At 67.2% G+C, this 113643-nt stretch carries 109 protein-coding genes and 1 tRNA gene (2 of these 110 only partly in view); 57 read left to right on the top strand and 53 right to left on the bottom strand.

Features of this window, described 5'->3' with window-relative positions; genetic code table 11:
* Positions 1-2190 carry the 3' portion of an AAA family ATPase gene (locus ASF79_RS11395; protein ID WP_055855088.1) on the top strand. 990 nt of this gene lie to the left of the window's left edge, so the window shows 2190 of its 3180 coding nt (coding positions 991-3180); the start codon falls outside the window, past its left edge; its stop codon occupies positions 2188-2190.
* 64 nt (positions 2191-2254) lie between these two features.
* The gene (locus ASF79_RS11400) at positions 2255-3112 is read left to right on the top strand and encodes a PhzF family phenazine biosynthesis protein (protein WP_055855090.1); all 858 of its coding nucleotides are present in this window, start codon (positions 2255-2257) and stop codon (positions 3110-3112) included.
* A gap of 4 nt (positions 3113-3116) precedes the next feature.
* On the opposite strand, the gene ASF79_RS11405 is transcribed toward ASF79_RS11400, so the two are convergent.
* Positions 3117-3710, bottom strand: a complete 594-nt coding sequence (locus ASF79_RS11405; RefSeq protein ID WP_055779142.1) for a helix-turn-helix domain-containing protein — start codon at positions 3708-3710, stop codon at positions 3117-3119.
* A gap of 109 nt (positions 3711-3819) precedes the next feature.
* Here ASF79_RS11405 and ASF79_RS11410 point away from each other — a divergent pair, with 109 nt between their 5' ends.
* Positions 3820-4092, top strand: a complete 273-nt coding sequence (locus ASF79_RS11410; RefSeq protein WP_055855091.1) for a hypothetical protein — start codon at positions 3820-3822, stop codon at positions 4090-4092.
* Positions 4093-4124: 32 nt separating this feature from the next.
* On the opposite strand, the gene ASF79_RS11415 is transcribed toward ASF79_RS11410, so the two are convergent.
* On the bottom strand, positions 4125-5570 hold the full coding sequence (locus ASF79_RS11415) for a serine hydrolase (protein ID WP_082495858.1): 1446 nt from the start codon (positions 5568-5570) through the stop codon (positions 4125-4127).
* A gap of 78 nt (positions 5571-5648) precedes the next feature.
* Complete coding sequence (locus ASF79_RS11420) at positions 5649-6020, bottom strand: hypothetical protein (RefSeq protein WP_055779133.1); 372 nt, start codon at positions 6018-6020, stop codon at positions 5649-5651.
* A gap of 133 nt (positions 6021-6153) precedes the next feature.
* Here ASF79_RS11420 and ASF79_RS11425 point away from each other — a divergent pair, with 133 nt between their 5' ends.
* Entirely contained in the window at positions 6154-6435 is a 282-nt protein-coding gene (locus tag ASF79_RS11425) for a hypothetical protein (RefSeq protein WP_055855093.1), read from the top strand.
* Between the two features lie 106 nt (positions 6436-6541).
* On the top strand, positions 6542-7318 hold the full coding sequence (locus tag ASF79_RS11430; RefSeq protein WP_055855095.1) for a lysophospholipid acyltransferase family protein: 777 nt from the start codon (positions 6542-6544) through the stop codon (positions 7316-7318).
* A gap of 127 nt (positions 7319-7445) precedes the next feature.
* Here ASF79_RS11430 and ASF79_RS11435 read toward each other — a convergent pair whose 3' ends face one another.
* Entirely contained in the window at positions 7446-8201 is a 756-nt protein-coding gene (locus ASF79_RS11435; RefSeq protein ID WP_055855097.1) for a class I SAM-dependent methyltransferase, read from the bottom strand.
* Positions 8202-8252: 51 nt separating this feature from the next.
* Between ASF79_RS11435 and ASF79_RS11440 the strand changes: the two genes are divergently transcribed.
* Entirely contained in the window at positions 8253-9140 is an 888-nt protein-coding gene (locus ASF79_RS11440; protein ID WP_055855099.1) for a LysR family transcriptional regulator, read from the top strand.
* A gap of 16 nt (positions 9141-9156) precedes the next feature.
* Here ASF79_RS11440 and ASF79_RS11445 read toward each other — a convergent pair whose 3' ends face one another.
* Complete coding sequence (locus ASF79_RS11445) at positions 9157-10017, bottom strand: aldo/keto reductase (protein WP_055855101.1); 861 nt, start codon at positions 10015-10017, stop codon at positions 9157-9159.
* Between the two features lie 26 nt (positions 10018-10043).
* Complete coding sequence (locus ASF79_RS11450) at positions 10044-11015, bottom strand: aldo/keto reductase (RefSeq protein ID WP_055855103.1); 972 nt, start codon at positions 11013-11015, stop codon at positions 10044-10046.
* 208 nt (positions 11016-11223) lie between these two features.
* On the opposite strand from ASF79_RS11450, the gene ASF79_RS11455 reads away from it, so the two are divergent.
* Positions 11224-12510, top strand: coding sequence for a hemolysin family protein (locus tag ASF79_RS11455; protein ID WP_055855105.1), 1287 nt, complete (start codon positions 11224-11226; stop codon positions 12508-12510).
* A gap of 72 nt (positions 12511-12582) precedes the next feature.
* On the opposite strand, the gene ASF79_RS11460 is transcribed toward ASF79_RS11455, so the two are convergent.
* Both ASF79_RS11460 and ASF79_RS11465 read right to left on the bottom strand, forming a co-directional pair.
* The gene (locus tag ASF79_RS11460; protein WP_055779110.1) at positions 12583-13560 is read right to left on the bottom strand and encodes a zinc-binding dehydrogenase; all 978 of its coding nucleotides are present in this window, start codon (positions 13558-13560) and stop codon (positions 12583-12585) included.
* 47 nt (positions 13561-13607) lie between these two features.
* Positions 13608-13997: a DUF1304 domain-containing protein gene (locus ASF79_RS11465; protein ID WP_055779107.1), complete on the bottom strand. Its 390-nt coding sequence runs from the start codon at positions 13995-13997 to the stop codon at positions 13608-13610.
* Positions 13998-14076: 79 nt separating this feature from the next.
* On the opposite strand from ASF79_RS11465, the gene ASF79_RS11470 reads away from it, so the two are divergent.
* The 5 genes from ASF79_RS11470 to ASF79_RS11490 all read left to right on the top strand — a co-directional run bounded on the left by ASF79_RS11470 (position 14077) and on the right by ASF79_RS11490 (position 20396).
* A complete protein-coding gene (locus ASF79_RS11470) occupies positions 14077-14664 on the top strand; it encodes a TetR/AcrR family transcriptional regulator (protein ID WP_055855107.1) in 588 nt (195 codons plus the stop codon).
* Between the two features lie 172 nt (positions 14665-14836).
* Complete coding sequence (locus ASF79_RS11475) at positions 14837-15094, top strand: DUF6458 family protein (protein WP_055779101.1); 258 nt, start codon at positions 14837-14839, stop codon at positions 15092-15094.
* Between the two features lie 10 nt (positions 15095-15104).
* On the top strand, positions 15105-16511 hold the full coding sequence (locus ASF79_RS11480) for a serine/threonine-protein kinase (protein WP_055855109.1): 1407 nt from the start codon (positions 15105-15107) through the stop codon (positions 16509-16511).
* A gap of 122 nt (positions 16512-16633) precedes the next feature.
* Complete coding sequence (locus tag ASF79_RS11485; protein ID WP_055779097.1) at positions 16634-19090, top strand: bifunctional lysylphosphatidylglycerol flippase/synthetase MprF; 2457 nt, start codon at positions 16634-16636, stop codon at positions 19088-19090.
* Positions 19074-20396 carry an alpha/beta hydrolase gene (locus tag ASF79_RS11490; protein WP_055855112.1) on the top strand — a complete coding sequence of 441 codons (1323 nt, stop codon included), beginning with the start codon at positions 19074-19076 and terminating at the stop codon, positions 20394-20396. The genes ASF79_RS11485 and ASF79_RS11490 overlap by 17 nt, the downstream gene beginning before the upstream one ends.
* A 9-nt stretch (positions 20397-20405) precedes the next feature.
* Here the strand turns inward: ASF79_RS11490 and ASF79_RS11495 are convergent, their stop codons facing one another.
* The 3 genes from ASF79_RS11495 to ASF79_RS11505 are packed head-to-tail and all read right to left on the bottom strand — an operon-like array spanning position 20406 to position 23436.
* Positions 20406-21683: an ABC transporter permease gene (locus tag ASF79_RS11495; RefSeq protein WP_156366237.1), complete on the bottom strand. Its 1278-nt coding sequence runs from the start codon at positions 21681-21683 to the stop codon at positions 20406-20408.
* Complete coding sequence (locus tag ASF79_RS11500) at positions 21680-22399, bottom strand: ABC transporter ATP-binding protein (RefSeq protein ID WP_055855116.1); 720 nt, start codon at positions 22397-22399, stop codon at positions 21680-21682. The genes ASF79_RS11495 and ASF79_RS11500 overlap by 4 nt, the downstream gene beginning before the upstream one ends.
* A complete protein-coding gene (locus tag ASF79_RS11505) occupies positions 22396-23436 on the bottom strand; it encodes an efflux RND transporter periplasmic adaptor subunit (protein WP_156366238.1) in 1041 nt (346 codons plus the stop codon). The genes ASF79_RS11500 and ASF79_RS11505 overlap by 4 nt, the downstream gene beginning before the upstream one ends.
* Before the next feature lie 221 nt (positions 23437-23657).
* Between ASF79_RS11505 and ASF79_RS11510 the strand changes: the two genes are divergently transcribed.
* Complete coding sequence (locus ASF79_RS11510; protein WP_055779082.1) at positions 23658-24206, top strand: hypothetical protein; 549 nt, start codon at positions 23658-23660, stop codon at positions 24204-24206.
* A 14-nt stretch (positions 24207-24220) separates the two neighbouring features.
* Here ASF79_RS11510 and ASF79_RS11515 read toward each other — a convergent pair whose 3' ends face one another.
* Positions 24221-25471, bottom strand: coding sequence for an EAL domain-containing protein (locus ASF79_RS11515; RefSeq protein WP_055855121.1), 1251 nt, complete (start codon positions 25469-25471; stop codon positions 24221-24223).
* A gap of 154 nt (positions 25472-25625) precedes the next feature.
* Here ASF79_RS11515 and ASF79_RS11520 point away from each other — a divergent pair, with 154 nt between their 5' ends.
* Entirely contained in the window at positions 25626-27251 is a 1626-nt protein-coding gene (locus ASF79_RS11520; protein ID WP_082495859.1) for a phosphatase PAP2 family protein, read from the top strand.
* A gap of 25 nt (positions 27252-27276) precedes the next feature.
* On the opposite strand, the gene ASF79_RS11525 is transcribed toward ASF79_RS11520, so the two are convergent.
* The 4 genes from ASF79_RS11525 to ASF79_RS11540 all read right to left on the bottom strand — a co-directional run bounded on the left by ASF79_RS11525 (position 27277) and on the right by ASF79_RS11540 (position 31684).
* The gene (locus ASF79_RS11525) at positions 27277-28080 is read right to left on the bottom strand and encodes an alpha/beta hydrolase (RefSeq protein ID WP_055855123.1); all 804 of its coding nucleotides are present in this window, start codon (positions 28078-28080) and stop codon (positions 27277-27279) included.
* A 76-nt stretch (positions 28081-28156) separates the two neighbouring features.
* Positions 28157-28651: a hypothetical protein gene (locus tag ASF79_RS17370; RefSeq protein ID WP_156366239.1), complete on the bottom strand. Its 495-nt coding sequence runs from the start codon at positions 28649-28651 to the stop codon at positions 28157-28159.
* A gap of 75 nt (positions 28652-28726) precedes the next feature.
* Positions 28727-31270, bottom strand: a complete 2544-nt coding sequence (locus ASF79_RS11535) for a phosphoketolase family protein (RefSeq protein WP_082495860.1) — start codon at positions 31268-31270, stop codon at positions 28727-28729.
* Between the two features lie 42 nt (positions 31271-31312).
* The gene (locus ASF79_RS11540) at positions 31313-31684 is read right to left on the bottom strand and encodes a TIGR02611 family protein (RefSeq protein WP_055855131.1); all 372 of its coding nucleotides are present in this window, start codon (positions 31682-31684) and stop codon (positions 31313-31315) included.
* Positions 31685-31839: 155 nt separating this feature from the next.
* Here ASF79_RS11540 and ASF79_RS11545 point away from each other — a divergent pair, with 155 nt between their 5' ends.
* Genes ASF79_RS11545 through ASF79_RS11560 form a run of 4 tightly spaced genes read left to right on the top strand, consistent with a single transcriptional unit; the run spans position 31840 to position 36034 of the window.
* A complete protein-coding gene (locus tag ASF79_RS11545) occupies positions 31840-32637 on the top strand; it encodes a DeoR/GlpR family DNA-binding transcription regulator (RefSeq protein ID WP_055855133.1) in 798 nt (265 codons plus the stop codon).
* Complete coding sequence (locus tag ASF79_RS11550) at positions 32634-33623, top strand: 1-phosphofructokinase family hexose kinase (RefSeq protein WP_055779065.1); 990 nt, start codon at positions 32634-32636, stop codon at positions 33621-33623. The genes ASF79_RS11545 and ASF79_RS11550 overlap by 4 nt, the downstream gene beginning before the upstream one ends.
* A 16-nt stretch (positions 33624-33639) precedes the next feature.
* Complete coding sequence (locus ASF79_RS11555) at positions 33640-35709, top strand: PTS fructose transporter subunit IIABC (RefSeq protein ID WP_055855136.1); 2070 nt, start codon at positions 33640-33642, stop codon at positions 35707-35709.
* A gap of 55 nt (positions 35710-35764) precedes the next feature.
* Positions 35765-36034, top strand: a complete 270-nt coding sequence (locus ASF79_RS11560; protein ID WP_055779059.1) for an HPr family phosphocarrier protein — start codon at positions 35765-35767, stop codon at positions 36032-36034.
* 91 nt (positions 36035-36125) lie between these two features.
* Here the strand turns inward: ASF79_RS11560 and ASF79_RS11565 are convergent, their stop codons facing one another.
* Entirely contained in the window at positions 36126-37103 is a 978-nt protein-coding gene (locus ASF79_RS11565) for an aldo/keto reductase (RefSeq protein ID WP_055855138.1), read from the bottom strand.
* 52 nt (positions 37104-37155) lie between these two features.
* On the opposite strand from ASF79_RS11565, the gene ASF79_RS11570 reads away from it, so the two are divergent.
* The 4 genes from ASF79_RS11570 (at position 37156) to ASF79_RS11585 (ending at position 40915) form a co-directional block, all read left to right on the top strand.
* Positions 37156-38037: an LLM class F420-dependent oxidoreductase gene (locus ASF79_RS11570; RefSeq protein WP_055855140.1), complete on the top strand. Its 882-nt coding sequence runs from the start codon at positions 37156-37158 to the stop codon at positions 38035-38037.
* Positions 38038-38101: 64 nt separating this feature from the next.
* A complete protein-coding gene (locus ASF79_RS11575; RefSeq protein WP_055855142.1) occupies positions 38102-38581 on the top strand; it encodes a MarR family winged helix-turn-helix transcriptional regulator in 480 nt (159 codons plus the stop codon).
* A 97-nt stretch (positions 38582-38678) separates the two neighbouring features.
* Positions 38679-40373, top strand: a complete 1695-nt coding sequence (locus ASF79_RS11580) for a CYTH and CHAD domain-containing protein (RefSeq protein WP_055855145.1) — start codon at positions 38679-38681, stop codon at positions 40371-40373.
* Between the two features lie 47 nt (positions 40374-40420).
* Entirely contained in the window at positions 40421-40915 is a 495-nt protein-coding gene (locus ASF79_RS11585) for a hypothetical protein (RefSeq protein ID WP_146077552.1), read from the top strand.
* Here ASF79_RS11585 and ASF79_RS11590 read toward each other — a convergent pair.
* From ASF79_RS11590 to ASF79_RS11600, 3 genes are read right to left on the bottom strand one after another with little or no spacing between them, the layout of a single operon-like run.
* Complete coding sequence (locus ASF79_RS11590; protein ID WP_082466035.1) at positions 40912-41883, bottom strand: acetamidase/formamidase family protein; 972 nt, start codon at positions 41881-41883, stop codon at positions 40912-40914. The two genes, ASF79_RS11585 and ASF79_RS11590, sit on opposite strands and share 4 nt — an antisense overlap.
* On the bottom strand, positions 41880-43271 hold the full coding sequence (locus ASF79_RS11595) for an APC family permease (protein WP_055779041.1): 1392 nt from the start codon (positions 43269-43271) through the stop codon (positions 41880-41882). The genes ASF79_RS11590 and ASF79_RS11595 overlap by 4 nt, the downstream gene beginning before the upstream one ends.
* The gene (locus tag ASF79_RS11600) at positions 43268-44215 is read right to left on the bottom strand and encodes a proline iminopeptidase-family hydrolase (protein WP_156366240.1); all 948 of its coding nucleotides are present in this window, start codon (positions 44213-44215) and stop codon (positions 43268-43270) included. Before ASF79_RS11600 ends, ASF79_RS11595 begins: the two co-directional genes overlap by 4 nt.
* Positions 44216-44318: 103 nt before the next feature.
* On the opposite strand from ASF79_RS11600, the gene ASF79_RS11605 reads away from it, so the two are divergent.
* Positions 44319-45080, top strand: a complete 762-nt coding sequence (locus ASF79_RS11605; protein ID WP_055855148.1) for a FadR/GntR family transcriptional regulator — start codon at positions 44319-44321, stop codon at positions 45078-45080.
* 44 nt (positions 45081-45124) lie between these two features.
* On the top strand, positions 45125-46444 hold the full coding sequence (locus tag ASF79_RS11610) for a M18 family aminopeptidase (protein ID WP_055855152.1): 1320 nt from the start codon (positions 45125-45127) through the stop codon (positions 46442-46444).
* Between the two features lie 27 nt (positions 46445-46471).
* Here ASF79_RS11610 and ASF79_RS11615 read toward each other — a convergent pair whose 3' ends face one another.
* Both ASF79_RS11615 and ASF79_RS11620 read right to left on the bottom strand, forming a co-directional pair.
* Positions 46472-46810, bottom strand: a complete 339-nt coding sequence (locus ASF79_RS11615; protein ID WP_055855154.1) for a hypothetical protein — start codon at positions 46808-46810, stop codon at positions 46472-46474.
* Positions 46811-46933: 123 nt separating this feature from the next.
* Positions 46934-50425 (bottom strand): bifunctional proline dehydrogenase/L-glutamate gamma-semialdehyde dehydrogenase, encoded by a 3492-nt coding sequence (locus ASF79_RS11620; RefSeq protein ID WP_055855155.1) that lies wholly within the window; start codon positions 50423-50425, stop codon positions 46934-46936.
* A gap of 90 nt (positions 50426-50515) precedes the next feature.
* Between ASF79_RS11620 and ASF79_RS11625 the strand changes: the two genes are divergently transcribed.
* Positions 50516-51406: a LysR substrate-binding domain-containing protein gene (locus ASF79_RS11625; RefSeq protein WP_055779022.1), complete on the top strand. Its 891-nt coding sequence runs from the start codon at positions 50516-50518 to the stop codon at positions 51404-51406.
* Between the two features lie 119 nt (positions 51407-51525).
* On the opposite strand, the gene ASF79_RS11630 is transcribed toward ASF79_RS11625, so the two are convergent.
* Both ASF79_RS11630 and ASF79_RS11635 read right to left on the bottom strand, forming a co-directional pair.
* Positions 51526-51903, bottom strand: a complete 378-nt coding sequence (locus ASF79_RS11630; RefSeq protein ID WP_055855157.1) for a TraR/DksA family transcriptional regulator — start codon at positions 51901-51903, stop codon at positions 51526-51528.
* A gap of 174 nt (positions 51904-52077) precedes the next feature.
* Complete coding sequence (locus tag ASF79_RS11635) at positions 52078-53517, bottom strand: aminopeptidase P family protein (protein ID WP_055855160.1); 1440 nt, start codon at positions 53515-53517, stop codon at positions 52078-52080.
* Between the two features lie 183 nt (positions 53518-53700).
* Here ASF79_RS11635 and ASF79_RS11640 point away from each other — a divergent pair, with 183 nt between their 5' ends.
* Positions 53701-54087, top strand: coding sequence for a hypothetical protein (locus ASF79_RS11640; protein WP_055779012.1), 387 nt, complete (start codon positions 53701-53703; stop codon positions 54085-54087).
* On the opposite strand, the gene ASF79_RS11645 is transcribed toward ASF79_RS11640, so the two are convergent.
* Positions 54059-54643, bottom strand: coding sequence for an Lrp/AsnC family transcriptional regulator (locus ASF79_RS11645; protein ID WP_146077550.1), 585 nt, complete (start codon positions 54641-54643; stop codon positions 54059-54061). The two genes, ASF79_RS11640 and ASF79_RS11645, sit on opposite strands and share 29 nt — an antisense overlap.
* 259 nt (positions 54644-54902) lie before the next feature.
* Here ASF79_RS11645 and ASF79_RS11650 point away from each other — a divergent pair, with 259 nt between their 5' ends.
* Genes ASF79_RS11650 through ASF79_RS11670 form a run of 5 tightly spaced genes read left to right on the top strand, consistent with a single transcriptional unit; the run spans position 54903 to position 60081 of the window.
* A complete protein-coding gene (locus ASF79_RS11650) occupies positions 54903-56477 on the top strand; it encodes an ABC transporter substrate-binding protein (protein WP_055855161.1) in 1575 nt (524 codons plus the stop codon).
* 10 nt (positions 56478-56487) lie between these two features.
* On the top strand, positions 56488-57543 hold the full coding sequence (locus ASF79_RS11655; protein WP_235480551.1) for an ABC transporter permease: 1056 nt from the start codon (positions 56488-56490) through the stop codon (positions 57541-57543).
* Entirely contained in the window at positions 57540-58448 is a 909-nt protein-coding gene (locus ASF79_RS11660; protein ID WP_200920170.1) for an ABC transporter permease, read from the top strand. Before ASF79_RS11655 ends, ASF79_RS11660 begins: the two co-directional genes overlap by 4 nt.
* Positions 58445-59305 carry an ABC transporter ATP-binding protein gene (locus ASF79_RS11665; RefSeq protein WP_055855163.1) on the top strand — a complete coding sequence of 287 codons (861 nt, stop codon included), beginning with the start codon at positions 58445-58447 and terminating at the stop codon, positions 59303-59305. The genes ASF79_RS11660 and ASF79_RS11665 overlap by 4 nt, the downstream gene beginning before the upstream one ends.
* Positions 59302-60081, top strand: a complete 780-nt coding sequence (locus tag ASF79_RS11670) for an ABC transporter ATP-binding protein (RefSeq protein WP_055855164.1) — start codon at positions 59302-59304, stop codon at positions 60079-60081. Before ASF79_RS11665 ends, ASF79_RS11670 begins: the two co-directional genes overlap by 4 nt.
* Before the next feature lie 15 nt (positions 60082-60096).
* On the opposite strand, the gene ASF79_RS11675 is transcribed toward ASF79_RS11670, so the two are convergent.
* Entirely contained in the window at positions 60097-60330 is a 234-nt protein-coding gene (locus ASF79_RS11675; RefSeq protein WP_055855166.1) for a hypothetical protein, read from the bottom strand.
* 267 nt (positions 60331-60597) lie between these two features.
* The gene (locus ASF79_RS11680; protein ID WP_055855168.1) at positions 60598-62034 is read right to left on the bottom strand and encodes a cation:dicarboxylate symporter family transporter; all 1437 of its coding nucleotides are present in this window, start codon (positions 62032-62034) and stop codon (positions 60598-60600) included.
* A gap of 190 nt (positions 62035-62224) precedes the next feature.
* Here ASF79_RS11680 and ASF79_RS11685 point away from each other — a divergent pair, with 190 nt between their 5' ends.
* Positions 62225-63856, top strand: a complete 1632-nt coding sequence (locus ASF79_RS11685) for a sensor histidine kinase (protein ID WP_055855169.1) — start codon at positions 62225-62227, stop codon at positions 63854-63856.
* 13 nt (positions 63857-63869) lie between these two features.
* Positions 63870-64562: a response regulator gene (locus ASF79_RS11690; protein ID WP_055856050.1), complete on the top strand. Its 693-nt coding sequence runs from the start codon at positions 63870-63872 to the stop codon at positions 64560-64562.
* Between the two features lie 6 nt (positions 64563-64568).
* Here the strand turns inward: ASF79_RS11690 and ASF79_RS11695 are convergent, their stop codons facing one another.
* Positions 64569-65171 carry a hypothetical protein gene (locus tag ASF79_RS11695; RefSeq protein WP_055855171.1) on the bottom strand — a complete coding sequence of 201 codons (603 nt, stop codon included), beginning with the start codon at positions 65169-65171 and terminating at the stop codon, positions 64569-64571.
* A gap of 94 nt (positions 65172-65265) precedes the next feature.
* Positions 65266-65937 carry a GntR family transcriptional regulator gene (locus ASF79_RS11700; protein WP_055855172.1) on the bottom strand — a complete coding sequence of 224 codons (672 nt, stop codon included), beginning with the start codon at positions 65935-65937 and terminating at the stop codon, positions 65266-65268.
* A gap of 103 nt (positions 65938-66040) precedes the next feature.
* On the opposite strand from ASF79_RS11700, the gene ASF79_RS11705 reads away from it, so the two are divergent.
* Positions 66041-67318, top strand: a complete 1278-nt coding sequence (locus ASF79_RS11705) for an MFS transporter (RefSeq protein WP_055855175.1) — start codon at positions 66041-66043, stop codon at positions 67316-67318.
* On the opposite strand, the gene ASF79_RS11710 is transcribed toward ASF79_RS11705, so the two are convergent.
* The 4 genes from ASF79_RS11710 to ASF79_RS11725 form a co-directional block, all read right to left on the bottom strand.
* The gene (locus ASF79_RS11710; RefSeq protein ID WP_235480549.1) at positions 67293-68258 is read right to left on the bottom strand and encodes a DMT family transporter; all 966 of its coding nucleotides are present in this window, start codon (positions 68256-68258) and stop codon (positions 67293-67295) included. The genes ASF79_RS11705 and ASF79_RS11710 overlap by 26 nt on opposite strands.
* Before the next feature lie 142 nt (positions 68259-68400).
* Complete coding sequence (locus ASF79_RS11715) at positions 68401-69876, bottom strand: SPFH domain-containing protein (protein WP_055855176.1); 1476 nt, start codon at positions 69874-69876, stop codon at positions 68401-68403.
* A 34-nt stretch (positions 69877-69910) separates the two neighbouring features.
* A complete protein-coding gene (locus tag ASF79_RS11720; protein WP_055855178.1) occupies positions 69911-70399 on the bottom strand; it encodes a hypothetical protein in 489 nt (162 codons plus the stop codon).
* A 70-nt stretch (positions 70400-70469) separates the two neighbouring features.
* Positions 70470-70733 carry a hypothetical protein gene (locus tag ASF79_RS11725; RefSeq protein ID WP_055778974.1) on the bottom strand — a complete coding sequence of 88 codons (264 nt, stop codon included), beginning with the start codon at positions 70731-70733 and terminating at the stop codon, positions 70470-70472.
* A gap of 183 nt (positions 70734-70916) precedes the next feature.
* On the opposite strand from ASF79_RS11725, the gene ASF79_RS11730 reads away from it, so the two are divergent.
* Complete coding sequence (locus ASF79_RS11730) at positions 70917-71249, top strand: DUF7882 family protein (RefSeq protein WP_055855180.1); 333 nt, start codon at positions 70917-70919, stop codon at positions 71247-71249.
* Between the two features lie 98 nt (positions 71250-71347).
* Positions 71348-71515, top strand: coding sequence for a hypothetical protein (locus ASF79_RS17375; RefSeq protein WP_156351738.1), 168 nt, complete (start codon positions 71348-71350; stop codon positions 71513-71515).
* On the opposite strand, the gene ASF79_RS11735 is transcribed toward ASF79_RS17375, so the two are convergent.
* Positions 71516-71929, bottom strand: a complete 414-nt coding sequence (locus ASF79_RS11735; RefSeq protein ID WP_055778968.1) for a PPOX class F420-dependent oxidoreductase — start codon at positions 71927-71929, stop codon at positions 71516-71518.
* 53 nt (positions 71930-71982) lie between these two features.
* On the opposite strand from ASF79_RS11735, the gene budA reads away from it, so the two are divergent.
* Entirely contained in the window at positions 71983-72717 is a 735-nt protein-coding gene (budA, locus tag ASF79_RS11740) for an acetolactate decarboxylase (RefSeq protein ID WP_235500745.1), read from the top strand.
* A gap of 13 nt (positions 72718-72730) precedes the next feature.
* Here the strand turns inward: budA and ASF79_RS11745 are convergent, their stop codons facing one another.
* Positions 72731-73399: a response regulator transcription factor gene (locus ASF79_RS11745; RefSeq protein ID WP_055855184.1), complete on the bottom strand. Its 669-nt coding sequence runs from the start codon at positions 73397-73399 to the stop codon at positions 72731-72733.
* A gap of 126 nt (positions 73400-73525) precedes the next feature.
* On the opposite strand from ASF79_RS11745, the gene ASF79_RS11750 reads away from it, so the two are divergent.
* Positions 73526-73804, top strand: a complete 279-nt coding sequence (locus ASF79_RS11750; protein WP_055855186.1) for a GlsB/YeaQ/YmgE family stress response membrane protein — start codon at positions 73526-73528, stop codon at positions 73802-73804.
* Positions 73805-73867: 63 nt separating this feature from the next.
* On the opposite strand, the gene ASF79_RS11755 is transcribed toward ASF79_RS11750, so the two are convergent.
* Together ASF79_RS11755 and ASF79_RS11760 are read right to left on the bottom strand one after the other, a co-directional pair.
* Positions 73868-73938, bottom strand: a tRNA-Gly gene (locus tag ASF79_RS11755).
* A 65-nt stretch (positions 73939-74003) separates the two neighbouring features.
* A complete protein-coding gene (locus ASF79_RS11760; protein ID WP_055855188.1) occupies positions 74004-75251 on the bottom strand; it encodes an RDD family protein in 1248 nt (415 codons plus the stop codon).
* Between the two features lie 63 nt (positions 75252-75314).
* Here ASF79_RS11760 and dcd point away from each other — a divergent pair, with 63 nt between their 5' ends.
* On the top strand, positions 75315-75899 hold the full coding sequence (gene dcd, locus ASF79_RS11765) for a dCTP deaminase (protein WP_055856053.1): 585 nt from the start codon (positions 75315-75317) through the stop codon (positions 75897-75899).
* 83 nt (positions 75900-75982) lie between these two features.
* Here dcd and ASF79_RS11770 read toward each other — a convergent pair whose 3' ends face one another.
* Positions 75983-76975 carry a LacI family DNA-binding transcriptional regulator gene (locus ASF79_RS11770; protein WP_082495923.1) on the bottom strand — a complete coding sequence of 331 codons (993 nt, stop codon included), beginning with the start codon at positions 76973-76975 and terminating at the stop codon, positions 75983-75985.
* Positions 76976-77196: 221 nt separating this feature from the next.
* Between ASF79_RS11770 and ASF79_RS11775 the strand changes: the two genes are divergently transcribed.
* The 5 genes from ASF79_RS11775 (at position 77197) to ASF79_RS11795 (ending at position 83909) form a co-directional block, all read left to right on the top strand.
* A complete protein-coding gene (locus ASF79_RS11775; RefSeq protein WP_055778953.1) occupies positions 77197-78132 on the top strand; it encodes a carbohydrate ABC transporter permease in 936 nt (311 codons plus the stop codon).
* A 1-nt stretch (position 78133) separates the two neighbouring features.
* Positions 78134-79081, top strand: a complete 948-nt coding sequence (locus tag ASF79_RS11780; protein ID WP_055778950.1) for a carbohydrate ABC transporter permease — start codon at positions 78134-78136, stop codon at positions 79079-79081.
* A 63-nt stretch (positions 79082-79144) separates the two neighbouring features.
* Positions 79145-80497 (top strand): ABC transporter substrate-binding protein, encoded by a 1353-nt coding sequence (locus ASF79_RS11785; protein WP_104280390.1) that lies wholly within the window; start codon positions 79145-79147, stop codon positions 80495-80497.
* A 72-nt stretch (positions 80498-80569) separates the two neighbouring features.
* On the top strand, positions 80570-82132 hold the full coding sequence (arfA, locus tag ASF79_RS11790) for an arabinosylfuranosidase ArfA (protein ID WP_055778947.1): 1563 nt from the start codon (positions 80570-80572) through the stop codon (positions 82130-82132).
* Entirely contained in the window at positions 82125-83909 is a 1785-nt protein-coding gene (locus ASF79_RS11795) for a glycoside hydrolase family 35 protein (RefSeq protein ID WP_055855191.1), read from the top strand. Before arfA ends, ASF79_RS11795 begins: the two co-directional genes overlap by 8 nt.
* 41 nt (positions 83910-83950) lie before the next feature.
* On the opposite strand, the gene mnhG is transcribed toward ASF79_RS11795, so the two are convergent.
* The 7 genes from mnhG to idi form a co-directional block, all read right to left on the bottom strand.
* Positions 83951-84337: a monovalent cation/H(+) antiporter subunit G gene (gene mnhG, locus ASF79_RS11800; protein WP_055855193.1), complete on the bottom strand. Its 387-nt coding sequence runs from the start codon at positions 84335-84337 to the stop codon at positions 83951-83953.
* Complete coding sequence (locus ASF79_RS11805) at positions 84334-84669, bottom strand: monovalent cation/H+ antiporter complex subunit F (RefSeq protein ID WP_082466031.1); 336 nt, start codon at positions 84667-84669, stop codon at positions 84334-84336. The genes mnhG and ASF79_RS11805 overlap by 4 nt, the downstream gene beginning before the upstream one ends.
* Entirely contained in the window at positions 84666-85316 is a 651-nt protein-coding gene (locus tag ASF79_RS11810; protein WP_082495861.1) for a Na+/H+ antiporter subunit E, read from the bottom strand. The genes ASF79_RS11805 and ASF79_RS11810 overlap by 4 nt, the downstream gene beginning before the upstream one ends.
* Positions 85313-86878: a Na+/H+ antiporter subunit D gene (locus ASF79_RS11815; protein ID WP_055856056.1), complete on the bottom strand. Its 1566-nt coding sequence runs from the start codon at positions 86876-86878 to the stop codon at positions 85313-85315. The genes ASF79_RS11810 and ASF79_RS11815 overlap by 4 nt, the downstream gene beginning before the upstream one ends.
* An 8-nt stretch (positions 86879-86886) precedes the next feature.
* Entirely contained in the window at positions 86887-87336 is a 450-nt protein-coding gene (locus ASF79_RS11820) for a Na(+)/H(+) antiporter subunit C (protein ID WP_055778930.1), read from the bottom strand.
* Positions 87333-90452: a Na+/H+ antiporter subunit A gene (locus tag ASF79_RS11825; protein ID WP_082495862.1), complete on the bottom strand. Its 3120-nt coding sequence runs from the start codon at positions 90450-90452 to the stop codon at positions 87333-87335. The genes ASF79_RS11820 and ASF79_RS11825 overlap by 4 nt, the downstream gene beginning before the upstream one ends.
* A gap of 125 nt (positions 90453-90577) precedes the next feature.
* A complete protein-coding gene (gene idi, locus ASF79_RS11830) occupies positions 90578-91120 on the bottom strand; it encodes an isopentenyl-diphosphate Delta-isomerase (protein WP_055855195.1) in 543 nt (180 codons plus the stop codon).
* A gap of 139 nt (positions 91121-91259) precedes the next feature.
* Between idi and ASF79_RS11835 the strand changes: the two genes are divergently transcribed.
* From ASF79_RS11835 to ASF79_RS11860, 6 genes are read left to right on the top strand one after another with little or no spacing between them, the layout of a single operon-like run.
* Positions 91260-92330, top strand: coding sequence for a polyprenyl synthetase family protein (locus tag ASF79_RS11835; protein ID WP_082466027.1), 1071 nt, complete (start codon positions 91260-91262; stop codon positions 92328-92330).
* Positions 92327-93202: a phytoene/squalene synthase family protein gene (locus ASF79_RS17380; protein WP_055855196.1), complete on the top strand. Its 876-nt coding sequence runs from the start codon at positions 92327-92329 to the stop codon at positions 93200-93202. Before ASF79_RS11835 ends, ASF79_RS17380 begins: the two co-directional genes overlap by 4 nt.
* Positions 93199-95139, top strand: coding sequence for a phytoene desaturase family protein (gene crtI / locus ASF79_RS17110; RefSeq protein ID WP_156366241.1), 1941 nt, complete (start codon positions 93199-93201; stop codon positions 95137-95139). The genes ASF79_RS17380 and crtI overlap by 4 nt, the downstream gene beginning before the upstream one ends.
* Positions 95139-95483, top strand: a complete 345-nt coding sequence (locus ASF79_RS11850; RefSeq protein WP_055778919.1) for a lycopene cyclase domain-containing protein — start codon at positions 95139-95141, stop codon at positions 95481-95483. The genes crtI and ASF79_RS11850 overlap by 1 nt, the downstream gene beginning before the upstream one ends.
* Positions 95480-95794, top strand: a complete 315-nt coding sequence (locus tag ASF79_RS11855) for a lycopene cyclase domain-containing protein (RefSeq protein WP_055855198.1) — start codon at positions 95480-95482, stop codon at positions 95792-95794. Before ASF79_RS11850 ends, ASF79_RS11855 begins: the two co-directional genes overlap by 4 nt.
* Complete coding sequence (locus ASF79_RS11860) at positions 95791-96651, top strand: prenyltransferase (RefSeq protein WP_055855200.1); 861 nt, start codon at positions 95791-95793, stop codon at positions 96649-96651. The genes ASF79_RS11855 and ASF79_RS11860 overlap by 4 nt, the downstream gene beginning before the upstream one ends.
* Here the strand turns inward: ASF79_RS11860 and ASF79_RS11865 are convergent.
* A complete protein-coding gene (locus ASF79_RS11865; protein WP_055855202.1) occupies positions 96648-97448 on the bottom strand; it encodes a hypothetical protein in 801 nt (266 codons plus the stop codon). The two genes, ASF79_RS11860 and ASF79_RS11865, sit on opposite strands and share 4 nt — an antisense overlap.
* A 450-nt stretch (positions 97449-97898) precedes the next feature.
* Entirely contained in the window at positions 97899-99368 is a 1470-nt protein-coding gene (locus ASF79_RS11870; RefSeq protein ID WP_326942866.1) for an MFS transporter, read from the bottom strand.
* Positions 99369-99468: 100 nt separating this feature from the next.
* Here ASF79_RS11870 and ASF79_RS11875 point away from each other — a divergent pair, with 100 nt between their 5' ends.
* The 5 genes from ASF79_RS11875 to ASF79_RS11895 all read left to right on the top strand — a co-directional run bounded on the left by ASF79_RS11875 (position 99469) and on the right by ASF79_RS11895 (position 104897).
* A complete protein-coding gene (locus ASF79_RS11875) occupies positions 99469-100695 on the top strand; it encodes a hypothetical protein (RefSeq protein ID WP_156366242.1) in 1227 nt (408 codons plus the stop codon).
* Between the two features lie 124 nt (positions 100696-100819).
* A complete protein-coding gene (dnaK, locus tag ASF79_RS11880; RefSeq protein WP_055778905.1) occupies positions 100820-102691 on the top strand; it encodes a molecular chaperone DnaK in 1872 nt (623 codons plus the stop codon).
* A gap of 2 nt (positions 102692-102693) precedes the next feature.
* Positions 102694-103353, top strand: a complete 660-nt coding sequence (locus ASF79_RS11885) for a nucleotide exchange factor GrpE (RefSeq protein WP_055855206.1) — start codon at positions 102694-102696, stop codon at positions 103351-103353.
* An 89-nt stretch (positions 103354-103442) separates the two neighbouring features.
* Complete coding sequence (locus ASF79_RS11890) at positions 103443-104429, top strand: DnaJ C-terminal domain-containing protein (RefSeq protein WP_055855207.1); 987 nt, start codon at positions 103443-103445, stop codon at positions 104427-104429.
* A 45-nt stretch (positions 104430-104474) separates the two neighbouring features.
* Positions 104475-104897: a heat shock protein transcriptional repressor HspR gene (locus ASF79_RS11895; protein ID WP_055778896.1), complete on the top strand. Its 423-nt coding sequence runs from the start codon at positions 104475-104477 to the stop codon at positions 104895-104897.
* Positions 104898-104925: 28 nt separating this feature from the next.
* Here the strand turns inward: ASF79_RS11895 and glpX are convergent, their stop codons facing one another.
* The 3 genes from glpX to ASF79_RS11910 all read right to left on the bottom strand — a co-directional run bounded on the left by glpX (position 104926) and on the right by ASF79_RS11910 (position 108038).
* Positions 104926-105804, bottom strand: a complete 879-nt coding sequence (gene glpX / locus ASF79_RS11900) for a class II fructose-bisphosphatase (protein WP_055778894.1) — start codon at positions 105802-105804, stop codon at positions 104926-104928.
* Positions 105805-105826: 22 nt separating this feature from the next.
* Positions 105827-107173, bottom strand: a complete 1347-nt coding sequence (locus ASF79_RS11905; RefSeq protein WP_146077699.1) for a glycosyltransferase family 87 protein — start codon at positions 107171-107173, stop codon at positions 105827-105829.
* Positions 107174-107288: 115 nt separating this feature from the next.
* Complete coding sequence (locus ASF79_RS11910; protein ID WP_235500746.1) at positions 107289-108038, bottom strand: class I SAM-dependent methyltransferase; 750 nt, start codon at positions 108036-108038, stop codon at positions 107289-107291.
* A 160-nt stretch (positions 108039-108198) separates the two neighbouring features.
* Here ASF79_RS11910 and ASF79_RS11915 point away from each other — a divergent pair, with 160 nt between their 5' ends.
* A complete protein-coding gene (locus ASF79_RS11915) occupies positions 108199-109335 on the top strand; it encodes a class I SAM-dependent methyltransferase (RefSeq protein WP_055855211.1) in 1137 nt (378 codons plus the stop codon).
* Positions 109336-109381: 46 nt separating this feature from the next.
* A complete protein-coding gene (locus tag ASF79_RS11920; protein ID WP_055855213.1) occupies positions 109382-110851 on the top strand; it encodes a GntR family transcriptional regulator in 1470 nt (489 codons plus the stop codon).
* A 32-nt stretch (positions 110852-110883) separates the two neighbouring features.
* Here ASF79_RS11920 and ASF79_RS11925 read toward each other — a convergent pair whose 3' ends face one another.
* From ASF79_RS11925 to ASF79_RS11935, 3 genes are all read right to left on the bottom strand, one after another.
* On the bottom strand, positions 110884-112464 hold the full coding sequence (locus ASF79_RS11925) for an APC family permease (RefSeq protein ID WP_082495863.1): 1581 nt from the start codon (positions 112462-112464) through the stop codon (positions 110884-110886).
* Between the two features lie 26 nt (positions 112465-112490).
* The gene (locus ASF79_RS11930; RefSeq protein ID WP_055855214.1) at positions 112491-113348 is read right to left on the bottom strand and encodes a universal stress protein; all 858 of its coding nucleotides are present in this window, start codon (positions 113346-113348) and stop codon (positions 112491-112493) included.
* Between the two features lie 114 nt (positions 113349-113462).
* Positions 113463-113643, bottom strand: partial view of a primary-amine oxidase gene (locus tag ASF79_RS11935; protein ID WP_082495864.1) — the 3' portion only. Its footprint extends 1823 nt past the window's final position; 181 of the gene's 2004 nt are visible here — the last part of the coding sequence; its start codon lies off the right edge, out of view; it ends in the stop codon at positions 113463-113465.

Raw genomic sequence — 113643 nt, forward strand, 5'->3', positions numbered from 1 at the left:
ACCCGCCGTCTTCAGAGGCGCCGCGACGAGGCAGCGCAACGGCTCGTCGAACTCCGGCAGAACGACGAGGCGATCGCAGACGAGAGGCGTCGACTCGAGGCGGCCGGCAGGGCTGAGATCGTCTGGGCGCACGTCACTGCCGAGAGTGCAGCAGAGCAGGCGCTCGACCGAGCAGCTGTCGACGAGAAGGCTGCCCGCACCGCCTACGAGGAGTCTGTCGCTCTCTCGAGTCTCGCCGAAAAATCACTCGGTCGATCGACAGGCGGTTCGAGCCCCGTCACGCCGCACGCCCTCGCTGCCACAGCCGCAGACATCAATCGTCTGCTGGGCGGGCTCGACGTCGTGCTGTCCGACGAGAAGCGCATTCCCCAGCTCGCGAAGCGCATCGCAGAGTACGACGAGACCGAGGCTGCACGGCAGGCTGAACTGGCCGAAGCCTCGGAGCGTGCGCGGGTGCTTCCCGCCACAATCGATGAGGCGCTCGCGAAGAGAAACGCCGCTCTTCTCGAGGCATCGGCTCGCACAGAGGCCGACGAACGCGTGGCGCGACTGCGCACCGCACGGCAGTCCGCGGTGCTCGCCGCCTCCCTGAAGTCCGAACTCGACGAGTCCCGTGTCGTCGAGAAGGTCAAGAGCAGCGAGAACGCAGAGGCGGCCACGCTCTACGACCGTTTGCTCACGCGCCGACTCGACGGCCACGCGGCGGAGCTTGCTTCGAGACTCGTCGACGGCGAACCGTGCGCGGTCTGCGGCGCGACCGAGCACCCGAATCCCACCGCCTGGACGGCCGATCTCGGCGAGCCCGTCTCCGACGAGCAGATCGATGCTCAACGTACGCGTCTCACACACGCGGGAGAGGCCCTCGTCGAAGCCGGGCTGGTGGTGCGCGATCTCGTTGCGCGGCACGCGGCAGCCGAGGCATCCGGCGGGGCGCAGGCTCCGGCCGAGATCGACGAGCAACTCGAGGTGGCGCAGCAGGCCCTGGCCGCGGCGCTCGCGGCCGAATCATCCACCCGCGCGCTCGACGCTCAGATCGCTACACTGCGCGCCGAGCTCGAATCGATCGCGTCGACGGCGGCCGAGCTGACCGAGGCGGTGCAGTCCACCCGAGACGCCCGAGCATCCCTGGTCTCGCAGCGATCGCAGATCGTCGAGCTCGTCGAGCAGCACCGAGGCGACCATTCCACGGTGGCTGAGCGCGCGCTCGAACTGCAGCATCTCTTCGCCGTGACCCGAGAATTCGAGGTGGCGCTGGTCGAGCACAACGACAAGCAGCTCGCGCTCGACGCCGCCCGGCAGACGCTGCGGCAGCACCTCGACGAGCAGGGTTTTGCAGACAAGGCCGAGGTCGCCGAGCTGAGGCTGACCACGGCTCAACGTGCCGACACGGCCTCGCGAATCGGTACTCACGACATGGCGCACGCCGCGGTGCTCGCCGTGCTCGCCGAACCCGAGCTGCTGGGGCTCGTAGACGAGCCGGTCGAGCTGGAAGCTGCGGCCGAGGCTCGAACCATGGCGGGCTCCGATCGAGACGACGCCCGAGTGGCGGCGGGGTCTGTGGCCGATCGACTGGGCCGTCTTCGCACCCTCGTCGCCGAAGCACTGCAGCGGCTCGACGCATCCGAAGAACTGCTCGCCGAGTACGAGACCATGCGCTCGCTCGCGAATACGGTCGAGGGAGCCGAGCCGAACACCATGCGCATGCGACTCGAGTCGTATGTGCTCGCGGCCCAGCTCGAAGAGATCATCAGGGCCGCGAACGCCCGACTCGCCGTCATGACGGGTGGCCGTTACTCGCTCGAGCACGACGACTCCGTGCAGTATCGCAACACGCGCTCCGGACTCGGCATCGCCATTCTCGATCAGCACACGGGGCGGGCCAGGGCAACTCATTCACTGTCGGGAGGAGAGACGTTCTTGGCGTCGCTCGCCCTCGCCCTCGGTCTCGCCGAGGTCGTGTCGAATCAGGCGGGGGGCATCACCCTCGACACCCTGTTCATCGACGAGGGCTTCGGCTCGCTCGACGCCGACACGCTCGCCATCGCGATGTCGACCCTCGACAGCCTGCGCTCGGGTGGCCGCACCATCGGTCTCATCAGCCACGTCGAAGCCATGAAGGAGCAGATCCCATCGCGACTGCGCATCACCGTCACCCCGCAGGGCTTCTCCGAGATCGATCAGCGCTCGTGACGACGAGCGAACAGACTGGCCGTTCCGCTCTGAACCCCGCGTGCGGGCCTGCCACGATGAACGCATGACCGACGCCACGACCGCACTGAAGTACACGGCATTCGCCGACGCACCCGGCGGAGGAAATCCGGCCGGGATCGTGCTCGACGCGTTGCAACTCGACGATGCCGAGATGCAGCGCATCGCAGCCGAGATCGGGTTCGCCGAGACCGCCTTCATCACCGAGCAGAGTGTGGCGGGCGACGATCGACGTCTACGCGTGCGCTACTTCTCGCCCCTCGCCGAGGTTCCGTTCTGCGGCCACGCGACCGTGGCCACAGCGGTTGCACTCGCGCATCGAGACGGGGTGGGCGACGTCGTGTTCGAGACGCGCGTCGGACCTGTCACGATCACCACAGCATCGGCCGACGGGGCGATCACGGCAGCGTTCACGAGTGTCGAGCCGTCGATCGAGCCGTTCGGCGAGGGGGTCCTCGACACGCTGCTCGGCCTTCTCTCGACGTCGCTCGATCGTCTCGACCCCGCCTACCCGCCGCGTGTCTCGTTCGCCGGCAACAGGCATCCGATCATCGTCTTCGCCGACCGAGCCGAATTCGACTCGTTCTCGTTCGACCCCGAGGCGATGAGGACGCTGATGGCCGAGCAGGGGTGGACCGGCACCGTGACGACGATCTTCCCTTCGGGTGCGAGCGAATACGACAGCCGCAATCTCTTTCCCGTGGGAACGATCGCCGAAGACCCGGCGACGGGCTCTGCGGCGGCCGCGTTCGGCGGATACCTGCGCGCGCTCGGGCTGGTCGAAACGCCGGCCGAGATCGAGATCACCCAGGGGTCGCACATCGGTCGACCCAGCAGGCTCTCGGTGCGCATCCCCGAGACGGGCGGCATCGTGGTGACGGGAACGGCCACGCCGATCGCGTGAGCGCTCAGGCACGTGCTTTCTGAGCGCTCTTCGCACGAAGATGCATGCGCTGGCCCTGCTTGCCGAACATGCTGAGGATCTCGACGGGGCCTGCGCCGGCCGAACCGAACCAGTGCGGGTGGAGGGTGTCGAACTCGGCGGCTTCTCCCTCGTCGAGAATGAGATCGTGCTCTCCCAGGACGACGCGGAGTCGACCCGAGAGCACGTAGAGCCACTCGTGTCCCGAGTGAGTGTGCAACTCGACGACGCGCTCGGTCGACGGGATGGTGATCTTGTACGCCTGCAGTTCTCCCGGATGCTGCGACAGAGGCGTGAGCACGCGGCCCACGGCGTGCCCCGGCTTCGGGGAGACGCGCGTTTCTTCGGTTCGAGGCGACCTCACGATCTCGTCGAGCGACACGGAGAGCGCTGCCACCACGGGCAGGAGCAATTCGAGGCTCGGCTTGCGCTGCCCGGACTCGAGCCTCGAGAGTGTGCTCCGCGAGATTCCCGTCGCCCTCGACAATTCATCGAGCGTCATGCTCTTCTTCTGTCGGGCTCGACGAAGGCGCGGTGCGACCTGTTCGAGCTCTCGTGCGATGTTCTGCGAGACACTCATGCGCTCATCGAATCAGGCCGTCCCAGTTTCAGCAACAAATGGCATCGGCCCCACGGAGGCGGTGTCATCGTGAGATCACTTCCGCCCCCCCACCCCCAAGGAGACTTTTATGTCCGACAGCACACCCCAGCCGTGGACCGGGCCCACTCCCGTGCCCGTGCAACCGCCATCCATTCACGTGCGTGCCGTCATCACCTGGATCGCCATCTTTCCGCTCGTGAGCCTCGGCTTCCTTGCGATCGCCCCGTTCTCCGGGGACTGGCATCCGGTGCTGCGCGCTCTGGTTCTGACTCTCGTGGTCGTGCCTCTGGCCGTCTACCTCGTCGTGCCGCAGCTCATGCGAGCGCACGGAGCCATTCAGCGTCGGCGTCCGCGTCACTGAGCGACGGGCGAGCGGCACGGGGAGCGCGGACCCTATTCGTCAGCCAGCAGCTTCGCCGCGTCGGTGACGTTGCCGAAGACGAGGGCCGTGTCGGTGACGTCGGCCGGATCGAGCGACGACGACTGCATCGTGATCACGAAACGCTCGCCGTCGGCACGCTCCAGCAGCCAGCTGCCCGCGAGAACGCCGGGAGCGCTGCCGCCCTTGAATGCGATGTAGGGAAACTCCTCGGAGTCGAACTGCAGCCCGGGGTTGGCCGACAGGATGCCGCGCACCGGCTCGCCGGCCGGCGTCGCGGCCTTCGTCTGCAGGGCCAGGTGGGCCGCAACGAGGTCGGCGGGGTTCGCGAACCAGTCGACCCCCTGCTGCCAGGCGCTCGTCGAGAGGTCGAACGACGACAGCTCGAGAACACCGCCGGGCAGGGAGTCGAGCACCGCTCGGCGCTCGTCGACACTGGAGTCTGCCCACGCGGCGCGGGCATCGCCGAACGCGGCTCCCCATCCGATCTGGAAGAACTCCCTGGTCTTCACGAAGGGGGCGTTGAGGGCCGGCTCATGGTGACCCATGACCGTCAACTGCGCCTCGACAGCCTCGCGGCCGACCCTGTCGATCAGCAGATCCGTAGCGGTGTTGTCACTGATCTCGATCATCTTGGTGGCCGCCTCGCGCACGCTCACGAGGGTGCCGCTGGGCAGATCCTGCAGCTCGCCCGACGGAAGGCTGCGCGTGTCATCGGAGATGATCAGGTTGTCGTCCCATGACAGGGTTCCCGCCGCCACGGCATCGGCCACGGCACCGAAAACGTAGAGCTTGAAGACCGAGCCGAGCGGCTTCGTCTCGTCGCCCGCGATGTCGACGATGCGCTCGCCGGAGCCGGCGGCGTCCGTCGAATCGGCAGCGACCCGCGTGACAGTCATGCTGGTGTCGGCGTCGAGCGCGGCGACGTTGTCTTCGAGTTGCTTCCACGACGCCGCGGGGGTGCGGTCGGCCGGAGGCTCCTGAAAGAGCAGACCGTTGACGAGCTGCTGCTCATCGACCGAGATCTGCATCTGCAGTTCGGCAGAGGAGCTGTGCAGCAGAACGGTGAGTCCGGCGGTCGCCTCGGTCACGCTCGTCGCGATCCACGGCTTCGCATCGCCCATCTGGCCGAAGACGGCGACCATCTGACTCGCGGGAACCTGTTCGAGCATCTCGGGCGCGATGTTCTCGGCGATCTCGTCCTCGGTCGTCTCCTCGTCGGAGTTGATCGAGTCGAGCACCCACTGCGCCTTCTCGCCCACCGCCGAGTCGGGCAGAGCGACCGCGGTCGGCGCCGCGGATGCGTCGGGGCTGCCGGACGAGCAGGCCGACACGGCAAGAGCGACAACCGTCGCGAGAGCGACGATCATCGAGCGTCGACGGAGTGAAGCCGAGCGGCCGACCCTGTTCGTGCGAGAAGTGGTGTTGAACGTGGAGGCGAGAGCGCGGGTCGTCGTCATGCCTCCAGTCTTGCCGGAGCCTTCAGAGGGCGCATCCCCCGAGCGGACTACCTTGGCCCTGCACCTCCGTCGCGCGAGCTACCTGAGTTCGTCGAAGTACGAGATGTTCGCGTCGTTGCGCTCACGAGCGGCGGCGGCGCGCTCCTCTCGGATGCGCTCCTGCTTCTCCTGCCGGCGGGCGAGCTCTTCTTGATTGACCTCGACGCGGCGAACGGTGACGCCACCCTTCGTGGGCGGGCTCGTGCGCTTCGCGGCGGGGGTGCTGGTGCGGGCGGTGGCGGATGCAGAGGCCTTGCGCGGTGCTGCGGCAGGCCGAGCAGCACCCGGGCTGGTTCCCGATCCCGCGCAGCGGAATCCGGTCTTGTCTTCGTGCTGCACGAGCGTCTGCGAGACGATCCCTACGGCGACGGTACGTGAGCAGGCAGGGCATTTGGATCCGGCATTGGCCATGGGTGGTGTGGTCTCCTCGGGTTTCGACCATCGTGTGAACTCGACCTCTTATTTTCGCACGGATCGAGGCGAAAGGTACGCGTCTGTGGCAACCCCCACGACGGGCGGGAGAACACGGTCGTAGGCTGATCGCATGAGCCACGACGAGACTCCACGACCGAGCGATTCGCGAGACGAGGTGCGCGACCGGCAGGCCGCGGCGGACTGGATCGCCGAGCGCGCCGAGGGTGAGAACACGACGAGCGACATCGACGGAACGGTCACGACAGACGACGCGGCGACGCCGCCCGATCCGGATGCCTACGGTCACGCCGAGAGCGACACGCTCGCCGTCGAAGACCACGAGCCGGCGTCTCGCGACTACCCGCGCCCCGATCCGCACAACGGCATCACCCAGGCCGACCGCCAGGTCTGACGGCGGCACCCCGAAACGGCACCGTCGAGCAGAGCCTCGACGGGCGCCTGTCAAGGGTCGCGCCGAACCCCGACTTCTGACAGGCGACTCCCGTACCCTGTTGGCCATGACGCGGCGTCCCAGCGAACCCATCTACTCCACGGCCATCGGCGTCGGGCGTGTGCTCTTCGCGGGGCTCCGCACGAAACGCTCCGCGACGGGTCTCGAGAACATCCCTCAGCAGGGTGGCGCCGTGTTCGCCATGACGCATTTCGGCTACCTCGAGTTCGCCCTGGTCGAGTGGCAGACGTGGCTGCACAACAGACGTCGCATCCGCTTCATGGCGACGAAGCGCGCTTTCGACAAGCCCGGTGTCGGCTGGCTGCTCCGGGGCATGCATCACATCTCCGTCGACATGAAGGCGGGGGCGGCAGCATTCGAGAACGCGGTGTCGGCTCTGAAGTCGGGCGAGCTCGTGGGCGTCTTCCCCGAGGCCGGCGTCAGCTCGTCATTCACGGTCCGGGAGCTGAAGTCCGGCGCAGCCCGCCTGGCGCGCGATGCCGGGGTGCCCATCATCCCTGTCGCGGTATGGGGCGGGCAGCGACTCATCACGAAGAATCGCAGGATTCCCCTGACGCAGCGTCTCGGGGTGCCGGTGCACTTCTCCTTCGGTCAGCCGATCGTCGTCGGCGAGAACGACGACATCACCCAGGTGACCGAGACCCTTCGTGCGACGATGCAGACCATGGTCGACTCGCTGCAGTCGTCGTACCCGGTCGACGGCACGGGCCAGTGGTGGCAGCCCCGGTCGCTCGGCGGAACGGCGCCGACCGTCGCCGAGGCGGCAGAGGCCGACGCTCAGCGCGAGCTGCGCCGCGAGGCCGAGCGGGCCGCCAAGGGTTAGGTTCCGTACTCAGTTCAGGAAGAGCGCGTGTCCGAGGACACTATCCACACGGAGTGCCTGTCCTCCTGAATTAGTGACGCGCCCCGAGCGAAGCTCTCGAGATACTCGACCTCGTCGAGGGCCGAGCTCACGCAGCGATCCGAGCGATCGTGACCCTGGTGACGTACGGAACCGGGTAGCCTGTGCGACCGGCGAGATCGGGATGCTCGTCGAGCAGCTTCCCGAGACGGGCGAGCATCACGTCGCGTTCGGCTTCGGCCATCGTGATCACGTAGCTGCGCGAGGTGACCATGGCGAAGAGCTGCTCGCGACTCATCTCGGCTACCCAACGGAACTCGCGGTACGCCTGACGTTCGAGAGGCGGGCCCACGGGCGGGGCCTGGCTGCCGTACTTCTCGGCCTCGGATGCCCCGATCACCTCGCCGAGCCGGGCGACCCAGTCGACCTCGGAGTCCCGGATGTTCCAGACGAGGGCGAGGGCGCCTCCCTGCTCGAGCACCCGTGCGACTTCGAGCGACGTCGCGGCAACATCGACCCAGTGCCATGCCTGCGCCACCGTGATGAGCGCGACGCTCGTGTCGTCGAGCGGGAGCTTCTCGCCGCTTCCCTCCAGCGCCGAGACGGTCGGCAGGTTCTGCGTGAGCCGCTCGCGCATCAGTGCGTCGGGCTCGACGGCGACCACCGTGAGTCCTCGGTCGACGAGCGCGGCCGTGAACTTGCCTGTTCCCGCGCCCAGGTCGACGACCCGCGTCGGGGCCGGATGCGCCGGGTCGATCTGTTCGAGGATCCACTCGACGGCCTCGGCCGGGTAACTCGGGCGACCGCGGTCGTAGTCGCCGACCGCGCGGCCGAAGGACAGGGCGTGTTCGCTGGATCGGGCCATGGTGTCGATTCTAGGGACGGTCCGTGAGGCGGGCAGTACTCTTGAATCCTCATGGAACTCCGCCAACTCGAGCATTTCGTCGCCGTCGCCGAGCATCAGCACTTCACCCGAGCCGCCGAGTCTCTGCAGATCTCGCAGTCGGGGCTGTCGGCCTCGATCCGGGCGCTCGAGGCCGAACTCGGTACCACTCTGTTCACTCGCAGCACACGACGCGTGCAGCTCACTCCTGCGGGAACCGCGATGCTGGAGGAGTCCCAACGGGCAGTCGCCAGCGCGACCGCCGCGCGCGATGCGGTGCTGGCCGTGCGAGGAGTCCTGCGCGGCGCCCTGCGCATCGGAACCGAGCAGTGCCTCGGGGGAGTGCACCTGCCGCAGGAGCTCGCCGACTTCCGTCGCTCGCATCCGGCCGTATCGGTGCGGCTCGGCTTCGCCGGATCGACGACGCTGCTCGACCAGGTGGCGACAGGTTTGCTCGACCTCGCCCTCGTCGCCGACTGTGGAGCCGTGCCGGCGACCGTCGAACTCCTGCCCATCGCGTCGGAGGGTTTCATCGTGCTGTGCCACCCCGACCACCCCCTCGCGGGCCGAGGGCGCGTCGAGATCGGTGACCTCGCCGACGAGACGTTCGTAGGATTCGCTGACGGCTGGGCTGCTCGCGTGCTGGCCGACCGGGCATTCGCCGAGGAAGGGCTCGCGCACTCGGTCGAACTCGAGGTGGGCGACGTCGGGTCACTGCTCGATCTGGTGGGCTACGGGCTCGGTGTCGCGGTGGTTCCGGCGCACTTCGCCGACAAGCGACCGGAGCTGCTCAGCGCCGTTCCCGTGACACACGACGCACTGGTGTGGACGACCGCCATTGCCGTTCCCCGTCAGGCCGCGCCGGCCGCCTCAGCCCTCGTGGGGCGTCTGCGGCAGCCGGCGTTGAAGCCCGCGGCCTGATCCGGGCTGAAGACGACTACGCGTCGAGGGCGGCGAACTCTTCCGCGCTCAGCTCGAAGTCGGCGGCGAGCGCCGAGTTCGTGATCGACTCGGGGCGCGACGCTCCGGGAATCGGAATGACGAACGGCGACTTCGCGAGCTCCCAGGCGAGGCACACGATCTGGGGCGTGACGCCGCGGTCTGCGGCGATGCGGCCGAAGGCCTCGTAGCTCTCGCCCAGCGATGCGGCTCCCGAGATGCCTCCGAGCGGGCTCCACGGCAGGAAGGCGATGCCGAGCTCGTCCGCGAGGGCCAGTTCCTTCTCGCTCGAGCGGAACTTCGGCGAGAACTGGTTCTGCACCGAGACCAGTCGGCCGCCCAGAATCTCGTGAGCCTCGCGGATCTGATCTGGGTCGGCGTTCGAGATGCCGGCCATGCGGATCGTCCCCGCATCCAGAAGCTCGCGCAGCGCGCCGATCGAATCGGCGTACGGAACCTCCGGGTCGGGGCGGTGGTACTGGTAGAGGCCGATCGCGTCGACGCCCAGGCGTCGGGCCGAGGCCTCGGCCGCCTGCTTGAGGTAGTCCGGATGCCCGTTCTTGGCCCAGGGGCCGGGCTCGGGCCGCAGGTGGCCGCCCTTGGTCGCCACGAGCACGGAGGAGGTGTCGCCGCCGTAGCTCTTCAGCGCCTTGGCGATGAGCAGTTCGTTGTGACCGACCTCGTCTTCGGCGGCCAGGTGATATGCGTCGGCCGTGTCGATGAGGGTGACACCGGCGTCGAGGGCGGCGTGGATCGTGGAGATGGAGCGCTCCTCGTCGGGCCGGCCTTCGATCGACATGGGCATGCCGCCCAGACCGATGGCGCTGACGGAGATATGACCGATAGTGCGTTGCTTCATAGTCTTTTCTTCTCTCTGTTCTCGCCTTACCAGGCGTAGTCCTCGGGGGCCGTCTTGTGGCCGGGGAAGATCTCGTCGAGCCGGCCCAGCGCATCCGCGTCGAGCGTGATGTCGACCGAGGCGATGGCGGTGTCGAGCTGATTCATGGTGCGCGGGCCCGTGATGGGGGCGGTGACGGCGGGCTGGTGCAGCAGCCAGGCCAGAGCGAGTTCGGCGGGCGAGTGGCCGAGCTCGGCGGCGAACGCCTCGTACTGCTCGAGCTGCGGGCGCAGTTTCTCGAGCGCCTCGGCCGCTCGTCCGTCGCGACGACGCGACCCATCGGCCTCCTTGTCGAGCACACCGGCGAGCAGTCCGCCCTGCAGCGGCGACCACGGGATCACTCCGAGTCCGTAGGCCTGAGCGGCCGGCAGAACCTCGCGCTCGACGTCGCGCACGATGAGGTTGTAGATCGACTGCTCGCTCACGAGCCCGGTGAAGTGGCGGGCCTTCGCGGCCTCCTGCGCCTGCGCGATGTGCCAGCCAGCGAAGTTGCTCGACCCCGCGTAGAGGATCTTTCCCTGCTGCACGGCCACCTCGATCGCCTGCCAGATCTCCTCCCACGGCGTCGCCCGGTCGATGTGATGGAACTGGTAGAGGTCGATGTAGTCGGTCTGCAGTCGGGTGAGGCTGGCGTCGAGTGCGCGCCGGATGTTCAGCGCCGAGAGCTTGCCGTCGTTCGGGTAATCGGTCATGTCGCCGTAGAGCTTCGTGGCGAGCACCGTCTTCTCGCGCCGACCGCCGCCCTGGGCGAAGAATCGTCCGACGATCTGCTCGGTGGCTCCTCGGCCCAGATCCTGGCCGTAGACGTTCGCGGTGTCGAAGAAGTTCACGCCTTGAGAGTGGGCGGCGTCCATGATCGCGTGCGAGTCGGGCTCGCTGGTCTGGGGGCCGAAGTTCATCGTGCCGAGCACGACGCGCGAGACGCGCAGGCCCGTTCGTCCGAGGTGTGTGTATTCCATGCTTTCAGCCTGCGCCCGGCGACCTCGCCTGTCCAACAGGGAACCCCGATCGAATTGACGCCCGCTGCTTCTCAATGCGGCCAGGGGATTCTCCGAGGGTCGTTCCCTATGCTCGGAGCATGACATCGTCTGCGAGCAGTTCCGACCATCACCATCCCAGCGCCCGGGTGACCCCGGGCGTGCACCCTGGTTCGACGGAGTTCCTCCGATGAGCGGCGATCTCGTCGTCAGCATCGTGCTCGTCATCGTCTTCGTGCTCGTCGGCGGCGTTTTCGCCGCCACCGAGATGGCGTTGGTGACCCTGCGCGAGAGCCAGATCAATGCGATCGCGCAGCGGGGCCGACGGGGTCAGACCGTCGCCGGGCTGGCGCGCAACCCGAACACGTTCCTCTCCGCCGTGCAGATCGGCGTGACCGTCGCGGGCTTCGCGTCGGCCGCGTACGGAGCATCCTCGATCGCCCCGTCTGTGACACCGCTTCTCGAAGGCCTGGGGCTCTCGGTTGCCGCGGCCTCGACCACGGCGACGATCGGGCTCACCCTCGTCATCGCCTACCTGTCGCTGGTGCTGGGCGAGCTCGCGCCGAAGCGCCTCGCCATCCAGCACAACGCCCGGTTCTCGTATGCCGTCGCTCCGGTGCTTGGCGGCTTCGCCACGCTCATGCGTCCGGTCATCTGGTTCCTCTCGGTGTCGACCAACGCCGTCGTGCGGTTGCTGGGAGGCGACCCGAACAAGACCGGCGACAAGCTCTCAGACGAGGAACTGCGCGAGATCGTGACCAGTCACGAAGGGCTGCCCGACGACGAGCGACGCATGCTCGACGACGTGCTCTCTTTGCGCGATCGACAGGTGAGCGAGATCATGCGACCGCGCCCGGAGGTCGTCGCGATCACTGTCGACGACTCGATCTCCGACGCCCTCGAGGCCGTTCGTTCCTCGCCGTACTCGCGCTTTCCGGTCGTCGACCAGTCGATCGACGACATCGTGGGATTCGTGCACGTGCGTGATCTCTTCGAACTGCCCGACCGCACGCTCGAGGTTCGAAAGGTCGTTCGACCGATTCCCTTCATTCCGTCGACCGCCCGGATTCTGCCGACGCTCACGAACCTGCGCGCATCCGGAGACCACATCGCCGTGGTCTTCGACGAATACGGCGGAACAGACGGCATCGTCACCCTGGAGGATCTGGTCGAGGAGGTCGTCGGGGAGATCTTCGACGAGTACGACACCGAGACGGCATTCGCCGAGATGATGGAGCAGGGCGGCTCGGTCGATGGCAGGCTGAACTTTCAGGACTTCGAAGAGGCCACGGGGGTGACCCTGCCGGCCGCCGCCTCAGACACCGTGGCCGGATTCGTCGTCGAGCGGCTCGGTCGTCTGGCCGTCGTGGGCGACCGCATCGACGTCGACGGCGGGGTTCTTCAGGTCGCCGCCATGGACCGGCGCCGCATCTCCGAACTGCATTTCACTCCGACGACGGTTCTCGAGACCGACTAGCGTCCCGACCGTTCAGGGGTTAACGCAGAAGAGCGGACCGCCCGTGGGCGGCCCGCTCTTCGACGTCTACTGCTACGGGCGCAGGAGGACCTTGCCCCCGCGACCGGCGACGAAGTTCGCGGCACTCGCCTGACGGGCGTCGTCGAACGAGTAGATCTCCTCGACGGGCAGAGTGAGCGAGCCCTCGCTGATGCGGGTGATCAGTTCGCCGAGCAGTGCGGCGCGCTTTGCGCCGTCCATGCCGCCCATGACCTTCGAGCCCCAGAATCCCGAGACCGAGATGCTCTTGAAGATGACGGGACCGGAGGGGATCTCCATGACGGGGGAGTTCATCGCTCCGAAGACCACGAGGCGTCCGTTCTCAGCGAGCAGCGAGACGATGTCGCCGGCCGCGGATCCGCCGACCGAATCGACGCCGACGCCGATGGGCGCTCCCGAGGTGATCTCGGCGACGGTGTCGCGCCATCCGTCGCTGTCGGTGGCGACGACGTTGCCGATGCCCTGGGCCTTCAGCTCGTCGACGCCGGCGGCGCGGCGCACGAGGCCGAGCACGTTGATGCCGCGGGCCGCGGCGAGCTGGGCCACGAGGCGGCCGACCGCTCCGTTGGCCGCGTTCTGCACGAGCCAGTCGCCCTCGGCGAGGTCGAGGGTGTCGAGCAGGCTGATGGCGCTGAACGGCATCGAGACGAGCTGCGAAGCGACCTCGTCGGAGAGCGCGTCGCCGACGGGGATGAGCGCCGCGGCCTTCGCGATGAAGTACTCGGCCCAGACACCGAAGGTGCCTCCGGTGGCGACGCGCTGACCGACCTGCAGTGCGGTGACGCCCTCGCCGAGTGCGTCGACGACGCCGACGGCCTCGGTGCCTGCCTGAGCGGGAAGTTCGGGCTTGAATCCATAGGTTCCACGGATCGTCCACAGGTCGTGGTTGTGGATGGGGCTGAGGAGGGTGCGAACACGCACCTCTCCCGCTCCCGGCTCAGGAGTGGGCACGTTCTCGACGGAAAGAACCTCTGCCGGGTCTCCGAATTCGTTGTGGATGATGGCGCGCATGGCGTTCTCGTTTCTGTTGTTCTGCGGAGCGGTGGTGATGGAGTCGGTTAGACGTTCAGGGAGATGATCGTGGCGATCACGGCCAGCAGGGGCAAGGTGCCCTGCTTGATCGCTGCCGCGCGCTTATCCGGCGATGACGCGAACAGCACGAGGGCGGCTGCGAGCATCGAGCCGGTGCCGACCAGGATGAGAGCAGGGCCGACGGCGGAGGTGCTCACGAGCACGAACACGATTCCGATGATCGTGGCGATGGCCAGGAAGAGATTGTAGAAGCCCTGGTTGTAAGCGAAGGGCCTCGTGGTCTCGACCTCCGCGGTGGATGCCGGGCCGAACGTCTTGCGAGCGGCGGGGCCGTCCCATGCCAGCGACTCCATCCAGAAGATGTAGACGTGCAGCAAGGCGGCGAGTGCAGCAATCACGACGGATGCGATGACCATGAGAATCTCCTTTTTTGAACCGACCGTTTCACTATAGACTCATTCGGCCGGCACCTGCCAGTACCGAAAGGAGAACACCATGGGAAGAACGCGTGCGTTTGCCGAAGTCGATGTCGTGCGCGCGGCCCGTGGAGTCTTCTGGAATCGCGGGTACGAAGAGACGTCGCTGCCCGACCTCGAGGCGGCGACCGGGCTGAATCGGTCGAGCATCTATCACTCCTTCGGCAGCAAGCGAGGGCTCTTCGACGCCGCCGTCGAGTCGTACCTCGATGACGTCGTGCGCCCTCGGCTCGAGCCCTTGCGCGCCGACGAGGTCGATCGTGAGGCGCTCGAGGTGTACCTGCGGGGGCTCCGTCATGCCATGGTCGACGAAGACACGGCTCTGGCGAAGAACGGATGCCTGCTGCTCAACGCCACGGGATCGTCGCTGGGGCACGAGGCCGGCCTCGCGGCGGTCGTCACCGCCTACACGACCGACCTGCGCGACGCTGTCGCGTCCGGTGTCGCCGCCCGTCGCGTCGATCTGGCACCGGAAGGCCGCGAACTGGTCACGACGACGTGCACGGGGCTCGTCTTCGCGGCGATGGCTATCGTGCGTGTCGACCGACTGGCGGCGGCCGCACTTCTCGACGCGGCGCTGGCCGCGGTGCTCGGGCCGACTCGCTGAACATTCTTCGCCTACTACCCTCGGTGCGCTCGGTTCAAGCCCCGAACGAGCGTGGTGCTCGCGTGCTAGACATGGGCGACTCGGTTCGACGCCCTCGGTCCGCTGTGGACCACGCCTCGCGCCGTCCGCCGACGCGAACCTCTCGCGCCGGCGTAGATCGAAGGGAAACCCCATGGGTATCGGAAGCGGAATCGCACTGTTCGTCATCGGCGCCGTGCTTGCATTCGCCGTGAACATCGACCTCGGCGGGGTCGTGAACCTTCCCCTGATCGGATACATCCTGATGGGTGCTGGCGTCGTCGTGTTCCTCATCAGCCTCGTCCTCACGCTGCGTCGTCGACAGAGCACGTCGACGACCCGGTCGGCCGTCGATCCCGCGAGCGGCGAGCGGGTCACCCGCAGCACTCGCGACAGCGACCCGCTCGTCTGAGAACAGCGCCGTGGCAGAAGGCTCACTGCTCGGCGCACGGTATCGACTCGAGTCGCGCGTCGGCGCGGGTGGCATGGGGGTCGTGTATCGCGCGACCGACGAAAAACTCGGCCGTACGGTCGCGATCAAGCTCTTTCGCGACTCCGAGGCGGCAGACCTGCAGCGAAAGACCTCGGAGACCCGGCTCCTCGCCTCTCTGAATCACCCGTCTCTGGTGACCTTGTACGACGCCCTCATCGACGGCGACGGCGAGGCGTATCTCGTGATGGAGTTCGTCGACGGTCCCACGCTGCGCAGCAGAATCTCGGATGGCCCGGTGGCGCCCGTCGATGCGGCACGCATGGCCCGCGAGTTGGGCGAGGCGCTGCACGTGGTGCATCAGGCCGGCATCGTGCACCGCGACATCAAGCCCGCGAATGTGCTGCTTCGCCGATCGCCGGTCGTGGGCGAGGAATTCACGGCGACGCTGGCCGACTTCGGTATCGCCCACCTCGTCGGTTCGTCGCGGCTGACCACGCCCGGCACGCTGCTCGGCACGGCCGCGTATCTCAGCCCGGAGCAGGTGCGGGGCTCCGAACCCGCTCCGTCCTCCGATATCTACGCGCTCGGTCTGGTTCTGCTCGAATCACTGACGGGTGAGCGTGTGTTCGGTCAGCCGGTCGTGCACGAGGCGGCCCTCGCTCGGCTCACGAACGATCCCGAGGTTCCCGGGGAACTGGGCTACGACTGGAAGTCCCTGCTCACGGCGATGACCGCCCGCGATCCCGGGCAGCGACCCACTGCCCTCGAGGTCGTGCATCTCGCCCGCGAGCTCCGATCCGAGTCGGCGCCGGTGCCGGTGCCGGCTGCCCGCTCGGCCGCGGTGGGCTCGCCGGCACTCGTAACCGAGGCGCCGACGGAAGCCATGGGCGAGGCGCCGACGGAAGCCATGGGCGAGGCGCCGACGGAAGCCATGGGCGAGGCGCCGACGGAAGCCATGGGCGAGGCCCCCACTGAAGTCATGACCGAGGCCCCGACGAAGGTCATGACCGGGGCCGCGGTCGAGCCCCCGAAGCGGCGCCGTCGGGCCTTGCTCATCGCCGCTCTGGCGGCCGCGGGAGTTCTCGCAATCGTTCTCACCTGGGCGCTGTTGTCGATGCCGAGTTCATCGCCGACCCCGGCGACCAACCCGGCGACCACGAGCGCGCCGGTGGGCCCGGAGCCGGAGCCCGTTCCGTCTGGCGAGGCGCCCTCGACCGCGGAGCCCGCACCCGTACCCGAACCTGTCGCTCCCGAGACCGAGCAGGGCAACGGCAACTCCGGTAACGGCAATGGCAACGGCAACTCCGGTAACGGCAACGGAAACGGGAACTCCGGTAACGGCAACGGAAACGGGAACTCCGGTAACGGCAATCCGGGGAACGGCAAGAATAAGTAGCGGGAGTGCTTCCTGCACGCGGGCTGGGCCTTGGCTGAGTGTTCCTCGTCCGCCCAGGCTCAGGGAGAATTTCTCATTCCACAGGGATACGCTTCATCAGTTCTGATGATCTGAGGTAAGTCGTGCCGTTCCTTCGCTGGATTCTCCGCCACCCGTTCACCGTGGTGTGCAGCGCCGTCGTCATTGTGCTGAGTATCGTCGGCTTCGCTTCGAGCACCTACGACTGGGGCTGGCAGGTCTTGGCCACGGGCCAGGACGATGTCTTCCAGCATCACCGCTGGTGGGGTCTCATCACGGCGTTTCTCGCGGTCGACGGTGGCGGCGCACTGATCTTCGTCGTGCCCTTCATCGTGCTTGTCGTCGGAGCGGCCGAGCAACTCATGGGCAGCTGGCGCACCGCGATCGCCTACGTCGGCGGCAGCGCCGCATCCGGTCTCATCGGATTCGGCCTCAGCTGGGTCGAGAGCACGTACCTCGGATTCCTTCCGCTCAACGCCCCCTCGATCGAGGCTCTGTCGCCGGCGACCGGCGTGATCTGCGCCGCCATGGCAGCGAGCTCGTTCGCCTCCGCCCTGTGGCGACGTCGCATCCGACTCGGCGCCTCATTCATCGCCGTCACGCTCTTTCTCTACTCGGGTGGCGCGGGCGACTTCTACTCCCTCGTCGCGGTGCCTGTCGGGCTCGTCCTCGGGTTTGCGCTGGGCGGGTCGAGGTCGAGGTTCCGCCTGATCCGCAGTTCTCATCACGAGATCCGAACGCTGCTGGCCGCCGTCGTCGCCCTCGGTTCGATCGGCCCCGTCGTCGCCGCTCTCATTGGATCGGGCAGTGGCCTCCTCTCGATCTACGGTCTCTTAGCGGTCGATGTCGATCATCCGCGAGTGGCCCTGATCGGTCTTCTGCCCGTCGCGGTGGGAGTCGTCGCCGCGTGGGGCATTCTGCGCGGTCGACGCGCCGCCCTCTGGCTGGCCGTCTGCATCCAGGTGATGATGTCGGCCGTGATGCTGGGCGTCTTCGTCGTGATTCAGCCGGAGACCATGACCGCCATCGCCGAGCAGGCCAACGAAGAGGTCGACCCGTACATCTGGCAGACGTTGACGGGCAGTGCCCTGTGCGCGATCCTTCCGTTGGCCAGCGCGGCGCTGCTCATTCTGCTGCGCAAGCATGTCGACGTTCGCCCCTCGCGCGCGAGCGCCAAGCGGTTCTTCGTGATCACACTGAGTGCGCTCGCCGGAACGGCGCTCATCTCGTTCGTGGGGATCCTCGCCATCAGCGACCAGTTTCGGCCCGTGCCGACGATGTTGGACATACTGCAGGCCCTGCCGCTGCGTCTCGTCCCGCCGACGTTCGTGATCTCCGACGGGCTCGCGTTCGTTCCGACGACGCACTGGGCCCACAAGCTGTGGTCGCTGCCGGCGGGCCTCTTCTGGGGCGCGGTGCTCACCGCATCCTGTCTTCTCGTTCTCGGCCGCACCGCCGTGGTCGACGACGACGACCGTGTGCGCGCCCGAGCGATTCTCGAGAGGGGCGGCGGACACACGCTGTCGTTCATGTCGACCTGGCCCGGCAACTCCTTCTGGTTCGACGAGGTCGCCGATGCCGCCGTGGCGTATCGTGTGCAGGGTTTCGTGGCCGTGGCGGTCGGAGGGCCCTTCGGACCCGCGTTCGCCGACCCGACTGTCGTCGAGCGTTTCGTGCGGTTCTGCGGCGATCACGGGTGGACACCGACCTTCTACGGGGTCGACGATGCCACGATCGAGACCTTCGAGGGCCTGCATTGGCAGCGCCTCAAAGTCGCAGAGGAGGCCGTTCTGCGGCCCCGCGACTGGAACCCGACCGGCAAGAAGTGGCAGGACATCCGCACGGCCGTGAACAAGGCCGGCCGCGCCGGGGTGGTGGCGCAGTGGACGTCGTGGCGCGAGCTGTCGCTGCTGCAGCGCTCGCAGATCCAGGCCATCTCGGAGGCATGGGTCGCCGAGAAGAACCTGCCCGAGATGGGATTCACCCTCGGAGGACTCGACGAGCTCGTCGATCCGTCGGTGCGCCTGATGCTCGCCGTCGACGCCGAGGGAACGATCGTGGCCGTCACCAGTTGGCTTCCCCTCTACGGCGCGGACGACGCGGTGAAGCCGCACGTCATCGGCTACACCCTCGACTTCATGAGACGTCGGACCGACGCGGCCAACGGCACGATGGAGTTCGTCATCGCAGCCGCGGTCGAACAGGCCAAGAGCGACGGGCTGGAGATCCTGAGCCTCTCGGGCGCTCCGCTCGCGAACGCCGCCCCCGAATCGTCGACTCTCGACGTGCGAGGCAGCGTCGTGGCGCAGATCCTCGACTACGTCGGTCGCTCGCTCGAGCCCGCGTACGGATTCCGGTCGCTGCTGAACTTCAAGAAGAAGTTCCAGCCCGCGTTCGTTCCTCTGTGGTTGCTCTACCCTGACACCACGGACCTCCCCGCCGTGGGCGCGGCGATCGGCCGCTGCTACCTGCCTCGACTGTCGGTGATCCAGCTGAGCGGGCTGCTGCGCGATCTGAGGCCGAAGGCGACACAGGAGGCACAGCGTGAACCTACTGCTTGACCTGGGCATCACCGCGGGGCCTGTCGTCTACGCCACGTATGCCGTCGCCTTCGCGGTGGTCGTGCTGCTCGTCCTCCGCCGTCCGAGCACGAAGTGGACACGACGGCGTTGGCTCACCGAGGTCGCTGTCTCCGCCGCAGTCGGAGCCCTCGTAGGCGTGGGGCTGACCTGGCTGCTCTCAGACCAGCTCGACCTGTTCGGGGCAGACCTCACGGCCGTGGTCAGGGTCTGGGTCGCGGTCGGCTGCGCCGCCTTCGGCGTCGCGATCGTGTCGATGCGTCGCGCATCCTGGATGCGCGTGGTCGGCTCTGCCCTCGCGCTCGTCTTGTTCGTGCTCACCACGGCGATGGCCATCAACATCGACTTCGGACAGTACCCCACGGTGCGCAGCGCCCTGGGAATCAGTGCGATCGTCGACGCGGCCGAGCAGCCCCTCCCCGAGGTCGAGGCTGCGTCGGTGCCGACGATCGCCGACTGGGTCGCTCCGGCGACCATGCCGAAAGTCGGAACGCTGACGACCGTCGCGATTCCGGCATCCGAATCGAAGTTCCCGGCCAGGCCGGGCGTCGTGTATCTGCCGCCGGCGGCGCTCACGGCGAACCCCCCGAAGCTGCCTGTGATGGTCATGATGTCCGGTCAGCCGGGCACCCCGCAGGATCCGTTCATCACGGACAAGCTGCAGCAGAGCCTCGATGCCTATGCCGCGGCGCACGACGGGCTCGCTCCGATCGTCGTGGCGCCCGATCAGCTCGGTGACCCGACCGCCAACCCCATGTGCGTGGACTCGCCGCTCGGCAAGTCGCAGACCTACCTCACGGTCGACGTGCCGAACTGGATCAAGGCCAACCTCAACGTCATCGACGACCCGCACTACTGGGCCGTCGGAGGGCTGTCTCAGGGCGGCACCTGCTCGATTCAGCTGGGCGCCGGATTCCCGAATCTGTTCGGAGTGATCCTCGATGCCTCGGGGGAGCAGTATCCGCGCATCGGCGACCCCCAGAAGACCGCCGATGCCGCGTTCGGTGGCAGCCTCACCCGCTACGAGGCGGCGTACCCGACGAACATCATGCAGCAGCACGGCACGTATGCCGACACGTTCGCCGTCTTCGGCGTGGGGTCGAACGATGCGGCGTTCCTGCCGCAGGTGAAGACCATCTACGCCGCTGCCAAGGCCGCCGGTATGGATGCCACGTATATCGAGGCACCGGGCAGCGCTCACGACTCGACGACCTGGTCGTACGTGTTCGCGCAGGGGCTGCAACTCATCGCCGACCACTGGTCGCTCTCGGCGAAGAAAGACACCTAGCGACAGCGGTCAGTACCGGATGGCGTCGATCACCTTCACGCGCACGGCCACGAGCGCGGGCAACAGGCCGGCCAGCGCTCCCACCGCCGTCGCCGCGACGAGTCCGATGAGCGCCGCCTCGGCGGGGAACGGCGGGAAGTCGCTCACCAGGCCCTGACCGATGAGATTCATGGTCCACGGATTCTGCACGAGGAGAACCGACGCGACCACTCCCGCGGCACCGGCCGCGATCGTGGCCACGACGCTCTCCATCATCACCGAGAAGAACACGCGCCCGGCAGTGGCGCCGAAGCTGCGACGGATACCGATCTCGCGCACGCGCTGCTTCACGGTCACGAGAGCGATGTTCACCAGTCCGAGGGCCCCGAGCAACAGGACGAGCACGGCGATTCCACCGACCACGAGTTTGGTGACAAGGAAGGGGTCGTCGCCGTACTGGGCGTAGTCCTGGCGATAGACGTCGACCTGCACGTCGCCGGTTCCGCCCCCGGGATTCGCCAGCGCCGAGGTGAAATCGCGCCTCACGACCTCCATGAGCTGGTCGGAGATGGCGGGAGGCACCCACATCTCGTATTGGGTGGAACCGCCGCCCCCTCCGCCGTACGGATCCTGAACGGCGGCCGACGGCCTGGCCGCCGTCATCGCCGAGAGCTGGTCGGCGAGCATGAACATCGCCGGATCGGTCTCGTAACTCGCCACGGGATAGACGCCCACGATCACGGCAGTCGTGCCGGGTCTGCCACCCTGGGCCCCGAGTTCGACGGTCGGATGCGTCCGCAGCTCGGGGCTGCCGAGGCGCTCCCAGAAGATCTGGTTCACCACGAGGGCGGGAGCGAGCCCGGCCGCATCGTCGGCGGTGAACCACTCGCCCTCCGTGAGGCGCACTCGATGCATCTCTCCATACGGCTGGTCGACGGCCTGTGTCTGCACATCGACGACGCCGGTGGTGAACGGCACGGCCTGGGCCGTCTGCATCACCCGGCTGCCATAGGTGATGTCGTAACGCGCCAGTGTTTCGGCCCACGTCGCATCCATTGTCGCCGAATCGATGGCAGTGCCCCCAGTGCTGTAAGCCGAGACGAACAGGCTGGCGGGCCGACCGCTCTGCCGCTCGCTGAGCTCCTCGTTCGCCTGCTGCACGATGCCGCCGAGCGCCACGACCGTGGTGAGAGAGCACACGGCGACGGCGACGCCGATCAACGAGAGCAGCACTCGAGTGCGATGCACACGAAGTTCTTGCCAGGCCTCGATGACCGCCCCGACGAGGCTCGTGAACGCGCGCTTCACGAGACGGCCTCGGATGCCGCTGCCAGCTCGGCGCTCTCGGCCCGCGTCAAGACGCCGCGGTCGAGTCGGAAGTGGTCGCGGGCCCGGGCCGCGATGGCCGGATCGTGCGTGATCGTCACGAGCGCCGCCCCCGTGCGTGTCGCGACGTCGTCGATGAGCTGCATCACCGAACTGCCGGTGTCGAGGTCGAGGGCGCCGGTGGGTTCGTCGGCGAGAATCAGTCGCGGCCCGCGAACCAGCGATCGGGCGATGGCGACGCGCTGCTGCTCGCCACCCGAGAGGCGGTCGGGCATGCTCTCCATGCGGTTGCCGAGGCCGACCTCTTCGAGCATGTCGGCGGCGAGCTTCTTGCGTCGCCAGAAAGATCTGCCCTCGGCGTAGAGCAGGGGCATCGCCACGTTCTCGAGGGCCGTGCGACCCGGCAGCAGGTTGAACTGCTGGAAGACGAAGCCGATCTGCGCTCCGCGCACACGGTCGCGAGCGGCGCCGGAATACGACGCGACCGGCCGGTCGTCGAACGTCAGCAGCCCGCTGGTGGGCATGTCGAGCAGACCGAGCAGGTTGAGCAGCGTGGATTTGCCCGAACCCGAGCGCCCCACGATCGAGATACGGTCACCCGGCTCGACCGTGAGGTCGACGCCATTGAGGATCGTCAGGGCCGGTTGGTCAGGCGGAATCACCGTACGCGTGACGTCGCGCAGTTCGAGCAGGCTCACCTGACGATGACCCCGCCGCAGTCCGTCGCACCGGGCGGGCACCCCGACGGATCGGCCAGCGCGCCGGGCGCGAATTGCAGGATCTGATCGCCTTCGACCAGCCCTCCGGTGATCTCGACCTGGCTTCCGTCGTTCAGGCCGAGGCCCACGGCACGCTCCTCTGTGCCGCCGTCGGCACGAGATACCCAGACCGTGCCGCTCAGCGCAGCCCCGCGCACGGCCGTCGTCGGCACGACGAGAACGTTCTCGGCTTTTCCGCCGGAGATGGTCATCTCGGCGGCGAGGCCGGAGAAGACGGTGACCTCACTGGGAATCGGGCAGCTGACGGTGGTGTTCGAACCGCCGCCCGCTCCCGCGCTTGTTCCGCCAGCTGTTTCGCCGCCTGTCGTATCGCCACCGGTACCGCCACCCTCGCTGCCAGACAGCGGGGTCGTGATGCGCAGCCCTGTGCAGGTGAATGCGGCGGGACCGCCGGTGATGGAGATCGACGCGTCTGTCGGCTGGTCGACCAGGCGGTAGCGCTGCTCGGGCTTCAGCGAGCCCGAGACAGAGAAGGTGGGCGGAGCGATCTGCCCGGCGACCATGCCGATCGTGACGTCTTGTCCCGAGATCACACCGAGCGAGCTGAGCACGCCGGCGGCAGGGGCGACGACCTGCTCGTAGCGGTAGATCTTGGGCTTCGTCTTGCCCTCGTCATCGATGCTGTCCTCGGGTGAGCGCACGATCTCGACTTTGACGTCGAAGACGGTGTCGCCGGCGGCGACGACCGACCCCTGGGGGAAGAAGATCTCGTCGACGGTACCGGCAGCGGTCGACTTGAGCGGCGCGGCCGGATCTGCCGTGACCGTGGACTGGACCACGACATCGTTCACGATCGTGCCCAGAGCGACGGGGATCACGGGTTCGACGATCTCTCCGGTGGGAACCGCAGACACCTCATCGGTCTTGTCGGGGAAGAACGCGAGCTTGCCCAGTGCCACGGCGATAGCCGCGACCAGCAGGATGCGCACTACCGGGAAGACCCATTTTCGAACCACGCCCACGCCCACTCCTTCGTTCAGTACCCATCGACTATCGCAGAAAGAAGAATGTCGCAGTGTGACGCCGAGGATACATCGGTGTCCATCAGCCTCTCATGCGGCATGTCGGCTCTCGGGCGCGTGAGGTCGACCATCATGAGACTCCGAGTCTCATAGTGGACTCTGATGTATGCGCGTCACATGCGAGATTAGAGGCGGTCGCGGAAGGGGCATGATCGATGGAATCGGGAAACGACGCCGCACGGGCCGTCGATGACTGGATGAGCCGGAACGCGACCGCGATCGGGTGGCGACGGCTGTCTCGCCGGCACGCTGGCAGCTTCGATCTCGGTGCCGATTCGCCGCATTCCGCCGTGCTGCAGGTCGTCGACGGCGAGTGGCATCTGCAACTCGAGACCGCGAAGGGGCGCAGCATGCCGGTGCTTGGCGCAGTCGATTCTCCCCTCGAGGTTCTTCTCGACGCACTGATGTTCGCCGTCTACATGCGCGCCACGGCCGAAGTCGATCGAGCTGACCGCACGGCCAGCGCGCAGCTCTCGCTCCTGCTCCATCAGCTGGCCGAGGCGACCGACGACGCGCGCTACGGGGGTCGCGCCGCTCTGCTGCTCGCCGGGCACGCCATCAAAGACGGTCAGCGACTCGAGGCCCGCTCCCGGATAGAAGACGCCGTGCGGCTCTTCGCCGTGGCGCGGGATCTGACGGCGGAGGAGAACGCGCGAACCGTTCTCGCCGATCTCCCACGGCTGATGAGCAACACCGGCGCCTGAACCGGCCGCCGCTCCTAGAGCCGTGCCACCAGCGTGCGAGCCGCCTCGATCGTGAGTCGGCGGTCGTGGGTGAGGATGAACTCGTAGGTGTCGTTCGTCGGCGAGGGGTCGCCGAGCTGACGCGCCGTGAGGGTCGCAGCGAAGTTCGGCGAGATCACCACGACGTTCCACTCGGCGACAAGTGGATCGGCGACGTCGAGTTCGACGCCGCACACGGAGTCGTCGAGGTCGAGCTGGTCGAATCCGTGGCCGAACACGCCGACGAAAGCCGCCGTGAGGCCCAGGGGGTAGTACCGTTCCACGGCCCGGTCGTCGAAGTTCTCTCGGTGCTGGAATGTGCCGAACACGAGGGCGGAATCGCCTTCGAGGGCGGCATGGGCCTCGAGGAACAGGCTGATCTGCAGCAGGAGTCCGCTGTTCGAGACGCGTGCCTCGCGCCGTTCCGCTGCGACGGAGAAGGGAGTGTCTTGCCGAAGCCCGGCGAGGCGTCCCGACGGTGCGGGTCGTACGCCGGAGAGATAGGGAAGCGTCGTCGGCAGCTCCGCGGCACCGCCGAAGAGCGGCCCCTGGGCCAGCGTCGCTCCGAGCGCCCTGGCGGTGACGAGCTGCTGTTCGGTCTCGACCCCGTGCGCCAGCACGAGGCATCCGGTCGCCTCGGCGTACGCCGAGACGCCGCTGAGAACGGATGCGAGTCGCTGGTCGGGCAGGTCGCTGACGATCTGCAGGTCGAGGCAGATCACATCCGGCGCGACGGCGGGTAGCAGAGCCAGGGTGTGCGGGTCGACGCCCACCTCGGTGATCGCGATCGCCCAGCCCTGGTCTCGGATGCGCACGATGGCCCGGAGGAGAGGAGCGAGATCGGTATCGATCAGGGTGTGACCCGCGATCTCGAGAACCATAGGATGCGCCAGCGCCGTCTCGTCGTCGGCGAGTCTGGCGACCGTCGAGGGGTCTGCACTGAAGAACAGGCTTCGGGGCGCCGAGAGGCCGGAACGCTCCGAGGTGAGGATCGCACCGGTGCGGCTCACGGTGTCGAAGTCGACGATTCTGCCGGAGTCCCGGGCCGCGGTGAGAAGCACATCCGGCGATTCCAGAGGGGAGTCCTTGGGCCCTCGCGTGCTCGTTCCGTAGGCCACGACCGACATGGAGTCGAGGTCGAAGATGGGCTGGAAACGGGTGCGAACGAGGCCACCCTCGATGATGCGATCGAGCTCCGCGCTCGCTCCAGAAGAGGATGCGGGGTCGGATAGCTGGGAGGCACTCACGGGAATTAATCATGACATCGATAGGTCTCTCGGTGGGGCAGGACGGTGCCCCCTGTTCGGGGCGAACGGTATCGGGTGTGCATGATGTTGAGGCCGCGGGGCCGTTCACGCAGAGTTCACCCACCCTCGACCTCGATCGATCTAGCGTTACTCCGTGAACCAACGAACCCGATTCCTTCGTCTCTCCGGAACGGTGACGATCCCTCTCGTCACCGTCGCTCTCCTCGCGCTGAGCGCTCCCCTCGCAGCGACGGCTGCCGCTCCCTACCCGAGCGACACGGCCAAGCCCGATCTGCCGTCACTGCTGAGCGGCTTCACCTCGCTGTGGCAGACGAGTGGCGTGAACGACCTGCACGGAACCGTCGTCGACGGCCCCACGCTCGCCCGCAACGACGAGCTCGCGGTGTGGATCAACGGTCATGCGACGCCGGCGCAGCAGTTCCTGGCCTTGCAGGATGCCGAATACCAGACGACCGGAAACACGAGCTACGACCAGTCGATCACGATCTCGACCGCGCTCGGCTCTGTGCTCGCCCCGATCTACGTGGCCGGACGACAGAACGGATCGCTGCCACTGACCACTGCCCTGATCAACAGCTCGAACGGAACCAGCGGTGCCTACGTGAGCACGGGTGCATCGAAGGCCGCTTTCAGCTACCCCCGCCCGTATCTGCCGACCGACCCGACGACACCAGCGGTGGCCGGCGACGATGCGGCATGCGCGCCGACGGTCGTGAACGCCTCGTCGCTGACGGCGAACCGTGTCGGCACGCCCTACGCCTCGTCGCAGGGAAACCTGCTGATCACGCGCGTTCCCGCGGTCGTCGACACGACGCACCAGTTCTCGACCAACGACGTGAGCCTCAGTGCCTCGTACAACGCCACCGGAATCTGCACCGGCGGCGCCTTCCCCAGCGGCCACACGACGACCGCCTACCAGGCGGGCATCACTCTCGCCACGCTGCTGCCGAGCCTCGCCCCCGAGATCCTGGCCCGCGCATCCGAAGCCGGCAACGACCGCATCGTTCTCGGCGTTCACTACCCGCTCGACATCATGGGCGGACGCATCGCCGGCGAGGCGGCGCTCGCAGCCCGCTGGTCTGACACGAAGTACCGCACCGAGGTGCTCGAGCCCGCGCAGAAAGAGCTGACCGACTACCTGCAGCAGCAGTGCGGTGGAACCCTCGACGCGTGCCTGGCCCGAGGTTCGGCGTATCAGTCGAACCCCTACGGTGGCCAGGCGATCCCGGGCGGCACCTCGCAGATCGTGACCGATCGCGCCAGCGCGGTCGCCGTCTATGGCGAGCGACTCGACTACGGATTCGCAAAGACCGGTTCGGCGAACCAGGCCCCGTCGGTGCCCGCGGGCGCAGAGAACCTCCTCCTCAGCACCTTCCCGAGCCTGAGCGACGCTCAGCGCGCCTCCGTTCTGGCTCAGACTCAGATCTCGTCGGGCGATCCGCTCGATCTCAGCGGTTCGGCCGCGGGATCGTGGCAGCGGCTGAATCTGGCCGCGGCGACGAGTGCCACGGTGCAGCTGAACGCCGATGGATCCGTGACGGTCGCGTCGGTCGGCGGCCAGGCCGCGGTTCTGCCCGTGGCGGCGCCGAACGCGACGGACCCGGGTGCCGCGGCTGTCGCATCCGGATCGTCGACGTCGTCGTCGCTCGCGGCGACCGGGCTGGATGCCGAGCCCGTCGTGATCGGTTCGATCGCGGCCACCCTGCTGGGGCTGGGTATGGTCGCGGTGATGGGGCTGCGGCGCAAGCGCACTCGCTGACGTCGTCGTGTCGCCCGTCGCAGAACTACTGTGCGAGCGACTGCTGACGGAGCCAGATGAGGATCTCGGTGGCGAGCTGGTTCCAGCCGTGATCGATGGTGAGCGAGTGACCGCGGTCGGTGAAGGTGATGAGCTCGGTCACCGCGTTCGAGTCGCGATACTGCCTGAGGGTCGCATCGACGACGGTCTCGGGAACGGTGTGGTCGCGGCCTCCGGCGATCAGTAGCAGGGGAGCGCGATCGTCGTTGCCGGTAGCGACCTCGGCCTCCGAGTGCAGAGCGAAGTTCGCCACGGCGGCCTGGAAGAGAGGCCTCGCGGGCGAGGGGATGTTCCACGCGTTCCAGAGCGCCGACGACTCGTCGGCGCTCAGGGTGTTGCCGAAGCTGAACCGCCACTGCTCCTCGGTGAGGGAGACGGCCTTGTGAAGGTTGCCTGGATTGCTCAGCACGGGCAGTGACGACCGCAGTTGATTCAGCGGCAACGGGAGCACGCCCTTGATCTGGGCCGGATCGATGGCCACTCCGGCGGCCCCGTAGCCCTGTCCTAACAGCTTCTCGACGATCAGGCCGCCGAACGAGTGTCCGATGAGGATGGGCTGCACATCGAACGAGTCGGCGATGGTCTGAAAGTGCGAGACGACGTCGTCGATCGTCTTGTCTGCAGCATCGTGGGCGTGCGCTCGCGAGGCTTCGACGCTGTCGTGTTCACCCGGCCAGAGCGGGGCGACAGCGGTGTAGCCCTCGTGTTCGAACAGTTCGATCCAGGGCTGCCAGCTGGATGCGTGCACCCACAGACCATGGATGAAGACGACCGGCTGCGGTGACGGCATGAGCGGCTTCCTTTCGATCGAACGGAAAGAACACTGTGGTCACCACCATAGGACTGCGGCTGTCGCGTTGTCGCGCCTACTTGGCGGCGAAGGAGAACATCGTGCCGTCGAGGCTCGAGGGGTAGTCCGAGCCATAGCTGTCGTCGACGCCGTCGACGAAGAGCCCCGTATACACGAGAGCCAGAACGATCGAGAGGATGACCGCGAGCAACGACACGCTGCTTGCGACGATCGCGAGGGTCTTCTTGCGTCCTTTGAGGAAGATCGCGATGACACCCAGAACCAGGGCTATGAACGCGAAGAAGCCGGTGATGTAGTTCAGAAAGGGTATGAACGATCCGAGCAGCGCCATGCCCCCGATGATCAATGACGAGAGAGCGAGCCCTCCCGGCCCCGTCTTCGGCCGAATCGTGCCGGGTGCGTACGGCGCGGCGGGGTACTGGCTGGATGCGTAGTGAGCAGGTGACGGGTACGCCGGGGGCACCTGCGGCGGAGGCGTTCCGTAGTCGCTGACGGGCGGCGATGCGGGGAACCGCGGCGTGCCCGGAGCAGGAGGCTGTGTGTCTGGCATGCTCCGAGTGTGGCAGAGGAGTCACCGACCGCGACACCCTCATCAGCGGCCGATCGACCGCGCACGCGCGCCCGCTTAGGTGTTGTCGCCGCCGGTCTGATCGGCTCCCACCTCGTCGCGCGCCGAGTAGTTCTGTCGGTCGAAGCCGACTCCGTCTTCGCCCGACCACAGCCACTGTGCGACCTCAGGAATGTCCTCGCCGTGCTCGCGGGTGTACTGGCGGGCGCGCATGCGCGCATCCTGCATCTCTTGTCGCAACGCGGCGGCCTTCGAACCCAGCCCGGGCACCCGGTCGATCGCGTCGATCACCAGGTGGTAGCGGTCGAGGTTGTTGAGCATGAGCATGTCGAACGGCGTGGTCGTCGTGCCGTTCTCGATGAATCCGCGCACGTGCAGGTTGGCGTTCGCGGCGCGCCTGTAGGTCAGCCGGTGGATGAGCCACGGGTAGCCGTGATACGCGAACACGATGGGCTTGTCGGTCGTGAAGATGGTGTCGAAGTCGCGGTTCGACAGGCCGTGCGGATGCTCGGTGTCGTCTTGCAGACGCATCAGGTCGATCACATTCACGACGCGAACGCGCAGCTCGGGCAAATGCTTGCGCAGCAGGGATGCGGCAGCGAGCGTCTCGATGGTCGGAATGTCGCCGGCGCACGCCAGCACGATGTCGGGCTCGTCGCTCGGTCGCTCGGTGCCGGCCCAGTCCCAGATTCCGAGCCCACGGGTGCAGTGCGCCACGGCCTCGGGCATGCTCAGCCACTGCGGGCCGGGCTGTTTTCCGGCGACCACCACGTTGATGTAGTCGACGCTGCGCAGGCAGTGGTCGTAGGTCGAGAGCAGGGTGTTCGCATCGACGGGCAGGTAGACCCGCACGACGTCGGCCTTCTTGTTCACGACGTGGTCGATGAATCCCGGGTCCTGGTGGCTGAAGCCGTTGTGGTCCTGCCTCCAGACGTGGCTCGAGAGCAGGTAGTTGAGGCTCGAGACGGAGCGGCGCCACGGAATCGAGCGGGCGACCTGCAGCCACTTGGCGTGCTGGTTGAACATCGAGTCGACGATGTGGATGAACGCCTCGTAGCAGTTGAACAGCCCGTGCCGACCGGTGAGGAGGTACCCCTCGAGCCAGCCCTGGCACTGGTGCTCCGAGAGCATCTCCATGACGCGGCCCGCCCGGGCGAGGTTCAGGTCGACGGGCAGGATCTCGGCGTTCCACTGCTTGTCGGTCGCCTCGTAGACCTCCTGCAGGCGGTTGGATGCCGTCTCGTCGGGCCCGAAGATGCGGAAGTTGTCGGGGTTCAGGCGGATGACATCGGCGAGCCAGCCGCCGAGGACCTTGGTCGCCTCGGCCGTCTCGTGGCCGGGCGCCGTGACGTCGACGCCGTACTCGCGGAAGTCCGGCATCCGGAGCTCTCGGCGCAGCAGCCCGCCGTTCGAGTAGGGCGTCGCGCTCATGCGCAGGTAGCCCTCGGGGGCGAGGCCCGTGACGAAGGGGGTGGGTGCGCCCGAGGGGTCGAACAGCTCCTCCGGCTTGTACTTCTTCATCCACGATTCGAGCAGCCGGGTGTGCGCCTCGGTGTCGCGCGCGCTGGCGAGCGGAACCTGATGGGCGCGCCAGGTGTTCTCGACGGGCAGGCCGTCGATCTCGACGGGGCAGGTCCAGCCCTTGGGGGTGCGCAGAATGATCATCGGCCAACGCGGTGTGCCCTCGAGGGTGCCGTCGGCGGCATCCTGCTTGATGGCGGCGATCTCGTTGAGCACGACGTCGAGCGTCTCGGCCATGCGGGCGTGCACCAGCAGCGGGTCTTCACCGTCGAAGCCGCCCGACACGATGTGCGGGTTGTGGCCGTAGCCGCGCATCAGCGCGAGAAGGTCTTCTTCGGGGATGCGCGCGAGCACGCTGGGATTGGCGATTTTGTAGCCGTTGAGGTGCAGGATCGGCAGCACGACGCCGTCTTGCATCGGGTCGATGAACTTGTTCGAGTGCCAGGCCGTGGCGAGCGGCCCGGTCTCAGCCTCGCCGTCGCCGATGACCGCGGCGACCAGCAGATTCGGGTTGTCGAAGGCCGCCCCGTAGGCGTGCGAGAGCGAGTAGCCGAGTTCGCCTCCCTCGTTGATCGAGCCGGGCGTCTCGGGCGCCGCGTGGCTCGGGATGCCGCCGGGGAAGCTGAACTGCCGGAACAGTGCGCGCATACCGTCGGTCGACCGATCGATCTTCGAGTAGATCTCTGAGTAGGTGCCGTCGAGCCACGCGTTGGCCACCATGCCCGGCCCACCGTGGCCGGGGCCGGCGATGTAGAGGGTGGGCAGAGAGCGCTGCCGGATCATGCGGTTCAGGTGGGCGTAGACGAAGTTGAGCCCGGGCGTTGTTCCCCAGTGGCCGAGCAGGCGCGGCTTCACATCGTCTCGGCTGAGCGGCTGCTCGAGCAGAGGGTTGTCGAGCAGGTAGATCTGCCCGACAGACAGGTAGTTCGCGGCACGCCACCAGGCATCCACCTGCAGCAGGGCCTCGCCCTCGAGCGGTTCGGCCGGCCGCTGGTACCAGGGGTTGTGCGCGTCGCGCGGAATGACGGGGGACTGGAGCCCATCGACGGTGGACGAGCGGGGGGATGCGGAACCGGTCATGGAACGTCTCCTCTGCACTGCACGGGTGAAGTGCTGCTCATCCTAGGCGCGCGGGGTGTCCGTTCGGGAGGTGCTTGACTGACCGGCCGCACGAGATGCGCGCCACGATTTCCAGCGCGCCAGGGCCTTCGCGAGCACACGTTTCAGCCACTGACCGAGGCGGTGGGCGGCGGGGAACTCGGTGCCCAGAATAGCGATGCCGAGGAACACGATCAGCCAACCCGGCCCCGGCAGGGGCACCAGGATCAGCCCGACGATGGCCACGGTGGCTCCGAGAAGCGCGACCGCGAATCGATAGGCGAATCGGATGCGCGGGTGCCGCTCGACCCAGGCACGTGCGCGGCGCAGCACGCGTCGAACAGGATGCTGCGGGCTCTCGCCGATCTCGATCTCTCGGGTGAGGGTGTCGGTCATCACCTCACGTTAAGCGAGAACCCTCTTTGTTGGCTGACATTCCCTCCCAGAATCTGTGTTTGTCTTGATTTCGCAGATAAACAGACATAAAGTCACATCACACCACAGCCAGACGCGGGTTCACGGATGAATCGAAAGACGAGGTCAACGACGACATGTACGCGATAGAGCGTCACCAGAAGATCGGTGAGGAGATCGGCGCCCAGGGCCGAGTCACAGTCGCCGACCTCTCCGAGCGATTCAACGTCACTCCCGAGACCGTTCGTCGAGACCTCGACCTGCTCGAGCGGCAGGGTGTGCTGCAGCGCGTGCACGGCGGTGCAGTCGCCGGATCGAAGATCAGCCTCGCCGAGTCGACCGTCGCCGTGCGCTCCGACAAGGCGCGCGACTCCAAGCTCGTGATCGCCCGGGCGGCCTTCGGAATGATCGGAGAGTCGTTCCGCGGCTCGATCCTCATCGACGCGGGCACGACGACCGGAGCGCTGGCCCAGCTGTTGGCCGACTGGAGCCCCGTGGGCGGTGTGTCCGGCGGGCATCCACTGACCATCATCACCAACTCCGTGCCCATTGCGGCCGTGCTGCACCTCAACCCCGCCATCGAGCTGCATCTTCTCGGAGGCAGCGTGCGGGGCATCACGAGCGCCGCCGTCGGAGCATCGACCATCGAGCAGCTCGACCGACTGCGCCCCGACATCGCGTTCATCGGAACCAATGGCGTGAGCGCCGCATTCGGCCTCAGCACTCCCGAAGAGAGAGAGGCGGCGGTCAAGGCCGCGATGATCCGTCGCTCACGCCGCTCGGTCGTGCTCGCCGACTCGAGCAAGCTCGACGAAGAGGCGCTCTACCGCTTCGCCGAGCTACGCGACCTCGACACCCTCGTCTCCGACGTCGACCCGGCCGGAACGCTCTCCGCCGCCCTCGACGCAGAGGGCGTGGAGGTGATCGTGCCGTGATCGTCACCCTCACCATGAACCCCTCGTTCGACCGAACCGTCGAGCTCGCCGCCCCTCTCGCTCGCGGACAGGTGCAGCGCGCCGTCGTCACCGGGCAGGAGCCCGGCGGAAAAGGCGTGAACGTCTCGCGCGCTCTTCACGCGGCCGGATGCGACACCCTCGCGATCCTGCCCGGCGCGTCGACAGACCCGTTGGTCGTCGCGCTCGAGGTGTCGGGCATCCCGACGGCCACGGTCGAGATCGAGTCGCCTATCCGCTCGAACATCACCCTGGCAGAGCCCGATGGAACGACCACGAAGCTCAATGACCCTGGCGTGCACCTGTCGCAGGCCGTCGTCGCCGAGCTGATCGACGTGGTCGTGGCGCAGTCCGCGTCTGCGTCGTGGCTCGTGCTGGCGGGTTCCGTGCCACCCGGCGTCGTCGAGACCTTCTATGCCGACCTCGTTCGCGCAGTGCGGCTCTCGCCCACGGCTCCGCGGATCGCCGTCGACAGCTCGGGTGCGCCCCTCGCGGCGCTCGTCGCGTCGAGAGAACGGGTCGACCTCATCAAGCCGAACGCCGAAGAGCTGCTGCAGCTCGCCGAGTCGCAGGGTCTCGACACGGGCGGGGCCACGCACGAGCAGCTCGAGGCCGACCCCGCGCTCGCGGTCTCGCTGGCGCAGTCTCTTCTGTCGCCCTCCCTCGGGGCGGTGCTCGTGACGCTCGGATCGCATGGCGCGGTGCTGGTCGAAGCCGAGGAAGCCTGGCGCGCCCCGGCTCCGCGGATCGTGGCCCGCAGCACCGTAGGGGCGGGCGACTGCTCGCTCGCGGGCTACGTGCTCGCAGACCAGCGCGGCGACCTCCCCGGCGCGCGCCTCGCCCAGGCGGTGGCCCACGGCGCCGCCGCCGCCTCACTCCCCGGCACGACCGTGCCGACACTCGAACAGACACATCCAGGCGACATCGTCGTCACCACGATTCCGCGCGTCGCCGCGGGGCAGATCTAAACAAAGGAGAACAAGGATGTCTTCACTCATCACACCAGGGCTGGTGATCCTCGACGAGGATCTCGGAGCCGACCGCGCCGGCGTGATCAGGCGCCTCGCCGAGCTGGTCACGGCATCCGGTCGCGCCAGCGACACCGAGGCGCTGTTCGCCGACGCCTGGGCGCGCGAAAGCAAGACCGACACCGGAATCCCGGGCGGAATCGCCATTCCTCACTGCCGATCGACCGCGGTGCTCGAGCCGACCCTGGCAATGGCGCGCCCCGCGCCCGCGGTCGACTTCGGCGCATCCGACGGCCCCGCAGACATCATCTTCTTCATCGCGGCTCCCGACGGTGCCGACCAGGCGCACCTCGTGCTGCTGTCGAAGCTGGCCCGATCGCTCATCAAGCCCGAGTTCGTGACCGCCCTGCGAGAGGCCTCCAGTGCCCAGGCGATCGTCGACCTCGTCGACGAGGCGCTGTCGGATGACCCCGCCCCGGCCGCCGCGCCCGTCACGGACTCGACGCCCTCCGCATCCGCATCGACCGACGACTCTTCGAGCGCCGCGACCCGGCCCATTCTGGTCGCCGTCACCGCCTGCCCGACCGGCATCGCGCACACGTACATGGCCGCCGACTCCCTCGTGGCCGCAGCCAAGCGCGCCGGCGCGGAACTGCACGTCGAGACGCAGGGATCGTCGAGCGTGACGCCCCTCGATCCGGCGCTGATCGCCAACGCGGTCGCCGTGATCTTCGCGGTCGACGTCGACGTGCGCGACAAGGGACGGTTCGCGGGCAAGCCCGTCATCCAGGCTCCCGTCAAGCGCGGCATCGACGAGCCCGACAAGATGGTCGCCGAAGCCCTCGCCGCGGCCGACGACCCGCAGGCGCGACGCGTCTCAGGTGACGGCGCCGCGGCATCCACCAGCACCGCTGCCAATGAGCACGTCGGCCAGAAGATCAAGCGTTGGCTGCTCACCGGTGTCAGCTACATGATCCCGTTCGTCGCGGGTGGCGGTCTGCTGATGGCCCTCGGCTTCTTGCTCGGCGGATACCAGATCAGCGACAACGCGAAGGACATCATCCTTCAGAACAGCCTCGTCAACCTGCCGGATGGCGGGCTCGGAACATACCTCGGTGCCGTCGCGTTCGCCATCGGCAACGCATCGATCGGCTTCCTCGTTCCGGTGCTCGCGGGCTACATCGCCTACGCCATCGCCGACCGTCCGGGTATCGCGGTGGGCTTCACCGCCGGCGCCGTAGCCCTGCTGATGAACGCCGGATTCCTCGGTGGCCTCGTCGGAGGTCTGCTCGCCGGATTCATCGCCTGGGCCATCGGCCGGCTGCAGGTTCCTCGCTGGCTGCGCGGACTGATGCCCGTCGTGATCATCCCTCTGGTGGGGTCGATCTTCGCGTCGGGGCTCATGGTCCTCGTGCTCGGTGGACCGATCGCCCTCCTGATGAGCGGCCTGAACGACTGGCTGTCGTCGCTGACCGGTGCCTCGGCCGTCGTGCTCGGGCTCATCCTCGGAATCATGATGGCCGCCGACCTCGGTGGACCGATCAACAAGGTCGCCTACTCGTTCGCCGTCGCGGGCCTCTCTGCCGGAACGATCGCGAACCAGGCCCCCTGGCAGATCATGGCGGCCGTCATGGCCGCGGGAATGGTTCCGCCGCTCGCCCTGGCCCTCGCCACCGTGATCGACAAGAAGCTGTTCAGCCAGGCTGAGCGTGAGAACGGCAAAGCCGCGTGGCTGCTCGGTGCCGCCTTCATCTCCGAGGGCGCGATTCCGTTCGCCGCCGTCGACCCGCTGCGCGTCATTCCCGCCAGCATCGTGGGCAGCGCCCTGACCGGCGCGATCGTGATGGGCACGGGAGTCACCTCGCAGGCTCCCCACGGAGGCATCTTCGTGTTCTTCGCGATCGGCAATCTCGCCATGTTCATCGTGGCGATCCTCGCCGGAACGATCGTGTCGGGTCTGCTCGTCGTCGCTCTCAAGAAGTGGGTGCGTCGTCGCCCGGTCGAGGGTGCCGAGGGCGCAGCCGCATCCGATTCGGTCGTCGCGGGATCCGCTGCGCCGACCGCGGTGCCGGCAGCCGCTCGCTGAGCCGGCCCCGCATCCACCCCGTCACACTCACTCACTGAAACGAAACGAGAAACCCATGCCAGAACGCAATGCAACCATCGCCAGCCGCGTCGGACTTCACGCCCGCCCCGCCTCCGTCTTCATCGAGGCGGTCAAGCGCCAGCCCATGAAGGTGACCATCTCGAAGGGCGGCAGCACCCCGCTCGACGCCGCGAGCATCCTCTCGATCATGAGCCTGGGCGCCGCGAACGGCGACATCGTCACCCTCGCGGCCGAGGGCGACGGTGCCGAGGCCGCACTCGAGGAGCTCGCGGGCCTGCTCGAGACCGACCTCGACGCCGAATAAGCGCTACAGAGCGCACTGAGGTGCGGAGAACGGCCGCTTCGACCGATGGTGATGCGGCCAGTCTCCGCACCTCAGTGCGTTCGGGCTCAGATCAGAAACCCTCGGGGTTGCGCGGCGTGTACGGGGCCGTGAGGCGCTCGAGTTCGGACTCGCTCAACTCGATCTCGAGCGAGGCGACGGCGTCGTCGATGTGGCTCTCTTTCGTAGCGCCGACGATGGGCGCGGTCACCGTCGACTGCTGGCGCACCCAGGCGAGGGCGACCTGTGCGCGCGAGACGCCGCGCTCGGCGGCGATGCCGGCCACGGCATCCACGATCGCGCGATTCGATGCGTCGTCGGATGTATAGAGCCGGGCCCCGAAGAGATCTTTGCCCGTGCGCTCGGTCTCGGCATCCCAGTCGCGGGTGAGACGGCCCCGCGCCAGCGGCGACCAGGGCAGCACGCCGACCTTCTCATCGAGGCAGAGCGGGTGCATCTCGCGTTCCTCCTCGCGCTGCAGCAGGTTGTACTGGTCCTGCATCGAGACGAACGGGGTGAGGCCGTTCACCTCGGCCACCCGTTGGGCCTTCGCGAACTGCCACGCCCACATCGACGAGGCGCCGATATAGCGCACCTTGCCCGATTTCACGAGGTCGTGGAGCGCGGTCATGGTCTCCTCGATCGGGGTCTCCGGATCCCAACGGTGGATCTGGTAGAGATCGACGTGATCGACGCCGAGGCGGCGAAGGCTGTCGTCGATGGCCGACATGATGTGCGCGCGCGACAGGCCGCCGCGGTTGGGTGTGCTGCCCATGCGGCCGTGCACCTTCGTGGCGATCACCACGTCGTCGCGCTGTGCGAAGTCGGCCAGTGCGCGGCCCACGATCTCCTCGCTCGATCCGTCGGAGTACACGTCGGCCGTATCGAAGGTGGTGATGCCCTTCTCGAGCGCCCTGCGGATGAGGGGGCGGCTCGTCTCCTCGTCCAGCGTCCACGCATGGCCGCCCCGATCGGGAGTACCGAAGCTCATGCATCCGAGCACGACTTCGCTGATCTGCATTCCGGTGTGTCCGAGGCGGGTGTAGCGCATGGTTCGAGAGTACTGCTGCCGAGACGCTGCGCTGCGGGGTTAGTGTGAGGCCATGGACCTCGGCCTGCACTTTTACACGTTCACCGCCCCCGAGTGGGAGACCACTCTCACCGATCGCCTCACAGAGACGGCGCGAATCGCCGACGAGGGCGGTGTGGCCCTCTTCTCGTTCATGGATCACTGGTTCCAGATGCTCGACGCCGGCGGGCCGTTCGAGCCCATGCTCGAGGGCTATACCTCGCTCGGCTACCTCGCCGGCGTCACGAACCGGATGCGGTTGGGCCTGCTGGTCACCGGCGTGACCTACCGGCATCCGGGCCTGCTCGCCAAGACGGTGACGACCCTCGACGTTCTCTCGAAGGGCCGCGCGGTGCTCGGCATAGGAGCGGCCTGGTACGAGCGCGAGCACGCGGCGCTCGGAGTGCCCTTTCCCTCGACGAAGGAGCGCTTCGAACGCCTCGAGGAGACGCTGCAGATCTGTCGACAGATGTGGTCGCCGAACAACGGTTCGTTCGAGGGCGAGCACTATTCGCTCGCCGAGACGATCAGTCTTCCCCAGCCGGTGCACGGCTCGGTTCCCGTGCTCATCGGCGGCGGGGGTGAGCGCAAGACGCTGAGGATGGTGGCCGAGTACGCGCAGGCCTGCAACCTCTTCGGCGCTCCCGGCGATGCGGCGCTCGCCACGGTGAAGCACAAACTCGACGTGCTGCGCGGCCACTGCGACGCCCTGGGAACCGACTACGACGCGATCGAGAAGACCATGCTGTACCAGGGCGATCCGACGGGCGACACGGATGCCTTCCTCGCAGACATGGAGCGCTATTCCGAAGCGGGAATCACGCTCGTCGGCACCGTACCGCCCCGGTATGTCGATCCGGTGCCATGGACGGAGAGGCTCACGGCCACGGTGGTCGGGCGACTCTCGCAGATCTGAACTTGTTGCACAATATCCACGTTTACTTAGTTGTAGCGTTAACCATCTCGGTAGAATAGTCAGCATGAGTGACGATGTCTGGCTGACCGACGAGCAGCAGCGTGCCTGGGTGCGGTTCATCTCCGTGGTCGAGCGGCTTCCGGGGGTGCTCGACAGCCAGCTGCAGCGCGATGCCGATCTCACGCACTTCGATTACTTCACGCTCGCCATGCTCTCCGAGGCGCCGAACCGCACGCTCCGCATGACGGAGCTCGCCCTCGTCACGAATGCGACCCTTCCTCGCCTCTCGCACGTGGTCTCGCGCCTCGAGAAGCGCGGCTTCATCGAGCGCACGCAGAGCTCGGACGACCGTCGGGCGACGAACGCCCAGCTCACGAAGGCGGGGTGGGAGAAAGTGGGCGCGACCGCGCCCGGCCACGTCGGCACGGTGCGCGACTACGTGATCGAGCCGCTCGACGAGCGTGACGTGGAAGACCTGCATCGCATCATGAGCAAGATTCTGGCGAAGCTCGATCCTGAGCACGGGTTGCGCGTGCAGCGCTGACCTCTGTCGGCAAGAATGGATACCGGCGCGGACTGCCTTGCCGGGTGTCGGTCATGGCCCAGCTGCGCCGCTCGCAGTCAGCCCCGACGGAGGACCCATGAAGCACACCAGCCAGGTCGAGATCGAGCGCAAATACGACGTCGATGAGAACGCGCTCGTTCCTACATTCACCAGCGTCGACGGCATCGAGAGCGTGTCTGTCGACGATGCCGTGCAGCTCGAGGCCGTGTACTACGACACCGAAGCGCTCGATCTTCTCACGAAGCGCCACATCGTGCGCCGCCGCGAGGGCGGAGGCGACGAGGGGTGGCACATCAAGCGCCCGGCGGGTGAGGGCCGCTCCGAATTGCACTGGCCGCTCGATGTCGACTCGGCGGATGGCTCCGCCGAGGGCGACGCCGCATCAGACGGGGTGCCCGACTCGGTTCTCGAGCCCGTGCGCGCCATCGTGCGCGATCGCATCCTGACCCCGCTCGCCCGCATCTCGACCCGGCGCACCGCGACGCATCTCATCGGCGCCGGCGGCGAGGCCGTCGCCGAATTCGCCGACGATCGGGTCACGGCATCGGATGTCCGTGGTGGCGCCGTGCGGGCCTGGCGCGAGTGGGAGGTGGAGCTTCTGCCCGGCGCGCCAGACAGCGAGGAGGAGCGGACAGCGCTCCTCGACGCCATCGAGGTCGCTGTGCTCGCCGAGGCGGCGACCGTGTCGACGTCGCCCGCCAAGATCGCGCGGGCGCTCGGTCACGATTCCCTGAGCAATGCGCTGAACGGCGCCAAAGAGTCCGGCACGGTCGAGTCCGGCACCGGCGAGTCCAGCATCGTCGAGGCGCGCCGCCCGAGCGCGGGTACGCGAGCGGTTCCCGCCTCTGACCTGACTGCGAAGAGCCCCGCCGCCGATGTGATCGTCGAGGCGCTTCGCCAGTTGGTCGAGCAGCTCGAGCAGCTCGACCCCCAGGCGCGAGCCGATCAGCCCGACTCCGTGCACCAGATGCGTTCCGTCGTTCGACGCCTGCGCAGCGTGCTCGCCGCCTACCGCCGGCTGTTCGACGAGGAGCGGGTGTCGTCACTGCGCGATCGGCTGCGCGCCCTGGGAGGCGTGCTCGGCACGGCTCGAGATGCCGAGGTGCGCGCGCAGCTCGCCGACGACGAGCTCGCCGAACTGGGGCACCGCACGAGCGACGCGTCGCATCGCCGCCTCGTCGAGGGTTCGCTCGAGGAATACCGTCAGGCGCACGCCGCGGCGTTGCGCATGCTCTCGAGTGCGAGCTACTACCGGCTGTTCGACGACCTCGACGACTTCGTGGCGAATCCTCCGCTGTCGGCGCTCGGCGAGAAGCGCACACCGATCAAGGTCGTCGCCGCCAAGGTGATCGCGAGCGAACTGGCGCGCCTGCGAAAGCGCGCCGGCGCGGCCGCCTTCGCCGGGGCATCCGGATCGGGCGGCGACATCGACGCCCGCGGCGATCGTGCTCTGCACAGCGCGCGTAAGGCCGCCCGTCGGCTGCGCTTCGCGGCCGACGCGGTGTCGAAGGGCGGCACCGCCGTGCTCGGAAAGAAGTACCGGCACGTCTCGCGCGAGGCCGAGAGGGTGCAGGATGCGCTCGGCGATCACCGCGACAACACCCTGTTCGTGGAGCACCTGCTCGTGAACTCGAACCGCGCCCACGCGGCGGGTGAGAACACCTTCGTCTACGGCGCCATGTCTGTTCGGGCGCAGCACCGGGGAGCGGCCGCGCTCGACGAGTCTCCGAAGGCGCTCAAACGCCTCGATCGGCGGGCAGAGAGCCTCTGACGGCGACTCCCCAGTCAGGCAGAGAAATGGGGGGCTAACATGACCGCGTGTCCTTCCTGTCTGACGAAAGTCGCCTCTGGCTCGCCCGCGTGGCCGAGCTCGATGCCGCCGCTGCCGCATCGCCCCAATCGCCCCCTCCGGCGCTCGACCGCATCCGCGCCGTGCGCATGCTCGCCGCTGAGCTGGAGAAAGACGCCGCGACCCTGCACGCGGTGCGCGAGGCCCGCGCATCCGGAATCACCTGGGAAGAGATAGCGAACGCCGCGGGCCTCGGGGCTGCGGCCGCGAAGTGGCGCTGGCACGGCACCGACGCGGAGATCCTCGAGCGGCACGAGGCGGGCCGTAAGCGCTCCGCGAGGCCCAGCAGCGTGCCCACCGACCTGCCCGGAATGTCGGTTTCAGAGGCCGCCGTGAAACTCGGGGTGAGTGCTCAGGCGGTGTACCTGCGGGTCAGCCGCGGGCAGCTGCGCGCCGAGACCATCACGCTGTCGGATGGGCGCACGTACAAGCGAGTGTTCCCCGACGAGGCGCCTCCCGCCTAGAGCAGCACGCTCTTCGGCAGGATATGCAGGGTCACCGCTCCGACGGGCGCCATCGGGTGCAGCGGATCGGGATCCTCCGACCCGGTCGGACCACCGAGCTTCGAATGGCACACCGCGCTCATCACGGCGTAGGCGTCGCCCTTGGTCCAGCCGTTGTCGACGGTCAAGAACTCGAAGAGGTCTTCGTAGCCGCGCGTGATGCTCTGCTGCACGGGGTCGCCCAGCCCCACGAAGATCCACTCGTCGTCGGTCTCGACGCGAGGCGCCCGGATGCGCTTGCCGGGGATAAGGTCGATGCTCACCACCGCGACGCCCTCGGCCTCGATCGCGACGAACGACGACTCGCCTTCGGCCATCAGCGCGTGGATGTCGCCGATCGAGAGGTACGCGCCCTCGACCATGACGGGGAGGTAGACCACCGATCCGGGGCGGCACTCGGTGAGGTCCATGTTGCCGCCCTCTGCATAGGCCGGCATGATCGTGGAATTCGAGCCCTCCGCGGGAGCCGTGCCGATGCATCCGATCATCGGACGCACGGGGAACGTGTGCCGGTCGGTGACGTGGGCGCCCTCCGCGTCGAGTGGCACGCGCCGGCTGAAGAGCTCCGGTCCCATGACCTCCGACAGCGCTCCGGTGCCGGGCAGGCTCACGGACCAACCGCAGTCCTTGAGCCTGATCTCATGGATCGTCACGGCGAGCGTGTCGCCCGGCGCGGCTCCCTCGACGAAGACCGGGCCGGTGACGGGGTTGATGCCCGCCGTCAGCTTCTGCATGTCTTTGTGCTCGTGCAGTTGGCGATACACCTCGTCGCTCGTTTCGAAGCCGATGCGCTCACCGGTTCCGGCGGCGATCCTGAGGGCGGGGTCGGATGCCTCGAAGCCGAAGCGGCCGTTCTCCTTGCCCAGCAGGTGATCGATTCCGGCCGGGTCGACGATCCAGGTGGTGTTGCCGTGGTCTCTGTCACTCATACGTGAGCATCCTCCTCTGTCAGCTCGGTCTTACGACCGGTGATCTTGTAATAGGCGAAGACGGCCGCTCCGATGACCAGCCAGACGAGCCCGCCCACCTTGGCCTCCACGGCCGCGTTCAGCAGCACGTAGCCGATGATCAGGAACCCGATGACCGGCACGACGAGGTGCAGAAGGTAGTTCTTCGACTTCTTCTTCACGATGTAGAAGACGATCACGGCGACGTGCAACAGCATGAATCCGAAGAGCGCCCCGAAGTTGACGAGTGCCGAGATCAGGTCGATCTGACCGACGAAGAACAGCACCAGCACGGCCGAGAGAGCCGACACGAGCAGGATGGCGTTCTGGGGAACCTGGCGCTTGTTGATGACGCTGAGAAAGCGGGGCAGCTGGCGATCGCGGCTCATCGAGAAGAGCAGTCGGCTGGTCGCGGCCTGCGCGGCCATGGCGTTGGCGATGCCCACGGCGAGTACGTTCACCACCAGGAAGGCCGTCATCCAGCCGCTGTTCGAGGCGGCCTGCACGATGGTGAAGAAGGCGTTGCCGACCTCGTCGTCGCTGAACGACTCGCGTCCGCCGGCCAGCGCGCTCGCCAGCCAGGTCTGCACGATGAAGAGCACGGCGACGATGATCAACGCGAGGATCATGGCGCGACCGGCGGAGTTGCGCCCGCCGGTGGCCTCCTCGGCCATGGTCGAGATGCCGTCGAAGCCCAAGAAGCTGAGCACGGCGATCGACAGGGCGGATGCGATGAGCGGCCCGGTCACCTTGCTCGCGTCCCACAGGGGGTCGATCGTGAACGCCGCATCAGGCACGGTGTTGCCCGAGAGGGCGGTGACCGCGATGACGATGAAGATCACCACGAAGATCAGCTCGATGGCGAGGAAGATACGGTTCATCAGCTTGAGCGAACCGATGCCCAGCAGATTGACGACGGTGTTGATGGCCACGAAGACGAGTGCCCAGACCCAGCGCGGGGTATCGGGAAAGATGCCCACCATCGACTCGGCGGCGAAGACGTAGAGGAGGGTCGGCACCAGCAGGTAGTCGAGCAGAATGGCCCAGCCCGCGAAAAAGCCGGCCGTGGGGTGGATGCCGCGGCCCACGTACGAGAAGACGCTGCCCGCCAGCGGGATCGACTTGGCCATCTGCTGGTATGCGAGGGCGGTGAAGATCATGGCGATGAGGCCGATGAGATAGACCAGCGGAACCATGCCGCCGGCCGCGTTGTACACGACGCCGAAGATCGCCCACGGCGCGATGGGCACCATGAAGACGAGACCGTAGATCAGCAGATCGACGGTCGACACGCTTCTCTTGAGTTGCTGCTTGTAGCCGAGCGATTCGAGTTCCTGCTGGGCGCTCAGGGCGGGGCCGGACTGGGTCATGATGTGAGGTCTCTTCTGTCGGAGGTGCTGTAGTCGTGCGTGCTGAGGTCATGCTTGCTCAAGAAGTGCGCGATCTCGGCCCGGAAGATCTCGGGCTGCTCGAGGTGGACGCAGTGACTGGCTCCGGCGAAGACATGGGTGGTGGCTCCGGCGATGCGGGTGGCGAAGGGTTCCCAGGTGGCGGGCGTTGCTTCGTCGAACTCGCCGGCGACGACGAGTGTGGGGGTGTCGATGCGATCGAGGCGATCGACGACGGTCCAGGAAGCCAGGGTGCCGACGACATGGAACTCGTTCGGCCCGTTCATGGTGTGGTACACCGTGGGCTCCGCTTCCATCTGGTCGACGCTCTCCTGAAAATCGGGGGGTGTCGGGGTGACGCGGCACACGTGCCGCTCGTAGAAGACGGCGGATGCCGCCACGTACTCGGGGTCGTCCAGCGTTCCGGCGGCCTCATGCCGGTCGAGCGCGCCCTGCACCTCGGTCGGCAGCTCGTCGCGGAGGGCGCTCGCGGCCTCCGACCAGAGCGGCATCGACGCGGGGGAGTTGCAGATGCTGACGCTGGCCAGGGCGGGGTTGCGGCGCACGGCGATCTCCGCGGCGAGCATGCCTCCCCATGACTGACCGAGCAGGTGAACGCGGTCGAGGTCGAGCGTCTCGAGCAGGTTCTCGAACTCGTCGACGAACAGCTGGGGTGTCCAGAAGTCGGCGGGCGCGTCGGGCAGGTGCATGCTGTTGCCGCAGCCGAGCTGGTCGTAGTGGATGACCATGCGGCCCGTCTCGTCGGCGAGGAGGCCGATGTTCCGCACGTAGTTATGGGCCATGCCCGGTCCGCCATGCAACACCACGAGGGGGAGTGCGCCCTCGCGGGGTGCATCGGGGGTCTCGGTCCGAACCCACGTGGAGTACTCGCCGAACGGGATGAGACGGGTGGTCACAGAAGACATGAAGGACATTGTGCACAAGAAAAGGTCTCAACAGAAGACCATTTGGCTCCATTAACATGAGCGTTACATTCGGCCGCCCGATGACACGCGAACGGAGGATCCGATGACCGCGGACCAGACGCCCGTCGCCTCCCATCTCGCAACCCCGATCGTGAGTTCGTCGAGGTCGGACGAGATCACGGATCGGCTGATCACCGCGATCGCCGTCGGAGAGTACCTTCCCGGCTCCAAACTGCCCCCCGAACGAACGCTGGCCGCTTCGCTCAAAGTGGGGCGGATGGCGGTGCGGCAGGCTCTCGCCGTGCTGGTCGAGAAAGGGCTTCTCGAGACCCAGCGCGGGCGCGGTGGCGGCTCGTTCGTGCGCGAGCAGTGGGGTCCCGAATCGGATGCCCCGGTGCAGCGCACCCTGTCGGCCCGGCTCGACGACCTGCGCGACACCCTCGAAGCAGTCGGCTGGCTGCACGGCACGATCGCCCGAGCCGCGGCGACCCGCCGCACGCCCGACGACATCGCGCGGCTCCGGGAGTGCCTCACAGGGTACCGATCCGCCGAATCGGGTCGGGCCTCCCAGAAGGCCGACGAGCAGTTGCACCTCGCCATCGGCCGGGCCACCCACAACGCGACCCTCCAGTCTCTGCTGCTCGACCTCGAGTCGCGCGTCAGCATCTCGGCCCCGGCTCACCTGTGGGGCTCTCCCGAGGGCATGCGCGACATGGAGCTGCGCGCGTTGGGCGATCACGACAGGCTCGTCACGGCCATCGTGGAGGGCCGAGCCGACGACGCCGGCCGCATCGCGTCGGAGCACGTGCACATCGACCTCGAACTCATCGAGGCAGCGTTGGCCAGATCACTCGCCACCCGCTGAGCAGAAGGCCTGCGCTGCCCGATTGCAGTGGTTGGATTGACTCTATGGATGCCCACATCACCGACGCGTACATCGACGACTTCGCCCGTTTCATCGAGGCCTCTCCCAGCTCGTATCACGCGGTGGCCGAGGCCGCCCGGCGGCTCGACGAGGCCGGATTCTCGAGGCTCGACGAGACGAGCGAGTGGCCGGCAGCCGGCGACGGCGATCAGGCGGCGTCCGAGCCGGCTGCATCCGCCCGGAACTACGTGGTGCGCGACGGCGCGCTCATCGCGTGGCTGACGCCCGCCGGCGCCACGAAGACGACGCCGTTCCGCGTTCTCGGCTCGCACACCGACTCGCCCGGCTTCAAGCTCAAGCCGAAGCCCACGATCGCGAACCGCGGATGGCTGCAGGCCGGTGTCGAGGTCTACGGTGGCCCGCTGCTCAACTCGTGGCTCGACCGCGAACTCGAACTCGCCGGCCGACTCGTCACCCACGACGGTCGCGAACATCTCGTGCGCACCGGACCGTATCTGCGCATCCCGCAGCTCGCGATCCACCTCGATCGAGAGGTGAACTCGGGGCTCGTGCTCGATAAGCAGCGGCACATGACCCCGGTGTTCGGCGTGGGTCACGCGGGCGACCTGCTGGCCCATCTGGCGCATCTCGCGGGTGTGCCGGCGTGGGATGTCGCCGGTTACGACCTGCTGACGGCGAACACCCAGGCGCCCGCTCGCTTCGGCAAAGACGGCGAACTCTTCGCAGCCGGTCGCATGGACAACCTGTCATCGGTCTACGCCGGACTCGTGGCGCTGATCGCGGCCGCTGAGGGATCGCAGGCCGAGCAGCAGCACATCAGCGTGCTGGCCGCGTTCGATCACGAGGAACTGGGCAGCGAGTCGCGCTCGGGTGCATCGGGGCCCCTGCTCGACGACGTTCTCAGTCGCATCGGGGCCGGTCTCGGTGCCACCTCGAGCGACCGACTGCGCGCGTATGCCGCATCCTGGTGCCTGTCGGCCGATGCCGGGCACGCGGTCCACCCGAACTATCCCGAGCGGCACGACCCCGTGAACACCCCGATCGCGGGCGGGGGACCGCTGCTCAAGATCAACGCGAATCAGCGCTATGCGACGGATGCGTTCGGTGCGGCCCTGTGGGCGCGCGCCTGTGAGCGCGCCGGCGTCAGTTACCAGGAGTTCGTGTCGAACAACGCGGTTCCGTGCGGGTCGACGATCGGACCGCTGACCGCGACGAGACTCGGAATCCGCACGGTCGACGTGGGGGTCCCGCTGCTGTCGATGCACTCGGCGCGCGAGCTGTGCCACGTGAACGACCCCGTGGCGCTCTCGGCGGCGATCGGCGCGTTCTTCGCGGGGGCATAGCGGGCGCGTGGTCTCGATACGTCGAGCTCATTCGGGTGTTCCGCGCGCAGTTCGGAGGATGCTCACGCCGCGAACGAGGCGCCAGGCTCCGAACGGGAGGAGTGCGAGGCAGAGCACTTTCACCGCCACGGGTTCGAGGGTCAGCATGGCCCAGATGCCGAGCGCGATGAGCGCCGCGCCCGCGATCGCGTTGAGAACCCCTCCGATGTTCCACTGCGCAGTCAGCAGTGCCCTGGTCGCATCGAGGATGCGGTCGGCGAAACCGAGCCCGAGAGCGCTGGCCGCGGCATAGACCGCGAGTGTGAGCAGGGGGAGAACCGCGGCGCCGATGAGCACGACGAACAGAATGGTGACCAGCGCGTCCACAGACTCAGCGTACCGGCAGGTGGTCTCGATACGTCGCGCTCGTTCCTCACACGACTACTCGACCAGCGCAGGAGATTGCGCTGATCGAGGAGGTCGCGCAGCGACCGTATCGAGATCCCGCCGCTAGATCAGGTTGTCGCTCAGGTGGTTCGGCGTTCCGAAGCGGTGCGCCGTGATCGACACCGCCTGCTCGTGCAGGAACGGCAGCAGCTCGATGCGACCCGACTCCGTGACCTCGCCGGCGTAGACGGCGAGATCCGGGCGGCCGCCGGTGGCGATCGCGAGCTCACCGGCAGATGCGCCGACCAGCCGCACCGTCGCATCCGTCATCGTGTTCGCCCGAGCGAGCCAGGCCTCGTCGCTCTCGATACGCATCGACAGGCCGCACTCGGAGACGGCGGCGCGCAGCTGCGCGGGCAGCGCGACGGCTGCCGACACGTCGATCGGCGCGCCCGAGACGAAGGCGGCCGCCAGCACACGAACGACGGATGCATCGGTCGCGTCACTGCCGAATCTCACGGTCACGGGGTGCGGCACGTAACGGAACACGTTGCGCTCGGCACTCAGGCCGGAGATGTCGCGGGCGAGGCCGAACTCCGAGGCCCACGACGAGGCGTCGCTCGCGGCCGCACGACGCAGACTTCCGAAGTCGTCGGCGCTCAGCTCGGTGGCGGCGGCGTCGATCAGTCGTCGAACGGAGGCGTTGGCCACGGGGGCGTCGGCGTGGCTGACCGCCGTCTTCCACGAGCCGAGACCGAGAAGGTAGTTCGGTCCGCCCGCCTTCGAGCCGGGTCCGACGACCGACTTCTTCCATCCGCCGAAGGGCTGCCGGCGCACGATCGCTCCGGTCGTACCACGGTTGACGTAGAGGTTTCCGGCCTGGATGCGCGACAGCCAGACGCCGAGTTCGGCCGAGTTCAGCGAGTGCAGCCCGGCGGTGAGCCCGTAGTCGATCTCGTTCTGGATCTCGATGGCTTCCTCGAGGGTCGCGGCGGTCATGATGCCGAGGATCGGTCCGAAGTATTCGGTGAGGTGGTACTCGGAACCGCGGCGCACGCCGGCGCGCACCCCGGGGCTCCAGAGGGCGCCGCTGTCATCGAGGCTCTTGGGCGAGACGAGCCACTTCTCACCCTCGCCCAGAGTCGTGAGACCGGAGAGCAGTTTGCCCTTCGCCTTCTCGATGATCGGTCCCATCTGGGTGCTCGGGTCGGCGGGGTAGCCGACCGTGAGCGACGACACCGCATCCACCAGCTGGGTGCGGAACCGGCGCGAGGTCGCGACTGAGCCGACGAGAATCACGAGCGACGCGGCGGAGCACTTCTGCCCGGCGTGCCCGAACGCCGAGGCGACGACGTCTTTCACGGCGAGGTCGAGGTCGGCGGAGGGCGTCACGATGATGGCGTTCTTGCCACTGGTCTCGGCGAGCAGGGGAACGTCGGGCCGGAACGAGCGGAACAGCTCGGCCGTCTCGTAGCCGCCCGTGAGGATCACCCGGTCGACGGCGTCGTGCGCGATGAGCGTGCGACCCAGCGACTGGTCGGCGAGCTGAACGAGGCGCAGGGCCTCGCGGGGGACACCGGCGCGCCACAGCGCCTCGACCATGACAGCTCCGGAGCGGCGGGCCTGGCGGGCGGGCTTGATGACGACGGCCGAACCGGCGGCGAGGGCGGCGAGGGTCGAGCCCGCGGGAATGGCGACGGGGAAGTTCCATGGGGGAGCGACGACCGTCAGAGTCGACGGCACGAAGGTGGCGCCGTCGATGCTGTCGAGCTCGCGTGCCCGCTCGGCGTAGAAGTGGGCGAAGTCGATCGCCTCGGAGACCTCAGGATCGCTCTGGTCGAGCGTCTTTCCGGTCTCCGATGCCATGACCTCCATCAGATCGGCGCGCGCCAGGGCGAGTTCGTCGCCCGCGCGGTGCAGCACCTCGGCGCGCTCGGCGCCCGAGAGCCGGCCCCACGCGGAACCGGCGGTCGCCGCAGTCTGGATGACCGCATCCAATTCGTTCTCGTCGTGCACCATCGATGCGGCGATCGTGTCGTCGCCGAGCAGCGACGATGGAACGCGGCGCAGGATCTCGAGACCCCACGCACGGTTCTGCGGCAGTGCGGGGTCGGTGTCGGCTGTGTTGTCGAAACCAAGGCGCGCTGCCTTCGCCTCAGACGCGCCGCGGTTCTGGGTGCGGTTCGGCTGCGGCACGGCGTTGTCGAGCTCGGCCAGCGACGCCTCGAAGCGCTCGCGCTCACGGGTGAACAGCGCCTCGTTCTCGCTGAGTTCGAAGACCGCAGACATGAAGTTCTGCTGGCTGGCGCCTTCTTCGAGACGGCGGATGAGGTACGCGATCGCCACGTCGAACTCCTGCGGGTGCACGACGGGCGTGTACAGCAGCAGCGAGCCGACCTCGCGGCGCACGGCCTCGGCCTGCCCCTGGGCCATGCCGAGCAGCATCTCGAACTCGAGACCGTCGGTCACACCGCGCTTCTGGGCGAGCAGCCACGCGAAGGCGATGTCGAAGAGGTTGTGGCCCGCGACTCCGATGCGCACGTTGTCGATACGGTCGGGGTGCAGCGAGTAGTTCACGACGCGCTTGTAGTTCGTGTCGCTCTGCTGCTTGGTCGACCAGGTCGCCAGCGGCCAGCCGTGCAGGCTCGCCTCGACCTCCTCCATGGGCAGGTTCGCGCCCTTGACGATGCGCACCTTCACCCCGGCGCCGCCCGCAGCGCGGCGAGCGGATGCCCAGTCCTGCAGGCGGATCATCGCCGAGAGGGCGTCGGGCAGGTAGGCCTGCAGCACGATGCCGGCCTCGAGCTCGTGGAAGCGCGGGTCGTCGAGGATTCGCATGAAGACCGCCATGGTGAGGTCGAGGTCTTTGTACTCCTCCATGTCGAGGTTGATGAACTTCGCCGGCGTCGCCTTGGCGGCCCGCTCGAACAGCGGAGTGAGGCGCTCGACGATGTGGGCGACGGCTTCGTCGAAGGCCCAGGCCGAGTGCGGCGCGACGGTGGAGGAGACCTTGATCGACACGTAGTCGACGTCGTCGCGTGCGAGCAGGCGATGCGTGCCTTCGAGGCGGCGGGCAGCCTCGGCCTCGCCGAGCACGGCCTCTCCGAGCAGGTTGACGTTGAGCTTCGTGCCCTCGCCGTGGCTGCGCAGCTTCGCGATGGCCGACCCGAGTCGGGCGTCGGTGGCGTCGATGATGAGGTGGCCGACCATGCCGCGCAGCACCTTGCGCGCGATGGGGATGGCGACGGCCGGTGCGATGGGGGCGGCCAGGCGGCCGAGGCGCACCGCGCTCTTCAGATACCAGGGCAGGAAGGCGGGCACGTCGGGAGCGAGGGCGCGCAGATTGCGCGCGGCCACGCCGAGGTCTTCGGGGCGCACGACGCCGTCGACGAAGCCGACGGTGAAGTCGAGCCCCTTCGGGTCTTTGAGAACACCGGCCAGGCGCTGGGCAGACGCGTCGGCGGGAATGGCGGCCGCTTCGGTCAGCCAGCGACGCACGAGGGCGGTGACCGCCTCGGGGGTGGGCAGGTCGGCGGGCGAGCAAACAGGGCGTGAACGGGTCGCGGCGTCGAGGGCCTCGATTGTCGCTTCCGGGTTAGAGGCAATGTCGGTCATGGGTTCAGTATGGGATGCCGCTTACTTTAGATAAAGTGACCTTTCATAACCTATAAACATCGGCTCAGCCGATGAATCGAAGGAGCCACGATGCTCGATGCCCGGCGCTTGCGCATCCTGCGTGAGCTCAAGATTCGTGGCACCCTGGCCGAGGTCGCGTCGGCCATGAATTTCAGCCCCTCATCGGTGTCGCAGCAGCTCGCGCTGCTCGAGAAAGAGACGGGCGTCGAGCTTCTGCGCAAGGTAGGGCGGCGCGTACAACTCACCCCGCAGGCCGAGATCCTGGTGGCTCAGACTGCCGCGATGCTCGAGATCCTCGAGAGCGCCGAAGCCACGCTCGCGGCCTCGCTGACCGCCGTCACCGGCAGCGTGCGGGTCGCCGTGTTCCAGTCCGCCGCGCTGGCACTGATGCCGGATGCGCTGAGCCTCATGCGCTCCCGCTATCCCGAGGTGCGGGTCGAGATGGTGCAGCGCGAACCCGAGACAGCACTCTACGAAACCTGGGCCCGCGACTTCGACATGGTGGTTGCCGAGGAGTACCCGGCCCACGCGGCGCCGCGGCATCCGGAGCTCGACAAGAAGTGGCTCACCAGCGATGCCGTCTCTCTCGCCGTTCCTCCCGCCGGTCGGCAGATCCACGGCGTCGAGTCGATCGAGGATGCGCACGACTTGCCCTGGGTGATGGAGCCGGCGGGCGCCGCCTCCCGGCACTGGGCTCTGCAGCGCTGCCGCATCGCGGGATTCGAGCCCGACGTGCGCTACGAGACGGCAGACCTGCAGGCTCAGATCCGCCTGATCGAATCGGGCAACGCCGTGGCACTGATGCCCGAACTCGTGTGGGCGGGACGCGAGACGAGTTGCCGACTCATCGAGCTGGCGGGGGATGCGCGCCGGTCGATCTTCACCTCGGTGCGCGACAGCGGGGCGCATCACCCCGCGACGGTGGCGTTCAGAGAGGTGCTCGAGGAGATCGCGGCGTGACGCCCCTTCTGGATGCCGAGATGACACTTCCGCTGCATTGAACCGCGATCTCGGGGCCCTGAGGCGACGCGAACTGTCATCTCGACGGAGGGCTCGGCTCTCGGCGCCAGGCGCAGGGCTCAGCGCTCCGCGGCACGGGCGCACGCGATGCAGAGCGTGGCCTCGGGCCGCGCTTCGAGGCGCGCGAACCCGATCGGCTGGCCGCAGCGAGTGCAGACTCCGTAGCTGCCGTCCGCGATGCGCTCGATGGCCGCGTCGACGGCCTCCGACGCGGCCGCGAGCTCGCCGTGCACCCCGTGGATGCGCGACCATTCGCTCGAGAGCGTCGGGCCCTCGGGGTCGTGCTCGTCGTCGACCGACTCCGCGCCGCGGGCCTCTCGCACCTCGACGAGCGTCTGCGCCAGGCCGCCGAGTTCTCTGTCGATGTCGAATCGACGCTCGCGCAACTGCGCCTCGAGAAGCCGCAGTTCGGCATCCGTGAGCGCTGATTCGGGCATGACTTATCGTCGCACGGAGGCGAGACGGGGTGACCCGAGGCCGCGCAACCGCCGAGCGCGCTGTTGGCGGGCGAACGCGCATCCGCGCACGGCGCGCTCGCCCGGGCACGGCGCGCTTCTCGGCCGACAGCTGCTTCTGCCGCGTCGACTCGACCTTTGTGAGCGCGCGTGCGGCTACTGCGTCAGCGAACGCACCCACGCCTCGACGTCGTCGACTTCTACCGGCAGCGCCCCCGAGAGGTTCTCGTACCCCGAGTCGGTGATCAGCAGATCGTCTTCGATGCGCGCTCCGATGCCGCGCAATTCCTCGGGAAGCGTGAGGTCGTTGGCGTGGAAGTAGATGCCCGGCTCGACCGTGAGCACCATCCCGGCGACGAGCGGCGTGCGCAGATAGAGTTCCTCGCTGGTCTTGGCGCAGTCGTGCACGTCGAGGCCGAGATGGTGCCCGTTTCCGCAGATCGCATAGCGGCGGTGGTACTGCCCTTCGGGGCTGAGCGCCTCCTCGAGCGTTCCGGGCAGGATGCCCCAGCTGTACAGACCGCGCGCGATCACGTCGTGCGCCGCCTCCTGGAAGTCGGAGAACAGGGCGCCCGGTCGCAGCGTCGAGAGCGCGGCCGCCCGCGCCTCGAGCACGAGTTCGTACACCCGGCGCTGGGCGGGCGAGAAGGTGCCGGATGCCGGGAAGACGCGCGTGACATCCGCCGTATAGAGGGTGTCGACCTCGACTCCGGCGTCGAGAAGTACGAGGTGATCGGCGCTCACCGGGCCGTCGCAGCGCGTCCAGTGCAGAGTGGCCGCGTTCGGCCCCGAGCCCATGACTGTGGTGTAGCCGACACCGTTCGCGCCCTGGCGGGAGTGGCGCTCGAAGGTGGCCTGCAGCCAGCGCTCGCCTCGGCCGGAGATCGCGGCCGGCAGCTCTGCGACGACGGCAGCGAAGCCGTCGACCGTGGCGTCGACCGCAGCGCGCAGCTGGCCGATCTCCCACTCGTCTTTGACGAGCTTGAGGTCTGAGAGGACCCGCTCGAGTTCGGGCGACGCCACGTCGATGCCGCTCTCGACCAACGCGGGTTCGACCGCCCCCGCAGAGAGCACGTCGCCGGAGACAGCGCCGTGGATTACGCGAAGATCATCGGCGAGCACGGCCAGTGAACGCACCTCGACCTGCAGCGCGCTCGCCCAGTCGTCGAGGCCGGGAGCGGCTCCGACCCACAGCTCGCCGCGCATCGCATCGGCGTAGAAGGCCTCCTCACCCGCGTAGGCGGGTTCGGTCAGGTAGAGCACGGCGTCGTGGCCGGATGCCGTGGGCCGCATCACGACGACGGCCGCCTCGGCGACGCATCCGGTGAGCCAGGCGAAGTCGCTGTGCGGCCGGAAGCCGAACTCGGTGTCGTTGGAACGAACGGCGCTGCGTCCGCTCGCGACGACCAGGGTCGCCGCGGGGAAGCGATCCGAGAGTCGCGCTCGATGAGCGGCAGCGGCCTCGGCTGCGCCGGGCGTGACGCGAGCGGTGCGATCGGGCTGCGCCCAGCCGCCCGCCATGAAGTCGCGGAACATCTCGGAGGTGGGCAGCCGAGGCATCCGGGGGTCTCGCGGCGCGGGCGAAAGAGTAGTCATGTCTGCAAATTAGCCCGTTCGTCGATCACGTTTCAAGCTCGTTACGACCTGGTCGGCATTTTGTCCTGAGCGCATCCATAATGGCGTTGATTCGTCCACGGATGTCATGTAGCTGACATCTGACGATGGACTTTCTGCCCGCGAATTGACGAGCGGAACCGCGTTCCGCAACAGTGGGCGATCATGAGCACCTCCTCCGACGCATCCTCTGCCGCAGCCTTCGACACCTTCGACGAATCGATCGACGACACGGTGTTCGACATGGTCTCGTCGACGGCCAGTGCGGTGTCGACGACGGCGCCGTCGCGTTTTCACTATCGCGAGGATCGTGGCGTCATCTGGGGCGAGTACACGGGGGACACCGTGACGGTGGGTCGCTTCAGCGGCTACCGCGATCGCGACGTGCTGCACGTGTCGTTCGTGCACCTCGGCGTCGACGGTTCTACGACCGCCGGGTCCGCCACCTCCGTGGTCAGCCGCACTGCCGATGGTGTTCTCGAGCTGACCGAAGACTTCGTGGGCCCCGACGGGGCCGACCACGTCAGCGTGTGCCGCGAGGTGCGCGCCTAGCGTTCTGCGCGTTCTCGGCGCTCTTCGCGCGCTCGTCACTCGTGCGCACGAACCGCGTCATGCCGTAGCGCTCGCCGGATTGCTGCAGGGTGTCGCTGGCCGAGGCTCCCATGCGCAGCGAGACGTTCGACGACATCTCGTCCATGATGAAGACGGTCACGGTGGCCTTGACCGACGGCCATTGCGCGAGCCGGGTGGCGACGAGATCGTGGATGGCCGCGACGCCCGAGCCCCGAACCAGGAGCATGGCGTCGTGCTCGCCGGTCATCACCGTGAACGATTCGAGCTCGTCGAGGGTGGAGAGTCTGCTGCGGAAATCGGACCACTGGCTCTGCCTGACGGTGACGAACACCATGGCGGCGACGTTCAGACCGACGGCGGTCGGATCGATGTCGGCATGCACCCCGCGGATCACTCCGTTACGCACCAGGGACTCGTAGCGCGTGTATGCGTTGGAGCGCGAGATGCCCAGTTCTTCAGAGAGCGTGGCGATCGAGATGCGCCCGTTGTCTCTCAGGATCTCCAGCATGCGCACGTGCGTCTCATCAAGATCCAAGACGACCCCCTGTTTTGTCCGTGTCTGCGGCTGCAGAATCTCTCATTTAGAGATGTTATGTCGCTATACCGCGCGCTGTCACCACTTTGTCCTGTTATCGAACCGTCAGATTGACACTTGATCTGTGTGAGAAGTAATTTCAAGACAACATTCCACATCTGGTTAGTGCAGAATTCACTGACCGACCGCAGTAACAGACTCGCCCAGCATCCTCCCTCACCCGATAAGCACCTTCATCACCCGATAGGAGACCACCCTCGTGTTGTCACCATTCCGCCGCGTCGTCGGCATCGTCGGCATCGCCGTCGTCGCCACGCTCGGCATCACCGCTTGCAGCGCGGGCTCGAGCGACTCGAGCGCGTCCGGCGGCAAGTCCGTCGTCGTCGACTCGTCGTTCGACCTGAAGACGGCCGACCCCAACCGCGAGTACGAGACGACGGGCTCGATCGTCGCCAAGGCTCTCTACGAGACGCTCCTCACCTTCAAGGGTGACGACGTGACGAAGCCTGTCGACGGACTCGCGAGCTACGAGATGAACGCCGACAACACGGTGATGACTCTCACGATGGCAGATGGCCATGTCTTCTCCGACGGCACCCCCGTGACCGTCGACGACGCGGTCTTCTCGTTGCAGCGCGTGCAGGGAATCAAGGGCAACCCCTCGTTCCTGCTCGAGGGAATCACTGTCGCGAAGACGAGCGACACCACGCTCACGCTCACCTCGGCCACGCCGAACCCGGCGCTTCCGTACATCCTTCCGAACCCTGCGCTCAGCGTCGTGAACAAGAAGGTCGTCGAATCCAACGGCGGAACCGCAACCGACGCCGACGGTGCCGAGGCCTACCTGAACGGCGCATCCGCCGGCTCCGGCCCGTACATGCTCGAATCGTTCGACGTGGCCTCGCAGGTGGTCTTCACCAAGAACCCGAAGTACACGGGCGATGCCCCGGCCTACGACCGCGTGGTTCTGCGCAATGTGCAGGGCCCGACACAGAAGCTCAACATCCAGGCCGGTGAGTCGCAGGTCGCCCTCGACCTGAACCCCGACCAGGTCGCGGAGGTCGGCAGTTCCGACGTGACCGTGCTCTCGAGCCCCTCGCGCTACATGATCTTCCTTCTCCTGAACCAGGATCCGTCCGTCTCTGCGATCACCAGCAACCCCGACTTCCTGAAAGCGGTCAAGGCCGGTATCGACTACAACAAGATCGTCGACCTCGCCGGTGACGGATCCGTTCAGCCCGGTGGATTCATCCCGTCGCTCTTCGTGGGCGCGATCGACGCATCCGACGGCAACCAGCACGATGCCGCCGCAGCCAAGGCGGCGCTCGCCTCCTCGGGATACAAGGGCGAGGATGTCACGCTCAACTTCCCGAACGACATCACCGTTCAGGGCCTGTCGCTGCAGAGCGTCGCCGAGTCCGTGCAGGCCCAGCTGAAGGAGGTCGGCATCAACATCGTGCTGGCTCCCGCGCCGGTCGCCACCGAGCTCGACGCCTACCGCAACGGCAAGGAGACCGTGGGTCTCTGGTACTGGGGCCCCGACTTCCCCGACCCGTCGAACTACCTCGCGTTCACGCCCGGCGAGCTCGTCGGACTGCGCGCCGGTTGGGCTGCGGACGCAGACCAGACGGTGACCGATCTCGCCACCGCAGCCAAGGCTGCCGTCTCGACCGACGAGCGCCAGAGCGCCTACGCGGCCCTGCAGAAGGCACAGAACGCCTCCGGCCCGTTCGTTCCGCTGCTGCAGCCGGCTCAGAACGTGGTCACCTCGAAGAGCATCACCGCGGTCAGCCTGAACCCGGTCTGGACGATCGATCTTGCCGGAATCAAGTAACAGCATCGCTGTGAAGACAGAGAAGCGCAGCGCGCCGGCGGGCATCCCCCCGCTGGCGCGCTACCTCGCCATCCGTCTGGGGGTGACGGCCCTGCTCATGCTGGGCGTCACCCTCGTCACCTTCATCCTCACCAATCTGGTGCCCGCCGACCCCGTGCAGGCGGCGCTGGGCGAGCAGGCGGCGGCGAACCCCGAGATCGTGGCGCAGTTCCGCGAGAACGCGGGCCTCGACAAGCCCCTGCCGGTGCAGTACTTCACCTACCTCGGTCACCTCTTCCAGGGCGACCTCGGTACCTCCACTCAGACCCGCACCTCCGTGGCGACCGAGCTGGGCAAGGCGTTTCCCGCCACCATCGAGCTCGCGGTCGGCGCCATCCTGATCTCCGCCATCATCGGAATCGGCCTCGGCCTCTGGGCGGCTCTTCGTCAGCGCACCTTCGTCGACCAGGTCATCCGCGTCGTGAGTCTCATCGGGCTCTCGGTTCCCGCATTCTGGATGGCCCTGCTCGTGTACTTCATCTTCTTCTTCCAGCTCAAGCTCTTCCCGGGCTCCGGTCGGCTCGATCCCGCAGCCATCGCCCCGCCGCATGTGACCGGGCTCTACACGGTCGACTCAGTGCTCGCCGGGCAGTGGGCGACGTTCGGCGACGCGGTCTACCACCTCGTGCTGCCCGCATCCGTGCTGGCCCTCTACACGATCGGCCTGCTCACGCGCTTCTCGCGCTCCGCGATCCTCGAGGTTCTCGATGCCGACTACGTGCGCGGCGCCCGGGCCAAGGGTCTCACCGGCCGCACCGTGGTGTTCAAGTACGTGCTGCGCGGCGCCCTCGTTCCCATCATCACCGTGCTCGGTATCGCATTCGGCTCGCTGCTCAGTGGAACCGTGCTCGTCGAGAAGGTCTATTCCTGGCACGGGCTCGGCGAGTACGCGTTCTCGTCGGCCACCAAGCTCGACCTGCCCGCGATCATGGGCGTCGGCCTCGTGGTGGGAATCGTCTACATCGGCCTGAACTTCATCGTCGACATCGCCTACGGCTTCATCGATCCGAGAGTGAGGGCCGCATGAGCCAGACCACAGCGCCCACGTCGCGCACCCAACCGGATGTTCTGGCCGTCGCCGCCCGACGCCGGATGCGGTTCCCGGCGGCCCTGCGCAATCCGCTCGCGGTCACCGGCACGGCGATCATCGTCATCTGGTTGCTGCTGGCTCTGCTCGCGCCCATGATCAGCCCCGCAGACCCCCTGGCCCAGGACTTCGACCGGCTGCAGCCGCCGAGCGCGGCGCACTGGTTCGGCACCGACCAGCTCGGCCGGGACGTGCTCGCGCGCGTTCTCGACGGCGCACGCGTGTCGATCATCCTGCCCCTGCTTCTCGTGGTCTCGTCGCTGCTGGTCGGAACCGTCGCGGGCTCGATCGCCGGATACTTCGGCAAGGTGGCCGACGAGGTGATCATGCGCATCGCCGACCTGGTCTTCGCGTTCCCCACGATCATCCTCGCCATGGTCATCGCCGCGTCGCTCGGCCCGAGCCTCACCAACGCCGTGATCGCCATGCTCATCGTGTCGTGGCCGGCCTATGCGCGCGTCACTCGTTCGCTCGTGGTCGTGGCCTCGCGTTCGGAGTATGTGGTGGCGGGCCGTCTGCTCGGCAACAGCCCCTTCACCTCGCTCGGCAAAGACATCCTGCCCAACATCATCGCGCCGGTCGTCGTGCTCGCCACCCTCGACGTCGGCACCGCCATCCTGCTGCTCGCGGGTCTGTCCTTCCTGGGCCTCGGCGCCGTTCCGCCGACTCCCGACTGGGGTGCGATGGTCTCCGACGGTGTGCAGAACTTCTCGTCGTGGTGGATCTCGGTGTTCCCGGGTCTCGCCATCCTCACCGTTGTTCTGGCGTTCAACTTCCTCGGCGACGCGCTGCGAGACGGTCTCGATCCGCGCACGGCCGACGCAGTGAAAGGACGAGCCCTATGAGCGCGACCCCGGCGAGCCAGCCCACGGCATCCGGGGGTCTGAGCATTCGCGACCTGACCCTCTCGATCGGTCGCGGCGACAAGGCCAAGCGCATTCTGCGCGGAATCTCGCTCGACATCCCCGCAGGCCGGATCACCGGCCTCGCGGGCGAGTCGGGGTCGGGCAAGACCATGACGGGCATGACCGTGCTCGGGTTGCAGCCGGCCCAGGCCACGGTCGGCGGCGTCATCGAGTTCGACGGACGCAATCTGCTCGAGCTGCCCACGAAGAAGCTCAACACCCTGCGGGGCAACGACATCGCGATGGTGTTCCAAGACCCCACGTCGAGCCTGCACCCCATGCTGTCGATCGGCTCTCAGCTCACGGACCACGTGCGTCAGCACACCGGCATGTCGAAGCGCGAGGCTCTGGAACGTGCCCGCGTGGTGCTCGAGCAGGTCAAGGTGCCCGACCCGGCCGGGGCGCTGAAGAAGTATCCGCACCAGTTCTCGGGCGGGCAGCTGCAGCGCGTGGCCATCGCCTCGGCGATCATGTGCAGCCCGAGCGTGCTCATCGCCGACGAGCCCACGACCGCGCTCGACGTCACGGTGCAGGCCGGAATCCTGCGCCTGCTGCGCGAACTGTGCGACGACCTCGGTCTGGCGGTCCTCCTGGTGACCCACGATCTCGGTGTGATGAGCGCGCTCGCCGACACCATCGCCGTGATGCGCGAGGGCGAGATCGTCGAACACGGAGATCGTTTCCAGGTCATCACGGCTCCTCGCGATCCCTACACGAAGGCACTCATCGATGCGCTGCCGCACGACGGCTCCGCGCCGACTGCGCCAGGCTCGACCTCGACAGGAGACGCATCATGACGTCGTTGCTCGAACTCGACAGTGTGAAGGTGAGCTATCGCGTCGCAGGCAAGCCTCGACTCGTGGGGGTGGATGACGTGAGCCTCTCGCTCGGCACCCGGCAGGTGCTGGGACTCGTCGGCGAGTCGGGCTGCGGCAAGTCCACGCTGGCGCGAGCTATCTGCGGGCTCGAAGGCCTCGACAGCGGATCGATCACGTTCGACGGAACCCCCGTGACCCGCCTCGGCATGCGCACCCGCGACCGCAAGCTGCTGCGCATCCAGATGGTCTTTCAGAACCCGTACGCCTCTCTGAACCCGCGACGCACGATCGGCAAGCAGATCGAAGACGGCCTCAAGGTCAACCCCGACAGCTCGGCCTGGACCGTTCCCGACCTGCTCGCGCACGTCGAATTGGATGCGTCGGCCCGCACGCGCTTTCCGCACCAGTTCTCGGGTGGGCAGCGTCAGCGCATCGCGATCGCCCGCGCGATCGCCTCGGGGCCGGACCTGCTCGTCGGCGACGAGCCCATCGCATCCCTCGACGCCTCTCTGCAGGCTCGGGTCGCGGGGCTCATGCGCAACCTCGCACTCGAGACCGGCGCCTCGCTGCTGTTCATCAGCCACGATCTCTCGGTGGTGCGGGTCATCGCCGACGACGTGGCCGTGATGAGTCGCGGCAAGATCGTGGAGCGCGGCGACGTGAACGAGGTGTGGTCGAACCCGCAGCAGCCGTACACGCAGCAGCTGCTGTCGGCGATTCCGAAGGTAGACGGCCTGGGGATTCTGCCGGGCTGAGCGCCCGGGTCCGCATCACGAGGGGCCGAACAGCGCGCCGGACGCAACGATCAGCGCAACGATGACGACGGCGACGGCGGCCAGGATGCCCAAGGCGATCATGACTCGGCGCCGGCTGAGGGTGCCTTTCTCGAACGTCGACGACGAGACCTTGTCGAGGTTGGGGAAGAGGGCCTCGTAAGGAGCTTCTTTCCTCGGAGCCGCGGCGGGATCGTCAAGCGGTTCGCGGTCGTTGTCGTCGGAGCTCATGCATTCGACTGTACAGAGCCGGTCGAATCGCGCCGACTGACCTGAGGGCCTCGGAGCGTATCGAACGCGGGTGTTCGCGCGCACCGCGGTGGTGAGACCCACCCCGCCTTGCCCTGCGCGAGGCGACTCGGCGCAGAAGCACCCAAAAGCGTGCGGGTGGATGCATGTGCGCCGAGTCGATCAGCCAGGTTCAATCGACTCGGCGCAGAAGCACCTTGCCGCAGCGGGGAAGGTGCTTCTGCGCCGAGTTGATGCGCGGCCCGAGCCTCAGGGGCGGGGCGCCGTCTTCGTGGGCTCGACTCCCGTGAGGGCGTGCAGCGACGCGGTCGACGGAACCGCGGGGTCGACGTTCGACGCCGTCGATGCCTGGGCCGGGGCGTCTGTCGTGTGCGCATCCGGGTTCATGCTCTTCTCGTCGAACGGGTCGTTGCCGCCGAGCACGTTGCGCACCTGGCCCTTGTCGACCTCGCCGGTCCACGTTCCGACCAGCAGGGTGGCCACGGCGTTGCCGGTGAAGTTGGTCACGGCGCGGGCCTCCGACATAAAGCGGTCGATGCCCACAATCACGCCGACACCGTCGACGAGGTCGGGTCGGAACGACTGGAGTCCGCCGGCGAGGGTCGCGAGTCCGGCGCCGGTGACGCCGGCGGCCCCCTTCGAGGCGATCATCATGAACAGCAGCAGCCCGATCTGCTCGCCGATCGTCATCGGGGTGCCCATGGCACTGGCGATGAAGAGCGACGCCATCGTCAGGTAGATGGCGGTGCCGTCGAGGTTGAACGAGTATCCGGTGGGAACCGTGATGCCGACGACCGGCTTCGAGACGCCCAGGTGCTCCATCTTGGCGATGAGGCGCGGCAGCGCGGCCTCCGACGACGAGGTTCCGACGATGAGCAGGTACTCGCGGGCCAGGTACTTCATGAGCGAGAAGATGTTCACTCCGGTCACGAGCTTCAGCAGCGTTCCGAGCACGACGATCACGAAGATGGCGCAGGTCACGTAGAAGCCGATCATCAGCGTGGCGAGTGCCACGACGGCGCCCCATCCGGTCGAGCCGACCACGCCCGCGATGGCGCCGAACGCGCCCAGCGGTGCGACCCACAGAACCATCGACAGAATGCGGAAGATGAGCGCCTGCAGCGACTTGATCGCTCCCAGGATCGGGGCGCCCTTGTCGCCCATCTTCTGCAGCGCGAAGCCCACCAGCAGGGCCACGAACAGGGTCTGCAGGATGCTGCCGTCGACGAGGGACGAGAACAGCGACACCGGGATGATGCCGAGGAAGAAGTCCTGCGTCGACTCGGCCTTGAGCGTGCTCGTGTCGTAGGTCGCCGCCGAGATGTCGAGTCCCTCGCCCGGGTGCAGCAGGTTTCCCACGACGAGGCCGATCGCCAGCGCGAACGTCGACATCACGATGAAGTAGCCGAGGGCGAGCCCGCCGACCTTGCCGACCGTTGCGGCTTTCGCGATCGAACCGACGCCGATGACGATCGTGCAGAAGATGATGGGGGCGATCATCATCTTGATGAGCCCCACGAACGCGGTACCGATGGGGGCCAGGGTCTTCGCGAATTCGGGAACGACGAGTCCGACGATGATGCCCGCCACGACCGCGACGATCACCGCGATGTAGAGATAGTGGTTCTTGTCGAGCTTCTTGCGGGCCTTGCGGCCCGATGTGGATGGAGCAGATGAGGTGCTCATGGAATGCCTGCCTTCGTGAGGGGCCGCCACAACACCGTGGCGACTCTGCCTGAACTACTGCCGCAATCCTGCGGCGCGCGGGCGGGCAATCGACGCTTGTGTTCATACTGTTCGCATCGAACCCGAGGAGCATTCGCCCTCGACGCGTGAGGCGCGTAGCGTATGTCGGCAGGGCGCAAGGGAGCAATCGATGAACGGTCGACGACGACGGGTCAGCATCGCGGCGCGGCTGTTCGCCGTGCAGGCGGTCTTCGTGATCGTGGCCGTCGGTCTCGCCGTCGCCCTTCTCGCACTGGATGCCCGGGGCCGGGCCACCGCAGACGCGTCGGCCCGCAGCATGGTCACCGCTCAGGCCGTCGCGCACAATCCGTTCGTGATCGAGGCCGTGCAGAAGCCCGATCCGTCGAGCGTGCTGCAGCCCTACGCCGTGACGCTCATGGACGACACTGATGTCGACTTCATCACGGTGATGGCCCCCGACCGCACGCGCTACACGCATCGCGATCCCGAGGAGATCGGCAAGCCGTTCCTGGGCACGATCGCCCCGGCGCTCGCGGGGAAGTCGTTCACCGAGACCTACACCGGCACCCTGGGGCCGTCGGTGCGCGCGGTCGCGCCCATCCTGGGCGACGACGGCCGCGTCACCGCGCTGGTCTCGGCGGGCATCACCCTGAGCCAGGTCGACGCCGCGTTCTGGCCGAGGGTGCATCTGCTGCTCGGCGCGGGCGCGGTGATGATCGCGGTGGGAGCCCTCGTCTCGTGGTTGTTCAGTCGCTATCTGCGCCGGGTCACCGCCGGTCGCGGCGCCGAGGAACTCGGCCAGGTGTTCGCCTACTACGAGTCGGTGCTGCACTCGGTGCGGGAAGGCCTCGTGCTCGTCGATGCCCGCGGGGTCCTGGTGCTGTACAACGATCACGCCGCCGATCTGCTCGGCCTCACCGCGGGCGGCCCCGAGCGGCCGGTCGATGAGCTCGATATCCCGGCCGCGCTCAAGGCTCTGCTGCTGCAGGAAGAAGAGGCCCGCGACGAGGTCTTCGTGACCCGCGACCACGTTCTCGTCGTGAACCATCAGCCGGCCCTGCCGACCGAGGCGCAGCGTGGCACGGGGCGCGTCCGGTCGCTCGGAACGGTCACGACGCTGCGTGACCGCACCGAGCTCCTGCGGGTCACGGGCGAGCTCGAGTCGATGCGAACGATGTCGGATGCGCTGCGCTCGCAGACCCACGAGTTCGCGAACAGGCTGCACACCATCGCGTCGCTGCTCGAGCTCGGACGCAGCGATGAGGCGCTGCGCTTCGCTGCCGACGAACTCAACCTGAGCCAGCGCCTGGCCGATCGCGTGCTCGTATCGATCGACGAACCCGTGATCGCCGCGCTCATGCTGGGAAAGGCGGCGCAGGCGCGCGAACGAGGCGTGGCCCTCAAGCTCGAGACGCATCTCGACCCGGGAACGCAGGGCTTCGAGCCCGCCGACGTCGTGACGATTCTCGGCAATCTCGTCGACAACGCGCTCGACGCGGCCGCATCCGGAACCGCGCCGGGAACCGAGCCGTGGGTCGAGGTCTATCTCGGCCTCGGCGACGGCGAAGACGATCTCGTCGTGCAGGTCTCCGACTCGGGGCCGGGCATCGACCACGACGCGCGCGACCGGGTCTTCGGTCGCGGGTACTCGACGAAAGAGACGGATGCCTTCGGTCGCGGCATCGGGCTGGCGCTCGTTCGGCAGACGGTCGCCCGCCTCGGTGGAACCATCGAGTTGAGCGAGCACGTTGGCGCGGTGTTCACCGTGACGCTGCCCATGACCGCGCGGGTCGACTCGTGAGCGGATGCGAGGCATGATCAGGGTGCTGATCGTCGAAGACGAGGTGATCACGGCCGAGGCGCACGCCCTCTACGTGGGCCGGCTCGACGGCTTCGAGGTCGCCGGCGTCGCGCACACGGGGGCCGAGGCCGTGCGGCTGCTGAAGGCATCACTGGGCCAGGCGGCCGAGCGCATCGACCTGATCCTGCTCGACATGAATCTGCCCGACATCGATGGTCTCGAATTGTGTCGCCGCATCCGGGCCGGCGGCGTCGACGTCGACGTGATCGCGATCACCGCGGTGCGCTCGGCCGAGGTGGTGCGCGCATCCATCGCGGCCGGCATTGTGCAGTACCTGATCAAGCCGTTCACCTTCGGGGTGTTCACCGACAAGCTCACGAGCTACCGCGATTTCCGCAGCCTGTTCGCGCAGTCGCCGACCGTCGCGAGCCAGAGGGATGTCGACGGTGCGTTCGCCGCGCTGCGAACGTCGAACGACCCCGGCCTCGGCAAGGGACTGAGCCCCGAGACGCTCAACGCGGTGTCGACCCTGCTCGCGGAGTCGGGCGGGGGAGTGTCGGCGCGTGAGCTGGCCGAGGAGATCCACGCATCGCGCGTGACCGCTCGGCGCTACCTGGAATACCTCGCCGACTCGGGGCGGGCCGACCGGGCGCCGCGCTATGGAACGCCGGGCCGCCCCGAGGTGGAGTACCGCTGGCGACAGTGACGGGGGCTACTCGCGGATCGTCGTGACGACGTCGACGATGGAGGGGGCGGGTGGAGCCGATCCGAAGCCGAACGTCACCGCCGGATGAAGAGGAGCCATGGCGCCCAGGCTCTCGCCTCCGCGGGTCACGACGACGTCGTCGAGCGCCCGGATGAGCGTCACGCCGTAGAACTCCTGCCGGCCATTGCCCGCGGTTCCAGCCGTGTGAACGCCGGCGACGAGACGACTCGCCACGGGATCGATGACCCGCAGCCAGGCAGGGTGCGTCGCCACCAACGACGGCACCACCCGCAGCAGCCGGCCGAGCGTCGAGAGGCCGCCCACGCGCATCCGCACCGACAGGTCGCCCGCCGTCACGGCCAGACCGCCGTCGACGCGCCTCGTCGTGACCGGCACCACGCGCACCTCGTCGAACGAGTAGGTCGACGAGACGAACTCGGCGATCTCGTCGCTGGGGGCGAGCAGCGTGCGATGGCCGGAGGAGTCCTCGAGCATCACATCGGCGAACTCGCCGAGCGGCGACTCGGCCCAGATTCCGATGACGATGCGCGTGCCAGATGAAGTGCCGAAGCCGGCGATGCGACCCGAGAAGCGGTGTTCGGTGACCATCCGGCCAGCATAGGCGGAGAGCCTTGTAGCCAATTCAGGAGGAGAGCTCAGCCGTGTGGATAGTGGCGTCGGCGACGCGCTCCTCCTGAATAGGTCACGGCCGAGCGTGGGTTCGACGCCACTCGTCGGAGCTGAGAGACTCGCGCAGGCGCTCGTGCGTGCCGCGGATGTGCTCCGCGATGAGCGCCGCGGCACCGTCGGCATCGCGCGCACGAACGGCGGCGAGGATGCGGAGGTGCTCGTCGTGCGCGTGATCGCGTGAACCGGCAGAGCGGGCCTCGAGCCAGCGGGTGCGTTCCAGGCGACGCAGCGACGTCGTCACAGCGGAGGTGAAGAACGGATTGTCGGAGAGCTCGGCTAGGCGAGAGTGGAAATCGCCACCCGCCTGCACGCTCTCTCCGGCCGCCCCGGCATCTGCCATCGAGGTGAGCTCGTCGGCCAAGGCATCGAGCTGCGCGTCTGACGCGCGCTGAACCGCCAGCCGCACCGCAGCTGTCTCGACGGCCTCGCGGTACTCCGCGAGCTGGGCGATCTCGGCCAGGTCGATCGGCGCGACGGTGTAGCTGCGGCCGTCGCGGCGCACCAGACCCTCGGCTTCGAGACGAACGAGGGCGGCCCGCACGGGGGTCCTGGATGCCTCGAACCGCGCCTCGAGGCCCCGCTCGGCCAAGCTCTGGCCGGGCAGCAGCTCGAGGGTCAGGATCGAGGTGCGGAGGCGTTCATAGAGCTGCGACGTCTGCGTCGCCCGCTCGGTGCCGTCTGTCATGTCTGCGCCCGTCTGAGGAAAGAGGAAGTCCGACTTGCTTGGTATACCGTAATGGTATACCAATTGACGTGCGTGCTTGAGAAGCCGCGCGAAGGAGCCTCCCATGACGTCGACCGAGACGACCCGCGAAGCCGCTATTGCCGGCATCCGCCCGAGCGCGTGGGTGAACCTCGCGCTCGGCGTGGGCGCCCAGGCTGCCGGTACCGTCTTCATCAACACCCCCGCGTTCCTCATTCTGCTGCTGCACACCCAGCGTGGAATCACGCTCGCCGAGGCCGGGCTGCTGGCGGCGACGCCGACGGTGGGAATGGTGCTGACTCTCTTCGCCTGGGGCGCGCTCGTCGACCGCATCGGAGAGCGCTGGGTCATCACGGTCGGCCTCGCCGTCACCGCGCTGGCGGCGTTCGCGGCCATGGCGGTCGATGGCTACGTCGCCATCGGAGCCTTCCTGCTCGTCGGCGGCATGGCCGCGGCCAGCACCAATTCGGCGAGTGGCTCGCTGGTGGTGCGCTGGTTTCCGAGCAACCGTCGCGGACTCGCCATGGGCATCCGGCAGATGGCCGTTCCGCTCGGAGTCACGATCGCGGCCGTCTCTGTTCCCGTCGCCGCGGAGAGCGGCGGTGTTCCGTCGGCGCTGCTCGTTCCCGGTCTGATCGCGGCGGTCTTTGCACTGGTCTGTGGGCTGGGCATTCGCACCGCGCCTCCGGGTGTCACGGTGAGGCGCCCGGCGTCGCCGTCGGCATCCGATGGCGACGAGGCCGACGTGCCAGCGGCATCCGGAGCGCCCGAAGCGCGCGCCGCGAATCCCTACCGGGGCAGTGCGTTTCTGTGGCGCATCCACGTGGTGTCGGTTCTGCTGGTGGTTCCCCAGTTCACGGTGTCGACCTTCGGGCTGGTGTGGCTGGTCACCGAACTCGGCTTGGAGCCGCTCGCCGCGGGCGTGCTCGTCGGCGCGGCGCAGTTCGTCGGCGCCATCGGGCGCATTCTCGTGGGCGTGTGGAGCGACCGCCTCGGCAGTCGCGTACGCCCGCTGCGCTGGGTCGCGCTGTCGGCCGGCGCCGTGATGCTGCTGCTCGCTCTCTCTGACGCGGCGTCGTGGGGCGTCGCAGCCGTGGTCTTCGTGATCGCCACCGTCGTCGTCGTCGCCGACAACGGACTCGCCTTCACCTCGGTAGCCGAGACCGCGGGCCCCGCCTGGAGCGGCCGGGCCCTCGGAGTGCAGAACACGGGGCAGTACGTGGCGGCCTCGATCGTAGGCCCGGCGGTCGGAGCGCTGATCGGTCTCGTCGGGTATCCGCTCGCCTTCGTGGCCGTGGCGCTGTTCCCTGCCGCCGCTATCGCCCTGGTGCCCCGCGTCAGCGCGGAGCGCGACCGCCTGTGAGGCGACGCGGGAGGCGGAGTCGACGCTGGGCGAGAAGGATCCCGACGAAGACGAGCACTGCGCCGAGCGGCTCGTTCCACGAGAGCGTCTCGCCGAGAACCAGGATGCCGAGGGAGACTCCCACGATCGGCGTCAGGTAGGTGACGGTCGAGGTCGCGGTCGGACCCCAGGCGAGGAGGACGTTGATGTTCCAGAGGTAGGCGATGCCGGTGCCCATGATTCCCAGAACGAGGAGGCTCGCGACGATCGCGGGCGTCAGGTGCACCGCACCGATGGCCACGACCGGCGTCAGGACCAGCATGATGGCGCCGCCGAGGCCGATCTGCAGAAAGGCCGTGGTCACGCCCGATACGCCTCGGCCCGTGATGAAGCGTCGCAGATAGCTGAAGGTGAATCCGTAGCAGACCGCCGATCCGAGGCAGGCGAGCTGACCTGCGAGTTCGGTCACCGGAGAGCCGGTGGCGGCGGCCGTGGGCACGAAGCGCCACGGGCCGATGATCACGACCACCCCGACGATGCCGACCGCGACCCCCAGGATCTGCGCCCGGCTGAGCTTCTCGACGCGGAACACCAGTGTGGCCATGAGCGCGGTGGTGATCGGCGTCACCGCGTTGTAGATGCTGGCCAGGCCGCTCGACACGTACTGCTCCGCCCAAGCGAAGAGCAGATAGGGCAGCACCGATCCCGAGATGGCGACCACCACGAAGTGCGCCCAGACCTTCGGCGAACGAGGCAGCGAGCTGCGGGTGATCAGCATCACAATGCCGAGGGCCAGGCCTCCCAGCACGAGACGGCTCCACGCGACCTGCCCGAACGATGTGCCCTCGAGGGCCACCTTCATGAAGAGAAAGCTCGCGCCCCACACGATCCCCATCGCGGCGAACTGGATGCCGGCCGAGAGGTTCGTTGTGCCCTCGGCGGTGCGATGCGTGGTGCTCATGAGTTCACCGTATTGGCAGATGGGCACTGGCTCTAGCGGGATCTCGACATCGCGGTGACAGACGAGCGCGGGAGCTCGAGCACGCCGCGGTGGTGAGGCCACGGCGTCGGGCGAGAACTCCCGCGCTCGGCGGGGTGCTGCTCTAGATGACCGGCGACTCCGCATCGGTCGCGGGCGGCGTGGCGGTCGCCGTGCGCCCGCTGCCGGCGACGCTAGTGCCGGCGCCGGTGCTGCTGCCGGTGGACTTGGCCGCGAGGCCTCCTCCGATGCCGGCGAGCAATGCGCTGAGGTCGAGGCCGGTGGCCTGCTTGATGACCTCGGGAAGCTCGGTCATGTTCTGCGCCACCGACTTCGTGAGCGCACTCGCGCCCTCGGTCGAGATGATCGAGATGTTGTCGACGTTCGACAGCGGCTCGGCCATGCGGCGGGCGACCTCGGGCATCGCGTCGATCGCCCGCGAGGCCAGCGCCTCGCGACTCAGCAGGTTCTGCGCCTCGGCGAGTGCCTTGACCGCGGCGGCCTCGGCCTCTCCCTTGGCCCGGGTGGCGGCCGCGTTGGCGTTACCGAGGGCGGTGATCGATTCGGCCTCGTTGACGGCCGCGGTGCGTGCTGCCTCTGCCGTCTGCTGGCGGCGGTACACCTCGACATCGACGGACGCCTTCTCGGTGTCGCGATCGGCCTGTGCCTTCTGCACGGCGGCATAGGCCGCGGCCTCGGCGGGCTGGCGAACCTCGATGTTGAGTCGCTGCTCGGCGACCTTGGCCTGCTCGACCACGGCCTCGCGCTCCTTGCCGGCCACGAAGGTGGCCTGCTCGGCACGGGCGAGTTCACCGGCTGCGTTTGCCTCGGCGTTGGCGCGCTCGGTGTCGGCCTTGATCGACGCGACGCGGATGTCGAGCTCGCGCTGGCGCTCTGCCGTGAGCTGCTCGTTCTCGATGCGCGACAGGGCCGCGGCGCGCACGGTCTCTGCCTCGCGCACCTCGGCGATCTGGCGAGCCTGGGCGGCTTCGGCGCGACCGCGGTCGGCGAGGTAGGTCGAGCCCGGGGTCTCGATCTCGCGGATGTTCAGGGTCTCGATCTGCAGGCCCAGCTCGGCGAGCTCGCCCTTGGTCTCGGTCACCGCATCTTGGGCCAGCTGCGCGAAGCTCTTGACGAGCTCGTCGACGGCCCGGCCACCGATGAGTCCACGCAGCGAACCTTCGAGCGACTGCTGCACGATCTCGGGCAGCTTCGCCTGCTGCAGCAGGTAGCGCTGGGCGGCGCGACGCACGCCGTCTTCGCTGCCGGTGACCTTGAAGTTGACCGTGGCCTTCACCGAGGTGCGAATGAAGTTGCTGTCGATCGCCGTCACATCGACCGAGGTCTGGTACTGCTCGAGCGAGAGCTTGAAGCCCTCCTGGAAGATCGGCCAGATGAACGTGCGGCCACCGATGATGACCTTCTGGGGCGAGGTGATGCCGGAGGCCGCATCCTTCGCGGCGCCGCGGCCGACGACGATGAGCGCCTGGTTCGGCGGAACGCGGCGAATGCGGCTGGCGATGAAGCCGAGCAACGCCACGATGATGACGATGACGACGACCACCGCGACGATGGACGTGTTGCTGCTGATGAAGTCCATGTACTGGGCTTCCTCTCTGTAGGGGGCTGTGGCTCTAGGAGGCGGCGCTGTCTTCGACGACGGCCACGACCTTGACCCGATAGCCGTCTTCTTCGACGACCCGGATGCGCGTCTGCGCAGCGATGGTCGCGTCGCTGATGGCGGGTCGCCGCTCGAGCTCGCGCACGTCATCGAGATTTACTTCTCCGCCGGCGGGCCCGGTGTTCACCGTCGTGAATCCGACGAGGCCGACGGGGGAGTAGTGGCCACCGCTCTCTTGCTTGGCGATGTGGCTGACGAACAGCTGGATGGCGACGAGTGCGACGAGGGCGAGGGCTACCGCGATGACGTAGGTGAGCCAGGTGGGCAGATCATTCGACACCGTGATGACCCCGGCGACCCCGAAGATCGACAGCGCAGCTCCGATCGCGATTCCCGAGACCAGGCCATCGCCTATACCTACGAGATCGAGCAGATCGCCGATGATGATGCTCGTGAGCAGGAGGAGCAAGCCGATCGCGCCGACGATGAGAAACGGAAGCATGCGGCACCTTTCGTGTCGTAGCCCTTCTAGCATGCCCTACTCGGGGGCCATCGGGCCAGGCCGGGTCTGCTCAGTCGTAGACCCGAACCAGCGACCACTCCCGATCTGACACCGACCAGATGACGTCGAAGACGAAGCTCACGCCGAGCTCATTGGTGGCCTGGAATCGCCACCCGCGGATCATGGGCGGGTGCGTGACCCGAGACCAGGCCAGATCTTCGAGAGGGGTGGGCATGTCGGAGACGCGCCAGCGCCGACCATTCCAGACCATGCGCGAGGGCACGTCGTCGTCGACCCACAGGGTGACCGCTTCGGCCGTATACGAGATGCTCATCCGCTCCACTCCTTCGAATATATGTTCGAGTAATGACGAGCATACGCACCCGTTTGCGACACGCCAAAGGCGCGTTTATTTCCCATGGAAACGAGTTTTGTCAAGTCCCAGAAAGCGGCCTCAGAATTTTCTCTACAGTTATGCGGGCCCGCCCTGCGGGGCGCCCGCACGAAGAAAAGAGCAATGGGAAAACTGATCTACGCTCGATCCGAACTCGAGATCGACATCGCCGACCGGGCGCTGCTGCACCTTCAACTCGTCATCGGGGCCAAGCTCCGAAGGGGCGAAAGTTTCTTCTTCTCGTGGAAGGAAGACGTGTCCGTGGGAAGCGGTCGATCGAGCATCTGGCTGACGCCCGCGCTTCCTCTCTACTTTCGCTTCCTCGACTCGAACCTCGGTGCGATCAACCGCGAGTGGCTCGACCTGCTGTCTGCCTCCGCGAACAGCGGACAGGGCCTCGTCTACACCGAGGAGCCCGGTGTTCCGCCGACATGGAAGCCGCGTGGCTATGTATAGACGGATTGTCTCTCTCTGCGAAGTCGCCCACTAGACCTGTTGCACCGGGCGCTCCGCGACGTACCCTATGCAGGTCACCGAGCAACTGGAGTAATCACATGGACGACGCCGAGGAGCACGACGAGAACCCGCCCTCGCCTGCGCGGGCACGTCGGTCGATGAACTCGAAGGCGCTGCCTTACGGAACCGAAGAGATGTCGGGATTCTTCTCCGACGAGTGGGATTCGGGCTGGGAGATCAACCACACGGTCGTACCTCCGCGCTGATCAGTCCTCGCGCGGCGTCTGGCTCGCGCGCAGCCCGCTGGAACCCAGGAGGCCGTCGACATCCACCCGGATGACGACACGCGCCGGATTGACCCGGGGTTGCCGGTACCGGACCGCGTACCGGGCGACGGCATCCGCGACGGCCTCGGGATCGCGCTCGATGCGAGCCGGCCCAGACAGGGTCAGCCAACGGATGCCGTCGACCTGGCTGACGGTTGCGTGGCCGGCGCGCTCGATGTTGCGCACCTTCTGGGTGCCGTCGCCGGTGATGATGCGCAGCACGCCGTCGGCGTAGGTGAATCCCACGGGCACGGAGTGGATGCTGCCACTGGGAGAGATGGTCGACAGGATGGCCAGATGCCTCTCGGTGACGAACTGCTGTCCCTCGGCGGTCAGGTCGGCTGATGTGCTCATGATCCACAGGCTACGTCAGGTGCATGTGGATGCCTGACGGGCATACTGGGCGGGTGGACGATCAGCGACGGACAGTGTTCCAGACCAGCCTCATGAGCGCCCTGCTCGACGGCGTCTACGACGGCGATCTGACTGTGGGCGAGCTGCTCGAGCACGGCAACTTCGGACTCGGAACGTTCAATGCGCTCGACGGCGAGATGCTGGTACTCGACGGGGTATGCCACCGGCTGCGCGCCGACGGCTCGGTGGAACGGGCATCCGCCGCCGACCTCACGCCGTTCGCCGTGGTGATGCCGTTCGAGCCGGTGACCGGATTCGATGTCACCAGTCGTATGTCTCGAACGGATGTGGTGGCCCGCATCATCGAGCTCGAGGACTCGCAGAACTATCTGTTCGCCGTTCGGGTGACGGGCCGCTTCGAGTCGGTGACGACGCGCACGGTCAGGCGCCAGGAGAAGCCGTATCCGCCCATGCGCGAGGCGGTGAAAGACGAGGCGATCGTGTCGTTCGAATCGATCACGGGCACGGTCGCGGGGTTCCGCACTCCGCTGTACGAGCGCGGGATCGGCGTTCCCGGAGGGCATGTGCACTTCATCGACGATGAACTCTCGACGGGCGGGCACGTGCTCGACTTCGTACTCGAGCACGGGCGCGTAGACATCTGCAAGGGCAGCGATCTACAACTGCGGCTGCCGCTCAGTACATCGTTCAAAGAAGCCGATCTCGATCCCGCCGATCTCGACGACCAGGTGCGCAACACGGAGAACCGCTCGCCTCGGGGGCGTTAGCGGATTCCTGACGTCAGGGGCCGCCGCGCCAGTGGTCGATGCGGTGGTTGTCGGGTGTGAATCCGTGGGCGACGCCCCAGAGAACCGCCTGGGTTCGACTCGTCGCCCCGATCTTGCGGTAGATGCTGCGGATGTAGCTCTTGACGGTGTTGGGGCTGAGATAGGTGAGTCGCGCCACCTCGGCATTGCTCTTGCCCTGAGTGATCAGGGCGAGGATCTCTGATTCGCGGTCGGCGATGCCCTCGCTGCGACCGGGCCAGTCGAGACCGGATGCCGGACTCGCCCGCCGAGGCGGCTCGCTGATCACTGTTTCACCGGCGTGAATACGCTCGAGCGATGCCACAAGCTCGCGGGCGGGCAGCGTCTTCGAGAGGTAACCGTGGACTCCCTGCTGCTGTGCGCCTGCGACGAGATCGGGATGGAAGTTCCAGGTGTACATCACCACCTTGCCCGCGCGGGGGTTGCCGACGAGGGCGCTGATCTCGTCGTGGTCGGACTCTGGCTGGGCGAACGAGTCGTACATCACGATGTCGACGGTGTCGCTGAGGCCTTTGGTGGCGTCGATCTCTGCGACGACCACGCGCTCGGAGTACGAGTCGAACATGTGCGCGAGACCGACGAGGACCACGTCGTAGTCGTCGACGAGCGCGACCGTGAGGGGTCGAGTGCTCGTCGATGTCATGGGTAGAACTTACACCCCTAGGGGTGTGTTTGGCCGCCCCTTTTGCTGGTTGATTGGGATCACCGCTCGGCACCGGGCGGCGACACCGTGCATTCACAACGCACTTCACCTGAAGAGGTCATCATCATGCTCGGACTCATCATCAGCATTCTCGTCGTCGGCATCATCGCTGGCGCCATCGCTCGTCTCGTTGTTCCCGGCAAGCAGAACCTGTCGATCGGAATGACGATCGTGCTCGGCGTCGTCGGCTCGTTCGTCGGAGGATTCCTCGGCTTCCTGATCTTCGGTGCCGACGCGCAGGAGGGGTTCTTCCAGCCCGCCGGCATCATCGGATCGATCATCGGCGCGATCATCGTGCTGATCATCTGGATCCAGGTGCGCGGCCGTGGTGCTGCCCGCCGCTAGTAGGCCCAGTAGCAACAGAAACGCCCGCCGGAACTCGAAGTTCTGACGGGCGTTTCTCGTGAGAGCGGATGACGGGAATCGAACCCGCGCTATCAGCTTGGGAAGCTGAAGTTCTACCATTGAACTACATCCGCGTGGCCTGCTTTCGAGCCGCAGGCATCCATAGCCTAACCGACGATCCGCGGCGCAGCACGACCCTTCAGAGCCGTGCGACCTCGACCACGATGTCGTCGACCGCCTTGTCATGCCAGCCGCGCAGCAGCTTCGACGAATCCCAGAAGACGGATGCGTAGGGCAGCCACGCGGTGAGCGCGGTTCCGATCGCGAAGGCCGCGAGAATCAGCTCGCGCAGCAGCGCCCGGCCGAATCCGATAGCGCCGGGGGATGAGTATCCCGTGACCTCGATGCGCATGATGCGCTTTCCGGGGGAGGCTCCGCGGGTGCCGACCACCCACGCCACGACCACGAACCAGGCGAGACTCACAACGACGACTCCGGCGAGGGCCAGGGCGACGACGAGTGCACCCTTCTCCGGGCTCGACGAGGCCGCAGCGGTCGCGGGCCATACGAAGAGCAGAGACGCCGCGGTGGTGATGAGAATCGTGATGGCCCTGTCGATGAGAAACGCCCCCGCGCGACGACCGAGGGGAGCCGGCTCACGCGTCGTCGGTTTCGTCGGAACGGGGCGCCATCCCGGATCGCCCGGCGGTCCGTTCGGCGCCTCCGTCGGCGTCGACACCGGATGCGACGGGTCGGCCGCCCAGTCGAACACCGGCACGGCCGCGGGCTGGGCCGGCGCCTCCACCAGGGCGGGCGGCATCGACACGACGAGGCCGGCGTCGGCCATGACCACGGGAACCGGCGCGGTGAATCCCGACGTGACGGGCGCGGCGCGGGGCTCCGTCACGGGCTCGGGTGCCGGCCCGGCGTCAGAGAGTGAGAACTCGATCGGCTCGGGGCGCGGATCGTCTGCGCGAACTCCGAAGCGGTCGGCGAGTTGTGTGTCGACGACCTCGCCGAGCAGTTCGAGCAGATCGACGAGGTGCTCCTGCACCACCGGGTCGCCGCTCGCCACGGCGATCGACGCGCCCCGCGCATCCGATTCGGCCGCACGGTCGACGTCGCTCGCACGCGTGGACGTGCCGAGCACGCGCATGCAGGTGCTCCAGAGATCGTCGACCGTGCTCACGCTCAGCTTGTCGACGATCTCGCGGCCGATGCGCACGCGGGCATCGTCGCCGAGTCGATCGAGGGCTGCAGGCCATGCCTCGCGCCGTGACTCGTCGGCGAGTGCGGGATGCCGCCCCGCACGGATCTCACCGAGCACCACATTCTGCACGCTCGTGAGAAGGGCCGCCCAGAGCGGATCGGAGTCGAGCCCCGAGAGTTCGGAAGGAAGCGTCGATCGGGCCGAGAGCGCCCGGGAGAACTGGTCGGCGGCATCCATGCGACCACCATAGTGCGAGCGCTCATCAGCCTGGCAGGGGTGTGCACTGGCTAGGCTATGGCCGTGCTGCTATCCGATCGTGACATCAAGGCCGAACTCGACGAGGGCCGCATCGGCCTCGACCCCTACCAGCCCGAGCTGATCCAACCGTCGAGCATCGACGTGCGCCTCGACCGCTTCTTCAGGCTGTTCGACAACCACAAGTACCCCTTCATCGACCCGGCCGAGGATCAGCCCGAACTCACGCGGCTGATCGAGGCCAAGGCAGACGAGCCGTTCATCCTGCACCCGGGCGAGTTCGTGCTGGGCTCCACCTTCGAGCTCGTCACGCTGCCCGACGACGTGGCAGCGCGGCTCGAAGGAAAGAGCTCGCTCGGCCGCCTCGGACTGCTCACGCACTCGACCGCGGGGTTCATCGACCCCGGATTCTCGGGTCACGTGACCCTCGAGCTGTCGAATGTGGCGACGCTGCCGATCAAGCTCTGGCCCGGAATGAAGATCGGCCAGCTCTGCTTCTTCCGTCTGTCGAGCCCTGCGGAGAAGCCCTACGGATCGACGGAGTACGGCTCGCGCTACCAGGGTCAGCGTGGCCCGACGGCCTCGCGCTCGCACCTGAACTTTCACCGCACCGACGTCTCGCGCGACTAGGGCGAGGCGCGTGCGCGCCTGTGGGCGCATCCGCTGCTGGCCGGCCGGGCGCGGGTGCGCCCATGAGGCGCGGATGCCGCGGGCTAGGTTCGCGAGACGGGCGCAGCCGTGCTCTGGCGCTCGATCAGGCTCGTCGGGATGACGGCGACGCCGCGCGAGGCGCCGGATCCGTCGATCTGATCGAGGAGCTTCTCGAGGCACAGGCGGCCCACCGCGCTGAAGTCCTGGTGCACGGTCGTGAGGGGCGGCCAGAACGAGCTGGCCTCCTGCATGTCGTCGAAACCGACGACGCTGATGCGGCCAGGAACGTCGATGTCGTTCTCGTGGAAGGCGCGCATCAGGCCGAGTGCCATCTGATCGTTCGCAGCGAAGACGGCGGTGACGTCGTCTCGTTTCGCCAGTTCGAGACCGCAGAGGTAGCCGGAGTTCGCGGTCCAATCTCCGATCAGCACCTCGGGCACCTCGGCGCCCGCCGCGATCAGCGTCGCCTGCCACGACTCGCGACGGCGCGATGCGCTGAACGAATCCTTCGGCCCGGAGACATGCCAGACGGTCTGGTGGCCGAGCTCGAGAAGGTGCTGGGTCGCGTCGCGAGCGCCCGACGCCTGATCGGTGTCGACGACGCTGTACTTGTCGCCCGCGTCGGAGTCGACGATCACCACGGGCAGGCCGGTGGGCAGCGAGACATCCGATCGGTCGAGGATGTGGGATTCGACGATCACGATCACCCCGTCGACGGCGTGTTCACCGAGGCGGCTGAATGCACCGAGCAACTCCACCTGCGTCGGCAGGGCGATGGGGATGAGGGTGATGGAGTAGCCCGCCTGTGCCGCGGCGGTCGCGATCGCGTCGAGGGTGCGCATGTTGCCGAAGGTCGACAGGGTGAACATGATCACGCCGATCGACTTGAAGCGCCCCGTCTTCAGAGCACGAGCCGCGCTGTTGGGTCGGTAGCCGATCTCGTTCATCGCTGCCACGACTCTGTCTTTGGTCGACGGGTCTACGTTGGTCATGCCGTTCGCCACCCGTGAGACGGTCTGGGCGGAGACTCCTGCGATGGCCGCGACGTCGGCCATCGATGGTCCGCGCGTGCGGCGCTGCTGCGCATCGAAGACCACATTGTCTGACCGAGAGTTCACTGTTCCCCGAAATCTGCACGCGATAAATCACAGCCGCGCGTGCTATTTGTTTACGTAAACATGCTAGCGTGATCGAATCGTGTTTGCGTAAACATCTGACCTAGCGGATGAGCGCTCACCCCCCGACGCGAGACTCAAGAGAAGAATGAGAATGTGAAATGACGACGGTGTCACAGGATCCGCCCCGGGCGGTCGCGCCCCGGCTGGGCCGAGGCTCGGCCTCGCAGAAGGCGAAGCGCGATTGGACAGGCTGGAAGTTCATCGGCCCGTTCATGCTCATCTTCGCGTTCGTGCTGGTAGCCCCGGTCGTCTACTCGATCTACCTGAGCTTCTTCAAAGACCAGCTCGTCGGCGGCAACTCCTTCGTGGGGTTCGCGAACTACATCCAGGTGCTCGGCGACTCCAAGTTCTGGGAGTCGCTCGGTCGGGTGTCGATCTTCCTCGTGGTGCAGGTTCCCATCATGCTGCTGCTCGCCTTGTTCGCCGCCCTCGCGATCGACAGTGCGCGTCTGCACTTCCCGGCGTTCTTCCGCATCGGCATCTTCCTGCCCTACGCGGTGCCTGCCGTCGTGGCGACGCTCATGTGGGGATTCATGTACGGGATCCGCTTCGGTCTCGTCGCCAACATCAACGACTTCTTCGGGATCTCGCTGCCCGACCCGCTCTCGAACGAATGGGTGCTGGCCTCGATCGGCAACATCGTCACGTGGGAGTTCGTCGGCTACAACATGCTGCTCTTCTATGCGGCTCTCCGAGTCATTCCGACCGATCTCTACGAGGCGGCGGAGCTCGACGGCGCCAACCACCTGCGCATCATCCGCAACATCAAGCTGCCCGCCCTCAGGCCAGCCATCGTGATCGGAACCATCTTCTCGATCATCGGCAGCTTCCAGCTCTTCAACGAGCCGAACATCCTGAAGCCTCTGGCGAAGAACACCATCGTCACCTCGTTCACGCCCAACATGTACGCCTATAACCTGTCGTTCTCGGGCCAGCAGTACAACTACGCGGCCACCATCGCCATCGTCATGGGCGTCGCCACCGCCGTGATCGCACTCGTCGTGCAAAACCGCGGCTCGCGAAAGGAGGTCTGAGATGACCCAGGCCACGATCTCCGTCCCGTCAGCAGACTCCCGACCGGGCAAACGAACCTCGTCGCGAGCGACGAGGCACACGCGTTCACTCAAGGGCCGTGGCGTTCACCAGCGCCGGTCTATTCTGCTCACCATCGTCATGGCCGTCATGGTCGTGTACGCGCTCTTCCCGCTGTTCTGGCTGTTCGTCAGCTCGACCAAGACCCAGTCCGAGCTGCTCAGCTCGTTCGGTCTCTGGTTCAGCGGAGACTTCTCACTGTTCGACAACATCTCGCAGACCCTCACCTACGGCAACGGCGAGTTCGTGCGCTGGTTCGGCAACACACTGCTGTACGTGGTGGTAGGCGCCGGCGGAGCCACCCTGCTCGCCGCTCTCGGCGGCTACGGGCTCGCCAAGTTCAACTTCCCCGGTAAGAAGCTCGTCTTCGCCGTCGTCCTCGGCGCCGTCGCCATCCCGGGCACGGCCCTGGCGGTTCCGACCTTCCTGATGTTCAGCCAGCTGGGCCTGACCAACACGCCGTGGTCGATCATCCTGCCCTCGCTGATCAGCCCGTTCGGCCTCTACCTGATCTGGACCTACGCCCTCGACGCGGTGCCGACCGAGGTGCTTGAGGCGGCGCGCATGGATGGGGCCGGCGAGATGCGCACGTTCTTCACCATCTCACTGCGCCTACTGACCCCGGGCATCGTCACGGTTCTGCTGTTCACCGTGGTGGCGACGTGGAACAACTACTTCCTGCCCCTGATCATGCTGTCCGAGCCCACCTGGTACCCGCTCACGGTCGGGCTGAACCAGTGGAACCAGCAGTCGCAGACGGTCGGCGGTGACGCCATCTACAACCTGGTCGTCACGGGATCGCTGCTCACGATCGTTCCGATCATCGTGGCGTTCCTGTTCCTGCAGAAGTACTGGCAGTCGGGTCTCACCGCCGGAAGCGTCAAGGCGTGATCCACCTACTCGTCCCATCCCCCGCATCACCTGTTCAACACACAAGGAAGTGAAAGGCACATCATGAAGATTCGCAGCACACGACGCCTCCGTCGGGGCGCCGCCGCCCTCACGGGCGTCCTCGCCCTGGGCCTCGCCCTCTCGGCCTGCTCCTCGGCTGGCGGAAGCGCCGAGACCGGCAACGCCGACGACATCGCCAAGGCTCTCGACACCGAGACGACGATCACCGTCTGGGCCTGGGCCCCGGCCGTCGAGCAGATCGCCAAGGACTTCGAGAAGGAGCACCCGAAGATCACGGTCAAGGTCGTCAACGCCGGAACCGGCAACGACCAGTACGTGAAGCTGCAGAACGCGATCAAGGCCGGATCGGGTGCGCCCGACGTCGCCCAGATCGAGTACTACGCCCTGCCCCAGTTCGCACTCAGCGACTCGCTCGTCGATCTGAAGGGCTTCGGGTTCGACTCCTTCGCCGACAAATACACCGACAGCACCTGGAACTCGGTCAGCCTGAACGACGGCGTCTACGCCCTCCCGCAGGATTCCGGCCCCATGGCGCTGTTCTACAACAAGGCCGTCTTCGACCAGTACGGCATCGCCGTGCCGACCACGTGGGATGAGTACGTCGCCGCGGCCAAGCAGCTGCACGCCGCAGACCCTACGAAGTACATCACCAATGACACCGGCGACGCGGGCTTCACCACGAGCATGATCTGGCAGGCGGGCGGCCAGCCGTACAAGACCGAGAAGTCGACCGATGTCTCGATCAACCTGCAGGATGAGGGCTCGAAGAAGTTCGCCGACACCTGGAGCCAGCTCGTCGAGGGCGGACTCGTCTCGCCCATCACCTCGTGGAGCGACGAGTGGTACAAGGGACTCGGCGATGGCAGCATCGCGACCCTCACCATCGGTGCCTGGATGCCCGGAAACCTCGAGTCGGGCGTCGCACAGGCCTCCGGCGACTGGCGCGTAGCCCCCATGCCCACGTGGGAGAAGGGACAGGCAGCCAGCGCCGAGAACGGCGGAGGCGGCGACGCGATCCTGAAGCAGAGCAAGAACAAGCTCGCCGCAGCCGGGTTCCTGCAGTACATGAACGAGGGCGACGGAACGCAGACGTCGATCGCCAAGGGCGGCTTCCCCTCTACCGTCGCCGACCTCAACAACGACTCGTTCCTGAACTACGAGAGCCCCTACTTCGGTGGTCAGAAGATCAACCAGGTTCTGGTGCAGTCGTCGAAAGACGTCGTGAAGGGATGGCAGTACCTGCCCTTCCAGGTCTACTCGAACAGCATCTTCAACGACACCGTCGGCAAGTCCTACGCCGACAAGTCCGACCTGAACACCGGACTCGAGGCGTGGCAGAAGGCCACGGCCGACTACGGAAACGAACAGGGCTTCACCGTCAAGACCGGTAACTAGCTCCTCGTCCTGCGGCCCCCGTCAGTGCGCTGGCGGGGGCCGTCTTCACGCACACCCGAAAGAGAATCCTCCGTGGCCCACGCCCGCGTCACCGTCACCCCGTCCGACATCATCGCCCCGGTGTCGCCCCGCCTGTTCGGCTCCTTCGTCGAGCACATGGGCCGCGCCGTCTACACCGGAATCTACGAGCCGGGTCATCCCACGGCGAACGAGCAGGGGTTCCGAGGCGACGTGCTCGAGTTGGTGCGCGAACTCGGGGCCACCGTCATCCGGTACCCCGGGGGCAACTTCGTCTCGGGGTTCCGTTGGGAAGACAGCGTGGGGCCGGTCTCAGAACGACCCACGCGGCTCGAGGTGGCCTGGCACAGCGTCGAAAGCAACCAGGTGGGCCTGCACGAGTTCGCCGAGTGGGCCGAGACGGCCGGCGTGGAGGTCATGAATGCGGTCAACCTCGGCACCCGCGGCATAGAAGAGGCAGCCTCGCTTCTCGAATACAGCAACCACCCCTCCGGCACGACGCTCGCCGAACAGCGCCGTGGCAACGGTCGCGACGAGCCTTTCGGCATCACGCTCTGGTGCCTCGGCAACGAGATGGACGGGCCGTGGCAGATCGGCCACAAGACGGCGGATGAGTACGGCCGGCTCGCCGCCGAGACCGGCCGGGTCATGAAGTGGATCGACCCGACGATCGAGCTCGTCGCCGCGGGGAGCTCGAACGCCGACATGCCCACTTTCGGCACGTGGGAGAAGACGGTGCTCGAGCACGGCATCGACGTCTTCGACCACATCTCGCTGCACGCTTATTACGAGGAGAACGGCGATCTCGAGAGTTTCTTGGCATCTGGCGTCGGACTCGATCGCTACATCCGCACGGTGGCCGACATCATCCGCGACACCCTCGACGCGCACGGCTCCGAGCGCACGATCGGCATCAGCGTCGACGAGTGGAATGTGTGGAACCAGACCCGCTTCAACGAGGTGGACAAGCCGCCGCTCTTCGCCGGTGACTGGAAGAATCACCCGCGCATCATCGAAGACGAGTACACCGTGACCGATGCCGTCGTGGTGGGCAGCCTGCTCATGTCGTTGTTGCGCAACTCCGACGTGGTGAGCATGGCCAATCTCGCCCAGCTCGTGAACGTAATCGCCCCCATCCGATCGGAGCCGAACGGGCCCGCCTGGCGACAGACCACCTTCCATCCGTTCGCTCTGACAGCACGCTTCGCGACCGGCGACGTGGTGAGCACACGCGTGCATTCGGATCGGCAGCACACGTCGAAGTACGGAGACGTCTCGCTACTCGACGTGATCGCGCTGACCGAGGCAGACGAGATGACCCTGCTTCTCGTGAACCGCTCGACGACCGACCCCCTCGAGGTGTCGATCGACGTCGAGGGCGCGCCCATCGCATCCGTTCTGTACGAGCGCACGCTCGGCGTGCCGACAGGCCGCGACCGGCACGCGAGCAATACGCAGGCCGACCCGGATGCCGTGCTCGCGCTCGACCTCGGCATCGTGACGGTCGACGACGGCAGGGCGAAGGCGATTCTGCCCGCACTGTCGTGGTCGATCGTGCGGTTCGCCACTGCTCGACCTTCGCTGACGACCTCGACCTGGGGGAACGACAATGCCTGACTTCCGCATCGGCGACGCCGACTTTCTTCTCGACGGTGAGCCGTTCCGCGTCCTCGCGGGCGCGCTGCATTACTTCCGAGTGCACCCCGACTACTGGGCCGATCGCATCCACAAGGCCAAGCTCATGGGCCTCAACACGATCGAGACCTACGTGGCGTGGAACGAACACTCGCCGACCCGGGGCACGTTCGACACGAGCGGCGGACTCGACCTGGGCCGTTTCCTCGACCTCGTGGCGGCCGAGGGCATGTACGCGATCGTTCGTCCCGGCCCGTTCATCTGTGCCGAGTGGGACAACGGCGGATTCCCCGGCTGGCTGTTCAGCGACCCCGCCGTGGGCGTGCGTCGCGACGAGCCGCTGTACATGGCTGCGGTCTCCGAGTACTTCGCCGAGCTGCTGCCGATCGTGGCCTCACGCCAGATCGATCGTGGCGGGCCCGTGATCCTCATGCAGATCGAGAACGAATACGGCGCCTACGGCGATGACAAGAGCTACCTCAGAAAGCTGGTCGATCTGACGCGGGCGGGCGGCATCACCGTGCCGTTCACCACCATCGATCAGCCCACCGACCAGATGCTCGCCGACGGCAGCCTGCCCGAACTGCACAAGACGGGGTCTTTCGGCTCTCGCGCGGCCGAGCGACTCGCCACCCTGCGCTCGCACCAGAAGACCGGGCCGTTGATGTGCGCCGAGTTCTGGGACGGGTGGTTCGACCACTGGGGCGCGCACCACCACGTGACCGACGCCCAGGATTCGGCGCGCGAGCTCGATGCTCTGCTGGCGGCCGGCGCGTCGGTGAACATTTACATGTTCCACGGCGGCACCAACTTCGGCTTCACGAACGGCGCGAACGACAAGGGCGTCTTCCAGCCCACGGTCACGAGCTACGACTACGACGCTCCGCTCACGGAGTCCGGGGATCCCGGAGCCAAGTTCTGGGCCTTCCGCGAGGTCATCTCTCGCTACGCCCCTGTTCCCGACGAGGTTCCCCAGGTCGGCGGGCCTGCCGCCGAGATCGAGGTCGTGCTCGACGAGCGGGTGTCGCTGTGGGATGCCGCCGGCCGACTCGGCGAGACAGTGGCGGTCGACGCCCTGCCCACCATGGACGAGCGGGCGCAGTTCAGGGGTTTCGCACTGTACACCGCCGAGCTCGACGCGGTCGCGGCTGCCGAGTCGTCGGCGGGTCGGGTGCTCACGGTCGGCGAGGTGCGTGACAGGGCGCAGGTGTTCATCGACCGCGACCCGGTGGGTGTGCTGCAGCGAGACCACCATGACGTCAGCCTCAGCCTGCCCGCCTCTTCGGGCGCGGCTTCGCTCTCGATCCTCGTCGAGGACCAGGGTCGAGTGAACTACGGCCCCCGCATCGGCGAGCACAAGGGCCTCATCGGGGGAGTATCGATCAGCGGCGAGGAGGTCAGAGGCTGGAGCGTGCTCGAGCTCGGCTTCGACACCGTGGTGTCGGGAGCGACGGACCTCTACGCGCCACTCGAGGCCGCAGAAGCGGTGTTCGGACCCTCGTTCGTGCGCGGCGGCTTCGCTGCGCCAGCCGGCCGTGACCTGTTCCTGAGCATCGAGGGGTGGGGCAAGGGGCAGGCGTTCGTGAACGGCTTCAACCTGGGCCGCTACTGGAGCCGCGGGCCGGGGACCACTCTCTACGTTCCCGGCGCCCTCGTTCGCGAGGGTCGCAACGAGCTCGTGCTGTTCGAACTGCACGGCGCGGCCCTCAACGTGGCGCGCTTCGTCGCCTCGCCGCAGCTGGGGCACACCGACTTCTGACTCGGCGGCGGGTCGTTCGACGAGGCGGCTACTCGGGGCGGCTACTCGGGTCGGTTCGCCGGGTCGGTCGCCAGGTCGTGGCTGGCCCGGTCGACCACGTCGGCCAGCTCATCGGTGAGCAGCAGCTCGCGTCGAAGGTGGCGGGTGCGGTAGACGGCCCGGCCGATCATGTGCGCGGCCACGGGGGCCGTGAGCATCTGGAACAGCATCACCAGGAACAGGGTCGAGACGGTGGCCCAGTTTCGCTGATCCAGGCCCACGGCGAGCAGGATGAACGCCAGGCCCGCGATCTGCGGCTTGGTGGCCGCGTGCATGCGAGAGAGCGCGTCGGGAAACCGCAGGAGCCCGACGCCGGCCGCGAGGCTCAGCAGCGCTCCGATGAGCAGGCACACCGAGGCGGCCAATTCGAACCAGTCGTCGACGGTCATTTCTCGCCTCCCGCCAGCTCGTCGAGCGAGGGATCCAAGGGCGATGTTCCCTCGTTGGTCTTGTTCGTCTCGGCGTCTTTCTGCTTCGTCGCGAAGCGGGCGACGCTCACCGAACCGACGAAGGCGAACATCGCCAGAACCAGGGCGACGGGCAGCGTTCGCGTGTGGTGGTTGTAGACCATCTCTGCTCCCAGCACGCAGATGAGCGTCGAGAGCAGCATGTCGGCGGCGACCATGCGATCGAGGATCGAGGGTCCGCGCCAGATGCGCACAACAGCGAACAGGGCCGCTACGGCGAACAGGGCACCGGCGATGTAGACGATGATGTTCATTCTGGATAGCCTCCCTCGCTCGGGTACTGCTCGACCGGAATGACCGGGTGCCGCTCTTCCCACGCTCGCTGGCGTCGTCCTGACACGATCGGTCCGAGCGACCGTTCGGCCCGCGACATGTTGACGCGGCGTACGTCGTCGCGAGAGCCGATCGCCCGCACGATGCGCTCTTCCACTGCGATCACGTTGGCTCGGGCCTTCTCCACGTCGTCTGCTGTCTCGGTGCCGAGAACGTGCAGATACAGGATGTCGTCCTGCCGGTCGGCCTCGACGATCAGCGAGCCGGGCACGAGCGAGACGGCCAGCGCGGTGAGCGTGAGGCTCAGGTCGGACTTGGTCGACAGCTGCACCGCGACGATGGAACTTGTGGGCACCCGACGCGGATCGACGGCCAGCCACGCCACCTGGAACGATGCGCGCACCAGGTCGAAGAGGAAGTGCCCGATGAAGACGACGAGTCCCACAGGGTGGATCCGGTCGGGCAGTTCGACGGGCGGCAGGTAGAACACGCGCGTGATGAGCAGGGCGAGGACGAGACCCGTGACGATGCTGAGCACCGACACCTGATCCCACAGGAAGAGCCAGAGCACCACGAGCCAGATCAGCAGCGGAACCTGGCGCCAGATCGATCCACGTACGCCGCTCACGACACGCCTCCCTCGGGGAAGACCAGTGAGATGTAGTCGGTGGGCTGCTCGAGATTCTCGGCCGCGCGAGTCGCCATCGAGTACAGGGGCCCTGCGAACACGGTGAGGGCGACGCTCACCGTGACCATGGCCACGGTCGCCCCGATCATGATGCGCGGAGACGCCTTCGTCTCTTGCACGTCCGAAGCCTCCTCCGGCGCCTCCTCGATGCGATCGAGCGCCGGCGACTCCTCTTCGTGCGCCTCGCGCTTCGGTCGCCAGAATGCCAGGCTCCACGCTCGCATGAGCGCGTAGAGGGTCAGCAGAGAGGTGAGTGCGCCCGCACCGATCAGCACCCAGATGAGCGGCGACGGTGCCTGCGCTCCCGCCTCGAACAGGCCCAGCTTGCCGATGAATCCAGAGAAGGGCGGGATGCCGCCGAGGTTGAGGGCCGGAATGAAGAACAGCACGGCGATGACCGGCGATGCCTTGAGCAGGCCTCCGAGTCGGTTGAGTGCCGTTGTTCCGCCCTGCCGCTCGACGAGTCCCGTTGCCAGGAAGAGGGTGGTCTGCACGGTGATGTGGTGGATCACGTAGTAGATCGTCGCGCCCATGCCGGCGACGGTTCCGATCGCGATGCCGAAGATCATGTAACCGATGTGGCTGACCAGCGTGAACGACAGCATCCGCTTGATGTCTGATTGCGCGACGGCGCCCAGGATGCCGATCACCAGTGTCAGCAGCGCGACGACGAGCAGCACCGTCTGAAGCGTGTTGCCGGGAAACAGGATCGTCTCCGTGCGGATGATCGCGTAGACGCCGACCTTGGTGAGCAGGCCCGCGAACACGGCGGTGACCGGAGCAGGGGCGGTGGGATACGAGTCGGGCAGCCAGAACGACAGGGGGAAGACGGCCGCCTTGATGCCGAAGGCCACGAGCAGCATGATCTGAAGCACCAGCTGGATGTCGGCGGGCAGCTCGCCGAGGCGCACCGACAGCTGGGCGATGTTCACGGTTCCGGTCGCGCCGTAGATCATTGCGATCGAGGCGAGGAACAGCATCGACGACACGAGACTCACGATGATGTACGTGATGCCGGCCTTGATGCGCGCCTGCGTTCCACCCAGCGTGAGGAGCACGTAGCTCGCCACGAGCAGGATCTCGAAGCTGACGTAGAGGTTGAACAGGTCGCCCGCGATGAAGGCGTTGAAGACGCCCGCCGCCAGGATCAGATAGCTCGGGTGATAGATCGACACGGGAGTCTCGCGGTCGCCGTCGGCCATGCCCTGGCCCACCGAGAACACGAGAACGCAGAGCAGCACGATCGATGAGATCAGCAGCATGAGGGCCGAGAGCCTGTCGACCACCAGCACGATTCCGAAGGGAGCCGACCAGCCGCCCACCTCGACCGCGTGGCCGCCGGTCTGATCGGTGAGATAGACGAGCGCGGCGCTCGTGAGCACGACGAGTGACAGCACGGTGATCGAGAACGTGACCTGCAGTCTCGGCCGGCGTCCCGCGACGAGCGCGCCGGCGGCTCCGATAAGGGGAAGCAGGACGACGAGCGGAATGAGCGAATTCATCAGAGCACTCACGAGGTCTTCGCCTCCGCTCGCCCTTCGAATTCGGTGTCTTCGCCCGAGCCGTCTTCGGCCTCGTTGCTCTCCTCGTCATCCATCGAACTGTCGGCGCCGCCCACGGCCACGTCGGCCTCGTCACTCGTGATGACGTCGGCCCGCGCGATGCGCCACGAGCGGTAGATGAGGGCGAGCAAGAAGGCGGAGACACCGAAGGTGATGACGATCGCGGTCAGGATGAGTGCTTCTGGCAGAGGGTCGTGCATCTCGGATGGCTCGACTCCGTCGGCCACGATCGGGGCGACGCCCGCCGGCCCCGCGATGATCAGGATGAGCAGATTGGTCGCGTTGCCCACCAACAGGAAGCCGAGCAGCATGCGGGTCATGCTGCGCCCGAGCAGCAGATAGACCCCGCCGGCGTACAGCACGGCCATGAGCAGGATCAGAACCAGGGAGGCGCTCATCGGGGGCTCCTCTCGGTGGCGTTCTCGGCATCGGTTTCGGTGGCGGCCGGCGTATCGGGGGTGGGCTCGTGGGGCGTGTGGCTCAGAGTGTTCACCTCGTGGGCACCGGGAATGCCATCGTCGGGCGAGCTCTCGTCGCCGTGGTCTTCTTCTTGCTGCCTGTCGATCTCGGCACCGAGGCTGCGGAGGATGTCGAGTGCGAGACCGACGACGACGAGGTAGACGCCGATGTCGAACAGTGTCGAGGTGACGAACTCGATGTGGCCGATCACCGGCAGCTCGGCCTCGAACCACGTCGAGGTGAGCGCGTCGACGCCGAAGAAGATCGGCACGAGTGCGGTGCCGCCCGCGAAGAGTACACCGAAGCCGAGCAGCTTTCCGGCATCGATGGGCGCGGCCTCGCCGAGTTCGAAGCGCCCGGCTGCAAGGTAACGGGCGACGAAGGCGAGCCCCGCGACGAGGCCTCCCGCGAAACCGCCGCCGGGGATGTTGTGGCCGGCGAACAGCAGGTAGACCGACACGACGATGGCCGAGTGGAACAGCAACCGCACGACGACCTCGAGAATGATCGACCTGTTCTCGGGCGCGAGCGTCTTACCCGCGAGCAGCCAGGGGGTGCGCTGGTTGCCCTTCTCCTGCGACGGGGCGGCTCCGTCGGGGGTGGCGCCGGCGCTCGCGGTCGCCTCGATCGGCGCCTCGGCCATGCGTGTGCGGCGAGCGAACCAGCGCGGTCGCTCGGTCTCGGGGCCGAGCCTCGGCATGTCGCTGCTGCGGCGAGACAGGAACACGAGACTGGCCACACCGGTGGCGGCCACGACGAGCACGCTCATCTCGCCGAGGGTGTCCCATCCGCGGATGTCGACGAGCAGCACGTTCACGACATTGCGGCCGTGCCCGCCCTCGTAGGCGAGCTCGGGGAATTGCAGCGAGATGGGTTCCGCGATGCGCGAGCCGAGAGCGACGACGGCGACGACGGACATCACGATGCCGACGCCTACCCCGATGACGGCACGCACGATGCGATGCCGGCGACCGTGATCCTGGCCGATGGCCGAGGGCAGCCGGCGCAGTACGAGAACGAAGGTCACCAGCGTGACGGTCTCGACCAGAGCCTGGGTGAGGGCGAGGTCTGCCGCGCCCTGCAGTGCGAAGAGAGCGGCCATGCCATAGCCGGTGACGCCCACCAGGACCACGGCCATGAAGCGCTTGTGGGCACGAGCGGCAGCGATCGTGGCGACGCCCATGACGATCGCGATGGGCAGTTGCGCGGGGGAGTCCCACGGCCTGAACGACCCGGGCAGCTCGCCGACGAGCGCGAGCGCGGTTCCCACCGCGGCCACCAGCACGACGAGGATCGTCGCGACGTAGATGGGGAGCGACCCGGTCTGGGTCAGTCGAGTGAGTCGCACGGCGGCCCGGTCGACGAGGTGCACGACCCGGCTGTAGCCGCGGGCGGAGTCGATCCACGAGGGCACTCGGCTCTGCACAGCGGAGACGCGCGTGCGTGCCGCGAAGAGCGCGAGCCCCAGCACGAGGGTGACGGCCGAGATGCCGAGAGCCGGCTCGACACCGTGCCACAAGGCCAGGTGGGCCGCATCCGGAATCGCGACCGTGTCGCCGGCGGTCGTCGCCGCCTTGCTGGCGGCGAGCGCCTCACCGCTGAGCGGGGCGACGGAGTCGGCGTAACGGCCGAACAGGGGATCGAGCAGGGGCGACGCGATGCCGAGAGCCAGGCTGACCAGGGCCAGGATGGCCGGCGAGACGAGGAAGTCGACGTGCTCGTGCACGAACTCCGCCGGCTCGACGCCGGGCTTTCGCGCGAACGCGCCCCAGATGAAACGGGCTGTGTAGGCGACGGTGAGCACGGATCCGAGGGCGACACCGATCAGGGCGACGAACCCGAGCGGGGCACCGTGCTCTGCGTCTTCGAGCAGAGCGGTGAAGACCGCTTCTTTGGCGACGAAACCGAGCAGGGGCGGCAGCCCGGCCATCGATGCCGCGGCCAGAGTGGCGACGACGGCCAGGAGGGGTGCCTGTCGACCGAGTCCGCTGATCTTGCGCAGGTCGCGCGTGCCGAGGCGGTTGTCGATGATGCCCACGACGAGGAACAGCGTGGCCTTGAAGAGCGCGTGGCCCGTGATGAGCGTGATGCCGGCCAGGGCCGCGTTGCGGGTGCCGTAGCCCACGACCACGGTGAGGAAGCCGAGCTGGCTGACCGTTCCGTAGGCGAGCAGGAGCTTGAGGTCGTGCTGACGGAGCGCGCGCCAGCCGCCGACCAGCATGGTCAGGACGCCGACTGCCACGAGGACCGGCCTCCAGCCGGGGGTGTCGCCGAACGCGGGAACGAGCAGTGCGATGAGGAAGATGCCGGCCTTCACCATCGCCGCCGCGTGCAGATACGCGCTGACCGGTGTCGGCGCGGCCATAGCCGAGGGCAGCCAGAAGTGCAGGGGCACCTGAGCCGACTTGGAGAGGGCGCCGAGGAGCACGAGAAGAACGGCGACCGTGACGAGACCGGATGCCTGGGGCGGGTCGGCGACGATCTGCGACACCCGGGTGGTGCCCGACTCGACGGCCAGGATGACGACGCCCACCAGCATGGCGAGCCCACCGGCCGTGGTCACCAGCAGCGCCTGGAGCGCGGCGCCGCGGCTCTTGCGCTTCGCCGTGTACTGCCCGATGAGCAGATAGGAAAAGACGGTGGTCGCCTCCCAGAACATGAAGAGCACGTAGATGTCGTCGCTGACGACGAGACCGAACATGGCGCCGGCGAAGGCGAGCAGCACTCCGCTGAACCGGCCGAGACCGTCTTCGCCGCGGCGGAAGTAGCGGGCGCAGTAGAGCACGACGAGCGCACCGACACCGGTGACGATGAGAGCCATCGTGAGCGAGAGAGCGTCGAGTCGGAAGGCGAAGGCGAGATCGAGCTGCGGAACCCAGGGGTGCAGTTCGGTCGGGGTCTCGCCTCGCGTCACCGCGGGGACCTGGAAGAGCAGCCAGACGAAGACTGCGGCGGGAACGGCGGCCGCGACCACGAACATCCGCGGGCCGAAGCGGGTGGTGAGCATGGGCAGAAGCAGCCCGGCGAGGGCAAAGCCGACGAGAGAGGTGATCATTGCGGCTCCCTCAGAGGTTCAAGCCGGGGAACGGTTCGCGCCCGGTCGCAAGCGGCCGTGTGGAGCTCCAGTCTACCGGCGCGAGCGAGATGAATGCCCCGAACGGCATAAGTTCCGTGAGATTGTCACCGCGCTGAAGCGGCCGTCTTGCTTTCGCTGAGCAGAGGCAGCTGCAGTGTGAGCCACGGGCTGAACGCCCACGGGGTGCTCGACACGGCCGAGCGCAGTGACTCGGGGTCGACCCAGTTCCACTCTGCGACCTCGTCGGGGCTGCCGACGACCTCGTCGCTCGTCGTGGCCGTGAAGACCGGGCAGATCTCGTATTCGACGATGCCGGATGCGTCGGTGGCCCGGTAGCGGAAGTCGGGCAACACCAGGCTCACACTGTCGAGAGTGATACCGAGCTCGCGTTCCGCCCGGCGTGCGACGGCGTCGGTCATCTCCTCTCCTGGAGCGGGATGGCCGCAGAAAGAGTTGGTCCAGACGCCCGGCCACGCCACCTTGGCGAGCGAGCGTCGCGTCACGAGAATGCGTCCTCGCGCGTCGAAGACATGACACGAGAACGCCAGGTGCAGCGCCGTGTCTGTTGTGTGCACCGTGGCCTTGTCGGCCGTTCCGATCGGTGTTCCCTCCTCAGAAAGGAGAACCACCTGTTCGCGAGAAGACATGGCCTCATTCTGCCAGAACGAGAGAATAGTCAGCCGACTGACTGATTTGGCGCGGATTCTTCGAGCAGGCAGCCGATCATTCTGCAATCCCCCGGTCGCGGCGGATTACTTAGACAGTCTCGTGAGTTAGCCTCGGACTGTGGATACGCATGATCTCGTGGTGGTGACCCAGCGGCGACGGCAGCATGTCGACGCGGTTCTCGACCGTTTCTTCGGGCTCGCGAAGTCGCGCGCTTCAGGTATCGGCCCCCGCTACGTCACCCTCTGGGAGACGCTCGAGAAGAACTCCGCCGGTGGCAAGAGGTTCCGGCCGTCGATGGTGCTGGCGGCGTACGAATCCTTCGGAGGAACCGACTCCGAGACCGCCGCTTACGTGGGAGCGGCCTTCGAGCTGCTGCACACCGCACTCATCGTGCACGACGACGTGATCGACCGCGACTTCATCCGACGAGGTGGTCCCAACGTCTCGGGTAGCTACCGTGATCTCGCCCAGACCGCAGGAATCCCCATTCCCACCGCGGAACACCGTGGGCTCTCGGTGGCCGTCATCGCCGGCGACCTCGCTCTCTTCAATGCGTTCCGTCTGCTCGACCGCAGCGGCGTCGGCGGCGAACTTCGCGAGCGCCTGCACGAGATCCTCGACGAGGCCATGTTCGCCTCAGCCGCGGGCGAACTGCTCGACGTCGATTTCTCCCTTCATCCCGAGCCGCCGTCCGTCGATGACATCGTCGACATGGAGCGGCTCAAGACGGCGGTCTACTCTTTCGAGACTCCGCTGCAGGCCGGGGCGGTGTTGGCAGGAGCAGACGATGCCGCCGTCGAGGCGCTCGGCTCGTTCGGCCGCAATCTCGGCATCGCCTATCAGATCGTCGACGATCTCCTCGGCGTCTTCGGGGACGAGGGCGACACCGGAAAGTCCACACTCGGAGACCTCCGCGAGGGCAAGCGCACCGTTCTGATCGCCTACGCCGCGACCACCGAGCAGTGGTCGGAGATCGAGCCGGTCTTCGGCGACCCCGACCTCGACGAGCAGGGGGCGGAGCGCATCCGGGCTCTGCTCGAATCCAGCGGTGCTCGACGCTACGCCGAGGCTCTGGCCAGCGACTTCGCCAATCGAGCGTGGGAGCACCTGGCCTCTTCATCTCTCCCCGACTCCGTTCGTGCCGAGTTCCGCGGCTTCGTGTCGACCGTGCTGGAACGGGTCAAATGAGCAAGGAACGCTCGTTGTACGACCGCGTCGCCATGGAGGCATCGGCCGTCGTCATCCGGCGATACTCCACCTCGTTCGGTCTCGCCTCCAAGCTCCTGTCGCCGCCCGTGCGTCAGCACGTCAAGAACATCTACGCCCTTGTGCGGCTCGCCGACGAAGTGGTCGATGGCGTCGCCGCCGAGGCCTGTCTCGAGGCGGATGCCATCCGGTCTCAACTCGACACGCTCGAGGCCGAGACCAACGAGGCGATGCGCTGCGGGTTCAGTACCAACCTGGTGGTGCACGCCTTCGCGATGACCGCCCGGGAGACGGGATTCGGCGAGGAGTTGACCGCGCCGTTCTACGCCTCGATGCGCGCCGATCTGAGCCAGACCGCGCACACCCCGGAGTCGTTCGAGCGCTACGTCTACGGCTCGGCCGAAGTGGTGGGGCTGATGTGCCTCAAGGCCTTCCTCGTCGGCCACCGCTACTCCGCGGCAGACGACGAGCGGCTCGTCGACGGCGCCCGCCATCTCGGGGCCGCCTTCCAGAAGATCAACTTCCTGCGTGACCTCGCCGCCGACTTCACCGCGCTCGGTCGCAGCTACTTTCCCGGTGTCGACGTCGACTCGTTCACCGAGGCGCAGAAGAGCGCCATCATCGACGACATCCAGAACGATCTCGACATCGCGTGCAGCACGCTCACGCTCCTGCCGTCGTCGTCCCGCCGCGCGGTCGTGCTCGCGCAGGGACTCTTCGCCGAACTCACCGGCCGCCTGCGCGAAACTCCGGCCTCCGTGCTGGTGACCACCCGCATCCGCGTGCCCAACCCCGTTAAAATGCGAATCGCGGCCCTTGCAGCAGCGGGTCGTCTACCGAAGGAGCACGTGTGACCGCCTCGAATGCCGCCGGTGGAAGTACCGATCAACAGGGTGCACCCAGACGGGCCATCGTGATCGGCGCCGGGATCAGCGGACTGGCGAGCGCCGCGCTTCTCGCTCGCGAGGGCTACTCGGTCACCGTGCTCGAGAAGCAGCCCTCCGTCGGAGGACGAGCGGGGGTCTGGAAGAAGGACGGCTTCACGTTCGATACGGGCCCATCGTGGTATCTGATGCCCGAGGTCTTCGACCACTTCTACAAGCTCATGGGCACCTCGGCGGCCGAGCAGCTCGATCTCACCCGCCTCGACCCCGGCTACCGGGTCTTCTTCGAGGGCGAGGAGACCACGGTCGACATCCGCAGTGATCTCGACGCCAATCTCGAACTGTTCGAGTCGATCGAGCCCGGCGCCGGTGTGAAGATGGCCGGCTACCTCGACTCCGCCGCCGAGACCTACGAACTCGCCAAGAAGTACTTCCTCTACTCCACCTTCGAAGATCTGAAGCCCCTCGCTGTGGGCCCCGTGGTCTCCCGCACGCCGCGGCTCGTGCGCCTCCTCACCGAGACGCTGGCCAGCTTCGCCGGGCGCGCGGTGCGCGACCCGAAGCTGCAGCAGATCCTCGGCTACCCCGCCGTCTTCCTCGGATCGTCACCGTATGCCGCTCCGAGCATGTACCACCTGATGAGCCACCTCGACATGAACGACGGCGTGCTGTACCCCCAGGGCGGGTTCGGCCAGGTGATCGCGAGCATCGCGAATATCGCCCGAGAGGCGGGCGTAGAGATCCACACCGGAGCGACCGTCACCCGCATCGTGCTCGAGCTCGATCCCTCGCTCCGCGCGCCGGAGCCGGAGAAGAGCGTCTACGACTACGAGACGACCGAGTTCGACACGAATGTGATCGACCGCGACGAGCTGCGCCGCGTTCTCGCGGGCGAGGTGGATGCGCACGGCAACGGTGCGGCAGCGGCGTCGAGCGGCCCCGGTACGCCGACGGCCAGCGCCGACGCGGCGGCACCCGCGGCCGCGCCACGCGCATCCGATCGCAGCCGTGTGGGCGGCGTGCACTACCTCGACGAAGAGGGCCGGGCGCACGAGCTCGAGGCGGACCTCGTCGTGGCCACGGCCGATCTGCGCCACGTCGAGACCACCATGTTGCTGCCTGAGTTGCAGACCTACCCCGAGTCGTACTGGCAGAAGAAGACCGCCGGCCCCAGCGCCGTGCTCGTCTACCTCGGCGTCGCCGGCGAGCTTCCCGAGCTGGCGCACCACTCGCTGTTCTTCACGAAAGACTGGAAGGGCGACTTCGGCAAGATCTTCGGTGCGAGCAAGTTCGGCCGCTTCGGTCCGAAGGGCCCGACCTCGGTTCCCGAGCCCGCGTCGATCTACGTCTGCCGACCGAGCGCCACCGACAGCGGTGTGGCTCCCGAGGGGCACGAGAACATCTTCATCCTCGTTCCGATCCCCGCCGACCCAGGTATCGGCCACGGTGGCGAAGATGGCCAGGGGGATGCGAGGGTCGAGAAGATCGCCGACGCCGCGATTGCACAGGTGGCCGAGTGGGCCGGTGTCTCCGACCTCGCCGAGCGCATCGTGGTGCGACGCACCATGGGCCCCGCCGACTTCGTCGATGACCTCAACTCATGGAAGGGCACGGCCCTGGGCCCAGCGCACACGCTCGGACAGAGCGCGTTCTTCCGCGCCGGCAACGTGTCGAAGAAGGTCGACGGCCTGATCTACGCCGGTGGCTCCACGATCCCCGGAATCGGGCTGCCCATGTGTCTGATCAGCGCGGAGCTCGTGATCAAGCGGTTGCGCGGCGATACGTCGACGGGCGCCCTGGCGGAGCCCGCAGGCGAGACAGCAGACATCGCCCCGCTGCCGTATCCGATCGACACCTCGACCGAGGCGTCGACCGACACCGCCGTTGTGGCGGAGCCCGGCGACTGATGGGCCTGCTCTACCTGCTCGCGCTCCTCGTTTCGATCACGGGCATGGTGGTGCTCGACCGACGCTTCACGCTCTTCTTCTTTCGTGACGCGCGACGGGCATCCATCGTTCTGGCTGCGGGTCTGGTGTTTTTCATCGCTTGGGATCTGGCGGGCATCGGCTTCGGCATCTTCTTCCGCGGTGAGACCTCGTTCATGACGGGTCTGCAGCTGGCCCCCGAGCTGCCGGTCGAGGAACTGTTCTTTCTGACCCTGCTCTGCTACCTCGCCATGAATCTGTTCGGGTTCCTGACGCGGGAGCGCGTGACCGCCGATTCCACGCGCAGCGCGGCGGTGCGCTCGTGAATTACTGGACCCTTAACGCGATCTTCCTCGCGGTCGTCGCGCTTGTCGCGATCGGCGCAGCCATGCGCATCCGGAGCACGAGGCCCTGGGTCGCGATCGCGATCACCCTCGGCGTTCTGCTCGTGATGACCGCGGTCTTCGACAACGTGATGATCGGCGTGGGGCTCGTCGGCTACGAGCCCTCGCTCATCTCGGGGGCATTCATCGGCATCGCGCCTCTCGAAGACTTCGCGTATGCGGTGGCTGCCGCGATCCTCCTGCCGTCGCTCTGGATGCTGCTGCCCGCGCGAGAACGCGAGAGCCGCGCATGATCCGCCAGCTGCTCATCTCATCGAGGCCCCTGTCGTGGGTCAACACGGCGTTCCCGTTCGCCGCCGGGTATCTGCTGGTCACACGCGAAGTCGATCTCGTATTCGTGCTGGGCACGCTGTATTTCCTGATTCCCTACAACCTCGCGATGTACGGCATCAACGACGTCTTCGATTACGAGTCCGACATGCGCAATCCGCGCAAGGGCGGTGTCGAGGGCGCCGTGCTCGACAAGTCGCTGCATCGCATCACCCTGTGGGCGGTCGTGATCACGAATGTGCCGTTCGTCGTGTTCCTCGTCGCGGTGGGCTCGCCGCTGTCATGGCTGGTGTTGGCCGTGAGCCTCTTCGCGGTGCTCGCCTACAGCGCTCCGAAGCTGCGGTTCAAGGAGCGCCCGTTCGTGGACTCGCTCACCTCGAGCACGCACTTCGTGAGCCCGGCCGTCTACGGTCTCGTGCTGGCCGGGGCCGCGTTCACGCCAGCCCTCTGGGCCGTGCTGGCAGCCTTCTTCCTGTGGGGCGTGGCCAGCCATGCGTTCGGAGCTGTGCAGGACATCGTCGCCGACAGGGAGGGCGGCATCTCGTCGATCGCCACCGTCATCGGCGGTGCAGCCACGGTGCGCATCGCCTTCGTGGCCTATCTCCTCGGCGGTGTGCTGATGCTCTTCACCACGTGGCCCGGCCCGCTGGGCAGCGTGCTGGTTCTGCCCTACGCGCTGAGCGTTCTGCCGTACTGGTCGATCGCCGACGAGGACGCGGAGCGCGCGAACACTGGCTGGCGCCGATTCCTGACGTTCAACTTCGTGTGCGGCTTCGTGGTGACGATGCTGCTGATCTGGCTGTGGGTGCTGGTTCCCTAGGGTTCTCGCTCGTAGTGCAGGCCGGGCCACGTCGAGCTGCCCGTCCAGCCTCGCTTCTGCAGTTCGCGTTCGATCACGAGAATGATGTGGTGCGGCTGCCTCAGATCCGAGCGCATGATGTCGATCGTCTTCCAGTCGATGTCGTCGAGTCTGCGTTGTCGCCGGATGTCGTTCTCCCACGCATCCTGGTTCGTCGCGTGCACGAACCCCTTGTACTCGATGCCGAGGTTGTAGCCGCATACGCGCAGATCGGGGCATGCGAGAACCCGACCCGTGTCGTCTCGAACGGGTTCGTTGACGACCAGCTCGGGAAACCCCGCCTTCTGCAGAAGCAGTCGCAGTTCTGTTTCCTTGGGTGAGTCGACCCTCTCGCGGATGGCGTCGAGGGCTTGATCGGTGGTCGCGCGGTGACGGCGTCCTGGGTGAGCTGCTGCTGCATAGCGCAGGCGTTGGACCGTCGTGAAAGGGCGTCGTCTGCCGTCGGGCTGACGAAATCCGCGCAGAAGGTAGTCTCCCGCCGCCACCAGGTCGAGGAAGTCCAGTTGCGTCGCGAGACCGAGCCAGGTCTGCTCCGCGGTGGACATCCGGAGCCCGCGGGAGTCGATTGGCGTGCCGTTGTCCGGGCCGATGGAGTGGCCGACAACGCCGCGCGCTCGGGGCGGGCGGCGGGGCCGCACCACGGTCACGTGAATGACTTCAGCTGTCTCGAGTCGCCGCGGCAAGGGGCATCCGAACAGAAGCGCGGCCGTGGAGTGACTGACGTATGAGTCGGCCGGAGCGATGGACTGCCACGCCATGCATCGTTGCCGCAGGCTCCTCGATGTTGATGGCAGCCGAACGCCGTGAAAGGGAGCGTAGAGGTCTGATGCGCGGAGTCTGCTTCGGGTCACGCCCCGAATCCGCGCATCGCTGACCGAGAAGGGGCCACCGCGAAGATCATCGGGCAGGGGCGAGGCGTTCGGCATCCGCCTAGCTTCGTCCAAGACGTTTCACGGCGTCGGCCGTTCTCCACAGGCACAGGCACGGGCCGCGAGCTGGCCGCATGAAGTGACGTGAATGGCGGCCTTGGCGTCATGGCACCTCGCCATTCGCGTCATCTCACATCATAGCCACCCGCAAGGAGCGAGGTGAGATGACGCATGTGGCCAGTGCGAGCGGTCCCCGTGTCGCCATCTGCGACATTTGAGGCAGGCCTGCCAGTCGACTGGGCGCAGATGGCCCGTACGGGCGCGGATGCCCCGGGGCGGCTACTCCGCGACGGCCTGGGCGCGCAGGTCGGGCAGCTTCACGAAGAGCATCAGCACGAGGCCGACCGCGACGACGAGCACGATGCCCAGGATGCCCCAGTACTGCGCTCCCGCGATCGCGATGAACAGCGACCAGAGCCCGGGCGAGATGAAGCTCGCCGCTCGGCCCGTCGTGGCGTAGAGGCCGAAGATCTCACCCTCGCGACCTGTCGGAGACACCCGCGCGAGCAGCGAGCGTGACGCGGTCTGAGCTGGGCCCACGAACAGACAGAGCGCCAGGCCGCCGATCCAGAACACGATCTTGCCGGCGTCGTGCAGCGCGAACACGCCCGTTCCGGCCACGACGAGGCCGACGAGCGAGAACAGGATGACGGCGCGCGGTCCGAAGCGGTCGTCGAAGCGGCCCGAGATGATCGTGCTCACGCCCGCCACGAGGTTGGCGGCGATTCCGAACGCGACGACCTCGAGGAACTTGAAGCCGAAGGTACCCGAGGCGATGATGGCACCGAAAGCGAAGACGCCCGCGAGACCATCGCGGTACACGGCGCTGGCCACCAGGAACCAGAAGGTGTGCCGGCTCTCTCGATAGAGCTGGGCGATGTCCTTCACCAGAACGGCGTAGCTGGCGAAGAAGCCGACCTTGGGGCCGACCGACCGCACCGCCGGCAGCTCTGGCACGAACACGAAGATCGGGATGGCGAAGATGATCGTCCAGATGGCGCAGCCGACCGCGACGATACGGAACGGGAGTCCGTCTTCCTGGGGGAGCCCGAACCAGTCGGCGCTGTACGCGACGACGACGAGCACGAGCGCCACGATTCCGCCGATGTAGCCGAGTCCCCAGCCGAGTCCGCTGACCCGCCCGATCGTCTTCTTCGTCGACACCTGCACGAGCATGGCGTTGTAATTCACGCCGGCGAGTTCGCTGAACACGCTGCCGATCGCCACGAGGGCGGCTCCGAGCACGAAGTAGCTCGGTTGGCCCTGCACGAAGAAGAGAGCGCCCATACTCGCGACGAGAAGAATCGTGTAGAGCAGCAGACCCGCCTTGCGGCTTCCGGCGCGATCGGCGCGCTGGCCGAGAACAGGGGCCAGAACGAGAATGACGAGTCCCGCGAGGAAGATGGCGAAGCCGAACCCGCTGGCGAGGTCGGCGAGGCCCGCGACCTTGGCGGGCGCGTCGTCGGGAAGCGACGCGACGTCGGCAGGGAGGAAGACGTCGGTCGTCAGGTAGAGAGCCGTGAAGATGAACGTCAGGATGACCGAGTTGTACGGCTGGGTCGCCCAGTCCCAGAGCGCCCACGAGCGCACCTGCCTCGCCGGAACGGGTGCGACCTGCAGATCCAGTCCCACCGCCAGAGCGGCGCCGGTGTTGGCGGCCACAGGCATGCGGGGTGGTGCCGTCGCGTCGCCGGAATCGGTTGCGTTGTCGGCGGAGCCACCGGCTGCGCCGCCGGAATTCTGAGTCATGATCACACAGTAGCCGCGCGAGGCGTCGAGGCAGGAGACAACGCGTGCACGCTCGGTGAATCATGTCGGGGCCGACACCTTCGGGGCTAAGGTTATGGGCATGAATCGGCACCGGGGGGGCCTCTTCGACCGGGGGCGCGGGGGAGACACGGCAGATCTTCGCGAGCACAATCTCGCCCTCGTCCTGCGCTATCTGCGCGATCACGGACCGTCGTCGCGTGCACAGATCGCGGCGTCGTCGCTGCTCGGGCTGTCGACTCTCACCGGCATGATCGGGGAGTTGAAGGCGCTCGACCTGGTGACCGAGGGTCTTGCCGGAACACAGTCGCGTCTCGGTCGGCCCACCCACTCGTTGTCGCTATCGGGCGATACCTGGGTGGTAGCAGGGCTGCGGGTGGATGTCGACGGCGTGCAGGCGAAGACGGCAACGGTGGGCGGCGATCACCTGGGCAGCTACGCCGACAGGGCCGATCTGCGCGGCGGCGATACGGCGACGGCGATGCGGATGCTGCGGGCCGCGATCGAATGGATAGTCGAGTCGACAGACCCGCACCGCACCCTGACGGCGATCACCATCGCGGTTCCCGGGATCGTCTCACCGTGCGGCACGTCCGTGGCCCGGTCGGAGTCGCTCGAGTGGAACGATGTCGATCTGGCGACGTGCGCGCGCGAGCAGCTGCAGTCCGGCGGATGCGGTGGAGCCATGGTCGAGCTCGCGCGTGACAGCACCGCGGCCGCCCTGGGGCTTGCTCGAGGCGAACTGCGCGGCCGCGTCGGCGCGCGAACCATGCTCTACTTCGGCGGAGAACGTCGTGTCATCGGCGCGATCCTCGTCGGAGGCGAGCCACTGAACTCCGGGTCGCCGGGTGAGGCCGATGTCGCTCGTATACCCGTACCGGGCTCCGGGGGAGAGATGCAGACGCTCGGCGAGGTCAGTGCGCTGTCGAGTCTCCTGACGAGAGCCGGAGTGCTGGCTGAGGACGACGCCGCGCAGCTCGTCGACCGCTACCCGAGAGAAGCCCTGTCGGCTTTTCTCAGGGCGCTCGCGGACGGGCAGGAGGGAGTCGCAGAGACGCTGCAAACGACGATGGATGCGCTCGCTCGCGCAATCGACGCGGCGGCCGCGACCGTCGGAGCCGAGGTGGTTGTGCTCGACGGCTACCTCGGCGTGCTCGGTTCGCTCGTGCCCCCCGTCGTCGACGGATCCGTCGAGGTGGTCGCCCTCGCCTCGCATCCGTCGCGGGTCGTCGACGGGGCGGTGTTCGCCGCGCGGGATGCGCGCCTCGCACAGCCTTCTCGCATCCGCGACGAAGTTGAGTCGACCTAGCTCAACTTTAGCTGTGAGGACTTGACATCGATTTCGCCCGCTGGCAAGCTTGAGTCAACAAGGCTCAACCCTTGTGCGAACTTATCTTTTCGGTCCCGCCAGCAAACAAGGAGAAATCACTCACATGGCTCGTGCAGTAGGAATCGACCTCGGTACCACCAACTCGGTGGTCGCGGTCCTCGAAGGTGGAGAACCCACCGTCATCGCCAACGCGGAAGGCTTCCGCACGACTCCCTCGGTGGTCGCTTTCACCAAGGACGGCGAGGTGCTCGTCGGTGAGACCGCGAAGCGCCAGGCCGTGACCAACGTCGACCGCACCATTTCTTCGGTGAAGCGTCACGTGGGCACCAACTGGACCGTCGATATCGACGGCAAGCCCTACACCCCGCAGGAGCTGTCGGCCCGTATCCTCGCCAAGCTCAAGCGCGACGCCGAGAGCTACCTCGGTGACACGGTCACCGACGCGGTCATCACCGTTCCGGCGTACTTCAACGACGCCGAGCGCCAGGCCACCAAGGAGGCCGGTGAGATCGCGGGCCTCAACGTGCTGCGCATCATCAACGAGCCCACGGCGGCCGCTCTGGCCTACGGCCTCGACAAGGGCAAGGAAGACGAGCTCATCCTGGTCTTCGACCTCGGTGGCGGAACGTTCGACGTCTCGCTGCTCGAAGTCGGTAAGGACGACGACTTCTCCACGATCCAGGTGCGCTCGACCTCGGGTGACAACCGTCTCGGTGGAGACGACTGGGACCAGCGCGTCGTCGACTACCTGATCAAGCGCTTCAAAGACGCCACCGGCGTCGACGTGTCCGGCGACAAGATCGCCAAGCAGCGCCTCAAGGAGGCCGCGGAGCAGGCGAAGAAGGAACTGTCTTCGTCGACCTCGACCAGCATCCAGCTTCCGTACCTGTCGCTCACCGAGAACGGCCCTGCCAACCTCGACGAGACGCTCAGCCGCGCCAAGTTCGAGGAGCTCACGAGCGACCTGCTCGACCGCACCAAGAAGCCGTTCGAAGACGTCATCCGCGAGGCCGGCGTCTCGGTCAACGACATCGCACACGTGGTGCTCGTCGGTGGATCGACCCGTATGCCCGCCGTCGTCGAGCTGGTCAAGAAGCTCACGGGCGGCAAGGAGCCCAACAAGGGCGTCAACCCCGATGAGGTCGTCGCCGTCGGCGCCGCTCTGCAGGCCGGTGTGCTGAAGGGTGAGCGCAAGGACGTTCTGCTCATCGACGTCACCCCGCTGAGCCTCGGTATCGAGACCAAGGGTGGCATGATGACCACGCTCATCGAGCGCAACACGGCCATCCCCACCAAGCGCAGCGAGACCTTCACCACCGCAGACGACAACCAGCCGTCCGTCGCGATCCAGGTCTTCCAGGGCGAGCGCCAGTTCACCCGCGACAACAAGAACCTCGGAACGTTCGAGCTGACCGGCATCGCGCCGGCTCCGCGCGGCATCCCGCAGGTCGAGGTCACCTTCGACATCGACGCCAACGGCATCGTGCACGTGTCCGCTAAGGACAAGGGCACCGGCAAGGAGCAGTCGATGACGATCACGGGCGGTTCCAGCCTGTCGAAGGACGACATCGCCCGCATGGTTCGCGAGGGCGAAGAGCACGCCGCCGAAGACAAGAAGCGCCGTGAGGCCGCCGAGGTGCGCAACAACGCCGAGCAGCTCGCCTACTCGATCGACAAGCTCATCAAAGAGAACGAAGACAAGCTGCCCGAAGACGTCAAGACGAGTGTTCAGGCCGATGTCGACGAGCTCAAGACGGCGCTTGCCGGCGAAGACAACGACGAGGCCGTGAAGGTCGCGTTCGACAAGCTCAACGAGAGCCAGGGCAAGCTGGGCGAGGCTATCTACGCCTCGAGCCAGGCCGATGCAGCCGCTGCGAGCGACGCACCGACCGACGCTCCCCAGGACGCCGCGTCTGACGAAGACGTGGTCGACGCCGAGGTCGTTGAAGACGACGAGCCCAAGAAGGACAAGTAACCGTGGCAGACCAGAACACGTTCCCTGAGCCCGCCGAAGGGAACGAGCCGGATTCGGCTCAGACCCCGGCGACGGGCTCGGGGAGCGCTTCTCCAGCCGACGAGCCGACCGCCGAGGGCGCCAACTCCGATGCGAACTTCATTGAGGCCGAGGGCCCCGATGTCGAGACCTCGTTGACCGACGCCGACCTGAGCTTCCTCGAAGACGCCTCGACCGCGTCGTCGTCGACCGCCTCAGACGAGGTGCTGGCTGCAGAGCGGCTCGCCGACCTGCAGCGCGTTACGGCCGAGTACGCCAACTACCGCAAGCGCACCGAGGCGAACCGTGAGATCGAGCGGGAACGCACGGTCGGCGAGGTCGTGAAGGTCCTGCTTCCGGTTCTCGACGATCTCGACCGCGCCGAGAAGCACGGCGATCTCGGAGACGGCCCGTTCGCATCCATCGCGCAGAAGCTGCGCGGCGGCACCGAGCGCCTGGGCTTGAAGCCGTTCGGCGCCGTGGGCGAGGCCTTCGACCCGCAGCTGCACGAGGCGATCTTCCAGCAGCCGTCGGCCGAGGTCGAGATCGAGACGATCGCAGACGTCGTCGAGACGGGCTACTACCTCGGTTCCACGCTTCTGCGTGCGGCCAAGGTCGTCGTCTCGACGCCCGTCAGCGCGTAACACACAACCTGGTAGAGCCCCTTCGACGAGCTCAGGGAACTCCTCGTTCCCTGAGCTCGTCGCAGGGCTGAACACGAACAAGGACACGAATGGCCAGCCAGGATTGGTTCGACAAAGACTTCTACAAGGTGCTCGGTGTCTCGAAGGACATCTCGGAGGCCGAGCTCAAGAAGACGTATCGTAAGCTCGCCCGCCAGTACCACCCCGACTCCAACCCCGGCGATCCCAAGGCCGAGGCGAAGTTCAAGGAGATCTCCGAGGCCAACTCGGTGCTCTCCGACCCTGAACAGCGCAGAGAGTACGACCAGATCCGCGCCATGGGTTCCGGAGCGCGGTTCCAGGCTCCCGGCCAGCAGGGCGGCGGCTTCGAAGACGTCTTCGGCGGTATGTTCGGCGGCGGCGGAGGCGGGCGCGGAGGACAGCAGTACACCTATACGCAGCCCGGAGCCGGAAGCCAGTACGACGACCTGCTCGGCGGACTGTTCGGCGGATCGTCGGGAGGATTCCGCGGTTTCGGCGGACCGACCCGTGGTCGCGACGTGACGGCGCGCGCCACGATCGACTTCCTCACCGCCACCAAGGGCGACACCATCAAGCTGCAGACGGCCGACGGGCGACCGATCACGGTCAAGATCCCGGCCGGCGTCTCCGATGGTCAGAAGATCAAATTGCGCGGCAAGGGCGAAGCGAGTCCTGATGGCGGCGAGGCAGGCGATATCGTCTTGACCGTGACCGTGCGCAAACACCCCGTATTCGAACGCGACGGGTTGAACCTGCGCGTGAACGTTCCCGTGACTTTCGTCGAGGCGACCCTCGGCGCGACGATCGAGGTTCCGACGCTCGGCGGCGACCCCGTCAAGCTGAAGGTCGCCCCCGGCACCCCCTCCGGGCGGGTGCTGCGCGTCAAGGGCCGCGGAGTGGAGACATCGAAGGGCACCGGCGATCTGCTCGCCGTCGTCCAAGTCGCCGTTCCCGCGCATCTGAGTGCAGAGGCGCGCGAGGCCCTCGAGGCTTTCCACGCGGTCGAGCCCCAAGAGAACCCGCGCCTCGAGTTGCTCTCGAAGGCGCACGAGTAACCCGAGCGATTCACACCCCGCTACAACCAGTCAGGAAGGCAGGCCATGGACGAGAACTCACCGATGTTCGCGATCGCCATGGCCGCCGAACTGGCCGGCATGCATCCGCAGACGCTGCGCCAATACGATCGCCTCGGGCTCGTCAGCCCGACGCGCACGGCGGGCAAGTCGAGGCGCTACTCCATGCGCAACGTGGTGCAGCTGCGCGAGATCGCCCGTCTCTCGGCGGAGGGCGTCAGCCTCGAGGGCATCGCCCGCATCCTGACGCTCGAGAATCAGGTGTCCGCCCTCACCGGCCGCGTTCGCGAGCTCGAGAGCGCACTCGCCGACGAACTGCTCAACCGGCCGAACCGTCGCGTCTTCGCGGCCGATGTGCAGGGCGACGTGGTGTCGCTGAAGCATGGAACGCGTACCGCTCGGCGCACCGAGATCGTGATCTGGCGGCCCACGCAGGCAGAACTCGACTGACCCGAGGGGTGCTGGTCTAGCTCGCTGCTCAGGTGACGGGCGTCGAGACGAAGAGCACTCGGTCGCTCGCGACCAACTCGTCGAGCGTGAACACACGATCCAGATCGTGGCCCGCTGCGACGGCAGCCGTGCGCTCTTCCTCCGACTGCGGCGCCATGCGGCCCTGCATGAAGCCGCCGAGTGATCGCACGGCGCACGCCGCGATGATCCCTTCGGGGGTGCCGCCCGTGCCCATCACCGCATCGATGCCCGACCCGGGCGTGGCGGCGGCGATCGCGATCGAGACGTCGCCCTCTCCGACCAGATGAACGCGCGCCCCCACCTCGCGCAGCTCGGCGACGAGGGATGCGTGCCGCGGCTTGTCGAGAACGCCGACGACCAACTCGCTGAGCGGCTTTCCCAGCGCACCGGCCAGCCTCGCGGCGTTATGCGCGGGCGAGTTGCGCACATCGAGCACGTCGATGCCCGCTGAACCGGCGATGAGCTTCTGCATGTAGAACACGTCGCGCGGATCGAACATGCTTGCCCGCGGGGCGAGCGCGATCACGGCGACGGCGCCCGGCAGATTCTCTGCAGCCAGCCTGGTTCCGTCGAGGGGGTCGACCGCGACGTCGCATTCCGGACCCTCGCCCGTGCCGAGGCGCTCGCCGTTGGCGAGCATGGGCGCCTCGTCCTTCTCTCCCTCACCGATCACGACGGTGCCGTCGAACGGGGCCCGACCGAGCGCATCCCGCATCGCCGCGACGGCGAGCTCGTCGGCCGCGTTCTTGTCGCCCGAGCCCACGAGGGGCTGGCAGGCGGATGCCGCGGCCTCGGTCGCGCGGACGACCGCGGCGACCAGCTCGGCCGGGTAGTTCTCCGCCCCGACGACGGTGGTGGGAGCGAGGGGAGACGACTGCGGGGGCATGGGTGAAAAGGCTACCCCTGCCCTAGACGGCGATGCGCGCTCGACGCTCTTCGCGCTGGCGGGCGCGGCGCTCGAAGCGTGGTTCTGCGCCGGCGGCGCGGGCGCCGAGGTAGATCAACTCGCGCACCGCCCATCCGAGAAGAACCACGAGCAGCATGTTGCGACCCGTGAGCAGCATGGCGACGCCCGGGTCGCCGGCGATGAGGGGCATGTACAAGATGGGGAACACGAAGGTGGTGAGCACCGAGATCGCGACCATCAGCAGCGCGGGGGTGCGCCAAGCGCGCCACCCCTGCGTGATGCCCACGGCGATGATCGGGGCGAGCCACAGCATGTACTGAGGCGAACCCACCTTGTTGAAGACGACCAGTGTGGTGGCCAGCGCCAACGATGCGACGAGCAGCAGCTTCTGGGTGTCGGCGCCGCGGTGCTTCGCCCACACCACGAGGGCGAGCACGCCGACGACGGCGAGGGCGAGAGCCGGCGTCATCAGCGCGATGGCCACGTGGTCGTAGGGGCCGACGACCTCGCGCGTGGCGATCGCGGTGTTGTTGACGATGCGGCTGCCGGGGCGGTCGAGGATCGCGAGCCAGAGCCAGGGTGTGGTGACGGGCGCCTCGAGCTGTAGACCGCGCGAGGTCTGCATCTGTGCGAAGCCGAGGAGGTACTGCAGGCCGCCCAGCGCCCACACGATCGCGGCGACCCCGACCGAGAAGACGGCGCCGGTGGCGATGGCAATGCGGCGACGCGGGAACGCCCCGAGGATCGCGAGGAAGATCGCGGCGGGCCAGACCTTGATCCAGGTGGCGAGCGCCAGAAGAGCGGATGCGACGATCGGCCGACGAGCGATCAGAACGAGGGCGATGATCACCAGGGGAGCGGTGATGCCCTCGAGGCGGAGCAGGGCGACGGGGCTCAGGAGCGTGAGGATTCCGAGCCACCACCACGACGCCAGGATGCCGCGGCGCGAGCGACCGCGGTTGGACAGCACGATGATGGACACAGCGTTGAGCGCGGCGATGAGCACGAACCAGAGCAGTTGATAGAACTGCGGGCCGGCGATGTTGGAGATCGAGATCGGCAGAATCGCGCCGATCGGGTACACCCACTCGAAGTGGATGCCCGGCCACTGGCCGAAGGTCTCTGCGGCCACGGCCCAGCGCCGGTAGAGGGGCAGGTCGCCCTCGACGGTTCCGGCGATGATGTTCGGCAGCAGGCCGAGAAAGTAGACGATGTGCAGACCCACGAAGCCCCACACCAGGGTGCGCGGCTTCTCGAAGACCTCGGACTCGGGGATGACCGGTCGAATGAATCGGTCGTACAGAGTCGGTCGGGCGATGCCCGGTGCAGTCATTTCAGTTGTCGCCACTCTAGTGACCGTAGTGTCGAACGGCTGCTAACGAGCAGGGATTTACCTTGTGGTTACCTGACCGTCGCTTGCCGGACACCCGTTCGGAAGCGTGCGAACACGGGGCTCTCTCGGCTCACGACGCCAGCTTGACCGCCTGGATCGTGTAGCTGAGAGGTGCGACGCCGGCTCGCTGGTCGAGGGCGAACTCGCCACCCGGACGCATCAGCATCTGCCCTGGCAGGGCCCGCCACGGCACGCTGTCGTGCTCGACGAGCATGGTGAGTGTGAGGCCAGCGTCGAGGAGCGCCGTCACGATCTCGCCGATGCCGTGGTTCCATTCGTAGGTCTTCGTGGCCGTGATCGGCTTGTCCGTCTCGACGTAGCTCGCGTCGTCGTCCCACTCGAGCGGGTCTGGCTGCTCGAAGTACGGAAACCGCAGATGCAGATCGTCGCTCAGCCGCTCATCCATGGTCCAGAGAATCGGATGACCCTCGCGGATGAAGAGACGGCCACCCGGTCTCAGCAGGCCCGCGACCACCGCAGCCCACCGGTCGACGGAGGGCAGCCAGCAGAGCGCCCCGATGCCGGTGTAGACGAGGTCGAAACCGCCCTCGCCGAGCGCGTCGATCGCCGAGTAGACGTCGGACTCGACGAAATCGACGGCGTCGCCCGTCTCGGAGACCAGCGCTCGAGCCTCATCGAGGGCGACCGGCGAGAAGTCGAGCCCCGTCACGTGGGCGCCGAGCCGGGCGAGCGAGAGGGTGTCGGTGCCGATGTGGCACTGCAGATGAACGGTTCGTAGCCCCTCGATGGGGCCGAGTCGCTCGCGGTCGAACCTGACGACATCAGAGATGAGCTGCCTGTCGTCGATGTACCTCTGCACCTGGTAGCCCACCCCCGTGCGCACGGCGTGCGCGGATGCGCGGTCGTTCCAGTTGTCGCGGTTCGCGTTGACTTAGTCGGTCATGGTCGGCTTCTCTCTGCCGCCGTCTGGCGAGCCGACCAGAATAACAGCCCACGCGCATCCCTGTCAGGATGGGGGGATGCCTGATTTCTCGTTCGACGACCTCCGCCGCTTTCCTGACGTCGAGGCCCCCAATCTCTTCGCCGTCGACGCAAGCGACAGGCTGATCCTCGATGAGGCAGCGGATGCCCTAGCTGCGGCCGGCCCTGGCGAGGTGGTCGTGATCGGTGATCGGTACGGGGCGCTGACGCTCGGTGCAGCGGGGCTGCACGGGGCCACGCGCATCCGGGTTCAACAAGACGCACTCACCGGCGAACGGGCCCTGGCCCGCAACGCCGACCGCACGCAGCTCGCCGGATCGTTCGAGTCGATGGCCCTGGGCGCCCCGCTGGTCGAGGGCGCGACGGTGGTGCTCATGCAGCTTCCGCGCACCCTCGTCGCACTCGAGCAGGCGGCGGCGCTCATCGCGCGCCACGCGAATCCGTCGGTCGTCGTCTTCGCGGGCGGGCGCATCAAGCACCTCTCGATCAGCATGAACGAGGTGCTCTCGAAGCACTTCTCCGAGCTGCGGGTCAGTCTGGCGCGGCAGAAGTCGAGAGTGCTCGTCGCCTCTGCGCCGATCGGATCGAGCGAGGCCGACGCAGGCCCCGAGGCCGTTCGCAGCGAGTTCCACGACGATCTGCAGCTGTGGGTCGCGGCACAGGGCACCGCGTTCGCGGGCACGAAGCTCGATATCGGCACCCGTTTTCTGCTGTCGTTCATTCCGCAGATGCAGGCGCATCCCGGCGTGGCCATCGACCTCGGATGCGGCACCGGCGTTCTCGCGGCAGAGATCGCCCGGGCCCGGCCCGATGCGCGGGTGATCGCGAGCGACCAGTCGTCGTCGGCCGTCGCATCCGCCCGCGAGACGATGCGACTGAACGGCCTCGAGAGCCGCGTAGACGTGGTGCGCGACGACGCGCTGCGCTCGCAGCCGGATGCGTCGGTCGAGCTGATTCTCTGCAACCCTCCGTTCCACGTGGGCGCGGCCGTGCACGCCGACGCGGCTCTCGGGCTGTTCCGCGATGCGTCGCGCGTGCTGCGGTCGGGCGGCGAGCTCTGGACCGTCTTCAACAGCTCGCTCTCGCACGCCACGACGCTGCGAAAGATCGTGGGGCCGACCGAGGTGGTCGGTCAAAACACGAAGTTCACGGTCACGCGCAGCACCAAACGCTGACGCGCCCTTCGGGTGATAGCGTCGAACCGCAGCCCAGGGAGATCAGATGTCGCGTTCGCTCGGCCTCACCGCAGAGGCTCGTTCGGCGGTCTTCGCGCCGCTGGCCGGCCCGGGTCGCAGCGAACAGGTCGAACAGCGGATGCGCGAGGCGATCGTGCTCGGCCTGGTCGGACACGGCGAACGCCTGCCCCGAGAGACAGAGTTGGCGCGGCAGTTCGGTGTGGCCGTGTCGACGGTGCGCGAAGCGCTCGACGCGCTGCGCGGTCAAGGCCTCGTGCGTACCACCCGCGGACGTGACGGAGGAAGCTTCATCACCTCGAGCGAAGAGGGCCAGCGAGAACTGCTCGCCGCGCGCCTCTCGAGGTTCTCGCGGGCGCAGCTGCACGACCTCGCGCTGCAACTCGGAGCGATCAGCGGCACCGTCGCCGCGACGGCCGCGGTTCGGGCCACCCCGAGCGATATCGAGAATCTGCGGTCGATCACCCAGTCGATCGATGTCGACAACGAGGTCTCGGCTCGCCGCGGAGAGGCGCTGTTCCGCGTGGAAGTGGCCGCGGCCGCCCAATCGCCGCGGCTCGTCGCCGAGGAGCTGCGTCTGCAGGCGGAGTACGGGCCACTGCTCTGGTTCGGTATGCGCGACCAGGCCCTGCGTCACGCGGTGCTCCGTTCGCAGCTCGCCCTGATCGAGGCCCTGGGTGAACGCGACGGCGCGAGCGCGCGGATGATCGTCGACGAGCAGCTGTCGGTGCTGACGGCCGGGGCCATCTCGTTCGCGGATCAGACCCGGGCCGGCGCCGACGAGGCGACGGTGGGCGCGCCCACCACGCTCGACCACTGCGTCGCCCTCGTCGTCGACACCTTCGACACCGTCTTCTCCACGCTGGGTCGGGCGCGCGATGCGTTCGCGACCACGCTCGCGGGCCTGGCGCATCCGATCACCAAGGCGGCACTCGACGGCAGTGTGCGAGCCCTCGCCGAGGCAGAACTGGCCGACGGCGCTCAGCTGGTCATCGGGGCGGGGTTCGTGGCCACTCCCGGATTCGTCGACGATGCGGCGTGGCACCTCGCGTGGTGGGTGCGTCAGGCCGGGGATCCTCTTGTGCAGCGGCTGCCGCCTCGGCAGCTCGCCGTCGTCGAAGACCCCGAATCGGAGTTCTTCCGCGACTACACGCGGCTCGAGTGGTGGCGAGGCGTGGCGTCGGGCGAGTCGAGCCACATCACGGGCCCGTACGTGGACTATTTGTGCACCGACGAGTTCATTCTCACCCTCACCATGCCGGTGTTCGATGCGTCGGGCGCGCAGCCCGGCGTGGCAGGCGTGGATGTGACGGTGTCTGCCCTCGAGGCCCGGTTCCTGCCCGCGCTGGGCCGGCTCGGCGAACGCGTCACTCTCGTGAACGCGCAGTCGCGGGTCGTGCTCTCGACGGATCCGTCGATCGCGGCGGGAACACTGCTGCACGGCGGCGGCGAGCGCGTGCCCTGCGGCGCGCTGCCGCTCGCCCTCGTTCAGCACTGAGGGGGCCACGCAGCCTCACCGCCGCGCACGACTCAGTCGGTCGACGTTCCGCGCTTCAGTGTCTTGCCGGTGAAGAACGCGGGATTCACGGCGCGCATCACGAACATGAGCGCGACGCCCGCGAGCAGAAGGAACGCGCCCAGGACGAAGACGAGGCCGAGCCCGCCGATGTTCGAGCCGCTGCCGTAGTCGGGGTTCATCGAGTCGATCAGGGTGGTCACGAAGATCACCGCGAGAATCACCCCACCCAGCAGCGGCGCGAGGAACTTGAAGAGGAACGACCGGGCTCCGGAGAAAGCCTCCTTACGGAAGTACCAGACGCACGCGAGTGCGGTGACCCCGTAGTAGAAGCAGATCATCATGCCCAGCGTGAGGATCGTGTCGGTGAGCACGTCGTTCGACACCACGCGCATCACCGCGTAGAACCCCCAGGCCACCACACCCGCGATGATCGTGGCGAAACCCGGTGACTTGAAGCGCGGGCTGATCGACGCGAAGCGCTTCGGGAACGCCTGGTAGTGACCCATCGCCAGCATCGTGCGGGCCGGGCCCACGAAGGTCGACTGCAGCGAGGCTGCCGAGCTCGACAGAACGGCGAGAGACAGCAGGATGGCGAAGGGCCCCATGATCGGGCCAGCCAGCGCCGCGAAGACGTTGCCCGAGATGTCCTCGTTCCCGAGTCCGAGCTCGCCGGTGCCGATTCCCGAGAACATCAGGCTGGCGACGGCCACCAGGATGTAGAGCACGAAGATGATGCCGACGGTCAGCGTCGCGGCTCGACCGGGCGTGGTCTTCGGGTTCTTGGTCTCCTCGTTCATGGTGAGCGTCACATCCCAGCCCCAGAAGATGAAGATCGAGAGCGAGACGCCAGCGGCGAAGGCCGAGAAGGTGGGCACGGCGAACGGGTTGAACCACTCGAGACTGAACGGCGTCGCGTCGAACGCCGATCCGTCTGCGAAGTGAACGATGGCGGCGATGGCGAACCAGACGAGCACCACGAGCTGGAAGCCCACGAGCCAGTACTGGATCGACTTCGTCGTCTCGACACCGCGATACGACACGTAGCAGGCGCCCACCATGAAGACCAGACAGGTGAGGATGTTGATGGGCACGTTGCCGGCGAGATCGGCGACGGTGTTCTCGACGCCGAAGGTCTCCAGCGCCTGGCCGATCGCCAGATACAAGAAGTCGACGGCGACACCCGCGAGGTTCGAGAGCACCACCACCGTCGCGACGATGAGTCCCCAGCCGCCCAGCCATCCGAGCCACGGACCGAACGCCCTGGTCGCCCAGGTGAACGACGTGCCGCTGTCGGGCATCGCGTTGTTCAATTCGCGGTAGCCGAGCGCCACGAGCAGCATGGGCAGGAAGCCGACGAGGAAGATGCCCGGCATCTGCGTTCCGACGGCGGCGGCCGTCGGGCCGAGCGATGCGGTCAGCGTGTACGCCGGCGCGATGCACGAGATGCCGATGACGGTGGCCCCGAGCAGGCCGATCGAGCCGGCCGAGAGGCCTTTCGACGAGAGACCCGTCTTCGCGTCCGCCGCGTCGATGAAGTCGACGCCGGCGTCGGTGCCGGAAGCTGTCGAGGAGGCTGTGTTCTTGCGTGCCATGATGTCGATCCTTCTACTGTGAGGCGCTACGCGGCGTGGTTGGGAACGACGATGAGGGGCACGGGAAGAGAGTGCAGCATGCGGTTTGCGGTGGCGCCGAGGAAGATGCGACTCGGCGATGCGAGTCGGCTCGATCCGACGAAGGCGATCTCGTCGTCTCGCCATCCGAGTGCCTCCACGGCGGCCTCGACACTCGGGCCTTCCGCGACCTCTGTCGAGAGGATGCCCTCGGTCTTCTCCCGCTCGGAGAAGTAGTCGAGCACGGTCAGAAGGTGCTCGTCGCTGGTCACCGGACGGGAGTCGCCCGCTCCGACCTCGACGAGGGTCACGAAGCGCAGTTCGACATCGAGGCCCTCCGAGATCGACACCATCGAGTCGAGCAGGGCCTGCCAGCCCGGTCGAGTTCCAATGGCGCAGGTGATGCGGCTGATGCGCTCGGGTGCTCGGTAGCCGCGCGGGGCGAGGGCGACGGGTACGGGTGAGGCGTGCAGGAGGGAGTTCGCCACGCTGCCGATCGAGAAGCGCTGCAGGATGCCCGTGCGGGCGGCTCCGACGACGATGCGATCGGAGCCGAAGGCCTGGGCAGCCTCGATGAGGCCCTCCGAGGTGGACTCGGCCCACAGAACGTGGCTCGAGGCCGTGACATCCGTCGGAACTTTCTGGATGGCCTCATCCAGCCACAGTTGCGCCTGCTGGGCGATGATGCCCTCGTAGTCGGCGGCGGATGCCGGTACCTTCGCGGGCACCCCGGTGCTCTGAGGCAGGACGAGGCAGATGCGGAGCTCGGAGTCGGTGAGTCGGGCGAGCGCAATGCCCAGCTCGACGGCCTCCCGCCCGCGCTCGGTCGCCTCGTAGGCGACGACGTAGTTCGCTGTGCGGGTCACGGGGGAGCTCCTTCGCTCGTTCCTGCGCTGGTCGAGTAGTGAGGAACGAACGTATCGAGACCGAACGGGGTCTCGATACGGCCGAAGGCGGCCTACTCGACCGGCGCATCTGGATCAGTGGTTGTGAGTCAGTCCGCCATCGGTGCTGGGGGCGTGGTGGTCGTGACCCGAGTGATCGGCGTGGTCGCCATGGTCGCCGTGGTCGTGACCGGGTGCGCAGTGTGCGCCCGGACTCGGTTCCACGTCGATCGACGGGTTGCGGTCGAAGAACGAGACCGGCTTCATCCAGAACGAC

It is taken from the genome of Agreia sp. Leaf335 (genome assembly GCF_001423605.1).
Classification (GTDB): domain Bacteria; phylum Actinomycetota; class Actinomycetes; order Actinomycetales; family Microbacteriaceae; genus Agreia.

Coding starts and splice junctions, on each gene's coding strand:
- ASF79_RS11920 (WP_055855213.1), top strand. CDS start 109,382: ATGTCGCGTTCGCTCGGCCTCACCGCAGAGGCTCGTTCGGCGGTCTTC.
- ASF79_RS11455 (WP_055855105.1), top strand. CDS start 11,224: ATGAGCGGCGATCTCGTCGTCAGCATCGTGCTCGTCATCGTCTTCGTG.
- ASF79_RS11760 (WP_055855188.1), bottom strand. CDS start 75,251: ATGGATGCCGCCGACCAGTTCTCCCGGGCGCTCTCGGCCCGATCGACG.
- ASF79_RS11545 (WP_055855133.1), top strand. CDS start 31,840: ATGTACGCGATAGAGCGTCACCAGAAGATCGGTGAGGAGATCGGCGCC.
- ASF79_RS11865 (WP_055855202.1), bottom strand. CDS start 97,448: ATGGCGTGGCAGTCCATCGCTCCGGCCGACTCATACGTCAGTCACTCC.
- ASF79_RS11675 (WP_055855166.1), bottom strand. CDS start 60,330: ATGAGCTCCGACGACAACGACCGCGAACCGCTTGACGATCCCGCCGCG.
- ASF79_RS11695 (WP_055855171.1), bottom strand. CDS start 65,171: ATGGTCACCGAACACCGCTTCTCGGGTCGCATCGCCGGCTTCGGCACT.
- dnaK (WP_055778905.1), top strand. CDS start 100,820: ATGGCTCGTGCAGTAGGAATCGACCTCGGTACCACCAACTCGGTGGTC.
- ASF79_RS11535 (WP_082495860.1), bottom strand. CDS start 31,270: ATGACCGGTTCCGCATCCCCCCGCTCGTCCACCGTCGATGGGCTCCAG.
- ASF79_RS11705 (WP_055855175.1), top strand. CDS start 66,041: ATGACGTCGACCGAGACGACCCGCGAAGCCGCTATTGCCGGCATCCGC.
- ASF79_RS11665 (WP_055855163.1), top strand. CDS start 58,445: ATGAGCGCGACCCCGGCGAGCCAGCCCACGGCATCCGGGGGTCTGAGC.
- ASF79_RS11580 (WP_055855145.1), top strand. CDS start 38,679: ATGAAGCACACCAGCCAGGTCGAGATCGAGCGCAAATACGACGTCGAT.
- ASF79_RS11470 (WP_055855107.1), top strand. CDS start 14,077: ATGGGAAGAACGCGTGCGTTTGCCGAAGTCGATGTCGTGCGCGCGGCC.
- ASF79_RS11680 (WP_055855168.1), bottom strand. CDS start 62,034: ATGAGCACCTCATCTGCTCCATCCACATCGGGCCGCAAGGCCCGCAAG.
- ASF79_RS11635 (WP_055855160.1), bottom strand. CDS start 53,517: ATGACTACTCTTTCGCCCGCGCCGCGAGACCCCCGGATGCCTCGGCTG.
- ASF79_RS11475 (WP_055779101.1), top strand. CDS start 14,837: ATGGGTATCGGAAGCGGAATCGCACTGTTCGTCATCGGCGCCGTGCTT.
- ASF79_RS11770 (WP_082495923.1), bottom strand. CDS start 76,975: ATGGCCGACGTCGCGGCCATCGCAGGAGTCTCCGCCCAGACCGTCTCA.
- ASF79_RS11725 (WP_055778974.1), bottom strand. CDS start 70,733: ATGAGCATCTCGTATACGGCCGAAGCGGTCACCCTGTGGGTCGACGAC.
- ASF79_RS11510 (WP_055779082.1), top strand. CDS start 23,658: ATGGAATCGGGAAACGACGCCGCACGGGCCGTCGATGACTGGATGAGC.
- ASF79_RS17375 (WP_156351738.1), top strand. CDS start 71,348: ATGGACGACGCCGAGGAGCACGACGAGAACCCGCCCTCGCCTGCGCGG.
- ASF79_RS11415 (WP_082495858.1), bottom strand. CDS start 5,570: ATGACGACGACCCGCGCTCTCGCCTCCACGTTCAACACCACTTCTCGC.
- ASF79_RS11735 (WP_055778968.1), bottom strand. CDS start 71,929: ATGAGCACATCAGCCGACCTGACCGCCGAGGGACAGCAGTTCGTCACC.
- ASF79_RS11895 (WP_055778896.1), top strand. CDS start 104,475: ATGGACGAGAACTCACCGATGTTCGCGATCGCCATGGCCGCCGAACTG.
- ASF79_RS11820 (WP_055778930.1), bottom strand. CDS start 87,336: ATGAGCGCCTCCCTGGTTCTGATCCTGCTCATGGCCGTGCTGTACGCC.
- ASF79_RS11875 (WP_156366242.1), top strand. CDS start 99,469: ATGAATCGGCACCGGGGGGGCCTCTTCGACCGGGGGCGCGGGGGAGAC.
- ASF79_RS11410 (WP_055855091.1), top strand. CDS start 3,820: ATGTCCGACAGCACACCCCAGCCGTGGACCGGGCCCACTCCCGTGCCC.
- ASF79_RS11825 (WP_082495862.1), bottom strand. CDS start 90,452: ATGATCACCTCTCTCGTCGGCTTTGCCCTCGCCGGGCTGCTTCTGCCC.
- ASF79_RS11420 (WP_055779133.1), bottom strand. CDS start 6,020: ATGGCCAATGCCGGATCCAAATGCCCTGCCTGCTCACGTACCGTCGCC.
- mnhG (WP_055855193.1), bottom strand. CDS start 84,337: ATGACCGTCGACGACTGGTTCGAATTGGCCGCCTCGGTGTGCCTGCTC.
- ASF79_RS11700 (WP_055855172.1), bottom strand. CDS start 65,937: ATGACAGACGGCACCGAGCGGGCGACGCAGACGTCGCAGCTCTATGAA.
- ASF79_RS11915 (WP_055855211.1), top strand. CDS start 108,199: ATGCCTGATTTCTCGTTCGACGACCTCCGCCGCTTTCCTGACGTCGAG.
- ASF79_RS11640 (WP_055779012.1), top strand. CDS start 53,701: ATGAGCACCTCCTCCGACGCATCCTCTGCCGCAGCCTTCGACACCTTC.
- ASF79_RS11400 (WP_055855090.1), top strand. CDS start 2,255: ATGACCGACGCCACGACCGCACTGAAGTACACGGCATTCGCCGACGCA.
- ASF79_RS11445 (WP_055855101.1), bottom strand. CDS start 10,017: ATGAAGCAACGCACTATCGGTCATATCTCCGTCAGCGCCATCGGTCTG.
- ASF79_RS11600 (WP_156366240.1), bottom strand. CDS start 44,215: ATGTCTTCTGTGACCACCCGTCTCATCCCGTTCGGCGAGTACTCCACG.
- ASF79_RS11440 (WP_055855099.1), top strand. CDS start 8,253: ATGGAACTCCGCCAACTCGAGCATTTCGTCGCCGTCGCCGAGCATCAG.
- ASF79_RS11560 (WP_055779059.1), top strand. CDS start 35,765: ATGCCAGAACGCAATGCAACCATCGCCAGCCGCGTCGGACTTCACGCC.
- ASF79_RS11925 (WP_082495863.1), bottom strand. CDS start 112,464: ATGGCACGCAAGAACACAGCCTCCTCGACAGCTTCCGGCACCGACGCC.
- ASF79_RS11795 (WP_055855191.1), top strand. CDS start 82,125: ATGCCTGACTTCCGCATCGGCGACGCCGACTTTCTTCTCGACGGTGAG.
- ASF79_RS11890 (WP_055855207.1), top strand. CDS start 103,443: ATGGCCAGCCAGGATTGGTTCGACAAAGACTTCTACAAGGTGCTCGGT.
- ASF79_RS11620 (WP_055855155.1), bottom strand. CDS start 50,425: ATGACCGACATTGCCTCTAACCCGGAAGCGACAATCGAGGCCCTCGAC.
- ASF79_RS11775 (WP_055778953.1), top strand. CDS start 77,197: ATGACGACGGTGTCACAGGATCCGCCCCGGGCGGTCGCGCCCCGGCTG.
- ASF79_RS11715 (WP_055855176.1), bottom strand. CDS start 69,876: ATGGACTTCATCAGCAGCAACACGTCCATCGTCGCGGTGGTCGTCGTC.
- ASF79_RS11425 (WP_055855093.1), top strand. CDS start 6,154: ATGAGCCACGACGAGACTCCACGACCGAGCGATTCGCGAGACGAGGTG.
- ASF79_RS11660 (WP_200920170.1), top strand. CDS start 57,540: ATGAGCCAGACCACAGCGCCCACGTCGCGCACCCAACCGGATGTTCTG.
- ASF79_RS11805 (WP_082466031.1), bottom strand. CDS start 84,669: ATGAACATCATCGTCTACATCGCCGGTGCCCTGTTCGCCGTAGCGGCC.
- idi (WP_055855195.1), bottom strand. CDS start 91,120: ATGTCTTCTCGCGAACAGGTGGTTCTCCTTTCTGAGGAGGGAACACCG.
- ASF79_RS11630 (WP_055855157.1), bottom strand. CDS start 51,903: ATGCCCGAATCAGCGCTCACGGATGCCGAACTGCGGCTTCTCGAGGCG.
- ASF79_RS17370 (WP_156366239.1), bottom strand. CDS start 28,651: ATGCCAGACACACAGCCTCCTGCTCCGGGCACGCCGCGGTTCCCCGCA.
- ASF79_RS11405 (WP_055779142.1), bottom strand. CDS start 3,710: ATGAGTGTCTCGCAGAACATCGCACGAGAGCTCGAACAGGTCGCACCG.
- ASF79_RS11595 (WP_055779041.1), bottom strand. CDS start 43,271: ATGACCCAGTCCGGCCCCGCCCTGAGCGCCCAGCAGGAACTCGAATCG.
- ASF79_RS11720 (WP_055855178.1), bottom strand. CDS start 70,399: ATGCTTCCGTTTCTCATCGTCGGCGCGATCGGCTTGCTCCTCCTGCTC.
- ASF79_RS11605 (WP_055855148.1), top strand. CDS start 44,319: ATGACCGCGGACCAGACGCCCGTCGCCTCCCATCTCGCAACCCCGATC.
- ASF79_RS11450 (WP_055855103.1), bottom strand. CDS start 11,015: ATGGAATACACACACCTCGGACGAACGGGCCTGCGCGTCTCGCGCGTC.
- ASF79_RS11730 (WP_055855180.1), top strand. CDS start 70,917: ATGGGAAAACTGATCTACGCTCGATCCGAACTCGAGATCGACATCGCC.
- ASF79_RS11745 (WP_055855184.1), bottom strand. CDS start 73,399: ATGACATCGACGAGCACTCGACCCCTCACGGTCGCGCTCGTCGACGAC.
- ASF79_RS11555 (WP_055855136.1), top strand. CDS start 33,640: ATGTCTTCACTCATCACACCAGGGCTGGTGATCCTCGACGAGGATCTC.
- ASF79_RS11565 (WP_055855138.1), bottom strand. CDS start 37,103: ATGCGCTACACCCGCCTCGGACACACCGGAATGCAGATCAGCGAAGTC.
- ASF79_RS11860 (WP_055855200.1), top strand. CDS start 95,791: ATGATCCGCCAGCTGCTCATCTCATCGAGGCCCCTGTCGTGGGTCAAC.
- ASF79_RS11625 (WP_055779022.1), top strand. CDS start 50,516: ATGCTCGATGCCCGGCGCTTGCGCATCCTGCGTGAGCTCAAGATTCGT.
- ASF79_RS11780 (WP_055778950.1), top strand. CDS start 78,134: ATGACCCAGGCCACGATCTCCGTCCCGTCAGCAGACTCCCGACCGGGC.
- ASF79_RS11785 (WP_104280390.1), top strand. CDS start 79,145: ATGAAGATTCGCAGCACACGACGCCTCCGTCGGGGCGCCGCCGCCCTC.
- ASF79_RS11850 (WP_055778919.1), top strand. CDS start 95,139: ATGGGCCTGCTCTACCTGCTCGCGCTCCTCGTTTCGATCACGGGCATG.
- ASF79_RS11750 (WP_055855186.1), top strand. CDS start 73,526: ATGCTCGGACTCATCATCAGCATTCTCGTCGTCGGCATCATCGCTGGC.
- ASF79_RS11460 (WP_055779110.1), bottom strand. CDS start 13,560: ATGCGCGCCATCATCCACAACGAATTCGGAGACCCGGCAGAGGTTCTT.
- ASF79_RS11870 (WP_326942866.1), bottom strand. CDS start 99,368: ATGACTCAGAATTCCGGCGGCGCAGCCGGTGGCTCCGCCGACAACGCA.
- ASF79_RS11525 (WP_055855123.1), bottom strand. CDS start 28,080: ATGCCGTCACCGCAGCCGGTCGTCTTCATCCATGGTCTGTGGGTGCAC.
- ASF79_RS11590 (WP_082466035.1), bottom strand. CDS start 41,883: ATGAGTGACAGAGACCACGGCAACACCACCTGGATCGTCGACCCGGCC.
- ASF79_RS11575 (WP_055855142.1), top strand. CDS start 38,102: ATGAGTGACGATGTCTGGCTGACCGACGAGCAGCAGCGTGCCTGGGTG.
- ASF79_RS11435 (WP_055855097.1), bottom strand. CDS start 8,201: ATGGCCCGATCCAGCGAACACGCCCTGTCCTTCGGCCGCGCGGTCGGC.
- ASF79_RS17380 (WP_055855196.1), top strand. CDS start 92,327: ATGAGCAAGGAACGCTCGTTGTACGACCGCGTCGCCATGGAGGCATCG.
- ASF79_RS11430 (WP_055855095.1), top strand. CDS start 6,542: ATGACGCGGCGTCCCAGCGAACCCATCTACTCCACGGCCATCGGCGTC.
- ASF79_RS11465 (WP_055779107.1), bottom strand. CDS start 13,997: ATGGTCATCGCATCCGTCGTGATTGCTGCACTCGCCGCCTTGCTGCAC.
- ASF79_RS11610 (WP_055855152.1), top strand. CDS start 45,125: ATGGATGCCCACATCACCGACGCGTACATCGACGACTTCGCCCGTTTC.
- ASF79_RS11540 (WP_055855131.1), bottom strand. CDS start 31,684: ATGACCGACACCCTCACCCGAGAGATCGAGATCGGCGAGAGCCCGCAG.
- ASF79_RS11570 (WP_055855140.1), top strand. CDS start 37,156: ATGGACCTCGGCCTGCACTTTTACACGTTCACCGCCCCCGAGTGGGAG.
- ASF79_RS11690 (WP_055856050.1), top strand. CDS start 63,870: ATGATCAGGGTGCTGATCGTCGAAGACGAGGTGATCACGGCCGAGGCG.
- glpX (WP_055778894.1), bottom strand. CDS start 105,804: ATGCCCCCGCAGTCGTCTCCCCTCGCTCCCACCACCGTCGTCGGGGCG.
- ASF79_RS11685 (WP_055855169.1), top strand. CDS start 62,225: ATGAACGGTCGACGACGACGGGTCAGCATCGCGGCGCGGCTGTTCGCC.
- ASF79_RS11710 (WP_235480549.1), bottom strand. CDS start 68,258: ATGAGCACCACGCATCGCACCGCCGAGGGCACAACGAACCTCTCGGCC.
- ASF79_RS11815 (WP_055856056.1), bottom strand. CDS start 86,878: ATGAATTCGCTCATTCCGCTCGTCGTCCTGCTTCCCCTTATCGGAGCC.
- ASF79_RS11670 (WP_055855164.1), top strand. CDS start 59,302: ATGACGTCGTTGCTCGAACTCGACAGTGTGAAGGTGAGCTATCGCGTC.